This window comes from Streptomyces lusitanus (assembly GCF_042647945.1).
Lineage (GTDB): Bacteria > Actinomycetota > Actinomycetes > Streptomycetales > Streptomycetaceae > Streptomyces > Streptomyces pseudogriseolus.
In genome coordinates this window covers 1-111,566 of record NZ_JBHRWL010000015.1, presented here as the reverse complement: position 1 = coordinate 111,566, position 111,566 = coordinate 1, and the positions used below count along the sequence as shown (strand labels likewise).

The 111,566-nt window shown below is 73.8% G+C and carries 102 protein-coding genes and 1 pseudogene (1 of these 103 running past the window's edge); 42 read left to right on the top strand and 61 right to left on the bottom strand.

The features are described from left to right. The 4 genes from putP to ACFOSY_RS21240 form a co-directional block, all read left to right on the top strand. Window positions 1-3,006: the 3' portion of a sodium/proline symporter PutP gene (gene putP / locus ACFOSY_RS21255; protein ID WP_394309249.1), read on the top strand. Its footprint begins 552 nt before the window's first position; the window shows 3,006 of its 3,558 coding nt (coding positions 553-3,558); its start codon lies beyond the left edge, outside the window; its stop codon occupies window positions 3,004-3,006. Window positions 3,007-3,271: 265 nt separating this feature from the next. Further along, entirely contained in the window at window positions 3,272-5,683 is a 2,412-nt protein-coding gene (locus ACFOSY_RS21250; protein ID WP_394309247.1) for a phosphoketolase family protein, read from the top strand. A gap of 236 nt (window positions 5,684-5,919) precedes the next feature. Next, window positions 5,920-7,254 (top strand): hemolysin family protein, encoded by a 1,335-nt coding sequence (locus tag ACFOSY_RS21245; protein ID WP_394309241.1) that lies wholly within the window; start codon window positions 5,920-5,922, stop codon window positions 7,252-7,254. Further along, entirely contained in the window at window positions 7,251-8,276 is a 1,026-nt protein-coding gene (locus ACFOSY_RS21240; protein WP_394309239.1) for a hemolysin family protein, read from the top strand. Before ACFOSY_RS21245 ends, ACFOSY_RS21240 begins: the two co-directional genes overlap by 4 nt. 108 nt (window positions 8,277-8,384) lie before the next feature. On the opposite strand, the gene ACFOSY_RS21235 is transcribed toward ACFOSY_RS21240, so the two are convergent. From ACFOSY_RS21235 to ACFOSY_RS21215, 5 genes are all read right to left on the bottom strand, one after another. Continuing rightward, window positions 8,385-8,678, bottom strand: coding sequence for a hypothetical protein (locus tag ACFOSY_RS21235; protein WP_394309238.1), 294 nt, complete (start codon window positions 8,676-8,678; stop codon window positions 8,385-8,387). A gap of 156 nt (window positions 8,679-8,834) precedes the next feature. Beyond that, window positions 8,835-10,115 (bottom strand): hypothetical protein, encoded by a 1,281-nt coding sequence (locus tag ACFOSY_RS21230; protein ID WP_394309232.1) that lies wholly within the window; start codon window positions 10,113-10,115, stop codon window positions 8,835-8,837. Further along, on the bottom strand, window positions 10,112-11,359 hold the full coding sequence (locus tag ACFOSY_RS21225) for a glycosyltransferase (RefSeq protein ID WP_394309229.1): 1,248 nt from the start codon (window positions 11,357-11,359) through the stop codon (window positions 10,112-10,114). Before ACFOSY_RS21225 ends, ACFOSY_RS21230 begins: the two co-directional genes overlap by 4 nt. A 121-nt stretch (window positions 11,360-11,480) precedes the next feature. Beyond that, complete coding sequence (locus ACFOSY_RS21220; RefSeq protein WP_394309227.1) at window positions 11,481-11,972, bottom strand: cellulase; 492 nt, start codon at window positions 11,970-11,972, stop codon at window positions 11,481-11,483. A gap of 11 nt (window positions 11,973-11,983) precedes the next feature. Next, complete coding sequence (locus tag ACFOSY_RS21215) at window positions 11,984-12,490, bottom strand: SigE family RNA polymerase sigma factor (RefSeq protein ID WP_048456550.1); 507 nt, start codon at window positions 12,488-12,490, stop codon at window positions 11,984-11,986. A 144-nt stretch (window positions 12,491-12,634) separates the two neighbouring features. Between ACFOSY_RS21215 and ACFOSY_RS21210 the strand changes: the two genes are divergently transcribed. Beyond that, a complete protein-coding gene (locus ACFOSY_RS21210; RefSeq protein WP_394309223.1) occupies window positions 12,635-13,144 on the top strand; it encodes an NUDIX hydrolase in 510 nt (169 codons plus the stop codon). 41 nt (window positions 13,145-13,185) lie between these two features. Here the strand turns inward: ACFOSY_RS21210 and ACFOSY_RS21205 are convergent, their stop codons facing one another. Next, window positions 13,186-13,560: a DUF6479 family protein gene (locus tag ACFOSY_RS21205; protein ID WP_394309221.1), complete on the bottom strand. Its 375-nt coding sequence runs from the start codon at window positions 13,558-13,560 to the stop codon at window positions 13,186-13,188. Between the two features lie 134 nt (window positions 13,561-13,694). Here ACFOSY_RS21205 and ACFOSY_RS21200 point away from each other — a divergent pair, with 134 nt between their 5' ends. The 3 genes from ACFOSY_RS21200 (at window position 13,695) to ACFOSY_RS21190 (ending at window position 18,004) form a co-directional block, all read left to right on the top strand. Further along, on the top strand, window positions 13,695-14,066 hold the full coding sequence (locus ACFOSY_RS21200; RefSeq protein ID WP_369154652.1) for a ferredoxin: 372 nt from the start codon (window positions 13,695-13,697) through the stop codon (window positions 14,064-14,066). A gap of 118 nt (window positions 14,067-14,184) precedes the next feature. After that, the gene (locus ACFOSY_RS21195) at window positions 14,185-16,356 is read left to right on the top strand and encodes a serine/threonine-protein kinase (protein ID WP_394309219.1); all 2,172 of its coding nucleotides are present in this window, start codon (window positions 14,185-14,187) and stop codon (window positions 16,354-16,356) included. A 79-nt stretch (window positions 16,357-16,435) separates the two neighbouring features. Further along, complete coding sequence (locus ACFOSY_RS21190) at window positions 16,436-18,004, top strand: phytoene desaturase family protein (RefSeq protein WP_394309217.1); 1,569 nt, start codon at window positions 16,436-16,438, stop codon at window positions 18,002-18,004. 20 nt (window positions 18,005-18,024) lie between these two features. Here ACFOSY_RS21190 and ACFOSY_RS21185 read toward each other — a convergent pair whose 3' ends face one another. Further along, a complete protein-coding gene (locus ACFOSY_RS21185; protein ID WP_394309214.1) occupies window positions 18,025-19,800 on the bottom strand; it encodes a serine hydrolase in 1,776 nt (591 codons plus the stop codon). 154 nt (window positions 19,801-19,954) lie between these two features. After that, a complete protein-coding gene (gene paaK, locus ACFOSY_RS21180; protein ID WP_394309212.1) occupies window positions 19,955-21,256 on the bottom strand; it encodes a phenylacetate--CoA ligase PaaK in 1,302 nt (433 codons plus the stop codon). Between the two features lie 287 nt (window positions 21,257-21,543). On the opposite strand from paaK, the gene ACFOSY_RS21175 reads away from it, so the two are divergent. The 3 genes from ACFOSY_RS21175 (at window position 21,544) to ACFOSY_RS21165 (ending at window position 23,386) form a co-directional block, all read left to right on the top strand. Next, the gene (locus ACFOSY_RS21175; protein WP_006133802.1) at window positions 21,544-21,786 is read left to right on the top strand and encodes a DUF397 domain-containing protein; all 243 of its coding nucleotides are present in this window, start codon (window positions 21,544-21,546) and stop codon (window positions 21,784-21,786) included. Between the two features lie 111 nt (window positions 21,787-21,897). Further along, window positions 21,898-22,797: a universal stress protein gene (locus tag ACFOSY_RS21170; RefSeq protein WP_394309210.1), complete on the top strand. Its 900-nt coding sequence runs from the start codon at window positions 21,898-21,900 to the stop codon at window positions 22,795-22,797. Between the two features lie 91 nt (window positions 22,798-22,888). After that, window positions 22,889-23,386 carry a glycosyltransferase family protein gene (locus ACFOSY_RS21165; protein WP_031016733.1) on the top strand — a complete coding sequence of 166 codons (498 nt, stop codon included), beginning with the start codon at window positions 22,889-22,891 and terminating at the stop codon, window positions 23,384-23,386. A 78-nt stretch (window positions 23,387-23,464) separates the two neighbouring features. On the opposite strand, the gene ACFOSY_RS21160 is transcribed toward ACFOSY_RS21165, so the two are convergent. Together ACFOSY_RS21160 and ACFOSY_RS21155 are read right to left on the bottom strand one after the other, a co-directional pair. After that, the gene (locus ACFOSY_RS21160; protein WP_394309207.1) at window positions 23,465-25,429 is read right to left on the bottom strand and encodes an N-acetylmuramoyl-L-alanine amidase; all 1,965 of its coding nucleotides are present in this window, start codon (window positions 25,427-25,429) and stop codon (window positions 23,465-23,467) included. A gap of 342 nt (window positions 25,430-25,771) precedes the next feature. Next, complete coding sequence (locus tag ACFOSY_RS21155; protein ID WP_394309205.1) at window positions 25,772-26,902, bottom strand: aminoglycoside phosphotransferase family protein; 1,131 nt, start codon at window positions 26,900-26,902, stop codon at window positions 25,772-25,774. A gap of 235 nt (window positions 26,903-27,137) precedes the next feature. Here ACFOSY_RS21155 and ACFOSY_RS21150 point away from each other — a divergent pair, with 235 nt between their 5' ends. After that, on the top strand, window positions 27,138-28,625 hold the full coding sequence (locus tag ACFOSY_RS21150; RefSeq protein ID WP_394309204.1) for a DNA-binding protein NsdB: 1,488 nt from the start codon (window positions 27,138-27,140) through the stop codon (window positions 28,623-28,625). 34 nt (window positions 28,626-28,659) lie between these two features. Here the strand turns inward: ACFOSY_RS21150 and ACFOSY_RS21145 are convergent, their stop codons facing one another. Then, window positions 28,660-30,084, bottom strand: a complete 1,425-nt coding sequence (locus ACFOSY_RS21145) for a PP2C family protein-serine/threonine phosphatase (RefSeq protein WP_394309202.1) — start codon at window positions 30,082-30,084, stop codon at window positions 28,660-28,662. A 311-nt stretch (window positions 30,085-30,395) separates the two neighbouring features. After that, window positions 30,396-31,490 (bottom strand): baeRF3 domain-containing protein, encoded by a 1,095-nt coding sequence (locus ACFOSY_RS21140; protein WP_394309201.1) that lies wholly within the window; start codon window positions 31,488-31,490, stop codon window positions 30,396-30,398. 111 nt (window positions 31,491-31,601) lie between these two features. Between ACFOSY_RS21140 and ACFOSY_RS21135 the strand changes: the two genes are divergently transcribed. Further along, window positions 31,602-32,003, top strand: a complete 402-nt coding sequence (locus ACFOSY_RS21135) for a hypothetical protein (RefSeq protein WP_394309199.1) — start codon at window positions 31,602-31,604, stop codon at window positions 32,001-32,003. A 33-nt stretch (window positions 32,004-32,036) separates the two neighbouring features. Here the strand turns inward: ACFOSY_RS21135 and ACFOSY_RS21130 are convergent, their stop codons facing one another. Beyond that, window positions 32,037-33,689: an alpha/beta hydrolase gene (locus ACFOSY_RS21130; protein ID WP_394309197.1), complete on the bottom strand. Its 1,653-nt coding sequence runs from the start codon at window positions 33,687-33,689 to the stop codon at window positions 32,037-32,039. 309 nt (window positions 33,690-33,998) lie between these two features. Between ACFOSY_RS21130 and ACFOSY_RS21125 the strand changes: the two genes are divergently transcribed. Beyond that, window positions 33,999-34,661, top strand: coding sequence for a chaplin (locus ACFOSY_RS21125; protein WP_394309195.1), 663 nt, complete (start codon window positions 33,999-34,001; stop codon window positions 34,659-34,661). Between the two features lie 102 nt (window positions 34,662-34,763). On the opposite strand, the gene ACFOSY_RS21120 is transcribed toward ACFOSY_RS21125, so the two are convergent. Then, complete coding sequence (locus tag ACFOSY_RS21120; RefSeq protein WP_394309193.1) at window positions 34,764-35,249, bottom strand: nucleoside deaminase; 486 nt, start codon at window positions 35,247-35,249, stop codon at window positions 34,764-34,766. Between the two features lie 97 nt (window positions 35,250-35,346). On the opposite strand from ACFOSY_RS21120, the gene ACFOSY_RS21115 reads away from it, so the two are divergent. Further along, on the top strand, window positions 35,347-36,153 hold the full coding sequence (locus tag ACFOSY_RS21115; protein ID WP_394309191.1) for a GNAT family N-acetyltransferase: 807 nt from the start codon (window positions 35,347-35,349) through the stop codon (window positions 36,151-36,153). A gap of 99 nt (window positions 36,154-36,252) precedes the next feature. Here the strand turns inward: ACFOSY_RS21115 and ACFOSY_RS21110 are convergent, their stop codons facing one another. Together ACFOSY_RS21110 and ACFOSY_RS21105 are read right to left on the bottom strand one after the other, a co-directional pair. Then, window positions 36,253-36,696: an SPW repeat protein gene (locus tag ACFOSY_RS21110; RefSeq protein ID WP_394309189.1), complete on the bottom strand. Its 444-nt coding sequence runs from the start codon at window positions 36,694-36,696 to the stop codon at window positions 36,253-36,255. Window positions 36,697-36,819: 123 nt separating this feature from the next. After that, the gene (locus tag ACFOSY_RS21105) at window positions 36,820-37,416 is read right to left on the bottom strand and encodes a dihydrofolate reductase family protein (protein WP_394309187.1); all 597 of its coding nucleotides are present in this window, start codon (window positions 37,414-37,416) and stop codon (window positions 36,820-36,822) included. Between the two features lie 311 nt (window positions 37,417-37,727). Here ACFOSY_RS21105 and ACFOSY_RS21100 point away from each other — a divergent pair, with 311 nt between their 5' ends. From ACFOSY_RS21100 to ACFOSY_RS21085, 4 genes are all read left to right on the top strand, one after another. Continuing rightward, complete coding sequence (locus tag ACFOSY_RS21100) at window positions 37,728-38,633, top strand: glycoside hydrolase family 19 protein (RefSeq protein WP_394309186.1); 906 nt, start codon at window positions 37,728-37,730, stop codon at window positions 38,631-38,633. Between the two features lie 96 nt (window positions 38,634-38,729). Continuing rightward, the gene (locus tag ACFOSY_RS21095) at window positions 38,730-40,118 is read left to right on the top strand and encodes a phospholipase (protein WP_394309183.1); all 1,389 of its coding nucleotides are present in this window, start codon (window positions 38,730-38,732) and stop codon (window positions 40,116-40,118) included. Window positions 40,119-40,238: 120 nt separating this feature from the next. Beyond that, window positions 40,239-40,631, top strand: coding sequence for a VOC family protein (locus tag ACFOSY_RS21090; RefSeq protein ID WP_394309181.1), 393 nt, complete (start codon window positions 40,239-40,241; stop codon window positions 40,629-40,631). Between the two features lie 68 nt (window positions 40,632-40,699). Then, entirely contained in the window at window positions 40,700-41,779 is a 1,080-nt protein-coding gene (locus tag ACFOSY_RS21085; RefSeq protein WP_394309179.1) for an adenosine deaminase, read from the top strand. On the opposite strand, the gene ACFOSY_RS21080 is transcribed toward ACFOSY_RS21085, so the two are convergent. Together ACFOSY_RS21080 and ACFOSY_RS21075 are read right to left on the bottom strand one after the other, a co-directional pair. Then, entirely contained in the window at window positions 41,761-42,276 is a 516-nt protein-coding gene (locus ACFOSY_RS21080; RefSeq protein ID WP_394309177.1) for a mycothiol transferase, read from the bottom strand. The two genes, ACFOSY_RS21085 and ACFOSY_RS21080, sit on opposite strands and share 19 nt — an antisense overlap. A gap of 14 nt (window positions 42,277-42,290) precedes the next feature. Further along, window positions 42,291-43,187 carry a LysR substrate-binding domain-containing protein gene (locus ACFOSY_RS21075; RefSeq protein WP_394309175.1) on the bottom strand — a complete coding sequence of 299 codons (897 nt, stop codon included), beginning with the start codon at window positions 43,185-43,187 and terminating at the stop codon, window positions 42,291-42,293. A 139-nt stretch (window positions 43,188-43,326) separates the two neighbouring features. Between ACFOSY_RS21075 and mgrA the strand changes: the two genes are divergently transcribed. Both mgrA and ACFOSY_RS21065 read left to right on the top strand, forming a co-directional pair. Further along, window positions 43,327-44,319: an L-glyceraldehyde 3-phosphate reductase gene (mgrA, locus tag ACFOSY_RS21070; RefSeq protein ID WP_394309173.1), complete on the top strand. Its 993-nt coding sequence runs from the start codon at window positions 43,327-43,329 to the stop codon at window positions 44,317-44,319. A gap of 372 nt (window positions 44,320-44,691) precedes the next feature. Beyond that, entirely contained in the window at window positions 44,692-45,102 is a 411-nt protein-coding gene (locus tag ACFOSY_RS21065) for a hypothetical protein (RefSeq protein ID WP_006133772.1), read from the top strand. Window positions 45,103-45,115: 13 nt separating this feature from the next. Here the strand turns inward: ACFOSY_RS21065 and ACFOSY_RS21060 are convergent, their stop codons facing one another. From ACFOSY_RS21060 to ACFOSY_RS21050, 3 genes are all read right to left on the bottom strand, one after another. Then, entirely contained in the window at window positions 45,116-46,375 is a 1,260-nt protein-coding gene (locus tag ACFOSY_RS21060; protein WP_394309170.1) for a streptophobe family protein, read from the bottom strand. 137 nt (window positions 46,376-46,512) lie between these two features. Beyond that, window positions 46,513-46,920 (bottom strand): PRC-barrel domain containing protein, encoded by a 408-nt coding sequence (locus ACFOSY_RS21055; RefSeq protein ID WP_394309168.1) that lies wholly within the window; start codon window positions 46,918-46,920, stop codon window positions 46,513-46,515. Then, complete coding sequence (locus tag ACFOSY_RS21050) at window positions 46,917-47,474, bottom strand: PRC-barrel domain containing protein (RefSeq protein WP_394309166.1); 558 nt, start codon at window positions 47,472-47,474, stop codon at window positions 46,917-46,919. The genes ACFOSY_RS21055 and ACFOSY_RS21050 overlap by 4 nt, the downstream gene beginning before the upstream one ends. A gap of 142 nt (window positions 47,475-47,616) precedes the next feature. On the opposite strand from ACFOSY_RS21050, the gene ACFOSY_RS21045 reads away from it, so the two are divergent. Further along, window positions 47,617-48,072 (top strand): ATP-binding protein, encoded by a 456-nt coding sequence (locus tag ACFOSY_RS21045; RefSeq protein ID WP_394309164.1) that lies wholly within the window; start codon window positions 47,617-47,619, stop codon window positions 48,070-48,072. A gap of 99 nt (window positions 48,073-48,171) precedes the next feature. On the opposite strand, the gene ACFOSY_RS21040 is transcribed toward ACFOSY_RS21045, so the two are convergent. Further along, a complete protein-coding gene (locus tag ACFOSY_RS21040) occupies window positions 48,172-49,059 on the bottom strand; it encodes a SigB/SigF/SigG family RNA polymerase sigma factor (RefSeq protein ID WP_394309162.1) in 888 nt (295 codons plus the stop codon). Between the two features lie 244 nt (window positions 49,060-49,303). On the opposite strand from ACFOSY_RS21040, the gene ACFOSY_RS21035 reads away from it, so the two are divergent. Next, window positions 49,304-49,750, top strand: coding sequence for a helix-turn-helix domain-containing protein (locus tag ACFOSY_RS21035; protein WP_394309160.1), 447 nt, complete (start codon window positions 49,304-49,306; stop codon window positions 49,748-49,750). 35 nt (window positions 49,751-49,785) lie between these two features. On the opposite strand, the gene ACFOSY_RS21030 is transcribed toward ACFOSY_RS21035, so the two are convergent. Continuing rightward, on the bottom strand, window positions 49,786-50,388 hold the full coding sequence (locus ACFOSY_RS21030) for a ClpP family protease (protein ID WP_394309158.1): 603 nt from the start codon (window positions 50,386-50,388) through the stop codon (window positions 49,786-49,788). Then, on the bottom strand, window positions 50,388-51,041 hold the full coding sequence (locus ACFOSY_RS21025) for an ATP-dependent Clp protease proteolytic subunit (RefSeq protein ID WP_394309156.1): 654 nt from the start codon (window positions 51,039-51,041) through the stop codon (window positions 50,388-50,390). Before ACFOSY_RS21025 ends, ACFOSY_RS21030 begins: the two co-directional genes overlap by 1 nt. A 236-nt stretch (window positions 51,042-51,277) precedes the next feature. Here ACFOSY_RS21025 and ACFOSY_RS21020 point away from each other — a divergent pair, with 236 nt between their 5' ends. The 4 genes from ACFOSY_RS21020 (at window position 51,278) to ACFOSY_RS21005 (ending at window position 54,820) form a co-directional block, all read left to right on the top strand. Further along, window positions 51,278-51,763, top strand: coding sequence for a VOC family protein (locus tag ACFOSY_RS21020; RefSeq protein ID WP_394309153.1), 486 nt, complete (start codon window positions 51,278-51,280; stop codon window positions 51,761-51,763). A gap of 461 nt (window positions 51,764-52,224) precedes the next feature. Further along, window positions 52,225-53,019 (top strand): VOC family protein, encoded by a 795-nt coding sequence (locus ACFOSY_RS21015; RefSeq protein ID WP_394309151.1) that lies wholly within the window; start codon window positions 52,225-52,227, stop codon window positions 53,017-53,019. A 30-nt stretch (window positions 53,020-53,049) separates the two neighbouring features. Next, on the top strand, window positions 53,050-53,757 hold the full coding sequence (locus tag ACFOSY_RS21010; RefSeq protein ID WP_394309149.1) for a ribonuclease H family protein: 708 nt from the start codon (window positions 53,050-53,052) through the stop codon (window positions 53,755-53,757). Window positions 53,758-53,836: 79 nt separating this feature from the next. Then, window positions 53,837-54,820: an aldo/keto reductase gene (locus ACFOSY_RS21005; protein ID WP_394309147.1), complete on the top strand. Its 984-nt coding sequence runs from the start codon at window positions 53,837-53,839 to the stop codon at window positions 54,818-54,820. Between the two features lie 30 nt (window positions 54,821-54,850). Here ACFOSY_RS21005 and ACFOSY_RS21000 read toward each other — a convergent pair whose 3' ends face one another. Next, on the bottom strand, window positions 54,851-55,192 hold the full coding sequence (locus ACFOSY_RS21000) for a hypothetical protein (protein WP_394309145.1): 342 nt from the start codon (window positions 55,190-55,192) through the stop codon (window positions 54,851-54,853). A 139-nt stretch (window positions 55,193-55,331) separates the two neighbouring features. Here ACFOSY_RS21000 and ACFOSY_RS20995 point away from each other — a divergent pair, with 139 nt between their 5' ends. Continuing rightward, a complete protein-coding gene (locus ACFOSY_RS20995; protein ID WP_394309854.1) occupies window positions 55,332-55,820 on the top strand; it encodes a DUF6328 family protein in 489 nt (162 codons plus the stop codon). Window positions 55,821-55,839: 19 nt separating this feature from the next. On the opposite strand, the gene ACFOSY_RS20990 is transcribed toward ACFOSY_RS20995, so the two are convergent. Then, entirely contained in the window at window positions 55,840-56,265 is a 426-nt protein-coding gene (locus tag ACFOSY_RS20990) for an SsgA family sporulation/cell division regulator (protein ID WP_394309143.1), read from the bottom strand. 103 nt (window positions 56,266-56,368) lie between these two features. Then, complete coding sequence (locus ACFOSY_RS20985) at window positions 56,369-57,340, bottom strand: LLM class F420-dependent oxidoreductase (protein ID WP_394309140.1); 972 nt, start codon at window positions 57,338-57,340, stop codon at window positions 56,369-56,371. A gap of 72 nt (window positions 57,341-57,412) precedes the next feature. Here ACFOSY_RS20985 and ACFOSY_RS20980 point away from each other — a divergent pair, with 72 nt between their 5' ends. Further along, entirely contained in the window at window positions 57,413-58,852 is a 1,440-nt protein-coding gene (locus tag ACFOSY_RS20980) for a serine hydrolase domain-containing protein (RefSeq protein WP_394309138.1), read from the top strand. A gap of 152 nt (window positions 58,853-59,004) precedes the next feature. Here ACFOSY_RS20980 and ACFOSY_RS20975 read toward each other — a convergent pair whose 3' ends face one another. The 7 genes from ACFOSY_RS20975 to ACFOSY_RS20945 form a co-directional block, all read right to left on the bottom strand. Beyond that, window positions 59,005-60,618, bottom strand: coding sequence for a serine/threonine protein kinase (locus tag ACFOSY_RS20975; protein WP_394309135.1), 1,614 nt, complete (start codon window positions 60,616-60,618; stop codon window positions 59,005-59,007). A 126-nt stretch (window positions 60,619-60,744) separates the two neighbouring features. Next, a complete protein-coding gene (locus tag ACFOSY_RS20970; protein WP_031016790.1) occupies window positions 60,745-61,704 on the bottom strand; it encodes a threonine/serine dehydratase in 960 nt (319 codons plus the stop codon). A 122-nt stretch (window positions 61,705-61,826) separates the two neighbouring features. Continuing rightward, complete coding sequence (locus tag ACFOSY_RS20965; protein ID WP_006133745.1) at window positions 61,827-62,504, bottom strand: AIM24 family protein; 678 nt, start codon at window positions 62,502-62,504, stop codon at window positions 61,827-61,829. Between the two features lie 78 nt (window positions 62,505-62,582). Beyond that, window positions 62,583-63,962: a CAP domain-containing protein gene (locus ACFOSY_RS20960; protein ID WP_394309132.1), complete on the bottom strand. Its 1,380-nt coding sequence runs from the start codon at window positions 63,960-63,962 to the stop codon at window positions 62,583-62,585. 96 nt (window positions 63,963-64,058) lie between these two features. Next, window positions 64,059-64,412: a UBP-type zinc finger domain-containing protein gene (locus tag ACFOSY_RS20955; protein WP_394309129.1), complete on the bottom strand. Its 354-nt coding sequence runs from the start codon at window positions 64,410-64,412 to the stop codon at window positions 64,059-64,061. Continuing rightward, window positions 64,409-65,869, bottom strand: coding sequence for an ATP-binding protein (locus tag ACFOSY_RS20950; protein ID WP_394309127.1), 1,461 nt, complete (start codon window positions 65,867-65,869; stop codon window positions 64,409-64,411). Before ACFOSY_RS20950 ends, ACFOSY_RS20955 begins: the two co-directional genes overlap by 4 nt. After that, complete coding sequence (locus ACFOSY_RS20945; protein ID WP_394309124.1) at window positions 65,866-67,542, bottom strand: FAD-dependent oxidoreductase; 1,677 nt, start codon at window positions 67,540-67,542, stop codon at window positions 65,866-65,868. The genes ACFOSY_RS20950 and ACFOSY_RS20945 overlap by 4 nt, the downstream gene beginning before the upstream one ends. Window positions 67,543-67,776: 234 nt before the next feature. Between ACFOSY_RS20945 and ACFOSY_RS20940 the strand changes: the two genes are divergently transcribed. Continuing rightward, the gene (locus ACFOSY_RS20940; RefSeq protein WP_394309121.1) at window positions 67,777-68,649 is read left to right on the top strand and encodes a universal stress protein; all 873 of its coding nucleotides are present in this window, start codon (window positions 67,777-67,779) and stop codon (window positions 68,647-68,649) included. Window positions 68,650-68,684: 35 nt separating this feature from the next. Here ACFOSY_RS20940 and ACFOSY_RS20935 read toward each other — a convergent pair whose 3' ends face one another. From ACFOSY_RS20935 to ACFOSY_RS20925, 3 genes are all read right to left on the bottom strand, one after another. Continuing rightward, on the bottom strand, window positions 68,685-69,920 hold the full coding sequence (locus tag ACFOSY_RS20935) for a DUF4032 domain-containing protein (RefSeq protein WP_394309119.1): 1,236 nt from the start codon (window positions 69,918-69,920) through the stop codon (window positions 68,685-68,687). Window positions 69,921-69,961: 41 nt separating this feature from the next. Continuing rightward, the gene (locus tag ACFOSY_RS20930) at window positions 69,962-70,717 is read right to left on the bottom strand and encodes an MBL fold metallo-hydrolase (protein ID WP_394309117.1); all 756 of its coding nucleotides are present in this window, start codon (window positions 70,715-70,717) and stop codon (window positions 69,962-69,964) included. Between the two features lie 93 nt (window positions 70,718-70,810). Then, window positions 70,811-71,449, bottom strand: coding sequence for an alpha-ketoglutarate-dependent dioxygenase AlkB (locus ACFOSY_RS20925; RefSeq protein WP_394309115.1), 639 nt, complete (start codon window positions 71,447-71,449; stop codon window positions 70,811-70,813). A gap of 134 nt (window positions 71,450-71,583) precedes the next feature. On the opposite strand from ACFOSY_RS20925, the gene ACFOSY_RS20920 reads away from it, so the two are divergent. Continuing rightward, window positions 71,584-72,201 (top strand): TetR/AcrR family transcriptional regulator, encoded by a 618-nt coding sequence (locus ACFOSY_RS20920; RefSeq protein ID WP_394309113.1) that lies wholly within the window; start codon window positions 71,584-71,586, stop codon window positions 72,199-72,201. Between the two features lie 34 nt (window positions 72,202-72,235). Further along, complete coding sequence (locus ACFOSY_RS20915) at window positions 72,236-73,909, top strand: FAD-binding dehydrogenase (protein ID WP_394309111.1); 1,674 nt, start codon at window positions 72,236-72,238, stop codon at window positions 73,907-73,909. Window positions 73,910-73,943: 34 nt separating this feature from the next. Here ACFOSY_RS20915 and ACFOSY_RS20910 read toward each other — a convergent pair whose 3' ends face one another. Beyond that, window positions 73,944-74,303, bottom strand: a complete 360-nt coding sequence (locus ACFOSY_RS20910; RefSeq protein WP_394309109.1) for a DUF488 domain-containing protein — start codon at window positions 74,301-74,303, stop codon at window positions 73,944-73,946. A gap of 134 nt (window positions 74,304-74,437) precedes the next feature. Here ACFOSY_RS20910 and ACFOSY_RS20905 point away from each other — a divergent pair, with 134 nt between their 5' ends. Further along, window positions 74,438-74,887: a DUF6098 family protein gene (locus ACFOSY_RS20905; RefSeq protein WP_394309107.1), complete on the top strand. Its 450-nt coding sequence runs from the start codon at window positions 74,438-74,440 to the stop codon at window positions 74,885-74,887. A 75-nt stretch (window positions 74,888-74,962) separates the two neighbouring features. Here ACFOSY_RS20905 and ACFOSY_RS20900 read toward each other — a convergent pair whose 3' ends face one another. Together ACFOSY_RS20900 and ACFOSY_RS20895 are read right to left on the bottom strand one after the other, a co-directional pair. Continuing rightward, entirely contained in the window at window positions 74,963-75,220 is a 258-nt protein-coding gene (locus ACFOSY_RS20900) for a WhiB family transcriptional regulator (protein WP_394309105.1), read from the bottom strand. A 107-nt stretch (window positions 75,221-75,327) separates the two neighbouring features. Beyond that, entirely contained in the window at window positions 75,328-76,548 is a 1,221-nt protein-coding gene (locus ACFOSY_RS20895) for a saccharopine dehydrogenase family protein (protein WP_394309103.1), read from the bottom strand. Window positions 76,549-76,698: 150 nt separating this feature from the next. Between ACFOSY_RS20895 and ACFOSY_RS20890 the strand changes: the two genes are divergently transcribed. Continuing rightward, entirely contained in the window at window positions 76,699-77,436 is a 738-nt protein-coding gene (locus tag ACFOSY_RS20890) for a TetR/AcrR family transcriptional regulator (protein WP_394309101.1), read from the top strand. Here the strand turns inward: ACFOSY_RS20890 and ACFOSY_RS20885 are convergent. After that, window positions 77,402-78,301, bottom strand: a complete 900-nt coding sequence (locus tag ACFOSY_RS20885) for a LysR family transcriptional regulator ArgP (RefSeq protein WP_394309098.1) — start codon at window positions 78,299-78,301, stop codon at window positions 77,402-77,404. The two genes, ACFOSY_RS20890 and ACFOSY_RS20885, sit on opposite strands and share 35 nt — an antisense overlap. 66 nt (window positions 78,302-78,367) lie before the next feature. Here ACFOSY_RS20885 and ACFOSY_RS20880 point away from each other — a divergent pair, with 66 nt between their 5' ends. Both ACFOSY_RS20880 and ACFOSY_RS20875 read left to right on the top strand, forming a co-directional pair. Beyond that, complete coding sequence (locus tag ACFOSY_RS20880; RefSeq protein WP_394309096.1) at window positions 78,368-78,985, top strand: LysE/ArgO family amino acid transporter; 618 nt, start codon at window positions 78,368-78,370, stop codon at window positions 78,983-78,985. A gap of 71 nt (window positions 78,986-79,056) precedes the next feature. After that, entirely contained in the window at window positions 79,057-80,355 is a 1,299-nt protein-coding gene (locus ACFOSY_RS20875) for an MFS transporter (protein WP_394309094.1), read from the top strand. A 31-nt stretch (window positions 80,356-80,386) separates the two neighbouring features. Here the strand turns inward: ACFOSY_RS20875 and ACFOSY_RS20870 are convergent, their stop codons facing one another. The 3 genes from ACFOSY_RS20870 to ACFOSY_RS20860 all read right to left on the bottom strand — a co-directional run bounded on the left by ACFOSY_RS20870 (window position 80,387) and on the right by ACFOSY_RS20860 (window position 82,932). After that, on the bottom strand, window positions 80,387-80,842 hold the full coding sequence (locus ACFOSY_RS20870; RefSeq protein WP_394309092.1) for a cyclic nucleotide-binding domain-containing protein: 456 nt from the start codon (window positions 80,840-80,842) through the stop codon (window positions 80,387-80,389). A gap of 273 nt (window positions 80,843-81,115) precedes the next feature. Beyond that, a complete protein-coding gene (locus ACFOSY_RS20865) occupies window positions 81,116-82,591 on the bottom strand; it encodes an aminotransferase class I/II-fold pyridoxal phosphate-dependent enzyme (RefSeq protein WP_394309090.1) in 1,476 nt (491 codons plus the stop codon). 110 nt (window positions 82,592-82,701) lie between these two features. Next, the gene (locus ACFOSY_RS20860) at window positions 82,702-82,932 is read right to left on the bottom strand and encodes a hypothetical protein (RefSeq protein ID WP_394309088.1); all 231 of its coding nucleotides are present in this window, start codon (window positions 82,930-82,932) and stop codon (window positions 82,702-82,704) included. 157 nt (window positions 82,933-83,089) lie between these two features. Between ACFOSY_RS20860 and ACFOSY_RS20855 the strand changes: the two genes are divergently transcribed. The 4 genes from ACFOSY_RS20855 to ACFOSY_RS20840 all read left to right on the top strand — a co-directional run bounded on the left by ACFOSY_RS20855 (window position 83,090) and on the right by ACFOSY_RS20840 (window position 85,338). Continuing rightward, window positions 83,090-83,533 carry an ATP-binding protein gene (locus tag ACFOSY_RS20855; RefSeq protein ID WP_394309086.1) on the top strand — a complete coding sequence of 148 codons (444 nt, stop codon included), beginning with the start codon at window positions 83,090-83,092 and terminating at the stop codon, window positions 83,531-83,533. A 209-nt stretch (window positions 83,534-83,742) separates the two neighbouring features. After that, window positions 83,743-84,597 carry a SigB/SigF/SigG family RNA polymerase sigma factor gene (locus ACFOSY_RS20850; protein ID WP_394309084.1) on the top strand — a complete coding sequence of 285 codons (855 nt, stop codon included), beginning with the start codon at window positions 83,743-83,745 and terminating at the stop codon, window positions 84,595-84,597. A gap of 41 nt (window positions 84,598-84,638) precedes the next feature. After that, the gene (locus ACFOSY_RS20845; RefSeq protein WP_394309082.1) at window positions 84,639-84,881 is read left to right on the top strand and encodes a DUF5133 domain-containing protein; all 243 of its coding nucleotides are present in this window, start codon (window positions 84,639-84,641) and stop codon (window positions 84,879-84,881) included. A gap of 28 nt (window positions 84,882-84,909) precedes the next feature. After that, on the top strand, window positions 84,910-85,338 hold the full coding sequence (locus ACFOSY_RS20840) for a hypothetical protein (protein WP_394309080.1): 429 nt from the start codon (window positions 84,910-84,912) through the stop codon (window positions 85,336-85,338). Window positions 85,339-85,497: 159 nt separating this feature from the next. Here the strand turns inward: ACFOSY_RS20840 and ACFOSY_RS20835 are convergent, their stop codons facing one another. The 10 genes from ACFOSY_RS20835 to ACFOSY_RS20790 form a co-directional block, all read right to left on the bottom strand. Next, window positions 85,498-87,729, bottom strand: a complete 2,232-nt coding sequence (locus ACFOSY_RS20835) for an FUSC family protein (RefSeq protein WP_394309078.1) — start codon at window positions 87,727-87,729, stop codon at window positions 85,498-85,500. Between the two features lie 61 nt (window positions 87,730-87,790). Beyond that, the gene (locus tag ACFOSY_RS20830; RefSeq protein ID WP_394309076.1) at window positions 87,791-89,164 is read right to left on the bottom strand and encodes an NAD(P)/FAD-dependent oxidoreductase; all 1,374 of its coding nucleotides are present in this window, start codon (window positions 89,162-89,164) and stop codon (window positions 87,791-87,793) included. A gap of 143 nt (window positions 89,165-89,307) precedes the next feature. Then, window positions 89,308-91,047, bottom strand: a complete 1,740-nt coding sequence (locus tag ACFOSY_RS20825) for a PP2C family protein-serine/threonine phosphatase (protein WP_394309074.1) — start codon at window positions 91,045-91,047, stop codon at window positions 89,308-89,310. Beyond that, on the bottom strand, window positions 91,044-92,111 hold the full coding sequence (locus tag ACFOSY_RS20820; protein WP_394309071.1) for a SpoIIE family protein phosphatase: 1,068 nt from the start codon (window positions 92,109-92,111) through the stop codon (window positions 91,044-91,046). The genes ACFOSY_RS20825 and ACFOSY_RS20820 overlap by 4 nt, the downstream gene beginning before the upstream one ends. Beyond that, window positions 92,111-92,554, bottom strand: a complete 444-nt coding sequence (locus ACFOSY_RS20815; protein WP_394309069.1) for an anti-sigma regulatory factor — start codon at window positions 92,552-92,554, stop codon at window positions 92,111-92,113. The genes ACFOSY_RS20820 and ACFOSY_RS20815 overlap by 1 nt, the downstream gene beginning before the upstream one ends. After that, the gene (locus ACFOSY_RS20810) at window positions 92,554-92,967 is read right to left on the bottom strand and encodes an STAS domain-containing protein (protein WP_394309067.1); all 414 of its coding nucleotides are present in this window, start codon (window positions 92,965-92,967) and stop codon (window positions 92,554-92,556) included. Before ACFOSY_RS20810 ends, ACFOSY_RS20815 begins: the two co-directional genes overlap by 1 nt. Next, window positions 92,964-93,863, bottom strand: coding sequence for an STAS domain-containing protein (locus ACFOSY_RS20805; protein WP_394309065.1), 900 nt, complete (start codon window positions 93,861-93,863; stop codon window positions 92,964-92,966). Before ACFOSY_RS20805 ends, ACFOSY_RS20810 begins: the two co-directional genes overlap by 4 nt. A 68-nt stretch (window positions 93,864-93,931) precedes the next feature. Further along, complete coding sequence (locus ACFOSY_RS20800; protein ID WP_394309063.1) at window positions 93,932-94,324, bottom strand: STAS domain-containing protein; 393 nt, start codon at window positions 94,322-94,324, stop codon at window positions 93,932-93,934. Window positions 94,325-94,426: 102 nt separating this feature from the next. Further along, window positions 94,427-96,841, bottom strand: a complete 2,415-nt coding sequence (locus ACFOSY_RS20795; protein ID WP_394309061.1) for a SpoIIE family protein phosphatase — start codon at window positions 96,839-96,841, stop codon at window positions 94,427-94,429. Further along, entirely contained in the window at window positions 96,838-100,842 is a 4,005-nt protein-coding gene (locus tag ACFOSY_RS20790) for a HAMP domain-containing protein (RefSeq protein ID WP_394309059.1), read from the bottom strand. The genes ACFOSY_RS20795 and ACFOSY_RS20790 overlap by 4 nt, the downstream gene beginning before the upstream one ends. A gap of 353 nt (window positions 100,843-101,195) precedes the next feature. Here ACFOSY_RS20790 and ACFOSY_RS20785 point away from each other — a divergent pair, with 353 nt between their 5' ends. Beyond that, the gene (locus tag ACFOSY_RS20785; protein WP_394309057.1) at window positions 101,196-101,567 is read left to right on the top strand and encodes a PRC-barrel domain containing protein; all 372 of its coding nucleotides are present in this window, start codon (window positions 101,196-101,198) and stop codon (window positions 101,565-101,567) included. 33 nt (window positions 101,568-101,600) lie between these two features. Here the strand turns inward: ACFOSY_RS20785 and ACFOSY_RS20780 are convergent, their stop codons facing one another. Both ACFOSY_RS20780 and ACFOSY_RS20775 read right to left on the bottom strand, forming a co-directional pair. Then, window positions 101,601-102,035: an ATP-binding protein gene (locus ACFOSY_RS20780; protein WP_394309055.1), complete on the bottom strand. Its 435-nt coding sequence runs from the start codon at window positions 102,033-102,035 to the stop codon at window positions 101,601-101,603. Between the two features lie 146 nt (window positions 102,036-102,181). Continuing rightward, the gene (locus ACFOSY_RS20775) at window positions 102,182-104,083 is read right to left on the bottom strand and encodes an AMP-dependent synthetase/ligase (RefSeq protein ID WP_394309053.1); all 1,902 of its coding nucleotides are present in this window, start codon (window positions 104,081-104,083) and stop codon (window positions 102,182-102,184) included. Between the two features lie 128 nt (window positions 104,084-104,211). On the opposite strand from ACFOSY_RS20775, the gene ACFOSY_RS20770 reads away from it, so the two are divergent. Beyond that, complete coding sequence (locus ACFOSY_RS20770; RefSeq protein WP_394309051.1) at window positions 104,212-104,448, top strand: DUF6480 family protein; 237 nt, start codon at window positions 104,212-104,214, stop codon at window positions 104,446-104,448. A gap of 166 nt (window positions 104,449-104,614) precedes the next feature. On the opposite strand, the gene ACFOSY_RS20765 is transcribed toward ACFOSY_RS20770, so the two are convergent. The 5 genes and pseudogenes from ACFOSY_RS20765 to ACFOSY_RS20745 form a co-directional block, all read right to left on the bottom strand. After that, entirely contained in the window at window positions 104,615-105,703 is a 1,089-nt protein-coding gene (locus ACFOSY_RS20765) for a glutamate--cysteine ligase 2 (protein ID WP_394309048.1), read from the bottom strand. 129 nt (window positions 105,704-105,832) lie between these two features. Beyond that, complete coding sequence (gene glgB / locus ACFOSY_RS20760) at window positions 105,833-108,058, bottom strand: 1,4-alpha-glucan branching enzyme (RefSeq protein ID WP_394309046.1); 2,226 nt, start codon at window positions 108,056-108,058, stop codon at window positions 105,833-105,835. A gap of 3 nt (window positions 108,059-108,061) precedes the next feature. Continuing rightward, window positions 108,062-109,420 (bottom strand): maltokinase N-terminal cap-like domain-containing protein, encoded by a 1,359-nt coding sequence (locus tag ACFOSY_RS20755; RefSeq protein ID WP_394309044.1) that lies wholly within the window; start codon window positions 109,418-109,420, stop codon window positions 108,062-108,064. Between the two features lie 28 nt (window positions 109,421-109,448). Then, window positions 109,449-111,167 (bottom strand): maltose alpha-D-glucosyltransferase, encoded by a 1,719-nt coding sequence (gene treS, locus ACFOSY_RS20750; protein WP_394309042.1) that lies wholly within the window; start codon window positions 111,165-111,167, stop codon window positions 109,449-109,451. Continuing rightward, a pseudogene (locus ACFOSY_RS20745) lies at window positions 111,164-111,566 on the bottom strand (alpha-1,4-glucan--maltose-1-phosphate maltosyltransferase); the annotation flags it as partial. The pseudogene ACFOSY_RS20745 and the gene treS, both read right to left, overlap by 4 nt.

Genomic DNA, 111,566 nt, shown 5'->3' with positions numbered 1-111,566 from the left:
AGCCTCACGCACGTGCTCCAGGCCTCGCTGATGCTGCTCGGCCTGGTCGTGCTGCCCGCCGTCGCGATCGCGCGCCTCGGAGGCTTCGGCGCCCTGGGGGGCGCCCTGGACGGCAGACAGCCCGCGCTGCGCGAGTTCAGCTCCCGCGTCGCGTACTCGGGAGGGTCGTGGTCGCCCGAGGGGCCGCTCGGGGTCGTGGCGATCGTCTCGCTGCTCGCCTGGGGGCTCGGCTACTTCGGCCAGCCGCACATCCTGGCCCGCTTCATGAGCATCCGCAGCACCCGGGACGTCCCCGCGGCCCGTCGCATCGGCACCGGCTGGGTGATCCTGGTCCTCACCGGCGCCACCCTCGTGGGCCTGGCCGGCATCGGCGAGCTGACCCCGGCGCTGTCCGACCCCGACACCGTGTACATCGCGCTCAGCCGTCTGCTGCTCGACCCGTGGATCGCCGGGATCATGCTGGTCGCGGTGCTCGCGGCCATCGTGTCCACCGCGGACAGCCAGCTGCTGGTGTCCTCCGTGGCGCTCACCGAGGACTTCTACCGGGCCTTCCTCCACCGCAGGGCCTCCGACCGGACGCTGGTGTGGGTGGGGCGCGCCACCGTCGTGCTGGTCATCGTGGTGGCGTACGTGATCGCCCTGAGAGGCGGCGGGCTGCTGAACATCGTCGCCCAGGCCTGGGCCGGGTTCGGCGCCGCCTTCGGTCCGGTGGTGCTGCTCTCGCTGTACTGGCCCCGGATGACCTCGGCCGGCGCCATGGCCGGCATCGTCGCCGGCGCCGGCACGGTCCTCGCCTGGGACTCGGTCGACCCGCTGCTCGGCCCGCTCGAGACGAACGTCTACGAGATGGTCCCGGGCGTCGCCGCCGCCACGGTCGCCGCCCTCGTCTTCGGCCGGTACGTCGGACGGCCGCCGAAACGCGCCTTCTGGCGGATGCCCGGCGGCGGCACGAGCTCCGTGGTGCTCACGCCCTTCCTCAGCCGCGCGCCCGTCGGCCTGGCCATGCTCGACACCGACCTGCGGTACGTGTGGGTGAACGAACCGCTCGCCCGGCTGATCCCCCTGGAACGACGCGTCGGGCGGCGGCTCAGCGAGCTGCGGCCGACCCTCGAGTACCAGCGCTTCGAGGAGCAGATGCGGCGCGTGCTGGAGACCGGCGAGCCCGTCATGGACTTCGAGTTCCGCGGCCAGGACGACGAGACCGGAGACCCCCGCGCGGTCTCCGTGTCGTTCTTCGGGATGACCGACCGCCGCGACACCCTCGTCGGCGTCCTGTACATGGTCGTCGACGTCACCGAGCGGTGGCGGGCCCAGAGCCGGCTCGCGCTGCTGAACGACGTCGGCGCGCGCATCGGCAGCACCCTCGACGTCGGCCGCACCGCGCAGGAACTCGCCGACGAGGCCGTGCCGGCCCTGGCCGACTTCGTCGCCGTGGACCTGCTGGACACCGTGATGCACGGCGAGGAACCCGCGCCCGGACCGGTCGGCCTGTCGCCGGTCATCCGCCGCGCCGGACAGGCGTCGGCGCGCGAGGACGGCTGCGGCGGCAGCCTCGCGCTCGGGGAGGCCGTCCGGCGCGCCCCCACCTCGCCCGTCACCCGCTGCCTCCTGGAGAGCCGCACCCTCGTCGAACGCACCCTCGACCGCGAGAGCAGCCCCTGGGTCACCGGGGACCCCTCGATCGGCACGTCCATCCTGAAATACGGCTACAGCTCCCTGATGGTCGTGCCGGTCCGGGCCCGGGGCGTCACCCTCGGCGTGGCGACCTTCGCCCGCACCGAGGGGTCCGGCTCGTTCCGCGACGACGACGTGCGGCTCGCCGAGGAGATCGTCTCCCGCGCCGCCGTGGCCGTGGACAACGCCCGCCGCTACACCCGCGAGCGCACGGCCGCCCAGGCCATGCAGCAGGCGCTGCTGCCCCAGGGCCTCACCGGCGGGTCCGCGGTGGACGTGGCGTCCTGGTACCAGCCGGCCGACGCCCCGAACGGCGTCGGCGGCGACTGGTTCGACGTCATCCCGCTGTCCGGCGCCCGGGTCGCGCTGGTCGTCGGCGACGTCGTCGGGCACGGCATGGACGCCGCCGCGACGATGGGACGCCTGCGGACCGCGGTGCGCACCCTCGCCAACCTCGACATGCCCCCGGACGAGCTGCTCGCCCACCTCGACGACCTGGTCATCGGGCTGATGGGCGCCCACGACGACCACGAGCCCGCCGCCGCGGGCGCCGCCTTCCTCGGCGCGACCTGCCTGTACGCCGTGTACGACCCGGTCAGCGGGCGGTGCTCGATGGCCCGCGCGGGCCATCTCCCGCCCGTCCTCGTCACCCCGGACGGCACGGCCGAGGTGCTCGACCTGCCCGCGGGGCCCCCGCTGGGGCTCGGGTACCTGACGTTCGAGTCGCGCGAGCGGGACCTGGCCGAGGGCAGCCTGCTGGCGTTCTACACCGACGGCCTCGTCGAGACCCCGGACCAGGACATCGACGAGGGGATCTCCCGGCTGGGCGCCGCCCTCGCCGTACCCCGCGCCACGCTGCGGGACATCGGGCGGGGCGTGGTCGACACCATGCTCACCGGGCCGCCCCCGGACGACGCGGCGCTGCTGCTCGCCCGCACCCGGTCGCTCCCGGCGGACCGGGTCGCCTCCTGGGACCTGCCCAGCGACCCGGCGGCGGTCGGCACCGCCCGCACGGCCGCCGTACGGCAGCTGACGGAGTGGGGCCTGGACGACCTGACGTTCACCACGGAACTCATCGTCAGCGAGCTCGTCACCAACGCGATCCGGCACGCCTCAGGGCCGGTGTCCCTGCGGCTGATCCGTGACCGCGGCCTCATCTGCGAGGTCGCCGACGGCAGCGGGACCTCACCGCGCCCACGCCACGCCCGCACCACGGACGAGGGCGGCCGCGGCCTGATGATCGTCGCCCAGCTCGCCCACCGCTGGGGCACCCGCCACACCTCCACCGGCAAGATCATCTGGACCGAGCAGCCGTTCGTCGCGGAGCCGTGAGCCGTGAGCCGTGAGCCGTGAGCCGTGAGCCGTGAGCCGTGAGCCGTGAGAGCGGGGGAGCGGGGGAGCGGTGTGGCGGTCGCCCGGTCCCGTAGATGGCCCACGTGGCCCTGTCGGGAGCCTCGCCTCACGGGGAAGGTGGAGGAGGGTACGCATCCTCGGGCACCCGACTTCGGGCACCGACTTCAGGCACATGACTTCGAGCACCCGCCTCCAGGCATCCACCACGGCACGAACCGACCCCCCGACGCGGAAGGACACCCCGATGTCCGTCGACACGCACCAGGCCTCCGCCCCTCCCCCAGCCTCCGGCCCGGGGGCTGCGCTCGGCGCCGACGAGCTGAGGACGCTGGACGCGCACTGGCGCGCCGCGAACTACCTGGCCGTCGGCCAGATCTACCTCATGGCGAACCCCCTGCTCACCGAGCCGCTGCGCCCGGAGCACGTGAAGCCGCGGCTGCTCGGCCACTGGGGCACCTCGCCCGGCCTGAACCTCGTCTACACCCACCTCAACCGGGTGATCCGGGCCCGTGACCTGGACGCCCTGTGTGTGTGGGGGCCCGGGCACGGCGGGCCGGCGGTGGTCGCCGGGTCCTGGCTGGAGGGGTCGTACACGGAGACGTATCCCGACATCACGCGGGACGCGGCGGGCATGGCGCGGCTGTTCAAGCAGTTCTCGTTCCCCGGCGGCGTCCCCAGCCACGTCGCCCCCGAGACACCCGGCTCCATCCACGAGGGCGGGGAGCTCGGCTACTCCCTGTCCCACGCCTACGGCGCCGCCCTGGACCACCCGGACCTGGTGGCGGTCTGCGTGGTCGGCGACGGGGAGGCGGAGACCGGTCCGCTGGCGACGTCCTGGCACTCCAACAAGTTCCTCGACCCCGTCCACGACGGCGCCGTCCTGCCGATCCTCCACCTCAACGGCTACAAGATCGCCAACCCGACCGTGCTGGCCCGGATCCCCGACGACGAGCTGGACGCGCTGCTGCGCGGCTACGGCCATGACCCGCTGCACGTGATCGGCGACGACCCCGCCGCCGTCCACCAGGCGATGGCGCGCGCCATGGACACCGCCCTCGACCGCATCGCCGCCATCCAGCGCGCCGCACGCGAGGACGGCGCGACCGAACGTCCCCGCTGGCCGATGATCGTTCTGCGCACCCCCAAGGGCTGGACCGGACCCGCCGAGGTCGACGGCCTGCCCGTCGAGAACACCTGGCGCGCCCACCAGGTGCCGCTGCCCGGCGTCCGCGACAACCCCGACCACCTGCGCCAGCTGGAGGCGTGGCTGCGGTCGTACCGGCCGGAGGAACTGTTCGACGAGGACGGCCGCCCCCGCGCCGACGTCCTGGCCTGCGTCCCCGACGGCGCCCGCCGCCTCGGCGCCACCCCGTACGCCAACGGCGGGCTGATGCTGCGCGAACTGCCGCTGCCGCCGCTGGAGCGGCACGCCGTCGAGGTCGACAAGCCGGGGGCCACGATGCACGAGCCGACCCGCGTGCTCGGCGACCTCCTCGAGGACGTCATGCTGGCCACCGCCGACCGCCGCGACTTCCGGCTGGTCGGCCCCGACGAGACCGCCTCCAACCGCCTCCAGGCCGTGTACGAGGCCAGCGGCAAGGCGTGGCAGGCCGGCACGTACGACGTGGACGAGGACCTCGACCGGCACGGCCGGGTGATGGAGATCCTCTCCGAGCACACCTGCCAGGGCTGGCTGGAGGGCTACCTCCTCACCGGCCGGCACGGCCTGTTCTCCTGCTACGAGGCGTTCGTCCACATCGTCGACTCGATGGTCAACCAGCACGTCAAGTGGCTGCGCGTCACCCGCCGGCTGCCCTGGCGCGCCCCCATCGCCTCGCTCAACTACCTGCTGACCTCGCACGTGTGGCGCCAGGACCACAACGGCTTCTCCCACCAGGACCCCGGCTTCGTCGACCACATCCTCAACAAGAGCCCCGAGGCGGTACGGGTCTACCTGCCGCCGGACGCCAACACCCTGCTGTCGGTCGCCGACCACGTGCTGCGCAGCCGCGACTACGTCAACGTCGTCGTGGCCGGCAAGCAGCCCTGCTTCGACTGGCTGTCCCTGGAGCAGGCGAAGGCGCACTGCGCGCGCGGCGCGGGCATCTGGGACTGGGCGGGCACCGAGACCGGCGACCGCGAACCCGACGTGGTGCTGGCCTGCGCGGGCGACGTCCCCACCCAGGAGGTCATGGCCGCCGCCCAGCTGCTGCGCCAGCACCTGCCCGAGCTGGCCGTGCGGGTCGTCAACGTCGTCGACATCGCCCGCCTGCTGCCCCGCGGGGAGCACCCGCACGGCATGTCCGACTTCGAGTACGACGGCCTGTTCACCGCCGACAAGCCGGTGATCTTCGCGTACCACGGCTATCCGTGGCTGATCCACCGGCTCGCCTACAGCCGCACCGGGCACCACCACCTGCACGTGCGCGGCTACAAGGAGAGGGGCACCACGACCACGCCGTTCGACATGGTGGTCCGCAACGACCTGGACCGCTACCGGCTGGTCATGGACGTCATCGACCGCGTCCCCGGCCTGGCGGTGCGGGCCGCCGCCGTACGGCAGCGGATGGAGGACGTCCGGCTGCGCCAGCACGACTGGATCCGCGAGCACGGCACCGATCTGCCCGAGGTCGCCGACTGGATCTGGGACGGCTGACCCGGCCGCGCACGCCCCGGACCGGCGGGCCCGCGCGAGCGGAATGTTTTGCTGGTCCTTTACAGTTGCTGGAGAAGCGGTCCATCCTGCTTCAGAGGCAGGCCATCCTGCTTCCCCGCATCTTCGTCCTGTTCGAAAAGGAGCGACGGTCCCCCAATGGGTGATCCTCCCAGTAGTAGCCGTGCCACCACCCGCAGTCCGCGTCATGCGGCCCGACAGGGAGCGGGGGTGGCACGGTGACCGAGATCCTGCTGCTCCTGCTCGCCCTGCTGCTGACGCTGGCCTGCGCGGTGTTCGTCGCGGCCGAGTTCTCCCTCACCACCGTCGAGCGCGCCGAACTCCAGCGCGCCGCCGACGCCGGTGAGCGCGGCGCGGCCGGTGCGCTGGCCGCCGTACGCCGCCTGACGGTCCAGCTGTCCGGCGCCCAGCTCGGCATCACCGTCACCTCCCTGGTGATCGGCATGCTCGCCGAGCCGTCCCTCGCCGCCCTGCTGCGCGGCCCGCTGCGGGCGGCCGGCCTCGGCTCCGCCGCCCCGACCGTGGCGACCCTGCTCGGCGTCGCCCTGTCGACGGTGGTGCTGATGGTGATCGGCGAGCTGGTCCCGAAGAACTGGGCCATCTCGCGTCCCGCGGCGGTCGCCAAGGTCGTCGCCGGGCCGCAGCGCGCCTTCACGGCCGCCTTCGGCCCGTTCATCAACCACCTCAACGGCACCGCGAACCGCTTCGTGCGCCGCTTCGGCCTGGAGCCCGCGGAGGAGCTGGCGTCCGCCCGCACCGCCGAGGAACTGAGCGCGCTGGCCCGGCACTCCGCCGCCGAGGGCGCCCTGGAGGCGGACTCCGCGGAGCTGTTCGTCCGCACCCTGCACCTGGGCGAGCTGACCGCCGAGAACGTGATGACCCCGCGCGTCGACGTCCGCGCCCTGGAGGTGCACGCCACCGCCGCCGACGCCGCCGCGCTCAGCCACGCCACCGGCCTGTCCCGCTTCCCGGTGTACCGCGACAGCCTCGACGAGGTCGTCGGCACCGTCCACATCCGTGACGTGCTGGCCCTGGAGCCCGAGCGGCGCGCCGCCACGCCCGTCACCGAGCTGACCACGCCGCCGCTGCTCGTCCCCGACAGCCTGCCCGCCGACCGGCTGCTGGAGCGCATGCGCGCCCACCGCGCCATGGCCGTCGTCATCGACGAGTACGGCGGCACGGCGGGCGTCGCCACCGTCGAGGACATCGTCGAGGAGGTCGTCGGCGAGGTCCGCGACGAGCACGACCCGGTCGAGGTGCCCGAGCTGGCGCCGGCACCGCCCACGGCCGACGGCCGCGAGGTGTGGGAGGCCGACGGCGGCCTCCGCGTCGACCGGCTCACCGCCCTGGGCCTCACCGCCCCGGACGGCCCCTACGAGACGGTCGCCGGACTGATCGCCACCCGCCTGGCCCGGATCCCCGTCGCGGGTGACTCCGTGGACGTCGACGGCTGGCAGCTCGACGTGCTGGAGGTCGAGCACCACCGTGCCGACCGGATACGCGTCACCGCCCCCGCGCCCGTGGGCGCCGACGTCATGGAGGAGGCCCGATGACCGTCCTTCAGCTCGCCATCGGCGCCTTCACCCTGCTGACAAACGCGTTCTTCGTGGGCGCCGAGTTCGCCCTGATCTCGGTGCGCCGCAGCCAGATCGAGCCGCGCGCCCTCGCGGGCGAGAAGCGCGCCCGGATGACCCTGTGGGCGCTGGAACACCTGTCCGCGATGATGGCCACCGCCCAGCTCGGCATCACGGTGTCCTCGCTGGTGCTCGGCGCGGTCGCCGAACCGGCCATCGCGCATCTGCTGGAGCCGCCGTTCGAGGCGGTGCACGTCCCGGACGCGCTGGTGCATCCGATCGCGTTCGTGATCGCCCTGACCCTCGCCACGTATCTGCACATGCTGATCGGCGAGATGGTGCCGAAGAACGTCGCGCTCGCCGCGCCCGTGCCCAGCGCGCTGCTGCTGGGCCCGCCGCTGGTGTGGCTGACCCGCGCGCTGCGGCCCTTCGTGTTCGGCATCAACGCGTTCGCCAACGTCCTGCTGCGGCTGCTGCGGGTCGAGCCCAAGGACGAGGTGGGGTCGGTGTTCACCGACGACCAGCTCGCCCGGATGGTCGTCGACTCCAGCGAGGCCGGGCTGCTCACCCCGGCGGACGGGGAGCGGCTGCGGGACGCGCTGGAGCTGGGCACCCGCCCGGTGGGCGAGATCCTCGTCCCGGCCCGGCGGATGCACACCGTCGACCACACGGTCACCCCGGCGCGGCTGGAGCGCGTGGCCGCCGACGCGGGCCTGTCCCGCTTTCCGGTGACCGGCCCCGACGGCGCGCTCCTGGGCTACCTGCACATCAAGGACACCCTCGGCGTGACCGAACGGGACCGCCCGTTCCCGCGCACCGCGCTGCACAAGGTCACCCGGGTCCGCATCGACACCCCGCTCGACGACACGCTCACCGCGCTGCGCGCGGAGGGCAGCCACCTCGCCGCGGCCGTCGGCGAGAACGGCAAGGTCATCGGGTTCGTGACGATGGAGGACGTCCTGACGGAACTGGTCGGTCCGGCGGCCCCGGCCACGGCCTGACCTCCGCCCCGGCGATCGCCCCGCGGCCCCGGCCGGACACCTGTCCGGCCGGGGCCGCGGTCATGTGCGCAGGCGGTCGTGCGCACAGGTTGTCGTGAGCGCCGGCGCTCACCCGTCCAGACGTCGCCGCCGCTCGTTGTGCCAGGCGATGGCCCTGCGGATGTCCGGCTCGTCGAGACCCGTACGACAGGCCAGTTCCGTCATGGAGAGCACCGGCCGGCCGGACGTCAGGACGCGGCCGATCTTGCCCGCCCAGAGTTCCTCCCGCACGAACGGCCGCTGCCGGTAGGCGGCCCGGATCAGCTCGAGATGGGCCTCGCAGCACGCGGTGACCCGGCGCAGACCGTCGTGCAGCGGATCGTCGGGGTGCACGGCCGAGGAGTCCGCCACATGTCCGCACACCGCCTCCTGAGGAGGGAACGTGCGTGCGCAGAGATCGCACAACTCCGGCACGACCGGGGTCGGTCGACGCGTGCGCTTCCTGCGGATCCCCATGGCCGGCTCCCGGTGGGCGACTGCGTTCAGCCTACTGCGCCGGGCCGTCGCCCACCCGGCCGCCTACGGCACGCCCAGCTCGAACAGGACGTACCCCGCGTACGACCCGGACGCCACCGCCGCCGTGCCCAGCACGGCCGCCAGCACGGGCCCGCTCAGCCGGCGCATGGCCAGGGCGAGCGGCACGAACAGCGGGAACAGCGGCAGCAGATAGCGCGAGACGTTGCCGAAGTACTGCTGCGTGCCCATCACCGTCAGATACGACAGGACCGTGTACACGACCAGCACGGCGGGCGGACGCAGCCGCACCAGCAGCACGGTCAGCACCGGCACCAGCAGCACCACCCCGACGCCGATCACGTCCTCCATCGGCATGGCGAACAGGTAGTCGAAGTGCCCCACCGGCACGGAGGTCAGCACGTCCAGGCTGTGCCGGCCGTAGTCGAAGGTGTGCCCCCAGGCGCCCTCCTGGAGCTTGGTCCAGCCGCCCCAGTCGCCCATCCGGTACCCCACCCAGGCCAGATAGCCCGCCACCCCCAGCGGGGCGATCGCCACGGCGGCCAGCGGGTGCCGCCAGTCCTCCCGCCGCCGGACCACCGCGATCAGCCCCGCGACCGCGAGCGCCGCGACCAGGGCGAACGCCGTGGGCCGGGTCAGCCCGGCGGCGAAGGTCAGCACCCCGGCGGCCGCCCAGCGCCGGGTGATCACGGCCCAGCACGCCCAGGCGGCCAGCGCCGTGTACAGCGACTCGGAGTACACCGCCCACTCCGTGCCGGACCCCGGCCACACCGCCCACAGGCCGACGGCCACCATCCCGGCCCGGCGCCCGCCCAGCCGCGCCGTCACGGCGTGGATGCCGAGGGCCGCGACGAGCGAGCACACGACGGACACCGTCATCCCGGCGCCGTACGGGCCGAGCCCGGTGGCCTCCGCGACCAGCCGCATCAGCGCCGGGTACAGCGGGAAGAACGCCGCCGAGTTGCCCTCCAGCGTGATCAGCCCGGTCGCGCCGGGGACCGGTGTCAGGGCGGGGTCGTAGCCGTGCAGGGCGATCTGCTGGTACCACCAGCCGTCCCAGCTGCCCAGCACGTCCCACGGGTGCGCGCCGCCGCCGAACCGGGGGTGCTTCTCCCGGAAGTCGCCGGCCGAGTCCAGCAGCGCCAGGAACACGGTGAAGCCCGCCAGCTTCAGTACCCCGTACACGGCGAGCACGGGCCCGAGGCGGAGGGCGAGGCGGCGCAGCCGCTCGCGCGGGCCGGGCGCGGGGCCGCCGGGCGTGGTCTCGCCGGGCGCGGCGGGAGGGGCCGCCGCCGGTCCGGGGAGGCGGGTGGTCGTGCTGCTCATGAGGCGGAGGTCCCTGTCGTACGGCGGGAGCGGCGGCCGGGGAGGATCCAGGCGCGCAGCAGGTGGAAGCGGAGCACGGCGGCGGCGAGGTTCGCGGCGACCAGCACCGGCAGCTCGGTCCCGGGCCCTGCGCCGGGGTCCGCGTGGTGCAGGACGGCCAAGGCGCCGCCGGTGACGGCGAGACCGGCGAGGAGCGCCATCAGCCCGCCGAGGTGATGGGCCGGCAGCCCCGCGCGTCCGCGCACGCCGAAGGTGAACCGCCGGTTCGCGGCGGTGTTGAGGACGGTGCACAGGAGGAGGGCGAGCGCGTTGCCCGCCTGGGCCCCGGCGGCCGGCCGCAGCAGGACGTACAGGGCGAGGTGCAGCAGCGTGGCGGCGGCGCCGACGGCGGCGAAGCGGAGCAGCTGGGTGAGCCGGCCGGGCGGCGGGACAACCGGGGAGCCGGCCGTTGTCCCCGCGCCGCCCAGCGCGGCCAGCGGGAGCCTGCCGCGGGCCAGCGCCCGCCCCAGCCGGGCCATGCCCCGCAGATCCGCGAGCGCCGTGCGCAGGAGGTCCACGCGGCTGTCGGGGTCGTCCACCCAGTCCACCGGCACCTCGTGGATGCGCAGCCCGGCCCGCTCGGCGATCACCAGCAGCTCCGTGTCGAAGAACCACTCACGGTCCTCCACCAGCGGCAGCAGCCGCTCGGCCACCTCCCGGCGGACCGCCTTGAAACCGCACTGCGCGTCGGTGAACCCTACGGAAAGCGTGGTGCGCAGCAGCCCGTTGTAGCAGCGGGAGACGATCTCCCGCTTCGGCCCGCGCACCACCCGGGCGCCGGGGGCGAGACGGGTGCCGATCGCGAGGTCCGAGTGGCCCGAGATCAGCGGCGCGACCAGCGGCAGCAGGGCGGCGAGGTCGGTGGACAGGTCCACGTCGAGATAGGCCAGCACCGGGGCGGGGGAGCGGGACCAGGCGGTGTGCAGGGCGCGTCCGCGTCCCTTCTCCTCCAGCCGCACCCACTGCGTGCCGGGCAGCTCCCCGGCCAGGCGGGCGGCGATCCACGGGGTCCGGTCGGTGCTGGCGTTGTCGGCGACCGTGATCCGGAACGGGTACGGGAAGGTCTCCACGAGGTGCGCGTGCAGCCGCCGGACACAGGGTTCGAGGTCGTGCTCCTCGTTGTGCACGGGCACGACCACCTCCAGGACCGGCTCGGGGTGGGCCTGTGCGGGGAGGGGCGGTGCGGGCCGCCGGGCGGTTCTCATGGCGGGACCTTTCGTTGGTATGGGCATGCCAACTACGCCCGTGGGGTGGTCCGCGGGGCGGGAGGCGGAGGGTCGCTGGTGCTGTGCGGCGGGCGAAGGTGGTTCTACGGCCCGTGCGGCGTCACCCGCTCGGCGGCGGGTAGGTCGGGGTGCCGTCGTACCCGGGCGTGGACGTCCCCGTCTCCGTGGTCTGCGGGGACGCGGAGCCGGAGTCCGCCGAGCCGGGGGCCGTCGTGGCCGGTTCGGTCGTCCCCGAGGGGGAGCCGCCCGGGGTGTTGGACGGCGTACTCCCGGTCGGTGGCAGCGACGTGCTCGGCTCCGCGGTGCCGGACACGGTCGCGGTGGGTTCGCCGGAGCGCGGGGGAGCCGTCGACCCGGTCGCGGGCAGCGGCAGATCGGCCGGCGCGGACCCGGAACCGAGCTGGGGCAGCAGCGCCAGACCGACGCTCAGCCCGGCCACCGCCAGGGCCGAACCGCCCGCCCGCACCAGCACCCGTGTCCGGCGACGGGCCCGGATGCCCTCGTACAGGCGCGCGCGGTGCCCGGGGTCGAAGGGGGTGTGCGCCCGGTCCTCGCGCATCATGCGCGTCAGCTCGTGCTCGAAGTCGTCCATCGCTGCTCCCCTCACTTCACGGGCCGGGCGGAGTCGGACAGGATCTCCCGCAGCCGCGCCACACCGCGCGACGCGTGGGAGCGGGCCGTGCCCACGGGACAGCCGAGGGCCTGCGCCACCTGCCCCTCGGGCAGGTCCTCGTAGTAGCGCAGCACCACGGCGGCCCGTTGACGGGGCGTCAGCAGGGCCAGTGCCGCCTCGAGGCGCGAGCGTTCGGCGACGGCCGCGGACACGTCGCCCGGTCCGGGCCGGTCGGGCAGTTCGCCCACCGGGCGTTCACCCCACCAGCGCCGGCGGGCCGAGCGGGCGGCCAGCCGCACCAGCACCTGACGGACGTACGCCTCCGGCGCCTGCTCGGCGACCTTCGGCCAGGCGAACCACAGCTTCACCAGGGACTCCTGCACCAGGTCCTCGGCGCGCTGGCGGTCGCCGCCGGTGAGCAGACGCGCGACATGCAGCAGCGCCGACCAGCGGGCGGCCACGAACTCGTCGAAGCCGTCGGCCCGAAACCGCTGCATCCCTTACCGCCCCGTGTCCGTACAAGCCCTTGCACCTGGAAGAAGACATTGGGCGGGGGGAAACGATGCAGCACAGCGCTGTGACCTGCCTCACGCCCCAAAAACGCGAATGACAGCGCCCGGAGGCACTGTCAGGCTGACCCGATGCGCACACCCAGACGAGCAGCACGCGTCGCCGTGCTGGACCCGGCGGGATCCGTCTTCCTGTTCCGCTACGACAACCCCGAGGTCGGCGTGCACTGGGCGATGCCCGGCGGAGGCATGGAACCGGGCGAGTCACCCCGGCAGGCCGCCGAGCGGGAGGTGCGGGAGGAGACCGGGTGGACCGACCTCGTGATCGAGGACGGCGTGCTGTGTCTCTGGGAGCACGACTTCACCCGTGCCGGGACGCCCGTCCGCCAGCACGAGCACATCTTCCTCGCGTACACGCCCCGCCGGGATCCGGCCGGGGACCTCACGGCCGCGCACGCCGAGGACAGAATCCAGCGGTGGCGCTGGTGGTCGCCGGCCGAACTGGCGGGTGACCACGAGCCGCTGTGGCCGCCGCAGCTCCCCGGGCTGCTGGACGGGGTACGGAGGAACGGCGCTCCGGCCGCCCCCGTCGACCTCGGCTTCGTGCCGAACGGGCCGGCCGTGCGCGAAAGCACCCGCTGACACGGCGACGGCCCCGGCGTGTGCCGGGGCCGTCGTGTACGTCAGTGGGCGCCGGGCCCGCCGCTGCCGAAGCCGCCGCTGCCGCCCTCGTCCCAGCGCGGGCGTTCCTGGGCGGCGCTCGTGCGGGTGCCGGCGTTGCCGTGGCCCTTCAGCTCGTGCGGGGTCAGCCGCTCTTCCGTCCGGGGCATCTCCTCCGGCTCCCGGTGCTCCTGCACCTCGCGGACCGGGCCGCCCTCGGGCATCCGGGGCTGCTCCTCGGGCCGCGGCCGGCGCGAGTCGTCGTTGCGCACCCTGCGGCTGCCGAACAGGAACATGCCGATCAGCAGTGCCAGGACCACGATCCCCGCCACCACCAGACCGGCGCCCAGCGCTCCGCGTCCCGCCGCCAGGTCGGCCGTCTGCATCGTGTTCATCATGCCCCTGCGGGTACCCCCGGTCCCCGCCCCGAACCAGATCGCCCCCGCCGGGCCCGCCCGGGGGACGCCGCGCGGCCCGTGCGACGGCCGGGCGGGCCGGGTTTGACGCACCGCACGGCGGCAACCCGCGCGGTGTGACGACGACATCGCAGGAGGAGCTGTTCCGGTTCCTGGAGGACCGGTTCGCCTGTGCCCAGGCCTGCACCGAGTGCGCCAGGGCCTGCGCGACCCGGGCCGGCCTCGTGGACCCCGACGGCGCCGAGAACCAGGAACTCGTACGACGCAAGGGCATCATGTGCGCGGAGGTCTGCGACGCGACCTGCCGGGTGCTGTCCGAGCAGAACCAGGCCGACGAGGCCACCATCAGGATGCAGGTCGAGTGGTGCCGCCAGGTGTGCCTGGAGAGCGCCCAGGTCTTCGACGGGCACCCCGGCGCGGAACGCACCGCCGAGGCCTGCCGCGCCTGCGCCCGGGCCTGCACGGAATTCCTCGCCACCCTCAACTGACCCACCCCTCCGCCCCACCCCGGCCGCCTCCCGGCCCCGTACAAACTCGGGCGAGGTGTCGCCATACTGGACGAGACAGGGGGAGGCCGGACGGACTACGACGGGGGCGGCGTAGGACATGGGGGACGAGACACGGCTGATCCAGGGCCGGTACCGGCTGCTGGACCGCATCGGACGCGGCGGCATGGGGGAGGTCTGGCGGGCGCGCGACGAGTCGCTCGGCCGGCAGGTCGCGGTGAAGTGCCTCGACCCGCTCGGCGCGCAGCGCGACCCGTCGTCCGGGCGGGTGCTGCGCGAGCGGTTCCGCCGCGAGGCGCGGGTGGCGGCCTCGCTCCAGCACCGCGGGATCACCGTGGTGCACGACTTCGGCGAGTCGGAGGGCGTGCTCTACCTGGTGATGGAGCTGCTCCAGGGCCGTGACCTCAGCCGGCTCCTTGAGGACAACAAGCACCATCCGCTGCCCGTCGACGAGGTGGTCCAGGTGGCCGCGCAGGTCGCCGCCGCCCTCGCCTACACCCACGACCAGGGCATCGTGCACCGCGACCTGAAGCCCGCCAACATCGTGCGGCTCGACGACGGCACGGTGAAGATCTGCGACTTCGGCATCGCCCGCCTGGGCCACGACATCGGCTTCACCTCCCGGCTCACCGGCACCGGCGTCGCCATGGGCACCCCGCACTACATGTCGCCGGAGCAGATCGCCGGGGAGGAGGTCGACCGGCGCAGCGACCTGTACTCCTTCGGATGTGTGCTCTACGAGATCGCCACCGGGGCGCCGCCGTTCGACCTGGACGACGCCTGGGCGATCCTCGTCGGGCACCGCGACACCCCGCCCGTGCCCCCGCGCCGCCACCGCGCGGAACTGCCCGGGCGGCTGGAGCGCGTCATCCTCGACCTGCTGGCCAAGGACCCGGACGACCGGCCGGACAGCGCCGACGACCTGGCCCGGCGCATCGAGGAGTTACGGTCCTCGCCGGTCCTCGCCGGGCGCCTCGCCCTGCCCGGACCCGCGGGCGGGCCGTCCACAACCCTGCCGGCCGGCCCGGCGGGACGCCCCGCGCGGGTGCCGTCCTGGACCCGCGGCGACAACGCCGCCCGCGCCGCCGGAGCCGCATCACGCGACACCCCCGGGCCCACCCCCTCGCCGACGGTGCTGACCGCCCTCGCCGAGCGCCACCACACCGCCCTGCGCCGGGGCCGCCTCGGCCACTGGGAGGAGGCGGGCGAGCTGCACGCCGAGGTCGCCGCCGAACGCGAGCGCCTGCTCGGCCCGGAGCACCCGGACACCCTCGCCAGCCGCTACGAGGTGGCGTTCACCCTCAGCCGCACCGGCCGGCCCGCCGACGCCCTGCGCGCCTACAAGCAGGTCGCCGAGGCCCGTATCCGCGTCCTCGGAGCCGACCACCCCGACACGCTCGCCGCGCGCCAGGAGATGGGGTACGTCCTCGCCCAGCTGGGCCGCCCGGCCGATGCCCACCGCGTGTACCTGTCGGTGCTTCAGGCGCGCGAGCGGACCATGGGCCCCGACCACCCCGACACCCTGCGCTGCCGGCACAACCTCGCCTTCAACCTCAGCAGACTCGGCCGCCTGGAGGACGCCCACGCCACGGCGTGCGAGGTGGCCGAGGCGCGCGCCCGGGTGCTCGGACCGGAGCACCCCGACACCCTCGTCACCCGGTGCGAGGTCGCCTACGTCCTCGGCCGCCTGGGCCGCTGGAAGGAGGCCCTGGAGACCTACCGGGACGTGGCCGTGATCCGCACCCGCGTACTCGGCCCGGACCACGCCGACACCCTCGCCGCCCGGCACGAGGTGGGCGTCGGCCTCGGCCGCCTCGGCCGCGCCGGGCAGGCCCTCGACGTGTACCGCCGCCTGGTCGCGGACCGCACCCGGGTGCACGGTCCGCTGCACCCCGAGACCCTGCGCGCCCGGCACGGCGCCGGCGTCAGCCTCGGCCGGCTCGGCCGGTGGGCGGACGCTCTCGCCGAGTCCCGCGAGGTGGCCGCCCTGCGCGAGCGGGTACTCGGCGCCGACCACCCGGACACCCTGGTCAGCCGCCGCGAGGTCGCCGTCGCCCTGGGCTGGCTGGGCGACTGGGCGCACGCGCTCACCGAGTACCGGCGGGTGGCCGACGCGCGGGAGGGGATCCTCGGCGCGGACCACCCCGACACCCTCGCCGCCCGCGAGGACGAGGCCCACTGTCTGGAGCGCCTGGGCCACCTCAGGGAGGCGGCGGACCTGTACGGGCGGGTGGCGGCGGCGCGCGGACACGGCCTGGCCGGAGGCGCGTAGTCCGTTTCCCTGCGGGTCCTGCCCGTTCCGTGCCCGGTCCCCTCTGGCCGCGGACGATCATCACGTGTTACGAAGAACCATGACCGCAGCTCAGGAGTCCCGGACGTACGACGTCGTCATCGTCGGCGGAGGCCACAACGGCCTCGTCGCCGCCGCCTACCTCGCCCGCGCCGGGCGCTCCGTACTGGTGCTGGAGCGGCTGGACCACACCGGCGGCGCGGCGATCTCCACCCGCCCCTTCGCCGGCGTCGACGCCCGCCTGTCCCGGTACTCCTACCTGGTCAGCCTGCTGCCCCGGAAGATTCTCACCGACCTCGGACTCGACGTCCGGCTCGGCACCCGCACCATCTCCTCGTACACGCCCGCCGAGCGCGACGGCCGGCCCACCGGCCTGCTCGTCGGCGGCGGCGAGGAGCGCACCCGCGAGGCGTTCGTCCGGCTCACCGGCTCCGACCGCGAGTACCGGGCCTGGCAGGACTTCTACGACCTGACCGGCCGGGTCGCCCGCCGGGTCTTCCCGACCCTCACCGGGCCGCTGCCCACCCGTGCGGAGCTGCGCCGCACGGTGGACGACGAGGAGGCCTGGCGGATCCTCTTCGAACAGCCCCTGGGCGTCGCCGTCGAGGAGCGCTTCTCCGACGACCTGGTGCGCGGCGTCGTCCTCACCGACGCCCTCATCGGCACGTTCGCCGACGCCCACGACCCCTCCCTCCAGCAGAACCGCTGCTTCCTCTACCACGTCATCGGCGGCGGCACCGGCGCCTGGGACGTCCCGGTCGGCGGCATGGGCGCGGTCACCGACGCCCTCGCCGACGCCGCCCGCGCCGCCGGGGCCGTCATCGCCACCGGCCACGAGGCCGTGCGCATCGAGACCGACGGCCGCACCGCCGAGGTCACCCACCGCACGGCCGACGGCGAGAGCGTCGTCACCGCGGGCCACGTCCTCGTCAACGCCTCGCCGGAGGAGCTGGCGCGGCTCACCGGCGACACGCCCCCGCCGCACGCCGAGGGCGCCCAGCTCAAGGTGAACATGCTGCTCACGCGGCTGCCCCGGCTGCGCGACAGCTCCGTGGACCCGCGCGAGGCGTTCGCCGGCACCTTCCACATCGCCGAGGGCTACCAGCAGCTGGCCACCGCGCACGACCAGGCCGCCGCGGGCCGGCTGCCCGACGCGCCGCCCTCGGAGATCTACTGCCACTCGCTCACCGACCCGTCCATCCTCGGCCCCGAGCTCGCGGAGCGGGGCTACCAGACCCTCACCCTGTTCGGACTGCACACCCCCGCGCGGCTGTTCGAGCGGGACAACGACGCGGTGCGCGAGGAGCTGCTGACGAGGACGCTGGCCCAGCTCGACGCCCATCTGGCCGAACCGATCGCCGACTGCCTCGCCACGGACGCCGACGGCCGCCCGTGCATCGAGGCCAAGTCGCCGCTCGACCTGGAACGCGACCTCGGGCTGCCCGGCGGCAACATCTTCCACCGCGACCTGTCCTGGCCCCACGCCCAGGACGGCACCGGCCGCTGGGGCGTGGAGACCGCCCACGCCAACGTGCTGCTCTGCGGCGCCGGAGCCGTGCGCGGCGGCGGGGTCAGCGGCGTGCCGGGACACAACGCGGCGATGGCCGTCCTGGAGGCCGGCCAGGCCTGACGGCCCGGCCGCGGTCCGCCTCAGCCGTCCTCCCTGCTCCAGCCCTCCGCCGTCAGCCGGGCCGCGTCGGCGGGGCGGGCCTCGTCGAAGAGCCGCCGCCGGCCCCGCTCGACCCGCAGCCCGTCGACGTAGGCGCCGCGTCCGACGTACAGGCGGTCCGTGGTGTACCGCCAGCGCACGACCAGGCCGGGGGCGGCCGGCAGGTCCGCGGTCAGGTCGTGCCAGACGCGGCCCGACCAGCCGGTGGCCGTGCCCGCCGGGTGCTGCTCGGGCCCGGCGCCGCGCCGCCGCGTCGTGAACGGCACCGGCTGCCAGGTCGTCCCGCCGTCCGCCGAGGACTCGAGGGCCAGGACGTCGGCCTTCGGCTCGGTGTCCCACCACAGCGCGCAGCTCAGCCGGGCCGCGCCGGACGAGGTGTCCAGCGCGGGCAGCGCGAGGGTCGCGGTGGCCGCGCTCGCCATCCCTGAGAACCACGCCGTGCGCCCCCGGGCCGGGCGGACCGGCACCGCGCGGGCCAGCTGGTTGGCGGCGGCCACCCGGGGCGCCGAACCGGACCGCCAACTGCGCACCGGGTGCACGGAGTTGCCGAGGACGACGAGAAACGAGTCGGTGGTCGGGTCGAGCACCAGCGCGGTCCCGGTGAACCCGGTGTGACCGGCCGTGCGGGGCGTGGCCATCGCGCCCATGTACCAGTGCTGGTAGAGCTCGAAGCCCAGGCCGTGCTCGTCGCCCGGGAAGGCCGTGTTGAAGTCGGTGAACATCAGCTCCACCGACTCCGGCCGCAGGATCCGCTCCCGGCCGCGGGCGCCGCCGTCGAGCAGCGTCCGCGCGAGGACGGCCAGGTCCCACGCGTCGGAGAACACACCGGCGTGGCCCGCGACCCCGCCGAGGCTGTACGCGTTCTCGTCGTGCACCTCGCCCCACACCAGCCCCCGGTCCAGTCCGGACCACGGCTTGCGCGCGTCCTCGGTGGCCGCGATCCTCGGCTTCCAGGATGCCGGGGGGTTGTAGCGGGTCCGGCGCATGCCGAGCGGCCCGGTGATCTCCTCGCGGAGCAGCACGTCCAGCTTCCGCCCGGTGACCTGCTCCAGCACGAGCTGGAGCGAGATCAGGTTCAGGTCGGAGTACAGGTACGCGGTGCCCGGCGGGTTGGCGAGCGTCTCGTCGTAGAGGCGCCGCACCTTGTCCTCGTACGTCGGCGCCTCGTACAGCGGGATCCACGCGCGGAACCCGGACGTGTGCGTGAGCAGCTGGCGTATCGTCACGTCCTGCTTGCCGGCCCGTCCGAAGTCCGGCAGGTACGAGGCGACCGGCGCCTCCAGCGCCAGCCGGCCCCGCTCGATCTGCTGCACGGCGAGGATCGAGGTGAACAGCTTGGACACCGACGCCAGGTCGAAGACGGTGTCCTCGGCCATCGCGATCTGCTGGTCCGCCGGGAACTCGACACCGGTGTCCGTCGTCTCGTCGTACGCCTGGTAGCGCACGGCCATGCCGATCGGCCGGTGCAGCGCCACCGTGCGCCCGCGGCCCGCGAGCAGAACGGCGCCCGCGTACCAGGGGTGTCGCGGGGACGGCTGGAGGAACGCCTCGGCGTCGGCGACGAGTTGCTTCAGCGGCCCCGGCAGCAGCCCGGCCTCCCGCGCCGACCCGTGCCGCAGCGCGGGACGGCCCCCTCCACGGGACGAGGCCGCCGCGGCGGCCGGATCGGCGGGCAGCGACGCGAACGCCAGCCCGCCGCCCAAGGCCAGTGCGCCCCGACCCACTTGACGCCGACTCATCCCTCTCGCAGCCGCCATCCGTCCGCCCCTCCCGAGTCCTGTCACCGAGCCGCCTGAAAGTAACTTCCGGAGATCACCGCACCGGATGAAACTTTCCTGTCAGGGGTGCCGGATGTCAATGGCTGTGGACGGAGGGAGCGGTGAACGGCGGGCACGGCCGCCGCGGAGGGGATCAGCCGCGCCGCTCCCGCAGGTCCACGATGCGCCGGATCTTGCCCACCGACCGCTCCAGCGACTCCGGATCGACGATCTCCGCCTCCACCGAGACGCCGATGCCGTCCTTCACTGCCTGCACGATGGACCGCGCCGCCGCCTCACGGGCCGCCGCGTCCGCGCCCGGACGGGCCTCCGCGCGTACGGTGAGCGCGTCCATACGGCCGCGGGTGGTCAGCCGCAGCTGGAAGTGCGGCGCCACGCCCGGGGTGCGCAGCACGATCTCCTCGATCTGCGTGGGGAAGAGGTTCACCCCGCGCAGGATCACCATGTCGTCGCTGCGCCCGGTCACCTTCTCCATGCGCCGGAACACCCGCGCCGTGCCCGGCAGCAGCCGGGTCAGGTCCCGTGTCCGGTACCGGACGACCGGCATGGCCTCCTTGGTGAGCGACGTGAACACCAGCTCGCCCTGCTCGCCCTCCGGCAGCACCTCGCCCGTGAGGGGGTCGACGACCTCCGGGAAGAAGTGGTCCTCCCAGATGTGCAGCCCGTCCTTGGTCTCCACGCACTCCTGCGCGACGCCCGGCCCGATCACCTCCGACAGCCCGTATATGTCCACCGCGTCGATCGCGAACCGCTCCTCGATCTCCCGCCGCATGTCCTCCGTCCACGGCTCGGCGCCGAAGACGCCCACCCGCAGCGACGTGGAGCGCGGGTCGACGCCCTGCCGCTCGAACTCGTCGAGCAGGGTCAGCATGTAGGACGGGGTCACCATGATGACCGACGGCCTGAGGTCCTGGATCAGCGTGACCTGCCGGGACGTCATCCCGCCGGACGCGGGGATCACCGTGCAGCCGAGCCGCTCGGCCCCGTAGTGCGCGCCGAGCCCGCCCGTGAACAGGCCGTACCCGTACGCGATGTGCGCGATGTCGCCGGGCCTGGCGCCCGCCGCGCGCAGCGACCGCGCGACCATGTCGGCCCACATGGACAGGTCGTTCTCCGTGTAGCCGACCACCGTGGGGCGCCCGGTGGTGCCGCTGGAGGCGTGCAGCCGGCGGACCCGCTCGCGCGGGACGGCGAACATGCCGTACGGGTAGTTTTCCCGCAGGTCCGCCTTGGTGGTGAACGGGAAGCGGGACAGGTCGGACAGCGAACGGCAGTCGTCGGGGTGGACGCCCGCCTTGTCGAAGGACTCCCGGTAGAACGGCACGTTCTCGTACGCGTGCCGCAGGGAGTTCCGCAGCCGCTCCAGCTGGAGGGCCCGCAACCCGTCGGGGTCGAGCCGCTCCGCCGGGTCCAGCAGGTCCGCCGCCTCGGTCATCAGGACCTTCCTTTCACCGTCCCATTCCGGACGACCGATCATTCGGTCGCTCACGCCGGGCCCCAGTAACGCAGCCGACCACCCTCCGGTGCAAGAGCCGGGCCTGCACTTTTCCCGGAGGGACGGTGGCGAGGCGACACCCCAGGGGCGCGGGGAACTGCGCGACAAGCCCCCACCGGCCCGCACGCGTCATCCGCACCCCTTCCCGCATCCCCCTCACGCGACCTGTCCGGAGGACACCCCGCTCGCTAGGCTGGCCGCGGACGACAACCGGGAGGAGCACGGACGTGGCCGAGAGCACCACCCAGCAGCGCCCGCTCACGGGCTGGGACAAGCCCGAGCTGGACCTCAGCAACGCACAGTGGCAGTCCGGCAGCAGGGGTCTGGGCGACGTCCAGATCGCCTTCGTGGAGGGCTTCATCGCCATGCGCAACAGTGGCCGGCCGGAGAGCCCGTCCCTCATCTTCACCCCCGCCGAGTGGGGCGCCTTCGTCTCGGGCGCGCGCGAGGGCGACTTCGACCTGACCTGACCCGCCCCCGCGACGTGTGCCGCGCGCTTTCCCGGACACGCGATCGGCGGAGAGCCACGCCGGACCATGAGGGGACGGCGCGGACCGACGCCGTATCCGGAGGCGAGGCACATGAACGACCAGCCGGTGGTCGCGGCGGTGGACGGGTCCCCGGACGGACTGCGCGCCCTGGAGTGGGCCCTGGACGCCGCCCGGCGGCACGGGGCCACCCTGCGCGTCCTGCACGTCCGCACGGCCCCGCCCCGCGCCCGCCAGGACGCGCGGGACGCGGGGCCGCCCGCCGCGGACGACGACCCGGTGCTCACCCAGGCCCGCGCCCGGGTGGACGCGCTCGGCGGCACGCCGTCCGTCGAGTACGTCGTCACCGAGGGCGCGCCGGGCGCGCTGCTGCCCGAGACGGGTACGGAGGCCCGGCTGCTGGTGCTCGGCTCGCGGGGCCGCGGCGGCTTCGCCGGCCTGCTGCTCGGGTCGAACTCCCTGGCCGCCGCCCGGGACGCCGGATGCCCGGTCGTCGTGGTGCCCCGGCCGGGACGCGGCGGCGAGGAGGAGACGACGCACGGGGACGGCCCCGTGGTCGTCGGGGTGAGCACCGACGGACCCGACACGGCGACGCTCGGCTTCGCCTTCGCGGAGGCCGCCGCACGCCGTGCCGCGCTGAGGGCCGTCACCGCGTACCCGTGGCCCCTCCAGACGGTGCTGTTGCTTGGCGAGGTGCCGCCCGCGCAGGCCGACCAGGAGGCCATGGAGCACGAGACGCGTGTCCTCGCCGATGGCCTGCTCGCCCCGTACCGCGAGCGGCACCCGGAGGTCGCGGTCGAGGTCGTGGCGCTGCCGGGGGACGCGGCAGGTCACCTGGTCGGCGCCTCCTGGGACGCCTCGCTGGTCGTGGTGGGCCGCCACCGCCGCCGGCTGTTCGCGCCCGCCCGCATGATGGGCTCGGTCACCCAGGCGGTCCTGCTCCACGCGCACAGCCCGGTCGCGGTCGTCCCGCCCGCACCCGCCGAGGAGTGAGCCGTGGGGCCGCCGGGCCGGGCGCCCGAAGACGGTCACGAGGCCTCCGCCCGACCGTCCGAACCGGGTTCCGGCCACGTACCATGGCGGCATGTCGTTCCTCCGCCGCCGCAGTGCCACACCCGCCGGGCCCGATTTCGACGTACTGGCCATGGACCCGGGCGACTGGCCCGGCAATCTGGGCGCGGGCCTGCTGCCCGCCCCCGACGGAACCTGCCAGGGCGTCTTCCTGCGCTACGACCTGTTCGGCGGCCGCGGCCCCGCGATGATCATCGGCAACCTCCCCGAGGGCTCCGCGGCCCGCGACGTCCCCGAGGGCGAGGTGCCCTTCGAGGTCGGGCAGCTGCTGCTGGCGCTGGAGAACGACGAGGAGGTCACCGTCGTCGGCACGGAGGACGTGCCGGTGATGCAGGGCGACAACCTGCTGATCGTGCGCCGCGTCAAGCTGTCGGAGAGCCGGATCTCCTGCGTGCAGTTCGACCGCAGCGACAACGTCCTGGTGACCATCGCCGCCTGGGACCGCCCGATCACCGACGACCTGTACGCCCTCCTCAAGCCGCTGCCCGCGGAGCTGTTCCAGCAGGGCTGACCCCGCACCCGTACGACGACGGGCGCCCCCGGACCGCACCGGTCCGGGGGCGCCCGTCGTGTCGCGCGCGCTCCCGCGCTACGACGACACCACCTTCACGTCCGCCGCCCGCACGAACCCGACCCGGTGGCCGAACTGGATCTCGTAGTACTGCTCCTCGCCGCGCACCACCTGGTGCGAGGCCGGGTCGAAGGTCACCGCGTAGTAGTACTCGCTCGGCACCTTGCCGCCGGTCACGTACGTCTGCCCGGCGAGCACCCGGTACGGCAGCGGCGACACCGTCTGCGCCGGCACCCCCGCCGGGTAGGCGGCTGCCTCCGGGTACGCGCGCCCGTACACGGGGACGGAGTCCAGGCCCTCGCGCGGGGTGATCACCTTCGCCCTGGCCGGCACGGCGACCGGGTCCTTCGCCGGGTTGCGGAACCAGGCCTTCTGGCCGAGGTACCAGATCGCCGTCCAGTCGCCCCAGCGGCCGGCCACCGCGTACTGCTGGCCCGTGGACACCCGCGAGGACAGGTCGTTCACCCCGGTGGTGGGTGTGGTGCCGAGGCCGATGTCCTTGATCAGCGGGGAGTTCTCGTCGTGGTCTGAGTACAGCCGCACCGCGCTCGACCCGTGCGGGGCGCAGGGCTCCCCGGCGGTCTCGCAGCCGGTGAACACCGGCCGGTGGGAGTCGTAGTCGGGCCGGATCGTCACGACCCCGGACTTCTTCGGCCCCGTGGCCTTCAGCGGGCTGCCGAGCAGCTCGAAGTAGTGCCGCCAGTCCCAGTACGGGCCGGGGTCGGTGTGCATGCCGGGGATGGTGGCCGTGGTGGTGCCCGGCACCGTGTCGTGGCCCAGGATGTGCTGCCGGTCCAGCGGGATGCCGTGCTTGGCGGCGAGGTACTTCACCAGCCGGGCCGAGGACCGGTACATGGCCTCCGTGTACCAGGCGTCCGGGTCGGTGAGGAAACCTTCGTGCTCCAGGCCGATCGACGCCGCGTTGACGTACCAGTTGCCCGCGTGCCAGGCGACGTCCTTGGCCTTCACGTGCTGCGCGATGTGCCCGTCGGTGGAGCGCAGGCTGTACTGCCAGGACACGTACGTCGGATCCTGGACCAGGTCGAGGACGCCCTCCCAGGCGCCCTCCGTGTCGTGCACGACGATGTACCGGATCCGCTGCGAGGCGGGCCGGTTCCCCAGGTCGTGGTTGCCGTAGTCGCCCTCGCCGAACTCCTCGTACGGCGCCGGGATCCACTCGCAGGACACCGTCCGCGGGCACTCCGTGCCGGCCGCCGACCCCTTGCGCAGCCCGGCGCGCTCCAGCGCCGAGGGGTCGGGCGCCAGGTCCGGGCGGGCGTCCAGGGCGACCCGCTGCCCGGCGTCCGTCACCCGCTCCTCGCCGTCCCGGATCACCGCGAACACCTCGTTCGCGTACGCCGTCGCCGAGGCCCGGTCGTCGGCGCCGGAGAACAGCGCCACCGCCCCGTACCAGTCGGCCGGGTCGTCACTGGCCGGCGCGCCCAGCCTCCGCTGCGCCTCGGCCAGCAGGGCGGCGCCGCCCGCCACGTTCGCCGCCGGGTCCTCGCGCAGCGCCTCGGCGTCCAGGCCGGTCAGCCGGGCCGCCCGCGGCAGCGTGGTCAGCCGGTCCGGCAGCTCGGCCGGGTCCGGGCCGAGCTCCGAGGGGCGCAGCGCGGGACGGGCGTCGTCCCCGCGCGGGTCCTCGGAGCCGGTGGCGTGGTGCCCGGCGGAGGCGAGCGCGGTACGCGCGTCCGTCAGGTGCATCGGCCCGTAGCCGCCGGTGACGCTGGGGGCGCCGCCGTGCGCGTCCCAGCGGGACTGGAGATAGGAGACGCCCAGCAGCACGCTCTGCGGGACGTCGTACGCGGCCGACGCGGACGCGAACGCCTGTTGCAGCCGGGCGGTGGCCGGCGGGGCCGGGTCGGGCGCCGCGCCCAGCAGGGGCAGCGTCAGCGCGGCCGCGGCCAGGGCGACGAAAGCGGCCCGTCCGGCGCGTCGGGACGGCCCGGCCGCACGGCCGGGCTCGGTGGCGGGAATTCGCAATGCAGCCTCCTGGGGACGGTCGTGCGACCCGTCAGTGGTACCGGCAGGCCGATGATCCGTCAATCATGCCCAGGAGGGTGCGAATTCCCTTGTCAATCGGGGTACGGCGAGATTTCGTGGCGGGCCCCGGCGGACCTGCGGCGCGTCAGCGGTCTGGACCGGTGGCGACCCGTCCGACCCCGCGCGATGGCCCCATGTCGTCCCTGCCCGCAACGGCCCGTCCCTGCCCGCAACGGCCCGACCCCTGCCCGGAACAGCCCGACTGCCCGCGGCGGTCGTCGCCTGCGGGCAGTCGTAGGGGAGCGGTCGTACGGGACTCGGCGGGGCGGTCGCGCCGCGCGGTCAGCGGGTGCCGACCGCGGCGCGCACGGCCCGCCGGGCCAACTGGCAGTCGTCGTGCAGCCGGCGCAGCAGCAGTCGCTGCTCCTCACCGGACGGCACGCCGCCCGGCTGGCCCACCGAGGGCGCCGGCTCGTGCATCGAACGCTGCACGGCCGTCTCGTAGGTGCGGATCTCCCGGGTCAGCACCAGCATCAGGTTCACCAGGAACGCGTCGCGCGAGGCGGGGCCCGCCGACTGGGCGATCTGGCTGATCTGACGCCGGGCCGCCGGGGCGTCCCCGAGCACGGACCACAGGGTCGCCAGGTCGTAGCCCGGCAGGTACCAGCCCGCGTGCTCCCAGTCCACCAGCACCGGACCGGCCGGTGAGAGGAGGATGTTGGAGAGCAGCGCGTCACCGTGGCAGAACTGTCCCATGCCCTGCCGCCCCGTCGCCACGGCGATGCCGTGCAGGAGCTTCTGGAGGTCCCCGAGGTCCCGGTCGGTGAGCAGACCCAGCTCGTGGTAGCGGTTGATCCGGGCCGCGTAGTCCAGCGGCGCGTCGAACGTCCCGGCGGGCGGCCGCCAGGAGTTGAGCCGGCAGATCGCGCCGAGTGCCGCCCTGATGTCCGCCCGGGGCGGCGCCTCCACCGGGTGCCGCTGGAGCGCCGCCACCCGTCCGGGCAGCCGCTCGATGACCAGCGTGCAGTTGTCCGGGTCCGCCGCGATCAGCCGGGGCGCCCGCACGGGCGGACGCTGCCGGACGAACGAGCGGTATGCCGCTATTTCGTGCCGGATGCGCTCGCTCCACGCGGGGGAGTGGTCCAGTAAGCACTTGGCGACCGCCGTGCTGCGGCCCGTGGTGCCGACCAGGAGGACCGACCGGCCGGTGCGGCGCAGCACCTGGACCGGCGCGAACTCCGGACAGATGCGGTGCACCGACGCGAGCGCCGTGCGCAGCTGCGCGCCCTGTGCGCCGGACAGGTCGAGCCGTCCGCTGAGCGGCTGGGTGCCCGGTCCCGCGAGGCGCCGTGCGTTGCCCGCGCCGAGCACGGGGTTCGCCGGGCGCGCGGGGGCGAGGTAGGGGCCGCTGTCCGACGGACGCGGACGCAGCGGCCGGGGCGGGGCGGACACGGAGGACGATGCTGCGTACATGGGTGATACAGATCCCTTCGTGTGCCTGCGACGTCAGCGCACCACCCAACCCGGCCGCCCGGCCGCACCCTGGGGGAATGCCCCTGCGGCGACGGGGTCGTGGTGGCGCGTTCCTACTCGACACCCGTGGCCCCCTGGCACACCATCTGGCGGACCCTGGCGAACCCTGGCGAATAGTCGCCCGGCATGGCCCACCGGGCTACTGTCAACTCAGCCGAGAACCTGGGGGCTTGACGTGAGCGGACAACCCAACACCCGGCTCGCGGACCTGTTCGGCCTGGCCGGCTGGTCCAAGGGCGAACTCGCGAGGCTGGTCAACCGGCAGGCGGCGGCCATGGGCCATCCGCAGCTGGCGACCGACACCTCCCGGGTGCGGCGGTGGATCGACATGGGAGAGATCCCGCGCGATCCGGTGCCGCGGGTGCTGGCGGCTCTGTTCACCGAGCGTCTCGGCCGTGTCGTGACCATCGAGGATCTCGGTCTGGTCCGGCACGGGCGTACGGGGAAACGGCCACGCGCCGGGAGTGCGGAACATCCCGACGGAATGCCGTGGGCGCCCGAGCGGACGGCCGAGGTCCTCACCGAATTCACGGGAATGGACCTCATGCTCAACCGACGCGGCCTGGTGGGTGCGGGCGCCGCCCTCACCGCGGGCTCCGCACTCAGCAGCGCCATGCACGACTGGCTGCACACCGATCCGGCCCTGACCGCAGACGCCCCCCGTCTGCACGATCCCCTGAACGCCGAACCCGCCGGGTTCGACCGCTACGAGGCCGCCCCCATCGGGTCGCAGGAGATCGAGGAACTGGAGCGCTCCGTGGAGGTGTTCCGCGCCTGGGACGCCGCCCGCGGCGGCGGACTCCAGCGCAAGGCGGTCGTGGGGCAGCTCAACGAGGTGGGCGGCATGCTCGCCTACCATCACCCGCCCCATCTCCAGCGGCGCCTGTGGGGCGTCGCCGCCAACCTCGCCGTCCTCGCCGGCTGGATGTCGCACGACGTCGGCATGGAGCCGACGGCGCAGAAGTACTTCGTCATCGCCGCCCACGCGGCACGGGAGGGCGGCGACCGCCCGCGCGCCGGCGAGGCGCTGTCCCGCGCCGCCCGCCAGATGGTGCACCTGGGCCGGCCCGACGAGGCGCTGGACCTGATGAAGCTCGCCCAGTCCGGCTCGGGCGACCAGGTGCTGCCGCGCACCCGCGCCATGTTCCACACCATCGAGGCCTGGGCGCAGGCGTCCATGGGCAAGGGCCAGGCGATGCGCCGCACCCTGGGGCGGGCCGAGGACCTGTTCGTCTCCGACAGGGGGGACGTGCCGCCGCCGAACTGGATGCAGCTGTTCAACGAGGCGGACCTGTACGGCATGCAGGCCCTGGCGTACCGCACGCTCGCGGAGTTCGAGCCGGGCGCGGCCGTCCACGCCCAGCACTACGCGGACAAGGCGCTGGCCCTGCGGGTGGACGCCCAGCAGCGGTCGAAGATCTTCGACTTCCTGTCGATGGCGTCCGCGTGCTTCATCGCCGACGACCCCGAGCAGGCCGACCGCTTCGCGCGGCTCGCCCTGGTGTCGATGGGCCAGAACTCCTCGCGCCGCACCTGGGACCGGCTGCGCCAGATGTACCGGCTGACCGCCGAGTACGCCTCGTACCCGAGGATCCAGGAGCTGCGGGAGGAGATCGAACTGGCGCTGCCCAAGCCACGCAAGGGCGGCACCGCGAAGGCCTGAGAGTCACGCCCGGTTCGTCACGCGTACGCCCCCGTCAGGAGGCGATCCGCGCCACCAGCACGCAGGCGTGCTCCGCACGCTCCCCGGCACCGAACTCCCGCACGACCTCCTGGACGCAGTCCTGGGCGGAACGGCCCCCGGCGAACCGGGGCGCCAGGGCGAGGAGCCGGTGGACGGCGGCCGTCCCGGTGTGCCCGGGCACCAGGCCGTCGGTGTGCAGCAGGAGCAGGTCGCCGACCTCGAGGGTCTCCTCGGCCTGCCCGTGTCCGGATCCCGGGGCGGCGCCCAGCAGTGCCCCGTGCGGCGCCTCGAGCGCCCGCCCCGTCCGGCCGCGGTAGAGCAGCGGGGCGGGGTGCCCGGCCCGCGCCCACACCGCGGTGCGGGTGTCGTGCCGGTAGCGCAGGCAGACGGCGCCGGCCAGGGCCGGCTGCGCGGTGGTGCCGAGCAGCCGGTCGAGGCAGTCGAGCAGGGGGCCGGGCGCGGCGCCGGACAGGGCCATGCCCCGTACGGCGCCGAGCAGCATGGCCACGCCGGAGGCGGCGGCCACGCCGCGTCCGGTCAGCTCGCCGACGCCGAGCAAGGTGGCGTCGTCGGACAGTTCGAGGGCGTCGTACCAGTCGCCACCGACCGACGCCTGCGCGGAGGGCGGCAGTTGGGCGGCGGCCACGTCCAGGGCGCGCGGGCCGCGCCGCGGGAACCGCAGGGAGCCGTGCCACGCCGGAAGCACGGCCTCCTGCAGCTCGACCGCGAGCCGGTGCTCGCTCCGCGCGGCGGCGTGCCGGTGCCGGTGCAGCGAGTCACGGGTCTCGCTCACCGCCCTTCGGCAGCGGCGCAGTTCGCTGATGTCGCGCAGGACCGCCCACATGGAGACGGTGCTGCCGTCGGCGCCGAGCACCGGTTCGCCCATCATGTGCACGGTGCGTATGTCGTCGTCCGCGTGCATCACGCGGAACTCCCCGTCGATGGGACGGCCGTCGACCAGGCAGCCGGTGACCATCTCGGTCAGTCGCGGCCGGTCCTCGTCGAGCACGAGGGAGGGCAGTTCGTCGAGGGTGAGCGGGGGAGCGGCCGGGTCGCGGCCGAGGATCCGGTACAGCTCGCCGGACCAGCTCACCTCGTCCGTGAGGAGGTCCCACTCCGCGCTGCCGACCCTGCTGAGCAGGGAGGCGCGGGGCGGGGCCGGCGGCGCGGGTAACTCCTCGGCGGACGCGCCGGGCGCGGGCGGCGGGTCGTCCCGCAGCTGCGCCAGGTGCTCGTCCAGGTCGTCGAGCTGGTGCATCGCCAGGTCGTACAGCGCGCGACGCCAGCGCTCCCGGGGGTCCCCCGCGTCGGCCGGGGTGTCACGGCGCACCGCGTCCACCTCGCCCTTGAGCCGCCGGGTCTGCGAGATGAGCGCGTCGACCGGGACGCCTCCCGGCGGCCGGGCGGCGGGGCGGTCCGCGGAGAGAGGGGACGGCATGACGCACTCCGATGCGGGACGGTACGGCCTTCGGGCGGGCGGAGGGACCGTTACGACTGTTGCACAGCCCGCCACGCCCTGTAAGGGATTTGGCAACACACGATAAGGTGGTGCCGCTGGCATATGCCACCGTCTTCACGGAGTTACCGCGAGGTAATCACCCGGTACCCGCCGGACGCCCCAACTTCCATGGTACGCAAGTGAACTGACGGCGCGTCAGACGACTCCGTTCAGCTCACTCACGTGTTCGAAACGCGGGTGTCCGTTCGAGGGCGGTACGCGGTGGTCGATCCGCGTTCCGCCCCCGCCCGTCAGTAGCGCAGCACCGCCGCCATGCCCTGCGCGTCCCCGAGCGCGCCGTCCGGCACGAACCGCACGTCGGCGCCCGTCTCCAGGCACTGCTCGACGATCTCGTCCACGATGTCCTCGCGGGCGTCGAGGTCGCCGTCCTCGGCGACCACCAGATGCTCGCCGTCGTCGCGCACCGTGATCCGGTAGTTCTCCTCGACGGCGAGCAGCCGGATCCGCCCCTCGCGGGCGCTCTGCCACAGCTCGTCGACACCGGCCGCGAAGTCCTTGCGGCTGCGCGCGGATTCCAGCTCCCGCGCCACCTCCTCGGCACGCTTGCCGTCCTGCTCCTCGAGCACCGGCCGCACCGCCTGCCAGACCATCTCCGGTGTGCCCTGGGCCAGTCCGCCGTGCGGCACCTGCACGGCGTCCTTGCAGGCGCCGCCGAACTCGCACAGCAGCGACAGCGCCGCCGGCTCACCGGTGACGTACAGCGGCCGGGGGTGGGCGCGCACCAGGGACGTCAGCGCCGTGGCCGCCTCCTTCAGGAACCGGCGGGTGTCCTCGTCCCGGTAGCTGCTGGGCTGGTCGCCGACCCGCATCTCCCGCTCGGGGTCGAAGTTGGGCTCCTCGCGGACCAGCGGGAAGCCGCCGGCCCGCTCCTCCGTCACCCGGTGCTGGCCGCCGCTCCACAGCGTGGCCCGGTCGGCGGCGACGGACAGCACCCAGAACGGACGCTCCGCCGTCTGCGCGGAGACCAGATTGCGGGTCAGGAAGGTGTCCGAGAGCACCACGCGCTCCGGGACGCTGCGCGCCAGCGACCACACCTGGTGCTCGCCCGGGGCGGCGAAGATGACCAGACCGTCCTCGGCGTGCGCGAGATCGACCTCGGCCAGGGCCCGGTCCAGCTGGGCGGCCACGTCGGCGCGGCGCTCCCGGGGGACCGCGGGATCGGACTCCAGCTTCTTCTTCGCCTCGGCCACCATGGTGCGCAGCCGCACCGCGTCCTCGGTGCTCAGCGGGTCACGGCGGTGGGTCGGCGTCAGCACCGACACCGCCGGATAGGGGCGCGGCCGGCGGAGTTCGGCGAGGGCGGAGGGACTCAGATCGTGCTCCATGACAGCACCATAGGGCGGAATCCGCGGTAGGGCATTCGGGGCAAAGCGCCCGCCGGGCGCGCGACGGTCCGGCGGGCCGCGGGTGCACGCTGGTGGGGGAGGTGACCGCCGATGGCGCGCTTGGTCGTGGAGCGGGACGCGGACGGGTGGACCGTCGTCGTCCGGCTGGCGTGGTGGGAGGCGCTGCTCGCCCGCCGCCGCGCGGTACGGGTGCCGCGGGCGTGGGTGGCCGCGACCGGGGTGGAGCCCGACTGGTGGCGCGCGATGCGCGGCACGCCGGTGGTCGGGCGCTGCCGGCCGGGCCGGTTCTGCGTGGGGGAGCGGGAGCATGTGCTGGGCCGCGACTTCGTCGCCGTACGGGCGGGCGTCCCGGTGCTGGTCCTGGACCTTCGGCCCTGGGCGCCGTTCGCGCGGCTCGCGGTGTCCGTGCCGGACGCGGGGGAGGCCGCCGGGCAGCTGCGGCCCGGCGGAGACGTGGACGAGGAGGGCGGTCCGGAGGAGGCCTCCGGATAGCGGGGGCCTCCGGCTGGTGGGTGGGGGGCCGCGTCAGATCCGGTCCTCGTCCTCCGCGCCGCAGGAACTGCCGCTCGGCGGCAGGGAACCGTACAGCAGGAAGTCGTCGATCTTGCGGTGGACGCAGTCGGACGAACCGTAGCCCGTGTGGCCCTCGCCGCGGTTGTCCAGCACCACGGCCGAAGGGCCCAGCCGCTTCGCCGTCTGCTCCGTCCAGTGGTACGGGGTGGCCGGGTCGCCGCGGGTGCCGACCAGCAGCATCTTCGGGGTGTCGAGGTCCTTGACCTCCTCCCGGATGTAGTCGGTCCCCTTCGGGCGGCCGTGGCACAGCACCACCTGCGCCAGCCGGTACGGCCCGAACACCGGCGAGGCCTCCTCGTACGCGGCGCGCAGGCGGGACAGATCCCTGGTGAGCCGCTCCTCGTCCGGACGGTCGGGATCGTCCGCGCAGTTCACCGCCATCAGCGCCGCCGGGAGATTGTCCAGCGGCACGTCCTCTTCGTCGGCGAGCGGCTCGTCGTCGCGCGGCTTCCCGGCGGGCGGCTGGAGGGGCTGCCGGACGGGCGGCCGGGCGGGTGCGGGGGCCATCCCGCCGGACGCGAGGGCCTCCACGCCGCTGGTGTCGCCCTCCTCCGTCAGCTGGGCGAGCGCCCGTTGCAGCACCGGCCACATCTCCTTGGTGTAGAGGCCCTGCGCGATGGCGCCCGCCAGGTCCTGGCCGGTGAACTCGTAGCCGAAGTCGGTCGGCACCGGGGTGTCGTCGAGGGAGCGGACCAGGTCCACGACCTGCTCGCGGGCGGCGCGCGCGTCCTGCCCGAACGGGCAGGCGAGTTCCTCGGTGCACCAGGTGAGGAAGTTGTCCAGCGCCGTCTGCTGCCCCCGCGCACTGGCCAGCCCCTGCTCGGCCAGCGGCTCGGTCAGCGTGTCCACGCCGTCCAGCGCCATCCGGCCCACCTTCTCGGGGAACCGGGCCGCGTACACCGCGCCGAGCCGGGTCCCGTAGGAGAACCCGAGGTAGTTGAGCTTCTTGTCGCCCAGCGCCTGGCGCAGCACGTCCAGGTCGCGGGCCACGTCCACGGTGCCCATGTGGGCGAGGACCGGCCCGGAGCGCTTCTCGCACTCGGCCGCCACCTCGCGCAACTGCCGCAGCGTGTCCCGCGGATCGCCCGTCTCCTCGCCGTCGGTCGCCTCCAGCGCGCGGCTGGTGGCATCCGTCCCGCAGCTCACGGGGGAGGAACGGCCGACGCCGCGTGGGTCGAACGACACCACGTCGTAGTCGTCGGTCAGACCGAGGAAGTCCTTGCGGCCGAAGGCCAGGCCCTGCACCCCGGAGCCGCCCGGACCGCCGAAGTTCAGCACCACCGAGCCGCGCGGGTTGTCGGAGGACGCGCGGTAGCGGGCGAGCGCCAGCTCCAGAGTGCCTTTGCCGGGGTCGGCGTAGTCGAGCGGCACGGTGACCGTCCCGCACTGGAGGTCCTTCGGCAGCTCGGTGCCCTCGCAGGCGGCCCACTCGATCCTCTGGTCGTAGAACCGGCCCAGGTCGGGCTCGTCCCGCCCGGTGGCCGCCAGGCCCGTCGCCAGCAGGACCAGTCCGACGGCCCCGGCCGCCGCGCCGCGCCGGAAGGAGGGCGGCAGCCCGTCGGCCTGGTGACCGCCCCGGAGTCGCTCGGACAGCTCGCCCAGCATCGAAGCCTCCCAAGGCGCCCCGACCGGCGCCCTCGCCCACCATAAGCGGGCCCCGCCGCGCCCGCCCGTCGGCCGTACGGCGCCGGCAACGCATCCGCGTCCGCGCGTCCGTGCACCGTGAGTTCGACGGACTTTGCCCGGCGTTCGAGCCTCGGGACCCCCTATGGGGTGAACCGGCTGCGGCATACGGGGGAGCCATAACCCGGATGCCGCGTCCGCGTTCTATCCGGTGGCGGGCGAACGCTCGCGACCAAGTCTGACCAAGTCTGGAAGGGCAGGGAACCTATGCGAAGGGTTACCCGAAACGGTGTGATCGCCGTCGCCGCCGCGTCCGGCGCGATGGCCGTGGCGATGCCGGCGTACGCCGATTCCGGGGCGGAGGGCGTCGCGGCCGGATCGCCCGGAGCGGTGTCCGGGAACAGCGTTCAGCTCCCGGTGCACGTCCCGGTGAACGTGTGCGGGAACACGGTGAACGTGGTGGGCCTCCTCAACCCCGCCGTGGGCAACACCTGCGTCAACGAGGACGTACGGCACGAGGACGCCTCGCACGGCCCCGCCGGCTCCTCGAAGGGCGCGTCCGGTACCTCCGGGACGTCCGGCGCGTCCGGTGCCTCGGCCGACGGCGACGCGCACGGCTCGCCGGGCCTGCTGTCCGGCAACGGCGTGCAGCTGCCGGTGCACGTCCCGGTCAACGTGACGGGGAACAGCGTGAACGTGGTCGGCATCGGCAACCCCGCGACGGACAACAGCTCCGCCAACACCCCCGGTGAGCGCCCCGAGCCCGCGCCCGAGCGGACCGTGCCGGCCCGCACGCTGCCCGCCCCGGCGCCGCACGACGAGGCCCCCGCCGAGCGGGTCGCGCTCGCCGAGACCGGCGTCGGCCACACGGCCCCGGTGCTCGCCACCGGCGCCGCGCTGTTCCTGGGCGGGGTGGCCCTGTACCGCCGCGCCCGGATCCGCACGGGCGTCTGACCGTCCCCGCGCCTGGCGGAAACGCTCCGCCACCCTCTACGGGTCCCCCTGACCCCCCGCCCCCGGGTCCGCCGCGTCGGCCGGACCCGGGGGCGGGCCGCGTCAGTCGCGCCCCCGGTGGAACCGCCGGTGCAACGCCGCGATCGCGTCGGTCAGTTCGGGCACCGGCCCGTCCACGGCGACTCCCGGGGCGATCGCGGACACCGGCAGGGTCCGCACGGGCGGCGCGGGCACACCCAGCTCCGCCAGCCAGGACGCCAGCTGCTCCGACGAGGCGACGTACACGATGCGTCCCAGGCCCACCCAGGCGTGGGCGGCGGCGCACATCGGGCAGTGCTCGCCCGAGGTGTAGACGGTGGCCGTGGCCCGCTCCCCGGGCGTCAGATGCGCCGCCGCCCAGCGCGCCAGCTCGAACTCGGGGTGCCGGGTCCGGTCGCCCGAGGCCACCCGGTTGTGGTCCTCGGCGAGCACGGTGCCGTCCCCGGACACCAGCACGGAGCCGAACGGCTCGTCGCCCGCCTCCAGCGCCTCGGCGGCGAGCTCCACGCAGCGCCGCAGGTACGGCAGTTCGTCGTCCCGCACAGCCATGACCCTCGTCCCGTCTCTCCGGCCGTCTCTCCGGCGGCATGGTCGGCGGCCACCTTAATCCGTTGCCTCCGCGACCGCCGGGTGATGCACTCCCGGTATGCCACCCACCACCGCGCCGGCCGCCGCCCTGCTCGCCCTCTACGACCGCGAGATGCGCCGGGGCGCCCGCCCCGAGGGACCCGACGACGTCGTCGAACGCGTGGGCCGGGTGGTGCGCCGGACCGCCCCCGCGCACGGCTGGAACGGCGTCGTCTGGTCCGGCTTCACCTCGGCCGACGAGGCGGACACGGCGATCGCCCGGCAGATCGCGCACTACACCTCCCGGGGCCTGACCTTCGAGTGGAAGCTGTACGCCCATGACGCCCCGGCGGACCTGGGCAGGCGTCTGGTGGCGGCCGGCTTCACGCCCGAGCCGGACGAGACGCTGATGGCGACGGAGATCGACGAGGCGGCCCTGACCACTACCGTCCCCGACGGCGTACGCCTCGTCCCGGTCACCGACGAGGCCGGCGTCGACCAGGTCGCCGAGGTGCACGAACGCGCCTTCGGCGACGACGCGTCCGGCCTTCGCCGCCTCCTTCTCGACGCCCTGACCGCCACCCCGGACACGGTGGTCGCCGTCGTCGCGCTCGCCGGCGACGTCCCGGTGAGCGCGGCCCGCATGGAACTCACCCCCGGCACGAGTTTCGCCGGTCTCTGGGGCGGCGGCACGGTACCGCATTGGCGGGGCCGCGGCGTCTACCGGTCGCTGATCGCCCACCGGGCCCGCATCGCCGCCGCCCGCGGCTACCGCCACCTCCACGTGGACGCGTCCTCCCGGAGCCGCCCGATCCTGCGACGCCTGGGCTTCACGGAACTGACGGTGACGACTCCGTACGTGTACGAGCCGGCCCGGGCGCGGTAGGCGGGCGGGAGCGGGCCCGCGGGACGGCGTGCGTCCACGAAAGGACCGGCCCGCGAGGGACGCGGACCGGCCGGAGGACGGAGGGAGTCCTCGGTGCCCCTATGACGATTTGGATGCCGCCCTGGCCGCCGTGGCGGCGCAGGCGGTGCCGAGAATCACGGCGAGGGCGCCGATGACGATGTTGTTCCAGATCACGCCGGCGTCAGGGTCGGTGCCGACGACCCATGGAGAGATGATCATCCAGATGCCCAGCGCGCACATGGCTCCGCTGAGGCCGTACATGCGCGAGGGGGCCGCCGTGAATCCGAGGGCGAGCAGACCGATCGCGATGCCGATGATCAGGTTGTGCGTCACGAGCGGCGGCTGGCTCGTCGTGTAGTGAAGGATCCAGGGTGACACCGCGCAGTAGAGACCGAGCAGGAACACCGGCCCGTCCACGAAAGCCACGTCACGGCTGCCGAGGACGCGCTCGTAGCGTGCCCGCATCTCCGGTGCATCGGGATGGCCGGCGAGATCCCCACGCTGGTGTGAGACGTTGGCCATGGTCGTCTCCTTTGACTAGCAGGCCTGACCCGTCTGGGTGCGGCGTGTGATAAGCGCCGCGTACGTACCATTGTGCGCTTATTTCCCTTTTATGTGTAGTCGGGCGCCGGCCTCCCGGACCGCCTACGCGGCGGTGCGCGTGTAGGTGAGGAACAGTGCGCCGCTCTTCAGGGCGGTGTGGTCCGTGAGCGTCCAGGTGCGCGGGTCGAAGGCGGCCTTGCGGGAGAACAGCGGGATCCCGTCGCCGATGGTCAGCGGGCCGACCTTGAGGATCAGCGTGTCGATCTCGGCGTACAGGGAGCCCGCGAGCTCGGCGCCGCCGAGGAGCCAGATGTCCTTGCCCTCCTGCCGCTTGAGCTCCCGCACGGTCGCCACCGGGTCGTCGGCGACCAGTTCGACGGCAGGGGCCGGGCTCTCGGTCAGGGTCCGGGAGAACACCAGATGCCGCAGATGAGGGAAGGCGTCGGAGATCCCCGCCGCGAGGCCGATCTGGTAGCTGCGCCGCCCCTCCAGCACGGTGTCGAAGTGCGTGCCCTCCGCCGTGATCGACAGCGCCTGCCGGGCCTGGACGGGCAGCGTCTCCGGGTACTCGGCCGCGAGGTGCTGGACGTAGTCCTCGGGTATGGGCCAGAAGCCGTGCGGGCCGGTGGGGTCCGCGCCGTCGGGGCCCGCGATGAAGCCGTCGAGCGTGGTGGCGACGTAGTGGACGAGCTTGCGCATGCCGGGTCCTCTTCCGTGGTCGGGGTGCCGCGGTGCGGCACGGGCCGCCGGTGATCATGGCATTTCCGCCGGCGCCGTGAGGGTGGGGCGCTGAATCCCGCGGGGTTCCCCCCGCCGGGTGGGCGCGTATGCGCCACCGTGACTGGTCTAAACCCTTGACTGGTACAGACCAAAGCGCTTGAGTGTGCTCCACACCCCCCACCACGGCCGCGCCCACGCCGTGACCGGCCCCGCCGGCGCGTGCGGGCGAGGCCTCGCCCCGGCATGTCCTCGTCGCGGGAGCGGCCGTGTTCCGTGAAGGAGTTGATCCCTTGTCGAGACGCCGTATCGCCGCCGTGACCGCCGCCCTCGTGCTCACCGGCAGCGCCCCGCTGCTGCTTCCCGCCGCGGCCACGACCGCCTCGGCCGCCACCGCGGCCGCGTGTTCCAGCTACCCCGCCTGGGTGGCCGGACAGTGGTACGAGGCGGGTGTCGTCGTCCGCTACACCGACGGCAAGACCTACATCGCCGAGCACGCCAACCCGGGCTACGACCCGATCATCAGCACCTGGTACTGGGAGCCCTACGCCTGTGACAACGGGCCCGGGACGCCCGTCGGGAACTTCGTCGTGACCGAGGCGCAGTTCAACCAGATGTTCCCGAACCGGAACCCCTTCTACACCTACAGCGGCCTCACCGCCGCGCTCAGCGCCTACCCCGGCTTCGCCAACACCGGCAGCGACACGGTGAAGAAGCAGGAGGCCGCCGCCTTCCTCGCCAACGTCAGTCACGAGACCGGCGGTCTGGTGCACGTGGTGGAGCAGAACCAGGCCAACTACCCGCACTACTGCGACTGGAGCCAGCCGTACGGCTGCCCGGCCGGCCAGGCCGCCTACTACGGGCGCGGCCCCATCCAGCTGAGCTGGAACTTCAACTACAAGGCCGCCGGCGACGCGTTGGGCATCGACCTGCTCAACAACCCCTGGCTGGTGCAGAACGACGCGGCCGTGGCCTGGAAGACCGCCCTGTGGTACTGGAACACCCAGTCCGGCCCGGGCAGCATGACCCCGCACGCCGCCATGGTGAACGGGGCCGGCTTCGGCCAGACGATCCGCAGCATCAACGGCTCCCTGGAGTGCGACGGCAGGAACCCGGCGCAGGTCCAGAGCCGGGTGACGAAGTACCAGCAGTTCACCCAGATTCTGGGGACGACCCCCGGCGGCAACCTGTACTGCTGACGCGAACGGCTCGGCCTGGTGTCATGCACCTGACCTAACTCCGGGCGGGCCGCGGCTCTCATGGGCACGGCCCGCCCGACGGACGAAGGGAACCGCATGCGCACCCCCCACGCCCTGCTCGCCACCGCCGTCACGGCCGCCGCGCTCGCCGCGGCGACCGTGACATCGGCGCCCGCCGCTCCCGCCGCGGGCGCCGGCGCCGTGCCGCCGTCCGGCACGTACTACGTCCAGTCCGCCGTCACCGGCCTCAACGCGGCCGACGCCTCCGGGACGGTCGAACAGCACCGTCCGCGCGGCAACGAGGACCGCCAGCAGTGGACCCTGCGCCCCGACGGCGACGGACATCTGCTGGAGAACACCGACAGCCCCGGCGCCTGCCTCGGGCGGGCGGGCGACCTGGCCCGCACCGTCTCCTGCGCGGCCGCCGAGGCCCGCTGGCAGATCACCCCGCTCGGCGCCGACCGGTACGCGCTCGCCGCTCCCGGCACCGACCGGCGCCTCGCCGTGGCGCCCAAGCCCGCCGGCGCCGTCCACCCCGCCCCGCTGTCCGTCGCGAGCGGCGCCGGCGACCTCGCCGCCTGGTACCTCACCCCGGCCGACGCGCCGGGCAGCCCGATGCCCCCGCGGGAGCAGCGCACGCTGGACCAGGTCACGTTCCTCACCGCCCACAACGCCTACGCGAACGGCGTCGACGGCGGCTTCGCCCCGCCCTTCGTCGACCTGTTCCCCAACCAGAGCCGGGGCATCCAGCAGCAACTCGCCGACGGCGTACGGGGCTTCATGCTGGACATCCACCAGACGCCGGACGGCGCCATCCTCTGCCACAACAGCTGCACGCTGGTGAGCAGACCCGTCGCCCTGTGGGTCGACCTCCAGCGCATCGTCGACTTCCTGCGCGCCCACCCCGACGAGTTCGTCACCGTCTTCCTGGAGGACTACGTCGACCCGGGCGTGCTGCGCGCCGAACTGGACCGCGTGCAGGGGCTGTCGGACGTGCTGTACCGCCCGGACCGCACCGGGGTGCGGGAGAACGGCTGGCCCACGATGGGCGAACTGGCCGCCGAAGGACACCGGTTGCTGATCTTCACCGACCACAGCCGGGACGCGGACCGCTCGGCCGGACTGACGCGGGACACCTTCGGTGTGATGTACCAGCGGGAGTGGACCGTCGAGAACTACTGGTCCATGGGACCGGGCGTCGGCTCCTCCGACTGGTCCTGCTACAGCCGCTGGTACGACGCGAACACCACGATCCCGCTGACCCGCACCGAGCCCGGCTTCCGGCCCCTCTTCGTCATGAACCACTTCCGGGACGCCGCCGTCGCCTCCACCACCGCCACCGACAACGCCAAGCTCGCCGACCGCGCCCGCCGGTTCTGCCAGCCGGCCGCCCGCAAGAAGCCCACGTACCTCGCCGTCGACCGCTACGAACTGGGCAGCCCCACGGCCGCCGTCGATGCGCTGAACACCTACACGTACCCGTAGCACCACCTGCGCCTGTCCGTCAGCAGGTCACGCCCGCCCCGGAACAGCCGCCGGGGCGGGACTGGCGTTCCCGGCAGTTTTACGTATAACCTCTCCGGTCAACCCCTGCGAGAGGTGACGATGAGACGCATTGCCCTGGTCACCCTCGTCGTCCACGACTACGACGAGGCGATCCGCTTCTACACCGAGGCCCTCAGCTTCCGGCTCACCGAGGACGCGCCCCGGCCGGACGGCGGCCGCTGGGTCGTCGTCGAGCCGGGCTCCGGGCAGACCGGCGCCGCACTGCTGCTGGCCCGCGCCGTGAGCGAGGAGCAGCGGGCCCGGGTGGGCGACCAGACCGGCGGACGTGTGGGCTTCTTCCTGCACACCGACGACTTCGCCCGCGACCACGCCCGCATGACCGCCGCCGGGGTGACCTTCCTGGAGGAGCCGCGCCACGAGCCGTACGGCTCGGTCGCCGTCTTCCGGGATCTCTACGGCAACCGCTGGGACCTGCTCCAGCCCGCCGTCTGATCCGCCGCGACCCACCGAGATCCACAGCGACCCACCACACCGAACCACACGCCGAGGAACCGCCCGCCATGTCATCTACGCGCATAGACGCCGACACGATCCGCCGCCTCCCCAAGGCGGTCCTGCACGACCACCTCGACGGCGGCCTGCGGCCGGCCACGGTCGTGGAGCTGGCCGAGTCCGTCGGGCACACCCTGCCCACCACCGACCCGGACGAGCTCGCCGCCTGGTACGTGGAGGCCGCGAACTCCGGCGACCTGGTCCGCTACATCGCCACCTTCGAGCACACCCTCGCCGTGATGCAGACCCGCGAGGGCCTGCTGCGCACCGCCGAGGAGTACGTCCTCGACCTCGCCGCCGACGGCGTCGTCTACGGCGAGGTCCGCTACGCCCCCGAGCTGAACACCCGCGGCGGGCTCACCCTGGCCGAGGTCGTGGAGACCGTCCAGGAGGGGCTGGCCGCCGGCATGGCCAAGGCGGCCGCCGCCGGGACGCCCGTCCGGGTCGGCACGCTGCTGTGCGGCATGCGGATGTTCGACCGGGTCCGTGAGGCCGCCGACCTGGCCGTCGCCTTCCGGGACGCCGGCGTCGTCGGCTTCGACATCGCCGGCGCCGAGGACGGCTTCCCGGCCGCCGACCACCTCGCCGCCTTCGAGCACCTGCGCCGCGAGAGCGTGCCGTTCACCATCCACGCCGGCGAGGCCCACGGCCTGCCCAGCATCCACCAGGCCGTGCAGGTGTGCGGCGCCCAGCGCGTCGGGCACGGCGTGCGCCTCACCGAGGACATCCCGGACCTCGCGGGCGGCAAGCTGGGCCGGCTCGCCTCCTGGATCCGCGACCGCCGCATCGCCCTGGAGATGTGCCCCACCTCCAACCTCCAGACCGGCGCCGCGACCTCGATCGCCGAGCACCCGATCACCCCGCTGAAGGACCTCGGCTTCCGCGTCACCGTCAACACCGACAACCGCCTGGTCTCCGGCACCACCATGACCCGCGAGATGACCCTGCTGGTGGAGCGGGCCGGCTGGAGTGCCGAGGACCTGCGCACGGTCACCCTGAACGCCGTGAAGAGCGCGTTCCTGCCGTACGACGAGCGCGTCGCGCTGATCCGGGACGTGATCCTGCCGGGTTACGACGCCGCGCTCTGAAGCAGCCCGCGGGCGTAGGCGGCCTGTCCGACGTGCTGGAGGTCGTCGGACAGGACGCTGACCAGCCGCACGCCCAGGGTGACCGGCGGGTCCCAGTTCTCGTCGACGACGCGTTCCAGGTCCTTCGCGGTGAGCGTCCTGAGCGCGCCCAGGGTCTGTGCGTGGACCGCGTCGTGATAGCCGGTCAGCAGGTCGGGGGAGTCGACGCGCACCTTGGCGACCTGCGCCGGGGTGTGCCCGAACCCGGTCGAGCCGCGCGGCAGGCCGAGACCGAACCGCTTGTCCCAGCCCTCCGCCCGCCACACCTGTTCCAGGCCGAAGGCGTCCGCGACATGGTCGTCCTGGATCCGGGTGAGGTGCCACACCAGCCACGCGATGCTGTTGGCCTCCGGCGTGGGCCGCGCGGCGAGCTCGTCGGGGCCGAGGCCCCCGACGGCGGCGTGCACCTCTTCCCGGACGCGGCCGTAGCCGTCGATGAGGATGTCCTTGGCATGCATGCCTCCAGACTCGCTCACCTTCCGGCGTCACGCGCCCCCGTGTCCAGCAGTTCCATCAGCGCCCGCGCCGCCGGACTCGTGGCCCGCGGCGACGGCACCAGCGCCACCGTCTCGTAGGCCGCCTCGCCGGTGTCCTTCAGCGGCAGGTCGGTGAGCGAGGGGCGTTTGTGGCGGAAGTGGCGCGGCACCACCGCGACGCCCAGGTTCTCGTCGACCAGGTCGAGCAGGCTGTGCACGTCGTTCACCTCCAGCGCCACCGTGCGCCGTACGCCCGCGAGCGCGAACGCCGCGTCGGTGGCGCGGCGCGGCCCCCAGTCGGGGTGGAAGTCGACGAACACCTCGTCGGCCAGGTCACGCGGGGTGAGCGGCGCGCCGGCGCGGGCGAGCCGGTGGCCGGGGTGGCACAGCACCGTCATCGGCTCGCCGGTCAGCGGCACGGTGCGCAGCTGGTCCGGGTCGGCGTTGGTGCGGTAGGCGAAGGCGAGGTCGAGCCGTCCGGCCGCGACCTCCTCGGCGAGCGCGGCCGAGCCCCACTGCCGCAGCCGTATCTCCACGTCCGGGTGGCGGCGCCGGAACGCGGCGAGCAGCTCCGCCACGTTCACCCCGGCGATGCACTGCTCCGTCCCGACCGCGAGGGTGCCGCGCAGCACCCCCTGCACGGCGGCCACCGCCTCGTGCGCGGCCCGCACCTGTGCCAGGATGCGCTCGGCCTCCGCGAGCAGCGCCCGCCCGGCCTCGGTGAGCGTCACCCGGCGGGTGGTCCGCACGAACAGCGGCGTCTGCAGCTCGCGCTCCAGCGCCCGGATGGACGCCGACAGGCCCGACTGGGAGACCATCAGCCGCTCCGCCGCACGGGTGAAGTGCTGGTCCTCGGCGACGGCCACGAAATGCTGGAGATGACGCAGTTCCATGATTGAGAAGCGTAGCCGCTGAATTCCATCGGATTCTTCTGTTGGACCACTCCCCGCAGGTCACGACAGAGTGGACCCGGCGGTCCGACGAACCGCCACGACCAACGTCAAGACGTGTGCCAACCCCTCTGGAGTCGCGTTGTACACCGCACACCCCGACCGTTACGCGGACATGCCCTACCGGCGCACCGGACGCAGCGGCCTGAAGCTCCCCGCGCTCTCGCTCGGCCTGTGGCACAACTTCGGTCCCGACCGCCCGGCCGGGACCCAGCGGGCCATCCTGCGCCGCGCCTTCGACCTGGGCGTCACCCACTTCGACCTCGCCAACAACTACGGTCCGCCGCCCGGCGCCGCCGAGACCGCCCTCGGCGAGGCGCTCAAGGCCGACTTCGCGCCGTACCGGGACGAGCTGGTGATCTCCACCAAGGCCGGCTACCTGATGTGGCCGGGCCCGTACGGCGAATGGGGTTCCCGCAAGTACCTGCTGTCCTCGCTGGACCAGAGCCTGAGCCGCATGGGCCTGGAGTACGTCGACATCTTCTACTCGCACCGCTTCGACCCGGACACCCCGCTCGAGGAGACGATGGGCGCCCTGCACACGGCGGTGCAGCAGGGCAAGGCGCTCTACGTCGGCGTCTCCAACTACAACGCCGAGCAGACCCGCGAGGCCGCCCGCATCCTCGGCGAGCTGGGCACCCCGCTGCTGATCAACCAGCCGCGCTACTCGATGCTCGACCGCCGCCCGGAGGACGAGGGCCTGATGGACGCCCTCGACGAGCTCCAGGTCGGCTCCATCGCCTACTCCCCGCTGGAGCAGGGCCTGCTGACCTCCCGCTACCTCGACGGCATCCCCGAGGACTCCCGCGCCGCGAGCGACAGCCCCTTCCTGAACACCGACGCCCTCACCGAGGAGCTGGTGGGCCGGCTGCGCGCGCTGGCCGACATCGCGTCCGCCCGCGGCCAGAGCCTCGCGCAGATGGCCCTGTCGTGGGTGCTGCGCGGCGGCCGTCTCACCTCCGCGCTGGTCGGCGCGAGCAGCCCGCAGCAGCTGGAGGACAGCGTCGCCGCCACCCGCAACCTCGACTTCTCCGACGAGGAGCTGGCGCGGATCGACGCGATCGTCAAGCAGTAGCCGCATCCGCCACCGGCCGCCGTCCCCACCCGGGGCGGCGGCCGGCCGCGTTCGCGCCGGCGGGCGCGCTTCCCTCTGCGGGTACGGCTTTCGCGTACGTCCTTCGGACACGGCTTCGGGTACGGCCTTCGCGTACGGCCGCACGCCGGTCACCTCGTACGACGCGCACACCCGCGTCGTTTCGGCCAGGACGGGCCCTGCATATGCCAGGAGACTGGCCGGAAACACATGGTGACAGTGTTTCAGCGGTGAACATACTCGACAACGAGAGCGCTTCACACCGAGCGACGGCGCCCTCACGCACAGCACGCGAGCCACGGAGCGGGCAGCCGGCCCGGAACCGGCGGGCGAGCACGCAGCGGGGGAGGGAACGTGCACGACGAATTCCTGTGCCACGTCACGGCGTACGGGGTCTGCGACGGCCGGCGCATCGGGGTGCCCCTGGGCACCTACCGCGCCCCGACCCTCGCGCTCGCCCTCTGGTGGCTGCGCGACCGCGCCCTGTGGATCGCCGAGCGCCTCGACCCGCAGCCCGACGCCGAGCACTTACCCCCGGGCGCGCTCGTCCCCGTCCCCGAGGGCGTCCCCGACGTGCCTACCGTGCTGCGCACCTGGTGCGGTGACCTCGAGCGGCAGGAGGAAGTCGCCGAGGCGCTCGCCGCCGGACGGATGGTGCGGGTCGCCACCGGCGACGACACCACGGAGTACGAACTGCTCGCCGAATCCGTCGACGCCCTGCGGATGCAGCGGGCCGCGCGGGTGCTCGGCGTCCCGGTCGCCTGAGCCGCACCGCGTCTCACTGCCTTCGTCGTCGCAGGAACCGTACCGCCCACGCGCCCGCGAAGCCCGTCACCAGGCCCCACAGCAGGGCCAGCCCCAGCGCACTCCACAGCCGCGGCTCCAGCAGCACCTGCCCGGTCAGCCCCTCGCCCAGGTCGCCGATGCCCAGCACCGACAGGCCGATCCGCGCGGAGACGCGGGCCGTCGGCCCGACCGTCAGCACCGCCAGGGCCAGCGCCACCGCCAGCCGCAGGGCATGCTGCCAGGGCGGCACGCGCGCGGGGGACGTGGCCGCCATGGAGCAGGCCGTGGCCAGGACCAGGACGGCGGCGATCACCAGCAGCCACCACCAGCGGGCGCCGTCGTGGTCGGCGAGCGCACCCAGGTTCAACTCGGAGACCTCCGGGGCGCGCAGCACCTCGTCCAGCACCCGCGGCATGGGCAGCCCGAACGGGCCCTCCACCCTGCCTTCCCAGGTCGCCCCCAGCCCGACCGTCAGCCCGAGCCATGCCACGTTGGGCAGCCCCAGCAGAATCACCGCGAACGTCTCGGCCGGGTGTCCCCGGGTGGCGGCCACCGCCAGCGCGACGCCGAGCGCCACCGCCACGGTGACGAGCAACAGCCCCAGCGTCGCACGCGCCGCGGGCCGCGCACCCGCCTGGAACCGCATCAGCTCCGGCGGCAGCGGCGCGCCGTGCGACACAAGGAGCGCCACCAGCAGTACGCCCGCCAGCCACACCAGGCCGATCAGCACGGTCGGCAGCACGTCCGCGGCGAAGCCGACCGTCGGAGTCACCCCGAACAGTTCGCCCAGGTCGCCGAGCAGATCGTCCCCGAGGGACACCTCGAAGGTGCGCCGCGCGGCCAGGGCCAGACCGAGCACGGCGAGGATCCACACCACGGCGATGCGCGCCGCCCAGGCCGCCAGCCCGGGTGCGCCCATCACCGTGCGGCGGTGCAGGGGGCGCAGGAAGCACCAGCCGAGCAGCAGGGCGCCGGTGAGGGTGACGGACAGGGGGATCACCGTCAGGCCGCCCTCCGTGCCGGCCAGTCCGCCGGCGTCCCCGGAGAGGCGTACGGTGCCGCCGACGGCGAGGACGAGGACGGCGGCGAGGACTGGGGCGAAGGCGCCTTCCGGGAGGTCCGCGGCGCCGGCCGCCCAGAGCCCCAGCGTCGCTATGACGGCCATCGCGGCCAGTGAGGCGATCACCGCGGCCAGGGCCGCGAGCCAGTTGTGGAGGGGGGAACGCGGGGGAGAGGGGGAGTGGGCGCTCACGTGTGCACGCTAAGCAGCGGGCGCGTTGGGCGCCCGCTGAGAGGGCCGTCTGCGGGGTGGGGTGGTCGGGCTGCAGTGTCCGCGCGGGTGGGTGGGGGCTGGTCGCGCAGTTCCCCGCGCCCCTTTGGGGCGCGTTGTCAGACGTCCTCGACGATCAGGGCGTGGTTGCCCAGGCCCAGGAGGTGGGGTGCTGGGACCTTGCCGTGGGTTGTCAGTACCGTGGTCAGGCGGCCCGTGAGCGGGTCGAACTCCGCGTCCAGGACCGTGCCGTGCTCCTCGCCGCACTCCGTGAGCGCCTCGGCGCCGATCAGGTCGGGGGTGGCGGGCGCGTCGGTGGTGGGGCGTACCGCGCGCAGGCCGTGAGCGGTCGCGCGCAGGTCGGGCCAGGCCACCACCGCGTCCCGGCGCAGGCGTCCGCGGCGGATGCGTGCGTGCGTGACCCGTCCCGACGCCACGTCGACCACGAGGGACCGCACCTCGCCGAGCCGCCCGCCGCCCCCGGCCGCCTCCACCGGCAACCCGGTCACCTGGGAGAACAGCGTCACGACGGCGCACCGCCCCGTGCCACGAAGGCGGGCAGGTCGTCGCTGACGTACGCCGTCACGTGAGTGGGCACCACCAGGGTGCGGCCGGTGATGCGCAGGGCCTCGCCCCCGGGCAGATACACCTGGTGCCGGTGGTGCCGGGTGCCGTGCACCAGCTGCCGGTGCGCGGCCAGCCGGAAGGCGACGATCCGGCCGCTGATGCCGCCCTCCACCAGCACGTCCAGGACCGCGCCCACCGGGTCGCCGTCGTCGGTCACCACCTGCGCCCCGAGCAGCCGCCCCAGTGAGGCGTCCCGCCGGGCCCCGGGCGACAGCGCGCACAGCGCTCCCTCGTCGCGGACCATGACCGCCCGGGGGCCCAGGCAGTGCACCGCGGGCCAGGGCAGGTCCCGGGCGAGCGGCCCGGACAGCATGGACGGCCCTGAGAGGGTGAAGCTCGCGATCCGCCGGGCGGAGGTGTCGAACACCGTGTCGCGCACGTGCGCCACCGCGTCCCCGCCCAGCGTCACCACGGGCAGTGTCGTCAGGCTCCGTACGGTCGTCAGCGCGGTCATGGCGGCCCCTTCGCGCCGGTCAGGAATACCGGGTTCCCTCACGGGGAAGCCGAACACCGATCAGTGGGACTGCCCCGGCCGACCCGGGGTACCAGGACCGGTGCGGATCGTCCGGCCCACCCGGCGTCGCAGAGGGAAACGCATGACCTATCGCTTGGACGGGGTAGTGATACCGACTGGTTTCGACGTGCCCGTGGAACCGCTGCGGCGGGCGGCACACTTCACCGGCGAGCCGGGGTGCATCGCCGAGGCGCGGCACTTCGCCGCGCAGTTCCTCGAGCAGCTGAGGACCGAGTGGTGCGCCACGGTCGACGCCAAGGCGGAAGGAGCCGTGCTCCTGGTCGTGAGCGAACTGGTCACCAACGCGGACCGGCACAGCGACGGGCCGTACATCCTGGAGCTGGAGGGCACGGACGCCACGCTCACGGTCGCCGTCTACGACAGCAACGGCACCCTGCCCCGCGTGTTCCCCCGTGACCCGCGGCGGATCGGACGCCACGGCCTGGAGATCGTGCGCGCGCTCGCGCGGGACGTCGGCGTGGAGCGCGTACCCGTCGGCAAACGCGTCCGCGCGGTGATCGACCTCGGCAGCGGCTGAACCGCACGCGACCGCTTCTCCCAGCAGCGCCCCTCAACGGCCCGGACCCGTCAGGGGCGCCTTCGGCTGCCGTCCCGGCGGCGGCCCTCGGACGCGGTCTCAGACGCAGCCCAGCTCGCCGAGCATGCCGGTCCGCAGCCGGGTGATGATCCGCTTGATCAGCCGGGACACGTGCATCTGCGAGCAGCCCAGCCGCTCGCCGATCTCCGCCTGCGTGGCCTCCTCGACGAACCGCATGTGCAGGATCTCGCGGTCCCGGTCGCTCAGCTCCGCCATCAGCGGGGCCAGCGCGTGGAAGTCCTCCACCAGCGCCAGCCGCTCCTCCTCGACGCCGATGAAGTCGGCGAGGACGCTCTCGCCCTGCTCCGGACCGTCCCCGGTGAGCGCGGCGTCCAGCGAGGAGGAGTTGTAGCCGTTCGCGGCGATCTGCCCCTCGATCACCTGCTGCTCGCTGATGTTCATCAGGGTCGCCAGCTCGGCGACGGTGGGCTCGCGGTCCAGCCGGCTCGACAGCTCCTCGCGGGCCTTGGCCAGCTCCACGCGCAGCTCCTGGAGCCGCCGCGGGACGTGCACGGCCCACGTGGTGTCACGGAAGAAGCGCTTGATCTCGCCGACGATGTACGGCAGCGCGAAGGAGGCGAACTCGACCTCGCGGGACAGCTCGAACCGGTCGATGGCCTTGATCAGACCGATCATGCCGGTCTGCACGACGTCGTCCATGTCGTCGCCCCGGCCGCGGAACCGCCCGGCCGCGAAGCGCACGAGGGACATGTTCATCTCGATCAGCGTGTTGCGCGCGTACTGGTACTCGCGGGTGCCTTCCTCCAGCTCCGCGAGGCGCCGGAAGAACTGCCGGGAGAGCTCGCGGGCGTCGCGGGGCGCGACGGCGCGCGGGTCGCCGGGAGTGCGAAGGTCCTCGCCTCCGCCGTCGGCGCCGGTGTGCCCGTCGACGGTCCGCTCCTGCGACCGGAACACGGCGGTGCTCATTGCCCTCTCCCCACGAACGTCATGGCTGCCACGAGACCAGGACACCGGATGCCCCGGTTCCGCGGACCTATGCCTGTCGTTCTGTCGACTGGTCGTCACGCCTGTCGTCCGATGGTACGGCCGCCGGTGCGGCACGGCACCATCGAGGCGCAGAAAAGCGGAGGGATTACGTTCACTTTCCGGCTTCACTCAGGGCGGAATCCCGCTCCCTTGTCCGCGGGAGCGGGATTCCTAGGCTGAGGACGTGACCGATCACGCACCGAACGAAGCCCGCGTCATTCCCCTGCGACCCGGCCGTCGGCCCGGCCCCGCCGCCTCCGGCCCGCCGGCCCCGCCCGTCGCCGCGCCCAGAGAGCCGCTGTGGCGGCACCTCGTCGGCGACGTGCTGCGCAAGGAGCGGCAGGCCCAGGAGCGGACCCTCAAGGACGTCGCCGACGAGGCCCGGATCTCGATGCCGTATCTGTCGGAGGTGGAGCGCGGCCGCAAGGAGGCCTCATCGGAGGTCCTCGCGGCCGCCGCCGGCGCGCTCGGCCTGGGCCTCGGCGACCTGCTGGCCCGCACGCACGCGGAGCTGGTCCGGGTCACGTCACGCCGCTCCGCCGTCCCCGCCGGCTCCGTGCGCGGCGGCCCGGTACGGAACGGCTCCGTGCGCGGCGGCTCCGCGCACGACGGGCTCTGCCTGGCCGCCTGAGCGGAGCGGGACGAGGCGCACGGCCCGGCGGCCGCTCAGAGCAGAGCCGGACGCCGGGTCAGCACCTCGTCGGCCAGGCCGTACGCCACGGCCTCCTGCGCGGTGAACACCTTGTCGCGGTCCATGTCCGCCCGCAGGGTCGCCACGTCGTGGTGCGTGTGCCGGGCCAGCACCTCCTCCACCTGCGCGCGGATCCGTGTCATCTCCTTCGCGCGCAGCGACAGGTCGGACGCCGTGCCCTGCATCCCGCCGGCGGCCGGCTGGCCGAGCAGCACGCGCGCGTGCTCCAGCACGAACCGCCGCCCCGGGTCCCCGCCGGCCAGCAGCACGGCCGCCGTGGACGCCGCCTGCCCCACGCAGAACGTGGAGATCGGGGCCCGCACGAACGTCATCGTGTCGTAGATCGCCATGAGCGAGGTGTACGAGCCGCCGGGGGAGTTGAGGTAGACCGCGATCTCGCTCTCCGGCGCCTCCGACTCCAGGTGCAGCAGCTGCGCGACGACCACGTTGGCGACGCCGTCGTCGATCTCCGTGCCCAGGAAGACGATCCGCTCGGCCAGCAGCCGGCTGAACACGTCGTAGGACCGCTCGCCGCGCGCGGTGCGCTCGACGACGTTCGGAATCGTGTACGTCCCCATCAGCGCAGCCCCATCCTCGGTCGCGTGGCCGCCGGGCGGACGTCGTCCAGCGAGTCCAGCACCCGGTCGACCATCCCGTACGCACGCGCCTGTTCGGCCGTGAACCAGCGGTCCCGGTCGCCGTCCCGCGAGATGGTCTCCGGGGTCTGACCGGTGTGCTCGGCGGTGATCCGCTCGATGGTCCGCTTGGTGTACTCCAGGTTCTCCGCCTGGATCTCGATGTCGGCGGTGGTCCCGCCGATGCCGCCCGAGGGCTGGTGCATCATGATCCGCGCGTTCGGCAGGGCGTAGCGCTTGCCGGGCGCGCCGACGCAGAGCAGGAACTGTCCCATGCTGGCCGCGAACCCCATGGCCAGGGTGGAGACGTCGTTGGGGATCAGCCGCATCGTGTCGTAGATGGCCAGCCCGGCGTGCACCGAGCCGCCGGGGCTGTTGACGTACAGGCTGATGTCGGTGCGCGGGTCCTCGGCGGACAGGAGCAGCAGCTGCGCGCACACCCGGTTCGCGGACACCTCGTCGACCTGGGTGCCGAGCAGCACGATCCGCTGGGCGAGCAGCTGGGCCGCGAGGTGGTCGTCGAAGCGGGTCGGCGGGGTGTCGCCGTCCTCCGCGCGGGGCGGGGCCGGCCGCGGGCCGGCGGTGAAGGGTGACATGGACGCTCCCGTGGATCACTGGTCGGAGCACGGCCGGACGGCCGTGTGCGTCCACTGTCGGCGCGGCGCGGGCCCCGCCGGGGGAATCTCTGCCCGCGGCAGATTCGCCCAGGGCAGAGCGGCCCCGGGCGGGCCGTGACGGCCGAAGTGCCCCACCGCCGATGAGTTCCGCCGCCGCGGGCGGTCTGCACCGGTGACCGCGTTCCCACCAGGGGCGCCCCACCCGGGAGGTACTCATGGACACCGACGGATTCACCACCTGCCTGTGGTTCGACGGCCAGGCCGAGGAGGCGGCGCAGTTCTACGTCTCCGTGTTCGGCAACTCCAAGCTCGGCGAGGTCGTCCGCAACACCGGCGCCGTCCCCGGCGAGCAGGGCACCGTGCTCACCGTGGAGTTCACGGCCAACGGGCAGAAGTTCGTCGCCCTGAACGGCGGGCCGGAGTTCACGTTCAACGAGGCGATCTCCTTCCAGCTCGAGTGCGACGACCAGGCGGAGATCGACCACTACTGGGAGAAGCTGGTCGAGGGCGGCGGCGAGCACGGTCCCTGCGGCTGGCTCAAGGACCGCTACGGCGTCTCCTGGCAGGTCAACGCCAAACGGCTCACCCAGATGATCGGCGACCCGGACCGCGAGAAGGCCGACCGCGCCCTGAAGTCCATGATGACGATGGGCAAGCTGGACATCGCGGAACTGGAGAGGGCGTACGCGGGCCAGGCGTGACCCCGCCGGGACCGGACGCGGGCCACCGTCCGGCCCGCGCCGGCCGCGGGCATGCGTGCCGCCTGGGGCGGCACGGGTGGGCGCGGCGGCACCTCGTGAGCGCCGAGGGGCGTCCCGGCCGGCCCGCGGCGGCATCCGGCTCGCCTGTGCGCGCGCCCCGCGTCACCGCGCGGCCTGGCTCACCCGCGCGGCTCAGGTCACCGTCCGCCCCGCTGGGGTGTTCGGTCCGCGCTAGCCGCGGGCATGCGTGCCGCCTGGGGCGGCACGGGTGGGCGCGGCGGCACCTCGTGGGCGCGGAGCGGCGTCCGGTCCGCCCGCGGCGGCGCCCGGCTCGCTTGGGGCGCACGCCCCGCCCGAGGCGCGTCCGCCCCGCGCGGCGGAGGCGTCCGCCGCGCGGGGCGCCTCCGCCGTGGCTAGCGTGAGGAGAGGACCGAGCACCCGTGACCGGGAGGGCCGTAGTCATGGCCGTACCACCCGAAGGGACCCCCTGTTGGGCCGACGCCGTGTTCGACGACCTCGACGCGGCCAAGGACTTCTACGGGCACGTCCTCGGCTGGACCTTCGGTGAGACGCCGCCCGGTCAGGGCGGCTACACGCAGGCGTACGCCGACGGCAAGGCCGTGGCCGCCGTCGTGCCGCCCATGCCCGGCCAGGAGGGCACCTCGCAGTGGTGCCTCTACCTCGCCGCCCAGGACGCCTCCGCCACCGCCGCCCGCATCCGCGACCACGGCGGCGACCTGCTGATGGACCCCATCCAGGTCGCCGACTACGGCACGATGTGTCTCGCCCGCGACCCCGGCGGGGCCGTCTTCGGCGTGTGGCAGGCCGGCACCCACGAGGGGTTCCAGGCGACGGAGACGCCGGGCGCGTACTGCTGGGCGGAGATCTTCACCCGCGAGCCGGAGAAGTCCGACGCGTTCTTCCCGGCCGTCTTCCCCTACCGCTCCAAGCAGCTCGAGGGCGAGATGGACTTCCGCCTCTACCACCTGGGGGAGCGCACCGTCCTGGGCCGGATGCGGATGACCGACGACTTCCCGCCCGAGGTGCCGCCGTACATCAACGTCTACTTCGCCGTGGACGACTGCGACGCCGCGGTGGCGCGGGGGACCGAGCGCGGCGGGGTGCTGCGGTTCGGGCCGGTGGACTCGCCGTTCGGCCGGTTCGCGGCGGTCGGCGACCCGCAGGGCGCCAACTTCTCGGTCATCGACCTCAGCACCACCTCGGGGGAGATGCCCGGGACCACCGCCGTCGGCTGAGCGGGACCGGGACACCCGCCCGGCCGTGGCATGATCGGGCGCATGGGTGAACGTGTGGTGGCCGCGTGCGACGGGGCCTCGAAGGGAAATCCCGGGCCCGCCGGCTGGGCCTGGGTGATCGCGGACGGTTCCGGGACGCCGGACCGCTGGGAGGCCGGCGCGCTCGGCACCGCCACCAACAACGTCGCCGAACTCACCGCCCTGGAGCGGCTGCTGGCGGCCACCGACCCCGCCGTGCCGCTCGAGGTGCGGATGGACTCGCAGTACGCCATGAAGGCCGTCACCACCTGGCTGCCCGGCTGGAAGCGCAACGGCTGGCGCACCGCCGCCGGGAAGCCCGTCGCCAACCAGGAGCTCGTCGTCCGCATCGACGGGCTGCTCCAGGACCGCTCGGTCGACTTCCGCTACGTGCCCGCCCACCAGGTCGACGGCGACCGGCTCAACGACTTCGCCGACCGCGCCGCCAGCCAGGCGGCCTCCGCCCAGCAGGACGCGGGCAGCGCACAGGGCTCGCCCGAGCCGCCGCCGTCCGTCCCGCGCCCGTCCGGCGGCGGTTCCTCCCGCCGCTCCACGGGCGGCACAAGGCCCGCACGCAAGTCCGGGGGCTCCTCCCGCACCATCAAGGCCAAGTTCTCCGGCCGCTGCCCGTGCGGACGGACGTACGCGGCCGGTGAGCCCATCGCCAAGAACGACAAGGGCTGGGGCCACCCCGAGTGCCGCACGGCCGTCGGCGCCTGAGCCGTCGGTGAGCGGGCGGGCCCGGCCCGCCCGGGGAGGCACCGGCCGTCCCGCCGGGACGGATGACACACTGACCGTCATGGAAGAGCGCACTTTCGACAGGTCGGGTCAGCACGCCTCCGTGATCGGCCTCGGCACATGGCAGCTCGGCGCCGACTGGGGCGACGTCGACGACAAGGAAGCCCTCGCGGTGCTGGAGGCCGCCGCGGAGTCGGGCGTCACCTTCTTCGACACCGCCGACGTCTACGGCGACGGGCGCAGCGAGCAGACCATCGCCTCGTTCCTGAGCGGACGTCCCGACCTGCACGTGCTGGTCGCCACCAAGATGGGCCGCCGGGTCGACCAGATCCCGGAGAACTACGTCCTGGACAACTTCCGCGCCTGGAACGACCGCTCCCGGCGCAACCTGGGCGTCGACCGCGTCGACCTGGTGCAGCTGCACTGCCCGCCCACCCCCGTCTACTCCACCGACGAGGTCTTCGACGCCCTCGACACCCTCGTCGAGGAGGAGCGGATCGCCGCCTACGGCGTCAGCGTCGAGACCTGCGCCGAGGCGCTCACCGCGATCGCCCGGCCGAACGTGGCGAGCGTGCAGATCATCCTCAACCCGTTCCGGATGAAGCCGCTGCGTGAGGTGCTGCCCGCCGCGCGCGAGGCCGGCGTCGGCATCATCGCCCGCGTCCCGCTCGCCTCCGGCCTGCTGTCCGGCAAGTACACCAAGGACACCGTCTTCGCGGAGAACGACCACCGCACCTTCAACCGGCACGGCGAGGCCTTCGACCAGGGCGAGACCTTCTCCGGCGTGGACTGGGCGACCGGTGTCGAGGCCGCCGCCGAGTTCGCCGCGCTGGCCCCCGAGGGATACACCCCGGCCCAGCTCGCGCTGCGCTGGATCGTCCAGCAGCCCGGCGTCACCACCGTCATCCCCGGCGCCCGCTCGCCCGAGCAGGCCCGCGCCAACGCGGCCGCCGCCCGGCTGCCGGAGCTGCCCGACGCCACCCTGGCCGCGATCACGGACCTGTACGACAGGCGGATCCGCGAGCAGGTGGAGAACCGCTGGTAGACGGGCGCGTCAGAATCCCGGCGGGGCGCGTCAGGATTCCAGCAGGAGCTGCCGTTCCTGTTCCTGGTCGCCGGCGGCGGCGCCCTCGTCGCGGGCCGTGAAGGACCGCGACAGCGCGTCGCTCGCCCGGCGCACCGCCTCCGGGGTGCCCTGCACGGTGACGGTCACCGGCTCCGACAGGGGCCGTGTGTCCGGGCGTCCGGCGCCCGACCCCCGCCCCTCACCGCCGAACGTCGCGATACGCACGGTCGCGTCCGTGTCCGAGGGCCGCTCCCGCGGCGGTCCGAACGCGCCCTCCAGCGCCCCGACGACCGCCCGGGCGTCGTCGGCGTCCCCGCCGCTGAGTGTCACGGTGAGCTCGGTGTCCGACATCTGTCCCACTTTCCTCCGGCCTGGTCGTGTCGCCGACCGTGTAACCGTGCCCCGCCCCGCCAAACCGGCGGGGGGAGGAGGGCCTCTTTTCGGGGAATCCGGAGGGGAGGACCCGATCGAAGGAGGCACCGTGCCGGACATGGAGCAGGACGGGAGCAGGCGCCGGGGACGGAACGAGACCGAGGAGGAGAGAGCGGACCGGATGTGGACCGAGCTCATCCAGGAGGTCCGCGTGGCCCAGATGGGCGTGCAGATCCTGTTCGGTTTCCTGCTGACGGTCGTGTTCACCCCGACCTACGAGGACCTGTCCGGCACCGACGAGACCATCTACATCGTCACGGTGGTGCTCGGCGCCTGCGCGACCGGGGCGCTGATCGGACCGGTGTCGCTGCACCGGCTCGTCAGCGGACGGCGCATCAAACCGCAGGCGGTGCGGTGGGCTTCACGGCTCACCCTGCTGGGACTGGCGCTGCTGCTGGTCACCACCAGCTCCTCGCTGCTGCTCATCCTGCGGGTGGCCACCCACGACGACTACGTGCCGTACCTGGTGGCCGGAGTGGTGTGCTGGTACCTGCTGTGCTGGTTCGGGCTGCCGATGTGGGCGCGTTACCGTCACACCACGCGCTGACCCGGCACCCCGGGCGCGCTCAGCTCCCCTGGAGGACGTCCGCGAGGAAGTCGTCCACGCGGACCTCCTCGCACCCGGCCGGCACCATGCGGTGGGTCTCGGCCAGGAACTCCCCGACGGCCTCCGCCCAGGCGAACACCACCGCGTGATGCCGGCCGCCGTCCGCGCGCGTCTCGCCCAGGAACTCCATCCGCAGCTCCCGCCCCACCCCGCGGGCCTGCGGGCGCAGCCGCACGTCGCCGATGCCGACCGGACGGGTCAGGCCGTCGGTGACCATCTCCCGGTCCAGCTGCCAGCGCGCCAGCACCCGGCCGTCCAGGCTGAAGACGACCGTGACGGCGAACGGGTCCGACGGGTCGTAGCTCAGGTGGGCGAGCACGGGAAAGCGTTCCGTGTCGCCCGCCTGGAGCGCCACCACCAGGGTCTTGTGCACGAACGAGTTCACGACATGCCTCCGGGACGTACCGACGTGGAGCCCTCTAGTACCCCGGATCCCCGCGGGATGCTCAGCTCTCCGGGTGAATCCGTCACAGGTCACGCACGCTCCGTCAGCCGAACGCCTTCCGGAGCGCCGGCAGCAGCGTCCGCTCCGACCAGTCCAGGAACGCCGGCTGCGACTCCCCGCCGATCTGCACCAGGGCGACCTCCGTGAACCCGGCCTCCGCGTACGGGCGCACCGCCTCGACGAAGTCGTCCGGGTCGCTGCCGCAGGGGATGGACGCGGCGACGTCGTCGGGCCGCACGAACTGCGTCGCCGACGCGAAGGAATCCGGATGCGGCAGCTCGGAGTTGACCTTCCATCCGCTGCCGAACCAGCGGAACTGGGCGTGCGCCCGCTCCACCGCCGCGTCCCGGTCCGGGTCGTGGCACACCGGCAGCTGGCCCACCCGCGGCTTGCCCTCGCCGCCCCCGCGGTCGAACGCCTCCAGCAGCTCCGGCTTCGGCTCGGTGGCGATCACCAGGTCCGCCAGCCGCCCCGCGAGGTCGCAGGACCGCTTGCCCGACACCGCGATCCCGATCGGCGGCGGCTGGTCCGGCAGGTCCCACAGCCGGGCCGACTCCACGTCGAAGTGCTCGCCCCGGTGGTTCACATGACCGCCCTCGAACAGCGCCCGGATGATCTCCACCGCCTCCTCGAGCATCCGGTGGCGCACGTCCACCGGCGGCCAGCCGCCGCCCACCACGTGCTCGTTGAGGTTCTCGCCGGACCCCAGCCCCAGCCGGAACCGGCCGTCCGACAGCAGCTGCATCGTCGCCGCCTTCTGCGCCACCACCGCCGGGTGGTAGCGCATCGTCGGACACGTCACGTACGTCATCAGCGGAATCCGCGAGGTCGCCTGCGCGGCCGCGCCCAGCACGCTCCACGCGTACGGCGCGTGACCCTGCTCGGCCAGCCACGGGAAGTAGTGGTCCGAGGTCACCGAGAAGTCGAAACCCGCCTCCTCGGCGCGCACCACGTGCTCCACCAGCTCACGCGGCCCGGCCTGCTCGGTCATCATCGTGTACCCGATTCGCACCATGCCGTCCGGGTCCCCCCAGGTGGCAGGCGAAAACGGTGGATCACCCGGCGGCGCCCCGGGCAGGATGCCCCCATGACCCAGCGAGCCCTCCCCACCGCAGACCCCGCCGCCCAGGGCGTCGACGCGTCCGGCGTCCACGCCTTCCTCGACGCCGTCGAGGCCGACCCGGACATCGAGCCGCACGGACTGACGATCGTGCGCCACGGCCACGTCGTGGCCTCCGGCACCTGGGCGCCCTACACCGCCGAGCGCCCCCACCTGCTGTACTCGCTCAGCAAGAGCTTCACCTCGACCGCCGCCGGGCTCGCCGAGGCGGAGGGCCTGATCGACTTCGACGCCACCGTGCTGTCGTACTTCCCGGAGATCGACGCGGACATCACCGACCCGCGCAGCCGGTCCATGCTGGTGCGCCACGTGGCGTCCATGGCCAGCGGACACGACCACGAGACCGTCGACGAGGCGTTCGGCGCCGACCCGGCCGAACCCGTGCGCGGCTTCCTGCTCCAGCCGCCGCAGCGCGACCCGGGCACCCTGTTCACCTACAACCAGCCGTGCACGTACACGCTCGGCGCGATCGTGCAGCGGGTCACCGGGCAGACCCTCGTGGAGTACCTGCGCCCCCGGCTGTTCGACCCGCTGGGCATCGGCGAGGCGCTGTGGTCCCGCGACCGCGCCGGACGCGACATCGGCTTCGCCGGGCTGCACACCACGCACGACGCGATAGCGCGGTTCGGCCTGCTGTACCTGAACGACGGCGTCTGGCAGGGCCGGCGGCTGCTGCCCGAGGGATGGGTCGAGCGCGCCACCCGTGCGCAGATCGACACCGCCGAGGTCATGGGAGGCGACCGGACCGACTGGGGGCGGGGCTACGGCTACCAGTTCTGGATCGGCCGGCACGGCTACCGCGGCGACGGCGCCTACGGCCAGTTCTGCGTGGTGCTGCCCGAGCACGACGCGGTGATCGCCGCGACGTCGGCCACCGCCGAGATGCAGCGCTACCTCGAACTGGTGTGGCGGCATCTGCTGCCCGCCTTCGGCCCCGCCCCGCTGACCGGGCGGGACGCCGAGGACGCGGCCCTGCGCGAGCGCCTGGAGCGCCTCGCCCTGCCGGCGACGGACGCCGCCCCCGCACCGGCCGGGCGCACCGGCGACTGGTCCGGGGCCGCCTTCACCCCGGAGGGCGGGCTCTGCGCCGCGCAGCCGAAGCTGACCGCCGCCGGGCTCACGGCGGACGACGGCGGCGGCTGGACGCTGACCCTGGACGAGGGCGGCCACCGGCTGGCGGCCCGCTGGACCGGCGCGGACTGGACCGTCACCGAGGGCGCGGTACCGGTCGCGGTGACCGGCGGCTGGGACGGCCCGGACGCCCTCACCGTCGACATCGCCTTCCTGGAGACCCCGCACCGCCTGCGCGTCACCTGCTCCCTCACCGACCGCACCTTCCGGGCGCGCTGGATCACCACCCCCCTGGTCCCCTGGCCGCTGCGCGCGCTGCGGGCTCCGCGAGGCTGAGGCCTGTCGTCCGGACCGGAGCGGGGTGGAGGCACCGTGCCTTTCGGCCGACCCGAGCGGATCCGGTGTGCGTGGGCGACCGACGGTAACGCCGCCGGGGGTGTCCCCACGCCTTCAGGCAGTGGGGGAGTGCGGTGCCGGGCCCCGCCGGGCTAGGGCGCCGCACCCGGCCGGAACGTCCGCAGCACCGTGCGCAGGGCCTCCTGGTTGCCGGTGCCCGCCCAGTCGGCGGCCGGCGTGGTCCAGCGCAGGGAGAAGCCCCGGCCGTCGCCCAGCAGGAAGCCGCGCCCGAAGGTGCGCAGCCGGGCGCCGTCGTCCGTGAGGATCCACTCCATGTCGGCGGCCTCGCGGCCCAGGTACGTCGTCGCCCTGATGGAACCGATCCGCTGATAGGCGTCGGCGCGCGCGAGGCCCGGCTCCACCGTGTCCCGCCACACGGCGACCGGGTCCGGTCCCACGCGCTCGCTGTAGGTGACCGCGAGGGTGCGCGGGTCGTCGTCGGCGCCGAAGGTGACGCGGTACGACAGCTCGGTGGCGCGGGAGGTCCGCTGCCGCTCCCAGCCCTCGGGCAGTGCGACGGAGAAACCCTCCGGCGCCCGGTGGACGCGGAAACCGGCGGGCAGGGCGCCGGGGTCCGACGGGGACGGCGACGCGGCACCGGACGGGGAGGACGACGCGGACGGCGACGGCGCGGCGGACGGGGGAGGGACGGCGCCGGACGTCGGCGGGACGCGCGGGGCGGGGTCCGCCGCCCCGGTCCCTCCGGCCGGCGCGGACGCCGACGCCCCCGGACCGCCGTCGGCCCGGTCGTCGCCGCCGGGCAGCCCCGTCGCCGCCGCGACCACCGCCGCCGTCACCGTGGCCACCGCGAGGGGCGTGCCGACGAGCACGCCCTTCCGCTTCCACCCCCGTCCGGCCGGCGCGTACGCCTCTCCCGGCCCGGTACCGGCGCCCGGGTCCTCGCGCAGCACCCGGGTGAGCTCGTCGCGCACCGTCTGCCGTCCCGGGCGCTCCCGGGGGTCCTTGCGCAGCAGCCCTGTGACGACCTCGGTGAGCGGTCCGCAGCGTACGGGCGGGCGCAGCGGCAGCCGGTCCACCCCGCGCAGCGTGGCCGCGATCCTGCCCCGGTCCCGGAACGGCGGGCGGCCCTCCAGCATCGTGTGGAGGATCGCCCCGAGCGCCCACAGGTCCGCCGCCGGCCCGACCTGCTCGTTCCGCGCCTGTTCGGGCGCCGCGTACGACGGCGCGGTGAGCCGGGGCGCCGACGTCGTGCCGGCCACCCCGTAGCCCGTGACGATCACCGGCCCGGTCTCGCGCAGATGGAGCTGTCCGGGGCTCAGCTCGCCGTGGGTGACGGCCTCCGCGTGCGCCGCGTCCAGCACGTCGAGCAGGTCCAGGGCGACGCGCGCCGCCCGCGCGGGTACGAACGTGCCCTGCTGGAGCAGGACTTCGTCCAGCGGGGTGCCGTCGATCCAGGCCGTGACCGTCCACAGGCAGCCGCCCTCGCCGAACGCGTCGACGACGCCCGCGATCCGGTCCGGGCACAGCCGGGCCACGTTCTCGGTGGCCCGCAGGATCCGGGAGGGCGCGCGGCGGACGCCCTCCACGGCGTCCGCCGGCAGCTCGATCCGGGTGGCCAGGCACGGCCGGCCCGTTCGCAGGTCGTCGGCGTACCAGCTGACCCGGTTCGTCTCGCGGTGCGTGATCTCGACCAGCCGGTAGCGGCCGGCGACCGGCCGATCGGTGGAGGCGTGCGCCCAGCCCATGGTCATCCCTCGTCGAGCCGCTGACTTCCGTCCCCACTGATACGCGGGAGAGGGGCCGGTGCGTTCAACGCCGGGCGCGACGCCCGTCGCGCGACGCCGGGTTCACGGCCGGGTGCACCGCCGGGTTCAGCGCAGGGCGAAGTGGTCCGTCCACGCCGCCATGTCGGCGGTGGTGGCGTTGCCGCCGCACACCACAAGACCCAGGCGGGCGTCGTCGCCGACCCGCTCGAGCACCCGGCGGGCGGCCGGCAGCAGACAGCCCGCGGCCGGCTCCGCCCACACCTTGGCGTGGTCCGCCAGGTCCAGCGAGCCCTGCACCGCCTCCCGGTCCGGCACCACCAGCACCTCGGTGACCAGCTCCGCGACATGGTCGTACGTCAGCTGCGACACGGCGGGCGCGCTGAGCGTGGACACGATCGAGGTCAGCGCGACCGGCACCGGGCCGCCCGCCGCGAGCGCCTCGGACATCGCCTGCGCCCCCTCGGTCTCCACGCCCCACACCCGCACCCCGGGCCGCCGGGCGCGCAGCGCCGCCGCGACCCCGGAGATCAGGCCCCCGCCGCCGATGCTGACCAGCACGTCGGTCAGCTCACCGGCGTCCTCGGCGAACTCCAGCCCCACCGTGCCCTGACCGGCGATCACCACCGGGTCGTCGAAGGGGTGCACCAGGGTCAGCCCCTCCTGCCGCAGCTCGGCGGTGAGGGCGAACGCCCCGGCCATGTCGTCCGTGACCCGCACCGTGGCGCCCGACGCCTGAGCGATCTCCACCGCCCGCACGGGCGCCGAACGCGGCATCACCACGGTCGCCTTCACATCGAGCGCGGCGGCCGTCACCGCCAGCGCGATGCCGTGGTTGCCGCCGCTCACCGCGACCACCCCGGCGGCCCGCTCCGCCTCGCTCAGCGCCAGCAGCTTCGCCGCCGCGCCGCGCACCTTGAACGACCCGGTGTGCTGGAGCAGCTCCAGCTTGGCCGTCACCGGCACCCCCAGCAGGGCCGACAGACCGGGGCTCGGCACGGTCGGTGTGCGCACCACGTGCCCGGCGATCCGCTCGGCCGCGGTTTCGATGTCGGCGATCTCGATCACGACTGTCACCCTTTCCGGCGCGGGGGCGTGATCCGCGCCGTGCCCCAGCCTCACCCGGCGGGCGGCCGGGGTCAACGCGGGGTGAACGCCGGTCGACGCGGGCCGACGTGGGTCGACGGGGCTCAGCGCTGCTGCGGCTTGTGCGGCGGCGCCTCGCTCGGCCGGACCACCACGTGCCCCTGCCCTTCGAGCACCAGCTGCACCGCCTCGCCCGAGCCGCCGCGCAGCATCGAGCCCAGCGACTGCGAGCGGTGCAGCGAGGTGGACAGGCCCGCCGTCCAGCCGACGATCGCGTCGGTGTCCACGTACACGGGGCTCTGCGGCGTCACCGGGATCACCAGCGGGCTGCCCTCGCAGACCAGGCCCAGCTTGCCGTGCCCGGTGAAGACGCTGTTGAACAGTCCGCCGCCGGTCATGCCGGCGCCCTTCACGGTGGAGATGCGATAGGACAGCGTGGCGTCGAAGCACAGCACGTTGCGGCCGTTGACGGTGAACTCGTCGCCGGGGCCGATCTCGACGACGAAGCAGTTCTGCGCCTCCTGCGCGAACCAGGCCTCGCCCTGGCCGCGCACGGCCATCAGCGGCAGCCCCTCGCCGGTCACCGCGCGCTTGAGCATCCCGCCCACGCCCTGGCCCTTGCGCTCGAACCGGAGGTCGCCGCGGTAGGCGACCATCGCTCCCTGACGGGCGAGCATCTCGCCGTCGACGGTGTAGCGCAGGCATTTGGCGTTCTCCACCGTCATGCCCGGGGCCGTGGCCGGCCGCACCATGTGCTCACTGGAAAACAGGTCACCCTTCATGGCCCCATCCTCGCCCGGCCCTCCGCGCCCCGGCCAGAACCGGGAGCGCACGACACGGCACCGGATCCGGCCACGCGTTCAGCCTCCGAACAGCTGCGTCCAGTACGTGCCCGCCCGGCCGCCGCCCGCGAAGCCGACGCCGATCCGCGTGAACTCCGGCTTGAGGATGTTCGCCCGGTGCCCCGGGCTGTTCATCCAGCCGCGCACCACCTCGGCGGCCGACCGCTGGCCGCACGCGATGTTCTCGCCGACCGTGCGGCACCGGGAGCCCGCGGCGGCGGCCCGGTCCCAGGGCCTGCTGCCGTCGGGCGCCGTGTGCGCGTAGAAGTCCCGCGCCACCATGTCGGCGCTGTGCGCCTGCGCCGCCGTGCCCAGCAGCGGGTCGCGGGACAGCGGCGGCAGCCCGGCCCCCGCGCGCTCCCGGTTGGTCAGCTCGACGACCTCCGCCGCCGTGCGGTCCAGGCCCTCCGCGGTCAGCGGACGCGCCCACAGCGCCGTCCAGTACGTGTCCCCGGCGCCCTCGCAGGAGGCCACGGCGGCGTGCGTGAACGCCGGGTCGCACACCGTGCGGCGGGCCGCCTCGTGGCGCAGGCAGTGGCCCACGAACCGGTCCACGGACAGCGGCCCGGACACCAGGTGCTCGCCGACGGTGAGGTACGGGTAGCCGGCGGACACCACGCGCCGGTACACCGGCACGCCGTCCGGGCCCTCGACGCCGAGCCGCCCTCCGCGCGCCATCGCCCGCGCGTGCTCCCGGGCCGCCTCGGCCAGCCGCCCGTCGTGCGTCACCGGCGGCGCGCCGGCGGACCCGCGCGCGGAGTTGACGAGGGCCAGGAAGTCGTCCCCGGCGGACGGCGGGGACGCCGGACGCGGCGGGACGACCGGGTGCGTCCGCGGGGCGGCCGGGGCCGTCGTGCCGGGGCTCACCGGCGCCCTGCCGGTGACGACCGGGGCGGTACGGGTGGACACCGCGCCCTCGTCGTCCTCCACGTCGACGCCGAAGTCCCGGGCGAGACCGGCCAGTCCGTCCGCGTACCCCTGCCCGAGGGCGCGGAGCTTGAAGTCGTCGCCGCGCCGGTAGATCTCCGCGAGCAGCAGCACCGTCTCCCGGCCGGGGCGCGGCGGGCGGAAGCGGGCCAGGGCGCGCCCGCCGGGTCCTGTGACCTCGAGGACGGGGGCGGGCAGGGCGCTGAGCGGGGTGCCGGGCTCCTCGGGGCTCACGGCGACCGTGACCCGGGTGGCGCCCGCGCGCAGCGCCGCCGGGTCGACGACGAGCGTGTCGCCGCCGAGCCGCGCGCCGGGCGCGGCGGGCTGGTTGTAGAAGACGAAGTCGGCGTCCCCGGACACCTTCCGGCCGTCGTCCGTGATCAGCGCGGACACGTCGAACGGCCCCGGCACCCGGACGGTCACCGGGCCGTCCGGGAGCCGGATGTTGCCGCCGGGGACCAACTCGCTCATGGGACCGCCCTGTTCGTCGTCGTCCGACCGGTGTGGGGGTGTCCGGACAACGACGGACGCGCCTCGCGGGTTCCCGGGGCGGCGGTGCGCTGCGGCTCAGCGGTGCAGGGCCCGCGTCCAGTCGGCGGGCACCCGGTCCGCGGGGCCGGGCGCGGGCTGGCCGGCCGGGTGGCTCACCGGCGGCGCGAGGGAGGGGCCCGACTCGTACAGCTCGTTGGTGGCGTAGTTCCAGAACCAGTCCTCGCCCGGCTCGTAACTGCTCACCACCGGGTGCCCGGTGGCCTCGAAGTGGGCGGTGGCGTGCTGGCCCGGTGAGCTGTCGCAGCAGCCGACGTGGCCGCACTGCGCGCACCGCCGCAGATGGAACCACCAGCCGCCCACGGCGTCGCAGTCGGCGCAGCCGTTCCCGGAGGGCGGCACGCTGGGGTCGATGGCGTGTTCGGTGGTCATGCGGGCTCCTCCTGTGGGTGGTCGGAGGCGGGAGCGGTGAGCGGGAGGAGCACCTGGAAGCGGGTGTCGCCCGGCTCGGACTCGAACCGGAGGGCGCCGTGGTGCTTGTTGACCACGATCCGCCAGGAGATGTCCAGGCCCAGCCCGGTGCCCTCGCCCACGGGCTTGGTGGTGAAGAACGGGTCGAACACCCGGTCGCGGATCTCCGCCGGGATGCCCGGGCCGGTGTCGCCGAACTCCACCAGCAGCCGGTCGTCGTGCCGGGCCGTGCGCACGGTCAGCGTGCCCTCCCCGTCCGCCTCGCGCATCGCCGCGACCGCGTTGTCCACGAGGTTGGTCCACACCTGGTTCAGCTCCGCCGGGTACGCCGGGACGCGGGGCAGGGTGCGGTCGTACTCCTTGACCACCCGGATGCCCTTGCCCAGCTTCCCGGACAGCATCAGCAGGGTGCTGTCGAGGAGTTCGTGCACGTCGGCGACCTGGAAGGGGGCGCGGTCGAGCTGCGAGTACTGCTTGGCGGCGTCGACCAGGTGGGAGATGCGGGCCGCGCTGTCCTGGATCTCGTCCATGAGCAGCTCGGTCTCCACGGTGTAGTTCAGCCAGCCGACCGCGCCGGGCAGCGTCTCCTCGTCGACGGCCGCGGCCACCTGCTCCAGCCAGTCCGTGTCCAGTCCGGCCTGCACGAACGTCGGGGCGATCCGCCAGCCCTCGGTCACGCCGTGGTCGTCCAGCCAGTCGGCGAGGAGATCCTCGCGGTCGGACGCCTCCAGCGGGCTGAGCACCGGCGCCTTGGCGACCTTCTCCGCCGTGCGCTCCTGAATCTCGATCAGCCCCGCCAGCGTCTCCCGGTCGTAGGCGCCCTCGGAGATGACCCGCAGCTTGCGGCGCATCTTCCCCACCCGCTCGCGCAGCGAGGCCGTGGCCCGCACGGCCGCCGCGGCCGGGTTGTTGAGCTCGTGCGTGAGCCCCGCGGACAGCGAGCCGAGGGCCAGCAGCCGCTCCCGCTGGCCGATCGCCTGCTGCGTGCTCTTCGCCCCGAAGAACAGCCCCTCCAGCAGGTGCACCGCCATCGGGAACCAGTCCTGCATGATGTCCGCGAAGGTGTCCGCCGGCAGCACGAAGAACCGCGTCGGCTCCGTCACCCGCAGCGAGTTGTTGTAGACCTGCGGCACCCGGTCCCCGAGGTACGCCTGCATCGCCCCCGCGTACACCCCGCGCTGCGAGGTGCGGTTGACCTCCACCTCGTCCCCGCCGACCCGCCGGGACAGCACGACCGTGCCCTCCACCATCACGTAGAAGCAGGTGGCCGGGTCGCCCTCGGTGTAGACGGCGCCGGGCTCGTAACGCTCCACCCGGCCGGCCTCGCACAGCCGCCCGAGCTGCTCGGGGGTGAGCTTCTCGAACAGGAACAGGGAGCCGATCTCGTCCGGCACGCACTCCACTTGTCGCGCGCTCACGACTGCTCCAGGTAACGGTGGACGAGCATCACGGCCATGGCTCCCTCTCCGACGGCGGAGGCGACCCGCTTGGCCGACTCCGCGCGCGCGTCGCCCGCGACGAACACGCCGGGGACGTTGGTCTCCAGGTGGTACGGCGGCCGGTCCAGCTCCCAGCCGGCCGGCGGGCGCCCGTCGGCGGTCAGGTCGGGCCCGGCCAGGATGAAGCCGCGCTCGTCGCGCAGCACGGTGCCGTCCAGCCAGTCGGTCAGCGGGGCGGCCCCGATGAACACGAACAGCCACTGCGCGTCCACCTCGTCCGTGTGCCCGCTGTCCGTCTCGCGCAGCGTCAGCCGCTCCAGATGGCCGTCGCCGTGCGCCTCCTCGACGACCGTGCCGCAGCGCACCGAGATGTTCGGCACCCGGCCGATCTGCTCGATCAGGTAGTACGACATCGACGCGGCCAGGTCCGGGCCGCGCACCAGCAGCGTCACCGACTTGGCGAACCGGGACAGGTACATCGCCGCCTGTCCGGCCGAGTTGGCGCCGCCCACGATGTACACGTCCTGGTCCTGGCAGGCGGGCGCCTCGGTCAGCGACGAGCCGTAGTAGACGCCGCAGCCGCCCAGTTCGTCGCAGCCCGGCGCCGCGAGCCGCCGGTAGGACACCCCGGTCGCCAGGATCACGCTGTGCGCGGCGACCTGCGACCCGTCGGAGAAGCGCACCACCCGGCCCGCGCCGCCCACCTCCAGGCCGGTCACCTCCCGCGCGGTGAGGATCTCCGCGCCGAACCGGGTGGCCTGCCGCCGCGCCCGGTCGGTGAGCTGCGCCCCCGACACCCCGTCGGGGAAGCCCAGATAGTTCTCGATCCGCGAGCTCTGCCCCGCCTGCCCGCCGGTCGCGGACCGCTCCACCAGCACCGTGCGCAGCCCCTCCGACGCCCCGTACACGGCCGCGCCGAGCCCCGCCGGGCCGCCGCCGATCACCACCAGGTCGTAGAAGTCGGCCGCCGGCCGCGTGGCGAGACCCACGTGGGCGGCCAGGTCGGCGGGGTCCGGCTCCACCAGCGGCGTGCCGTCCGGGGTGACCACGAGCGGCAGCCGCATCCCGTCCTCGCCGGCCGCCGCCAGCAGCCGCCGCCCCTCGGGCTCGTCGGACGAGTACCAGCGGTAGGGCACCTGGTTGCGGGCGAGGAACTCGCGCACGTCGGAGGAGCGCGCCGACCAGCGGTGCCCGACCACCTTGGTGCTCGGCACCGGCCGGTGGTCGCTGCGCCTCCACGCGTCCAGCAGGTCGTCCACCACCGGGTACAGCTTCTCCTCCGGCGGGTCCCACGGCTTGAGGAGGTAGTGGTCGAGGTCCACGACGTTGATCGCGTCGATCGCCGCGCCGGTGTCCGCGTACGCGGTGAGCAGCACCCGGCGGGCCTCCGGATGCACGTCCATGGCGCGTTCCAGGAACTCGATGCCGTTCATCTTCGGCATCCGGTAGTCGGCGAGGATCACCGCCACCAGGTCGCCGCGCAGCTTCAGTTCGCGCAGCGCCTCCAGCGCGGACTCGCCGGACTCGGCGCGCACGATCCGGTACGACGCCCCGTAGCGCCGCCTGAGGTCCCGGGCCACGGCGCGGGAGACACCCGGGTCGTCGTCCACGGTCATGATGACGGTCCGGGCGGCCTCGGCGGGCTGTGCCATGCGTCCCCCACAGCGTGGTCGGATCCTCGGCGCGGCGGGCCGGGATCCTGTCGCGGCCACCGCACCGGCCGCTGCCCATCGTATGCGCGCTCGCCGCCGGGCGCGCGGGCGTGCGAGCGGTCCGCGCGGGAAGGCGGGCGTGCGGGGGCGTCGTACCGGGTGGCCGCGGTGCGGGGGCGGCGGCCCGGTGGGGAAGACTGGACCGCGCGAGAACACGACACCGGGAGGAACCGCATGACGCGCCCGATCACGGCAGGCATCGACGGCAGCGAGGAGAGCCTCGCCGCGCTGGCCTGGGCGGCCAGGGAGGCGGTCCGCCGGGACCTGCCGCTGAGGGTGGTGCACGCCTGGCGGTTCCAGACGCACGACGCGCTGGACACCGGGGACAGGGCCGCCCAGGAGCGGTGGGTGCGGGAGGCCGCCGAGGAGGCGGTCCGCGCCGTCCGGGAACGCCACGGCGGCCTGGACGTCACCACGGACGTGCCGGAGGGCGACGCCGTGGAGACCCTGACCGCCGCCGCGGCCGGCGCCGAGATGCTGGTGCTGGGCTCGCGCGGGCACGGACGGCTGATGGGCTTCCTGGTGGGCTCGGTCGGCCAGCAGGTGATCGTGGACGCCGAACGCCCGGTGGTGTTCGTACGGGCCGGCGACAAGGCGTCCGACGAGGTGGCCGGGCACGAGATCGTGGTGGGGCAGGAGGGCGACCCGGAGGACAGCGCGGCGGCGCTCGGCTTCGCCTTCGAAACCGCGGCCCGGCGCGGCGCCACCGTGCGGGCCGTGCGCGCCTGGACCCTGCCGCCGGTGTTCGCCTACAGCCCCTCCTCGCTCCAGCTGCTCGACGAGGCCGGCGGTCTCGAGCCGTTCGAACGGAAGAACCTGGCGGAGGCGCTCGCGCCGTGGCGGGAGCGCTTCCCGGACGTGCACGTCGTGGAGCACGTGGAGATGGGCAGCGCCGGGCAGGTGCTGCTGTCGGTGTCGGGCACGGCCCAGCTGATGGTCGTCGGCCGCCGCGCCCGCCGCTCCGCCGTGGGCGCCCGGATCGGCTCGGTGGCGCACGGCGTGCTGCACCACGCGGACTGCCCGGTGGCGGTCGTCCCGCCCGCCTGACCCGGGACGGGGTCCGGCTGCTCCTCCTCCGCGGGCTACTCCTCCTCCGCGGGCCGCAGCGGCTCCCGCCGCTTCGGCAGGACCTTGCGGATGTAGTCCTCGACGGCGGTCTCCAGACCGATGTCGTGCTGGGCCCGCTCGGACAGGTACCAGCGGTGCTCCAGCAGCTCGTGGTAGATCTGCGCGGGGTCCATCTGGCCACGCAGCTCGGGCGGCACGGAGCGCACGGTGGGCCGGAACACCTCGCGCACCCAGCGGTGGGCGAGCACCTCCGGGCGGGCGCCGAGGGGGTCGCCCGGGGCGTAGTCGTCCTGGGTGGCCATCCAGCTCTCCAGGTCGTTGAGCAGCCGCCTGGCCTGGTTCTCCTCGGTGTCCAGACCGGTCAGCCGCAGCAGCTGGCGCTGGTGGTGCCCGGCGTCCACGACCTTCGGCACGAAGGTCACCGTGTCGCCGTGGGAGGCGTGCTCGATCTGCATCTCGGCCACGTCGAAGCCGAGTTCGTTCAGGCGGCGGATGCGGCGCTCGATGTAGTGGTGCTTGCCGGCCGGGTAGACCGAGGTGCGGGTCAGCTCCTGCCACAGGTCCTGGTAGCGGGCGCAGATCTCGGTGCCGAAGTCGATCGGGTCGACGGAGGGGTGCAGGGCGCCGGAGGCCTCCAGGTCCAGCAGCTCGCCGCTGATGTTGACCCGCGCCAGGTCCAGGTCGTACTCCCGCTGGCCGCGCGTCAGTTCGGGGTGCAGGTCGCCGGTCTCGGCGTCCACCAGATAGGCGGCGAACGCGCCCGCGTCGCGCCGGAACAGCGTGTTGGACAGCGAGCAGTCGCCCCACGCGAAGCCGGCCAGGTGCAGCCGCACCAGCAGCACGGCGAGCGCGTCCATCAGCCGGTGCATGGTGGCCGGACGCATCGTCGTCTCGAACATCGACCGGTACGGCATCGAGCCGCCGAGGTGCCGGGTGATCAGGACGCTCTCCAGCGGCTCCCCGCCCGGGTCGGTGCGGCCGGTCACCACGGCGAGCGGGTCGACCGCGGGGATGCCGATCCGGTCCAGGTCGCGCAGCAGTTCGTACTCGCGCAGTGCCGGCCGCTGAGCGAGCTCCTTCACCGCGATCACCTCGTCGCCGGCCCGGGCGTAGCGCACCACGTGCCGGGAGATGCCGCGCGGCAGCGGCACCAGGTACCTCTCGGGCCACTCCTCCAGCGGCAGGTGCCACGGCAGTTCCAACAGGAGCGCGGGGTGCTCCGGGTTGGTGGCGTTGATCTGCAGTGCCATGGCGGCGGCGTCCTCGTCTCGCAGGTGATCGTCGCCTCAGCCTATTGCGCGCGCTCCCGGGCGAGCAGGGCGGCGTCCCGCACCGGACCCTCGTGCACCGGGCCGTGCCCGGGCAGCAGCAGGTCGCCGTCCAGCCCGGCCAGCACGTCCAGCGACCGCACGGCGGTGGCGCGCTCGCGGTGGAACATGTCGGTCAGCATCTGCGGCCCCCGCACACGGGAGACCGGGTGCCCGCTGACCAGGGCGTCGCCGGACACCACCGCCCCGACGTGCGGGAGGTGGTAGGCGCAGTGCCCCGCGGTGTGGCCGGGGGTGTGCACGGGCACGGGCCGGCCCGGCAGGTCGAGCGGCTGCCCGTCGCCGGACGTGGGGAACGGCTCGGGCGAGGTGACCGCCACGTTCGCCGTGCCGCCGGCGCGCAGGGCGTGCGCGGCCCACGGCAGCACGCCGGGACGCCAGCCGTTGCGCAGCACCCGCCCCACGGTCACCTGGTGCAGGAAGTCCCGCCGGGCGTGCGGCACTTCCTCCTTGTGCGTGTACACGGGGGTGCCGTACGTCGCGCTGAGGAACTCGGCGGAGCCCAGGTGGTCGTTGTGCGCGTGGGTGACCAGCACGGCGGCCACCGCCTCCGGCGCGGCGCCCACCTCCGCCAGCGAGCCGAGCAGCCCCTCGCGGTCGCCGGGGTAGCCGGTGTCGATCAGGGTGACCGCGTCCCCCTCGGTGAGGATCACCCAGTTCACGCTCGTGCCGTGCACCAGATAGGTGCCGTCCGCCACCTGCCGCACCGTTGCCTTCATGACCGCCTCGCGTGTCGTGGTTCGTACCGGTTGGACGAGCACAGGAAAGCAGATCGGAGGGCGGGTGCGGGCGGGGTCCGGCCCCCGCCGTCCTCAGTTCACCCCGCGCGGGCGGAACTGGACGGAGACGCGCGGCCCGGCGGCCCTGGTGCTCTTGGGCACGCAGTGCTCCCAGGTGCGCTGGCAGGAGCCGCCCATCACGACCAGATCGCCGTGGCCCAGCGGCCGGCGCACGGTCTCCCCGCCGCCCATGGGCCGCAGCAGCAGGTCGCGGGGCGTGCCCACGGAGAGGATGGCGACCATGGTGTCCTCGCGGGCGCCCCGGCCGATCCGGTCGCCGTGCCAGGCGACGCTGTCCCGGCCGTCGCGGTAGTAGCAGAGCCCGGCCGTGGCGAACGGCTCGCCCAGCTCCCGCGCGTAGTGGGCGCTCAGCGCGTCGCGGGCCTCGATGAGGACCGGGTGGGGGAGCGGGGCGCCGACGCCGTAGTACGCCAGCAGCCGGGGCACGGAGACGACCTGGTCGTACATCTGGCGCCGCTCGGCCCGCCAGGGGACCTCGGCGGCCAGGTGGTCGAAGAGCGCGTCGGACCCGTGCAGCCAGCCGGGGAGCAGGTCGATCCAGGCGCCCCGGCCCAGTTCGGTGCGGCGCACGCCGTCGAGCGGGCCGAGCCGCAGCTCGTCGTCCTGGTCGAAGAGCGAGCTCTGGAGCGCCGGGAGGTGGTGCGTGCTCATGGGACCAGCGTACCTCCAATCGAAAATACGTTCTAGAAAGGGCGGTGCTCGGCGATTGCCCTGCTCCGGGGGCTGTTCGATACACCGGTGTATCGGATACGTTCCCGTATCGGCCGACGGCGGAAGGGGCGGGCATGGCGGACACCGGCACCGGGCGCGTCACCCCGCGCCGGCTGCGCACCCGCGCCCACCTGCTGGACGCCGCCTTCACCGTCCTGGCCGCCAAGGGTTTCGGGCATGTCTCCATCGAGGAGATCTGCGAGGCCGCCGGCTACACCCGCGGCGCCTTCTACTCCAACTTCGCCGGTCTGGACGAGCTGTTCTTCGCGCTCTACGCCCAGCGCGCCGGCCTGATCGCGGAGCAGGTCTCCGGCGCTCTCGCCACCGGCGGGCCCGACCTCGACGTGGCCGCCGCCGTGGACCGGGTCGCCGAGGTGCTGCTCCTCGACCGCGACTGGCTGCTGGTGAAGACCGACTTCCTGGTGCACGCCGCCCGCGACCCCCGCGTGGCGCACACGCTGCTCGACCACCGGGCCCGGCTGCGGCGGGCGATCGCCGACCGGCTGGAGCGGGCCCGCGGCCACACCGCGCTGCCCGCCGTGCTCGGCGACGCCGAGGGTGCCGCGCACGCCGTGGTCGCCGCCTACGACGGCGTCACCACCCAACTGCTGCTGGACCGGGACGTCGAGCGCGCCCGGGCCTGGCTGAAACAACTGCTCACCGCGCTGCTCACCGGAGGAAGCCCCGGATGACAGCCTCCGCACGCAGAAGGAAGGGACGGTCGCCATGGATGCCGACGTCATCGTCGTCGGAGCGGGCCTCGCGGGCCTCGTCGCGGCCCACGAACTGACCGCGAAGGGCCGCAGGGTCGCCCTGGTCGACCAGGAGAACGCCGCCAACCTCGGCGGCCAGGCCTACTGGTCGTTCGGCGGGCTGTTCCTGGTGGGCTCGCCCGAGCAGCGCCGCCTCGGCGTCAAGGACTCCTTCGAGCTGGCCTGGAACGACTGGCAGGGCAGCGCCGCCTTCGACCGGCTCGACGACGAGGACAGCTGGGCGAAGCGCTGGGCGCGCGCCTACGTCGAGTGGGCGGCGGGGGAGAAGCGGTCCTGGCTGGACGGCCACGGCATCACCTTCCTGCCCACCGTCGGCTGGGCCGAGCGCGGCGACCTGCGCGCCGGCGGCCACGGCAACTCCGTGCCCCGCTTCCACATCGCCTGGGGCACCGGCACCGGGGTCGTCGCCCCGTTCACCCGGTACGCCCGCGAGGCCTCGCGCGACGGACTGCTCACCTTCCACCACCGCCACCGCGTCGACGAGCTGGTCGTGGAGGACGGCGCCGTGCGCGGGGTGCGCGGCACCGTGCTGGCCGAGGACAACTCACCGCGCGGCGTCGCCTCCAGCCGCGAGGCGAGCGGCGAGTTCGAGCTGACCGCCCAGGCCGTGATCGTCACCAGCGGCGGCATCGGCGCCGACCACGACATCGTCCGCCGGTACTGGCCCGAGCGGCTGGGCACCCCGCCGCGCGAGATGGTCACCGGCGTCCCCGCCTACGTCGACGGGCGGATGCTCGAGATCAGCGCCCGCGCGGGGGTGCGGCTGGTCAACCGCGACCGCATGTGGCACTACACCGAGGGCATCCGGAACTGGGACCCGGTCTGGCCCGGCCACGGCATCCGCATCCTGCCCGGCCCGTCCTCCCTGTGGTTCGACGCGCTGGGCCGCCGGCTCCCCGAGCCCTGCCTGCCCGGCTACGACACCCTCGGCACGCTGAAGCACCTGCGCACCACCGAGGACATCGCCCCCTACGACCACTCCTGGTTCATCCTCACCCAGAAGATCGTCGAGAAGGAGTTCGCGCTCTCCGGCTCCGAGCAGAACCCGGACATCACCGCCAAGGACCGCGCCGGGTTCCTGCGCGAACGCATCCTCGGCAAGGGCGCCCCCGGCCCGGTGGACGCCTTCCTGCGCAACGGCGCGGACTTCGTCACCGCCGCCACCCTCGAGGAACTCGTCGACAAGATGAACGCCCTCACCGACGAGCCGCTCCTCGACGCGGCCCTCGTCCGCCGCCAGATCGAGGCGCGCGACCTCCAGCTCGCCAACGCCTACAGCAAGGACGCCCAGGTGCAGGGCATCCGCAACGCCCGCCGCTACATCGGCGACCGCCTCGGCCGGGTCGCCACCCCGCACCGCGTCCTCGACCCGGCGGCGGGCCCGCTGATCGGCGTGAAGCTGCACATCCTCACCCGCAAGACGCTCGGCGGCATCCAGACCGACCTGGACTCCCGCGCGCTCGGCGCCGACGGCAGCCCGGTCGACGGGCTGTACGCGGCCGGGGAGGTCGCGGGCTTCGGCGGCGGAGGCGTCCACGGCTACAACGCGCTGGAGGGCACCTTCCTCGGCGGCTGCCTCTTCTCGGGCCGCGCGGCGGGCCGGGCGGCGGCCGCGCAGACGGCCTGAGGCTTCAGCGGGCCGATCGGGCCGATCGGGCCGGTCAGTCGTCGAGCAGCCGGGCCAGCACCTCCGCGTGACTGGTTCCCGGCCGCTTGGAGGCGGTCAGCAGGGTCACCGTGCCCTTCCCGGCCAGCTCCCGCACCCGCTCCAGCAGGTCCGCCGCCTCCGGGGCGGCCAACTCCGCCTCGTAGCGCTCGCGGAACTCCTCGAAGGAGGCGAGGGTCTCCTCGCAGCCGTGGTACCAGCGGCGCAGCTCGGTGGAGGGAGTCAGCCCCTTCGGCCACTCGTCGACCCGGGCCGCGTCCTTCGCCAGGCCGCGCGGCCACAGCCGGTCGACGAGGACCCGCACCCCGTCGTCCGGCTCGGGCGGCTCGTACACGCGGCGCACCCGCACGCTCATGCCGGCTCCCTTCCGCCTCGACCGCTGCGAGCCTACTGCGGCGCACGGAACCGGGCACGACGAGCGGGACGGCCGCATTCCCCCGGCGGGAGCCGGGTACTGGGTCCGCCGGGGACCGCGACGGGAGGTGACGGATGGAGGCCACGGACGACCTGCCGGTCGTCGGCACGCTCGCCGAGCTCACCGCACTGGTGGAGCGCGACCGGGGCCTGTACGTCCGCTGGTCCAGGGGACCGGCGGTCGACCTGCACGCGGTGTCCGGCATCGACGACCTCACCGGCGTGGCCATGCCCGGTCTGTCCGCGAACCCGCTCGACGTGGAGGAGTGGTGGCAGGACCGGTCGCCGGCCCTGTGGGTGGCGCGCCGGCTGTACGACTACGAGCACCTGCCGCGCGAGAAGGGCGCCGACATCCGGCCCTGGGTGCTCAAGGGGCGTGAGGCGGGCCGGGGCCCGGACAACGAGCCGCTGGTCACCGATGTGCGTCCGCTCTGCCGGCTCGCCGACGAGGTGATCGAGGAGGCGCACACGGAAGTGGCCCGCCAGGAGAACCCCTGGGGGCCACTGCGCCGTGTCGCCCGCTGACCGCCGGGCCGCCCGCTCGGGGCGAGGGCGCGGATCACGCCCTCGCCCTCACTCCCGCACCGCCCGCCGTGTCCGTCAGGCCCTGCCCGACGAACGGCGGGCCGCGATGCGCCGCTTGAGCGCGCGGCGTTCCGTCTCGCTCGTGCCGCCCCACACACCGATGGACTGGCCGGTCTCCAGGGCCCACTCCAGGCACTGCTCCCGCACGGGGCAGCGCCGGCAGACCGCCTTGGCCTGCTCGGTCTGCAACAGAGACGGCCCGGAGGTGCCGATCGGGAAGAACAGCTCGGGGTCCTCGGTCCGGCAGGCCGCGCTGTGCCGCCAGTTGTCCATCGAAAGTCACCTGCGTCCGAAGTCGGTGCGCACCCTTTCGGGTGCCTTGCCTTCCTTCGGGTGACCTGTCAAGTGGAGGTGAAACGGCGCGATCCGCGTGGAAACGGTCACTGCTCGCGCAGCCCCCACGGGGATCCGTAGGCGGTGAGCAGGTCGAGGAACGGCCGGGCCGGGAACGCCTCCGGGCCGAGCACCCCCGCGCCCGACCAGGCGCCGGTCGCCAGCAGTTCGAGCGCGACGACCGGGTTGACGGCCGTCTGCCACACCACCGCCTGACAGCCGTACTCGCTCATCGACCACTGGTTGTCGACCACGTGGTACAGGTACACCTCGCGCGGCGCCCCGTCCTTGACGCCCCGCACCCAGGTGCCCGCGCAGGTCTTGCCGTGCATCCGGTCGCCGAGGGTCGCCGGGTCGGGCAGGCAGGCCGCGACGACGTCCCGCGGGGAGACCTTCACGGGACCGTCGGGGCCGGGCACGGTCACCGGCTCGGTGCGGTCCAGGCCCAGCAGGTGCAACGTGCGGAGGGTGTCCGTGAAGTCGCGGCCCAGGCCGTACTTGAAGGTGACCCGGCGGGCGTCCACCCAGCGGGGCACCAGCAGCACCTCCTCGTGCTCCACGTTCACGCACTCCACCGGGCCGATGCCCTCGGGGAAGTCGAACACCTCCGGCTCGCTGAAGGGTTCGGTGGTGAACCAGCCGCGGTCCCGCTCGTAGACCACGGGCGGGTTGAGGCACTCCTCGATGGTGGTCCAGATGCTGAACGACGGCGCGAAGTCGTAACCGTCGACCGTGAGGTTCGCACCGTCGCGGACGCCGATCTCCTCGATCTCGTCGAAGAGTTCGTCCGCCGCGTACCGGGCGAACACGTCCGACAGACCCGGCTCCACGCCCATGCCCACCAGCGCCAGCCGCCCGGCCTCCTCCCACTCGGCGGCCCGCGCGAACTGCTCGTCGCCCAGCTTCACCCCGCACTCCTCGTACGGCCGCTCGCCGTGCGGGCGGGACAGCGACATCGCCATGTCGACATAGGCGGCGCCGCCCGCCCGCGCCGCGCGGAACAGCGGCATCACGAACCGGGGGTCGGTGGCGTTCAGCAGCACGTCGCAGCCGTGCCGCTCCAGCAGCGCCGTCACCTGCGCCTCGTCACCGGCGTCGACCCGCTCGGCGTGGAACCGGTCACCGTCCGCGCCGAGCGCCGCCACCGCCGCCTCGGCCCGGGCCGGGTCGTAGTCGGCCACCACCATCAGCTCGAAGAACGGCCGTCGGGCCGCGATCCGGGTGACGGCGGTCCCCACGCCGCCCGCTCCCACCAGCAGTACGCGCATGACGGAGCACTCCCTTTCCTCGTCATGGATCCGAAAGATCCGGAATGTTCTGCGGGGCCCCTGCCGTGATGGAACGCCGTGCCGGGGCGTAAGGTCAATGGCGTTGGCATAAGGCGTCCCTGGTCGGCGGGGCGTGGGAGGAGCGGGGACATGGCCAAGCGGGTGGTGCCCGAGGAGCGGCGGCGGCGCCGCAGGCCGACCAGGAGCGGGGTCGTGCTGTCGGAGCGGCTGATCGTCGAGGCCGCGCTGCGGCTGCTCCGGGAGCACGGCAGCGCGGGCCTCACCGCCCGCCGTCTCGGACTCGCCCTCGACTGCGACCCGAGCACCCTCTACCGGTACTTCCGCGGCATGGACGACCTGACACTCGCCATCGGCGACGCGCTGATCGGCCAGGCCCTGGACGGCTGGCGCGGGAGCGGGCGCTGGCGGCACGACCTGCGCGCCCTGGGCCTGCGCATCCACGCCGCCTACGTCTCCCACCCGCAGGCGGCGGTGCTCACCGCCAGCCGCGTCTCCGGCAGGGCGAACGAACTGGCCGCCGACGAGGCAGTGCTGGACGTGCTGCGCACCGCGGGCTTCCCGCCCGCCGACACCGTCCGCGTCTACCAGGCCTTCATCGACACCACCCTGGCGTTCGCCGCCCTCGACGCCGCCTCCCTCGCCCTGCCGGACGCGGCACGGCGCGCCGACGAGGACATGTGGCGCTCGACCTACGCCCGGCTGCCCGCCGCCACCCATCCGCGCATCGCCGAGACCGCCCCGCTGCTCGCCGCCCGCATGGTCGAGAGCGCCTACCCCACGGCGCTGGACATGCTGCTGGCCAGCGCGGAGCGGGACCTGGCGGCCCTCCGGGTCAGTGGTGCAGAGCCCGGGCCGCCGTCTCCATGACCGCGTCGGCGACCGCCGCGAGGGCGGGGGAGTCCAGCTTCCACTGCTGCCAGTACAGGGGCGCGTCGACCGCGCGGTCCGGGGCGAACACCGTGACCCGGCCCGCCCGCAGCAGCGGCACCGCCTGCGCCTCGGGCACCATGCCCCAGCCGAGGCCCGCCGCCACCGCCTCGGCGAACCCCTCCGACGTCGGCACGTGGTGACGCCATGTACCCGCCCCTCTGCGGCCCCCGGTGAGCCGGCGCACGAACCGGTCCTGGAAGTCGTCCCGCCGGTCGAAGACCACCACCGGCGCCGCCGCCACCGACTCCTCCAGCGGCTCCGTCAGCAGTTCCGCCGCGAACTCCGGGTGAGCCACCGGCAGGTAGCGCATCGCCCCCAGACGCCGCACCGAGCAGCCCGGCACCGGATCGGGGGAGGAGGTCACCGCGGCCATCACCGTGCCCTCGCGCAGCAGCGCCGCCGTGTGCGACTCGTCCTCCCGGCGCAGTTCGAAACAGAGCCGGGACCGGGCCGGCAGCCGGACCAGGGCGTCCAGGAACCAGGTGGCGAGCGAGTCCGCGTTGACCGCGACCGACACCCGCGTCGGCTCCCCGGCGCCGCTCAGCCCCAGCTCCGCGTACGCGTCCCGCTCCAGCCGGGCCACCTGCCGGGCCAGCCGCACCAGCACCTCGCCGGACTCGGTGGGCCGCACCGGACGGGTGCGCAGCAGCAGCACCCTCCCGGTGCGCTGCTCCAGCGCCTTGACCCGCTGGCTGACCGCCGAGGGCGTCACGTGCAGCGCGGCCGCCGCCGCGTCGAACGTCCCCTCGTCGACCACCGCGAGCAGCGTCCGCACCTGGTCCAGCGGAAGGTCTTCCGTCACACCGGCTTAGGGTACGTAAGATTCCTTAGCTGTACTGCATCGGCCGCGCCGCCTAGCGTCACCCTCATGACCAGCGCATTCGCCCCCGCCCTCGCCGGTTTCGGCACCGGACTGTCCCTGATCGTCGCCATCGGCGCGCAGAACGCCTTCGTGCTGCGCCAGGGGGTCCGCAGGGACGCCGTGCTCGCCGTGGTCGGCATCTGCGCCCTGTCCGACGCCCTCCTCATCGCCCTCGGGGTCGGCGGCGTCGGCGCGGTCGTGGTGGCGTGGCCCGCCGCCCTGACGGTCGTGGGCTGGATCGGCGGCGCCTTCCTCCTCGGCTACGGCGCCCTGGCCGCCCGCCGGGTGGTCCGCCCGGCCGGCACGGGACTGGAGGCGGCGGGCGACGCGACCGGCTCACGCCGCCGGGCCGTCCTCACCTGCCTCGCCCTGACCTGGCTCAACCCGCACGTCTACCTGGACACGGTGTTCCTCCTCGGCTCGGTCGCCGCCGACCACGGCCCCTCACGCTGGACCTTCGGCGTCGGCGCCGCGCTGGCCAGCCTGTGCTGGTTCGCCGCGCTCGGCTTCGGCGCGCGGCTGCTCGGCCGCTTCCTCGCCCGCCCCGCCGCCTGGCGGGTCCTGGACGCCCTGGTGGCCGTCACCATGATCGTGCTCGGTGTGACGCTCGTCGCGGGAGCCTGAGGACGCGCCGGACCGGGCGCCTGCCACACTGAGTCCCGGCCAAGTAGATGTACGCAGCAACCAGGACGGTCGTGGACACCAGCGAGAGCAGCACCGAACCCCGCACCCCCGACGCCGAGCAGGAGGCGGACAGACCGCGCGGGTGGCGCCGCTGGGCCATGGACACCCGCCCGCTGCGCCGCCCCGCCTACCGCAGGCTGTGGGCCTCCACCGTCGTCACCGCGGTCGGCAGCCAGCTCACCGCCGTCGCGGTGCCCAAGCAGATCTACGACATCACCGGCTCCTCCGCCTGGGTCGGCGCCGCGAGCCTCGCCGGACTGCTGCCGCTGATCGTGTTCGCGCTGTGGGGCGGGGCGATCGCCGACAGCATGGACCGCCGCAAGCTGCTGCTGCTCACCAACACCGGCATCGCGGTCACCTCGCTGCTGTTCTGGGTCCAGGCCTTCGCCGGACTGAAGTCCGTCGGTGCGCTGATGCTGCTGCTCGCCCTCCAGCAGGCCTTCTGGGGGCTGAACGCGCCCGCCCGCAGCGCCTCCATCGCCCGCCTGGTCCCGGCGGACGAACTGCCCGCCGCCAACGCCCTCGGCTCCACCGTGATGCAGACCGGCCAGATCGCCGGACCGCTGCTCGCCGGCGCCCTCATCCCCGTGATCGGGCTGGCCGAGCTGTACCTGATCGACGCCCTCGCGCTGTGCGTCACCGTCTGGGCGGTGTACCGGCTGCCCGCCCTGCCGCCGCTCACCGCCGCCAAGGCCGGAAGCGCCGGGCTGCGCGGCGTCCTGGAGGGCTTCCGCTACATCTCCGGGCACGCGGTGCTGCTGCTGTCGTTCCTCGCCGACATCGTCGCCATGGTCCTCGGCATGCCCCGCGCCCTGTTCCCGCAGCTCGCCGCCGAGACCTACGCCCCCTACGGGGAGGGCTTCGCGCTGGGCCTGCTGTTCGCCGCGATCCCGCTGGGCGCGGTGCTGGGCGGCCTGTTCTCCGGCACGTTCTCCCGGGCGCGCCGGCACGGCTGGATGGTGATCGGGTCCGTGGTGGTGTGGGGGCTGGCCGTCGCCGGGTTCGGGCTCAGCGGCAGCCTGTGGCTCGCGGTCGCCTTCCTCGCCCTCGCCGGGGTCGCCGACATGGTGTCCATGGTGTTCCGCGGGGCGATCCTGCTGTCCGCGGCGACCGACGAGATGCGCGGCCGCATGCAAGGCGTCTTCACCGTCGTCGTGGCCGGAGGACCCCGCCTCGCGGACGTCCTGCACGGCACCGCCGGGTCGGCCTTCGGCCCTCGCGCGGCCGTCGCCGGCGGCGGGATCCTGGTCGTCGTGGTGATGCTGGCGCTGGCCGCCGCCATGCCCGCCCTGCGCCGCTACCGCGTCTGAGCGGTCGCCAGGGCCATTCGAACGAGGAGCCCTACACCACCCCGCCGCGCCGCATCGCGTACTGCTCCATCAGCTGGCCGCGGGTCATCTCCAGCCGGTGCGCTAGCACCTCGGCGACGCAGCGGACCAGCGACAGCCCGAGGGCGGTGTCCGCCTCGCACAGCCGCAGCACGGCCGCCGCGTCGAACTCGTAGGCGCGGACCGGGCTGAACGCCTCCGCGCCGAAGTCCCACTCGTACGGAGGGAAGAGCCAGGACCAGCCCAGCAGGTCGCCCGCGCCGAGCCCGGCGACGGTGATGCGCTGCACCTCGTTCAGCCGCTGGTCCAGCGAGACGGCGCCGGAGCGTATGACCCAGAAGCGGTCGGCGTGGCCTCCGGACTCGAAGATGCGGGTGTCCTCCTGGAAGTACACCTCACGGGCCAGCGTCATCAGGCGCTCGCGCTGCTGGTGGGGGAGCGCGGTCAGGAGCTTGATCGCTTTGGTCATGGGACGGGGCCTCTCGCCGGGATGCGGTCCGGGTGCTTTCCCTCCCTACTCATTTCAGCCGCTGCGGCCGTTCGGGGCACCTCGGCGGACGCGGCGGCTTCGTGAGGGTGTGTGCGCCTCGCGCGCGGCCCGCGTCCGGGCATGAAAAAGCCCTGGCTGGACGGGGGAAACCAGCCAGGGCCGTAAGCGGTGGTGACGGAGGAGTCGCGTCGACCCCGGCACCACGTATGAATGAACGATAAACCATTCACCTGAGGTTCGCGTAATCGGGTCCTACGTGTCCTGCGCCACGACCCGGACGGTCTCCAGGGACGGGTCCGCGGGGTCCGGCAGATACATCCCCGCCTCCAGTCCGGTCCGCAGATAGCGCAGCACCGGCTCGGTCAGCCGCTCGCCCGGCAGCACCGCAGGGATCCCCGGCGGATACGGCGTGATCATCTCCGCCGCGACCCGCCCGGCGGCCTTCTCCGCCGGCACCTCCTCGGCCGGACCGAAGAACGCATCCCGCGGCAGCACCGCCTGCTCCATCCGCAGCTCACCCGGCTCCGGCACCGCCACCTGAGGGCCCCCGCGCAGCCCGGGCGCCGCCCGCCGCAGCTCACGCAGCGCCGACAGCAGCTCGCCGGCGGTCTCCCGGTCGTCGCCGTGCGTGATCTGCGCGCCGATACGGCGATGGTCGACCAGGTGGGCGTCGATCGCGCGGTGCTCACGCAGCCAGTCCGCCGCCCGGTAGCCCGTGATGCCCAGTTCCTGGAGGTCGATCACGCAGGGCAGCGGGTCGAAGTCGTCCGCGAGACCCGGCCCGCAGTAGTCGTCCCTGCCGTCCACGTGCATCCCGTCGATCTCCTCGACGGCCGCCCGCACCTCGCCCGCCAGCTCCAGCGCCGACCCCATCAGCTCCTCGCCGCGCAGCGCCATCTGCCGCCGCCAGCCGTCCAGGCCCGCGAAGATCAGCACCGAGGGGCTCGTCGTGCCGAGCAGATCGGCGCGCTGGCCCAGCACCGCCGGCGGCACCAGATCCCCTCGCAGATGGAACACCGAGCCCTGCTCGAGCCCGCTGCCCATCTTGTGGATGCTGGTCACGCAGATGTCCGCGCCCGCGTCCATCGCCCACGACGGCAGCTCCGGGTGGAAGGGCAGATGCGCGCCCCACGCCTCGTCCACGATCAGCGGGCGCCCACGCCGGTGGCACACCTCGGCGATGTCCCGCAGCGCCGCCGCCGCGCCGTACGGCGTCGGACTGGTCACCAGGGCGCCCCGCGCGTCGGGATGGGCCTCGAAGGCCGCCTCGAACTCCGCGGCCGACGGGGGATGCGCCACGTGCCGTTCGGCGTCCCACCGCGGCTCCACCCACACCGGCCGTACGCCGGACAGGATCAGCCCCGACACCACCGACTTGTGGGCGTCCCGCCCGATCAGCAGCTTCTCGTGCGGCCCCGCGACCGACAGCATCGCCGCCTTCACCGACAGGGAGCTGCCGCAGGTGCTGAAGAAGGTGTGATCGGCGTGCACGGCGTCGGCCATCAGCTCCTGCGCCGACTGGAGCACCCGGCCCCGGGTGAGCCGGTCGTCCAGGCCGCCCGTCGCGAGCACGTCGCCCAGGAAGACGGCGTCCCCGAGCAGCTCGCGCACCGCCGGATCGGCTCCGCGCGCCTGCTTGTGGCCCGGGGGCGTGAATCCCAGGTGCCCCCTGCGGTGGTACTCCTCCAGCGCTTCCAGAACCGGTGCCCGGTGATGGTCGACAGTCATGCGTCATCAGGTTCCCGGCGCCCCAGCCGTCAATCCGGGCCCGCCGTCTATCCGGGCCCGCCGTCGATCCGGGCCCCTGCCCGCCGTGCCCCGCGCCCCGGACGCCCGCCTCAGACGGGTGTGTCGTGCTTGCCCGGCGTCAGGATCTCGTCCAGCACCCGCAGCACCACTCCGAAGGCCACCGTGCGGATCTCGGCGTCCCGCGCCTCGCCGGGATCCCCTGAATTCTCCCGGCCCAGCCGCTCGCCCCGGGCCCGCCAGGACCGCTCCTCCTGTGCCGCGCAGGCCCGTGCCCGCCGGATACGCCGCAGCAGTTCGTCCGAGTCCACCACATCGGTCATGCGCCCCGGGTACCCGCGGTGGGCCGGGCGACCACGGGCGGACGGGAAACGTCCGGGAGGTTTGCGTGAACCGTGACAGGTGAGCCGAAAAGGGAGGTCCGAGGCATTTCCCCTTCCGTACGTCACCGATCCTGTCACCGATCCAGGGAGCCGTTCCATGAGCGAGGACCACCTCACCGAACCCCTTGTCACGCCGCCGGGCGACCGGCCCGCCGGGCAGCCGTGCCCGTCCCGGCCCGCCGAGGTGCGCGAGGCCGTGCTGCGGGCGGTGGCCGAACGCTGCCTGGCCACCCGCACCCCCTGTGACACCGAGGCGCTCGCCGACGCCCTGCTCGTCGCCTCGGAGCTCACCACCAACGCGATCCTGCACGGCGGGGGAGTCACCGGCTTCGAGGTCGACGTCGACGGCCCCGGCGTCCTGCTGTCCGTCAGCGACCGCAGCGACGCCCTGCCCGTCGCCGTGCCGCCCGTCGACGGGGAGGGCCGGCGCCGCCCCGGCGGCCACGGCTGGCCCATCGTGTGCCGGCTCGCCCGCGATGTCCGGGTGTCCGACCTGCCCGCCGGCGGCAAGCGGATCACCGCCCTGGTCTCCCTGGTCTGAGGCCTGCCCCGGGCGCCCGCACGCATCCCCGGCAATTTCCGCGAAGAAGTGGAGTTTGTTCTACCGGGCCGGGGGCAATCGGAGGTTCGTGCTTCGGACCGGAGGCGCGCCGGCGGGAGTGGTACGACCACGCCGGGACCCTCCGTGCAGTCCCGCGACGACCACCCCGCGGTAGATCCCTGAAACCACCGTTCGGGAGCTGAATCCGCATGCTCATTGACTCGTCCGCCCCCCGTCCCGGTACCTCCGGAACGACCGCCGCCGCGACCCGCCGGCGGCACGACGACGCCCCCGACACCACGACCCTCTTCGCACGCCTCGCGACCCTCGAGGACGGACCCGAGCGGGACACCGTCCGCGACCGGCTCGTCACCGCCTGGCTGCCCATGGCCCACCGGATCGCCGGCCGCTTCCGCGACCGCGGCGAGTCCATCGAGGACTTGCGCCAGGTCGCGGCCCTCGGCCTGGTCAAGGCCATCGACCGGTTCGACCCCAGCCGCGGGGCCTTCGAGAGCTACGCCGTCCCCACCATCACCGGCGAGGTCAAGCGCCACTTCCGGGACCGCATGTGGGCGCTGCGCGTGCCCCGCCGGATCCAGGAGCTGCGCAACAAGGTGCGCGTCGCCCGCCGCGAGCTCACCCAGAACCCCGGCAGCCCCGAGCCGTCCGTGGCGGACATCGCCGCCCACACCGGGCTGACCGAGGAGGAGGTGTCCGCCGGCATGGAGGCGCTGGAGAGCTTCAGCACCCTGTCCCTGGACGCCGAACTCTCCACCGACGACGACGGCTACAGCCTCGCCGACACCCTCGGCGCCTCCGACTCCTCCTACGACGTGGTGGTCGACCGCGAGTCCGCCAAGGAGGGGCTGCGGCGGCTGCCGGAGCGTGAGCGCGCCATCCTCTACATGCGCTTCTTCGAGGACATGACCCAGAGCCGGATCGCCGACCGGCTGGGCATCTCCCAGATGCACGTCTCCCGCCTGATCAGCCGCAGCTGCGCCCGCGTGCGCGCCGACGTGCTGGGCCAGCGCCCCGGCCGCGGCGGCGCCCGCCCCACCGCCTGACGCTCTCTGTTCCGTACCGTCCGTCCAGGAAAGCGAGTCCCATGCTGAAGCCCCACCCCACCGAGCTGCGCCGCCTCGTCGAGGAGTACGAGACCCTCACGGCGGCCCCGGCGACCGCCGCCGAGTCGCGGATCGCCGATCTGGCCTACACCCTGTGCGTGTCGACCGGTACCCGGGACGTGGGCACGGCGCTCGCCACGGCACGCGCCTGGCTGGTGCCGGACGGACGTGACACCGACGGACGCGACACCGCCGCCGCGGGGGCCGCACCGGCCGCCGTGTGACCCGACGCAGGAAGGGAACCCGAGGCTCATGAGCGAATCCGAGTTCAGCCCGGAGGACCGCCCCGTGGACGTCTATCTCGACCTGCTGCGGGTGCGGATGGACACCGAGGACTACCGGCTTCTGCTCCGTCTGGTGGAGCCGGTCCTCGAGGCCATCGACGAGCACCGCCTGTCGGGCCTCGACCTGGCACTGGACGGCGGGGACGAGGAACTGCCCCAGGAGGTCCGCGACGAGGCCGCCCTGGTCATCGCCACGGCGGTCACCGGCCGCCTGGACAACGAGGTGGTCGAGCTCGACGTCGACGACACCGGCCCGGTGCGGGTGGTCACCGACGCGGAGACCGCCGCGGATCCCTCCCGGCTGGGAGAGATCGCCGGCATCATCCGCGACCGCCAGCGCCAGAACGAGGAGCTGCGGGGCATCGCGGAGGCCAGCGGCCTCCCCACCGACTTCTGAGCCACGCCCCTCCCCCTCACCGCCGGGGCCCCGGATCCACGGACCGGGGCCCCGGCGCGCGTACGCCGGCCGCCCAGGGGCGCGGGGAACTGCGCGAACAACCCCCACGCCGCCGCACCCGCCCCCCTACGGCACGTCCCGCGCTCATAGGCGCGATTTTCAGGGCTCGGGTGTCTTCACCGGGACGTCCAGCGGCCGCGCCAACCCCACCACCGCCTCGTCCAGGCGTTCCAGATGGCGCAGGACGCGGCCGGTGATGCGGCCGTAGCGTGACGCGTCGTCGTCGGCCAGGAGGGACGCGATGCTCGGGCCCGTGTCCACGGGGTCCGTGACCTCGTCGTCGGCGACGCGGGCGGCGATCGTGCGGATGTTGCGTACCGTGCGGCCCGCCGCGCCCCGCAGCCGGGGGTCCGCCGCGATCGACGGGTGGGTCGGCAGCAGCTCCGCCGTCGCCGCCAGCGAGCGCGCGTGGTACGCGCAGGTCTCCAGCAGCGCCACCACGTACCGCGCGGTGGTGCGCCGGGCGCGCAGCGGGGTGACCGGGTGCGTCAGCGGCTTCGTGGCCGAGCGCAGGTCGCCCAGCGCCTGGTCCAGCTCCCGCGCCTTGTCCAGCAGCTCGTCCGCGGGGCCGCCGCTGAGCTGCGCCACGGCCGCGTCCGTGACGTCCGACAGCCGCTCCAGGACGGTCACCAGCAGGTCGTTGGTGCGCCGGTCCGTCCGCACCGGCAGCACCAGCGCCGCCGCCGCCACCCCGCACACCGCGCCCAGCGCCGTCTCCTCCACCCGCAGCACCAGCACCTCCCAGCTGTAGGTGTGCAGCAGGGTGTACAGCAGCCCCAGCATCGCCGTGACGAAGAACGACATCAGCGTGTACGACAGCGGCGCCGTGTAGAACATGGCGAAGATCAGCACCAGGACCAGCGCGAACGCCAGCAGCGTGTGCCCGCCGACCAGCCCGGCCAGCAGGATCCCGGCGACCACGCCGAACACCGTGCCCAGCAGCCGCCGGTAGCCCTTGACCAGGATCTCCCCGGTGGACGCGGTGTTGATGAAGACGATCCAGCAGGTCAGCACCGCCCAGTACCAGCGGTCCGTGGACAGCAGCTCGCCGCCGACGATGGCCAGCGTCGAGCCGACCGACACCTGCACGGCGGCCCGCGTGGTGGGCCGCTGCAAGCCCTTCGCTTCCTCGGCCTCCTCCGCCTCCTCGGCGTCGATCGCGGCGTCCTCGGCGTCCAGCTCCTCCCGGGACCTGGCCGTCGCGGGACTGTCGTCCGACTCGTCCTGCGGGCCGTCCAGGGCGATCCGCAGCCCCATCACCGCGCGGGCCGCCTCGCCGATGCCCCGGAACACGTCCCGAACCGGCGCGGAGGCGGCCGGCAGGTTCTCCTCGTCGCGGTAGCCCAGCAGACGGTTGCGCATCTGGGCCACGCCCGCGCCCGCCGTCCCGGTCCGCAGCACCAGCGCGCGCAGCGCCCGCAGGTCGCGGCGCAGCAGCACGGCCGCCTCCTCGGGACCGGGCAGCCGGCCCACCTCCGGGGCGGGCGCGCCCGGCAGATGCAGGGTCAGGGTGTCCGCCCGCTGCGCGCTGCGGGCGGACAGCAGCAGCAGTCCGAGCCGCTCGGCGGCGATCTCCGCGTCGGCGACGCGCCGCTGCACCAGCCGCGCGGTCGGCTCGTCGGGCGTCCCCTCCTCCAGCCGGCTCTGGATCATCAGCGCCGTCTCGTGCAGCCGGGCCGTGCGCTCGCGTACGTCCTCCAGCGCCTTGTCGGCCTCGTCGGGCCCCGCGTCCAGCAGCGCGATGTGCGCGGACACCAGCCGCGCCAGCCGCACCCGGAACGCCTGCCGCAGCCGCGCCATCAGCCCGGCCGGCGTCACCGGCACGACGGCGAACCGCACCAGGGCGCTGCACGCGAACCCGACCGACAGGACCACCCACAGCGCGGGGAGCTGTCCGGGCGTCGCGCCCACGAACAGGGACACGAAGTACAGCTGGAAGCCGATCAGGCCCAGCGTCGTCCCGCGGTCGCCGAACCGGCGGCCGTACACCGCGCAGAAGACCAGGGCGATCGAGAAGACGTCGCCCAGCACCACCCGTTCGCTCAGCAGCGCGCCCAGCGACACCGACGCCAGCGCCACCGGCAGGCCCAGCGCCAGCGTGACCGCCTGCGCGCCGCGCCGCCGCTCCCGGATGGCGAAGGTGGCGGCCATCGACGTCATCGCGCCCGCCACCAGATGGTTGACGTCCGCCCCGGCCGGGGCGAGCACGGCCAGGGTCAGCGCGATGGCCCCCACCGTGCGCAGCCCCGCCGTCAGCCGCAGCAGCCCGGGGTCGGACGCCGCCAGATGGTCGCGCAGCCGTGTGCCCGACCGGCGTCCCGCCGCCCTCACGCCCGCGCACGCTCCCCCGTCGTCACCGCTCCGTCCGCCGTCCCGGCCCCCGTGCGCCGGGTCACCGAGCCGCCCGGCCCGCTTCCGCGACGTGCGCCCGCACCTGGTCCGGTGTCAGATAGGCGTCCAGGTACTCGAAGTCGCGCAGGTTGCCCGGCCGGTGCGCCTGGAATCCGGTGCGGACGAAGTCGTCGCCGGCCACCGCGTTCAGCAGCCAGTTGGTCATCACGCGGGTCTTGGCCACACCGGTGCGCAGCGCGGACCAGTGGTAGCCGCGGGCCACCGCCTGGGCGGGCAGGCCGTGCAGTTCGTAGCCCAGCGGCTTGGACACCGCGTCCGTGCCGCCGAGGTCCACCACGAGCCCCAGGTCGTGGTGCACGTACGGGCGGGTCGGCCGGCCCCGCAGCGCGGCGATGACGTTCTCCGCCACGTGCCGGCCCTGCCGCAGCGCGTGCTGCGCGGTCGGCGGGCACACCGCGTCGTCGCCCTTGGCCAGGTCCGGCACCGCGGCCGAGTCGCCGAGCGCGAACACCCCGTCGTGGCCCGGCAGCCGCATGTCCGCGTTCACGGCGAGCCGGCCGCGTACGGTCTCCGCGTCGAGCGTGCCGATGAGCGGGCTGGCCACCACCCCGGCGGTCCAGATCAGCGTGCGCGTGGGCACCACCCGGCCGTCCGTGAAGGTGACCTCCTCCGCGCCGGCCTTGGCGATGGACACGCCCAGCGAGATCTCGATGCCGCGCCGGGTGAGGATCTCGTGCGCGCTGCGGCCCAGCTTCTCGCCCAGCTCGGGCATGAGCTTGGGCGCGATGTCGATCAGATGCCACTTGATCAGGCCCGGGTCCAGCCGCGGGTAGCGCCTGACGGCGGCGTGCGTCAGCCGCTGGAGGCAGGCCGCGGTCTCGGTGCCCGCGTAGCCGCCGCCGACCACCACGAACTGCAGCCGCGAGGCGCGCTCCGCCGGGTCGGTGCAGGCGTCGGCCAGGTCCAGCTGGGAGATCACGTGGTCGCGCAGATAGGCCGCCTCGGCCAGCGACTTCAGCCCGAAGGCGTGGTCGGTCAGGCCCGGGATGTCGAAGGTGCGGGTGACGCTTCCGGGCGCCAGCACGATGTAGTCGTACGGCTCGTCGACGATCTCCCCGGCGACGGTCCGCACGACGCACACCTTGGCCCGCAGGTCCACGCCGATCGCGCCGCCCGGGATGATCCGGGTCCGGTACTTCTCGCTGCGGCGCAGGGAGATCGCGATCGACTGGGGGGTCAGCACCCCGGAGGCGACCTGGGGGAGCAGCGGCAGATACAGCTGGTAGGACATCGGCGTCACCAGCGTCAGCTCCGCCTCGCCCGGAGTGAGCCTGCGCTCCAGCCGCCGCACGCACTCCACACCGGCGAAACCGGCGCCCACCACGAGGATCCTGGGTCGTGTCACGGTGTCCATCCCTTCGTGCGGCTTCAGGCGGTCCGCCTCGAACGTCGATGCCTAAGACGCGTGCCCGTGTTCAGCTCCACGATGCCCGCCCCGGCCCCGGACCGCACCGGGAATCGTCGGCGCGGGGGACCGCACCGGCCCTTGCCGGGGACTCAGCCCCGCAGGTGACAGAGCAGCAGACACACGTCGTCGTCGCGCTCGGAGTCGCTCAGCAGGGGCTGGAGGACCCGGTCCGCCGCGTCCTCCAGGTCCGCGTCCAGCTCCGCCCGCTCGAACGAGGCCAGCCCCGTGCCGAGGCGCTCGATGCCCGGGTCGATGCCCCGGGAGCGCCGCTCCACCAGGCCGTCGGTGTAGAGGGCCAGCGTCGAGCCGGGCGTCAGCCGCTCGGTGTGGTCGGCGATGTCCTGGCTCAGCGGGATGCCCAGCATCGCGCCCGGCTTGGCGTCCAGCGTGCGGATCCCGCCGTCCGGCAGCCGCAGCACCGGCGGCGGATGCCCCGCAGCGGCCCAGGTGAGGGTGCGGTCGTCCGGGTGGAAGCGGGCGATGACGGCCGTCGCGAACAGGTCCGGCTGAAGATGGCGCAGATAGCCGTGCAGCCGGGTCAGCAGCCGCCCGGGGCTGTCACCGTCCACGGCGTAGGCGCGCAGCGCGGTGCGCAGCTGGCTCATCATCACCGCGGCGTGCAGCCCGTGCCCGGTCACGTCGCCGATGACGGTGACCAGGCTGCCGTCCCGCTGAAGGAACGCGTCGTACCAGTCGCCGCCGATGTTCAGCCCGTGCGTGGCCGGCAGGTAGCGCGCGGCCAGCCCCACGCCCGGGGCCGACGGCAGCTCCGTCAGCAGGGCGCGCTGCAGCGTCTCCGCGATGTCCCGGTTGTGCTCGAAGCGGCGGGCGTTGTCCAGGGCGATCCCGGCCCGCCGGGCGAGCTCGATCAGCATCACCGCGTCGTCCGGGTCCCACCGCTCGCCCTGCGGCGACAGCGTCAGCACGCCCAGCGGCGCACGGCGCGGCGTCAGCAGCGGCACGCACAGCAGCGGCCGGTCGGGGGCCAGCGCCGACGGCGGCCGGTCCTCCACGCCGGGCAGATCGCCGGGATGGTCGGCGGCGTACTGCGGGCGCCCGGTGCGGGCCGCCTGCACCGCCGCGCCCGGGTGGGTGACGGGCGGCGGCCGGCCGTCCTCGTGGTCGAACAGCCAGACGTCGACACCGTCGGCGTACCGCGGCACCAGCAGCTCCGGCAGCCGGCGCAGGATCTCGTCGTGGTTCAGCGACGCGGTCAGCGCCGCGCTGGCGTCCGCGAGGAACGTCAGCCGCCGCCGCGCGTTCTCCGCCTCGGTACGCGCCCGGCGCTCCGCCGCGAACGCCTCCCGCTGCGCCCTGCCCGCCGCGTCCAGCTCCGCGTGCAGCGCCAGGACGCCCTGGTTGGTCTGGTGCAGCTCCTCCCGGTGGAACGCGACCAGACCCTCCTGCTCGGCCAGCTCCTCCAGCACCACCGAGGTGTCCTCGTCTGCGCCGAGCAGCCCCTCGGACAGCGCGGCCGCGTCCTCCGGCACCGGGCACGGGCCGGACAGCCGGCCCGGCTCGGGGCAGGGCACGGCCGTCGTCCACGGGGTGCGCTCCCCGGCGGCGCCGTCCGGGGCCGGAACGACCACCACGTGCAGCTCGCCGGGACAGTCGTCCGCGCCCTCGACGCCCCCGCCGTCCTCGCCGCCTTCCACGGTGAGCAGCCACGTGCCGCCCTTGGTGAGGCACTGCCGCAGCTGCCCGCTCAGGGCGGTGGCCAGCCGGGTCCGGGCCACGGTGGGCACACCGCACGCGGCGGCGAGCCGCGCCACGGCGATCCGGGCGCGGGCCGCGTCGGTGACGGTCGTGATGCGCCAGGCGCGCGTCATGGGGAAGCCTCCGGGGCGTTGGCGAGCACGGCCACGGCGGTGTCGTCCCGCACCGGGCGCGCCGCGCTGCCCGCGTCACGGACCGCCACGGCGGCCGTCACGGCCGGGTCGGCCGGGGGCACGCCGGTGTCCGCGGGCGGCGTCCAGCGGGACGACAGCCCGTCCGTGTGCAGGATCAGCAGGCTCTCCCCGGTCCAGTCGGTCTCGTCCTCGCGGACCGTGCGGGGCCGGTGCGCGCCGACGATCCCGGGCCGGGACAGCAGCGTCCGCCAGCGCCCGCCGTCCCGCAGCCGCGCGGTCACGTTGCCGATGCCCGCGAAGCGCAGCCGTCCGGTCCAGGTGTCGAGCTGGGCCGCGGCGACCGCCGCGCCGCGGGTCCCGGACAGCGCGGTGTGCAGCCGCTGGAGCAGCTCGGCGGGCGGCAGCCGGGCGCAGTGGCGCAGCTCCTCGACGGCGGCGTCGGAGGCGCGGGCGGCCTCGGCGCCGTGACCGAGACCGTCCGCCAGCATCAGCGTCACCCGGTCGCCGGACCGCACCCACGCCCACGCGTCCCCCGACCACTCGGCGCCCGCGAACGGCACGTTGACGCCGCCCGCGTGCACGCCGGGCGACCGCACCGGGCCCTCCTCGGGGACCGGTGCGGCCGTGGCGGGCCCGATCCGGGCCACCGCGACGGTGCCGCGGCCGGGCACGCTGTGCAGGCCGAACGCGTCGGCGATCCGCCGGCACGTCCCCAGCCCCGCCCCGAGCGAACCGCCGGTGCTGAAGCCGTCCTGGAACGCGCCGGCCACGTCGGCGATGCCCGGCCCGTGGTCCAGGGCGGTGATCTGCACGGCCCGCGCCGGCCGCCCCTCGGGCAGCACGGCGGGATCGACGACGTCGACGACCACCTCGCCCGCCTTCGCGTGTCTGAGCAGATTGGTCGCCAGCTCGGTGGCCACCAGCGCGCACGCTGCCCGGCGCTGCTCGTCAAGACCGGCCCGGGCCGCGGCGTCCTCCGCCGCCACCCGCACGTCGCGCACCCGGGTCGCGTCGTGCACCGGCACGTGCCACACGCGCGGCATCACAGACCCCCGCGCGGCCCGACCGGCCGGGTCACCCAGGAGGTGACCCGTACGACGGTGCCCGACCCCGGGGTGCTGTCCACCTCGAAGTCGTGCACCAGACGCCGCGACCCGCCCAGCCCCATGCCCAGTCCGTCGCCGGAGGTGTAGCCGTCGCTGAGGGCCCGCTCCAGATCCGGGATCCCGGGGCCCTCGTCGGAGAAGGTCAGCCGCAGCCCGGCCGTGCCGTCGGCCGCCGTGACGCGTGCCGTCTCCAGCACGCCGCCCCCGCCGTGCACCAGCGTGTTGCGGGCCAGCTCGCTCGCGGCCGTCACCAGCTTCGTCTGGTCCACCAGACCGAAACCGACCCGGGTGGCGGCCTGCCGCACGTGCTGACGCACCCAGGCGAGGTCCAGGTCCGACCGGATGGGCAGCCGCGCGTCGACGTCCGCGGCCATGTCCATCACGGTCTCCCCTCGCCGCCGGGTCTGCGCGCCACGATCGGCTGCGCCAGCAGTTCCAGCGCCGCCTCGGTGGTGAGCGCCGTACGCAGCTCAGGGAACGTCAAACCCAGCTCCACCAGCGTGATGGCGACCGCCGGCCGCATGCCCGCCACCACGGTCCGCGCGGCCAGCAGCTCGGTCTGCGCCGCGGTCTCGGCCAGCACCCGGCCGAGGAAGGAGTCGACGATCTCCACCCCGGAGATGTCGATCACCACCCCGGTGACCCGGCTCGCGGCGATCGTCTCGGCCAGGTCCTGCTGGAGCTGGGACGCCATGCCGTCGTGCAGGTCCCCCTGAAGGGTGACCAGCAGCACGTCCCCGAGCCGCAGCACCGGCACATGGCCCGCGACCGGGCGGGCGGAGTGCTCGCTCACCGCCGGACCGCACCCTCTGCCGGGGCGTTCACGATGTTCGCGCCCAGCTCGTGCAGGCAGTACCCGAGCGCGTCGGCGAGGCTCGCGCGGGTCTTGACCGTGCCCAGGTCGAGGCCGAGGTGGACGATGGTCTGCGCGATCGCCGGGCGGATGCCGGAGACGACGCACTCGGCGCCCATCAGCCGGGCGGCGGCGACCGTCTTCATCAGATGCTGCGCGACCAGCGAGTCGACCGTCGGCACCCCGGTGATGTCGAGGATCGCGAACCGGGCGTGCTGGTCGACGACCGCGTTCAGCAGCGTCTCCATCACCACCTGGCTGCGGGCGCTGTCCAGCGTCCCGATCAGCGGGACCGCCACGATCCCGTCCCAGAGCTTGATCACCGGTGTCGCCACCTCGAGCAGCTGGAGCCGCTGCCGGTCGATCAGGGCCTGGTTCTCGCTCAGCGCGGTCTGCATGGTGACCAGCCGCAGCGTGCCCATCAGCACGCTCAGCGCGGTCGCGCACTCCCGCCGCCGCTCGGCATCCTCCTGTTCCAGATCGGCCACCAGGAGGTTCTCCACCGGCGGCAGCAGCGCGGCCAGCTCGCTGGAGACCTGGGTGGTGGACAGCCCCGCGCGGGAGCGGGCCGCGCCCATCCGGGCGAGCTGCTCCCTGACCCCGGTGAACCCCGCGGCGTCCGGGTCCTCGATCCGCTGCGCGTCGGCCACCTGGGCCAGCGCGTCCACGATCACCCGGCCCGCGTCCACCGCCTCGTCGCGCGAGACGGTGAACACCGTACGGAACAGGGGCTCGTCGGCCCAGCGCTGGGCGACCTGCTCGCGTCGCCGCCGCAGGAAGTCCCCGACCTCCCGGGCGGGGCTCACGTGGGTGGTGTCCGCTTCGTGCTCCGGCACCTGTCTGCTCTCCTCCTCGTCGTCACAAGCGCCCGGACCCAGGACGGGACCGGGCGGGGCGGTGCCGCTCAGGCCTCGGGCTCGGTCGGGGCCGCCTGAGGCCGGTCGACACGCTCCAGCGCCTCGTCGACGCTCTCGGACACGGGCACGGTGATGCTGACGCCGGTCAGATCGAGGATCCGGCGCACCGCGGGGGTGGGGGAGATGATGTGCACGCTCCCCGGCAGCTCCCGCGCCTCCTGGTAGACGCGCAGGATGATGTTCATGCCGGAGGAGTCCATGAACGGGACCGCCGACAGGTCCAGCAGGAAGTGCCGGCGTCCGTGGTGCAGCTGGTTCGCCAGATGGTGCTGGAACTCGGTCGCCGTGTCGACGTCCAAGTAGCCCTCGACGGTGACGAGGGCCACGTCCTCACGAGGAAGTGTCACCTCGACGGACAACGGGTCCTGGGCAATGGGCACGAGTACCTCCAACAAGGTGATCAAGTCCTACGTCGCGCAGCCGCGCGTACCCCCCGATCGCCTCCTCATGCCTGCGTGCTCCAGATCGGCCGTCCGGGTGACCTATCCCACCCTGACCCCCACGATGCAGGTGTCGTCGTCGGTGTCCGACCTGCTGTACGTGAGCAGCCGGTCGAGCCGCTGGTCGAGCGTGCCCGGCACCGTCGCCGCGGTGGTCAGGAGATGCGCCAGCGACTCCTCCACCGAGCGGTCCCGGCGCTCGATCAGCCCGTCCGTGTACATCAGCAGGTTGTCCTCCGCGGCGAGCTGCACCTCCCCCTCCTCGTAGCGCGCCTCGGGGACGGCGCCCAGCAGCAGACCGCGCACCGGGGGCAGCGGGGCCGCCTCGGAGCCGCGCACCAGCACCGGCGGCAGATGACCCGCCCGCGCCCACCGCAGGGTGCGGGTGTCCGGGTCGTACAGAGCGCACACGGCGGTGGCCGTGACTCCGCCGGTCAGATGGTGCACCACCATGTTCAGCCACGACAGCAGCTGCCCCGGCCCCGCGCCGGTGACGGCGAGCCCGCGCAGCGCGTTGCGCAGCACCACCATGCTGGTCGCCGCCTCGATGCCGTGTCCGGCGACGTCGCCCACGCACAGCAGCACCAGACGCGACGGCAGCACCACCGCGTCGTACCAGTCGCCGCCGACGAGCTGCTCCGCCTCGGCGGGCCGGTAGCGCACGGCCACGTCCAGGCCGGGCATCTGCAGCGGACCCTGCGTGGGCGGCATGATCGCGCGCTGGAGCTGGAGCGCCAGCCGGTCCCGCTCGCTGGCGTGCTGCTCGGTGTGGGCCAGCTGGTCGCGGGTCGCCGCCAGCGCCACCTCGGTCCAGTGCTGCGCCGAGACGTCCTGGTAGGCGCCCCGCACGGTGAGCAGCCGGCCGTCGGTGTCCAGCACCGGCTCGGCGACCACCCGGATGTGCCGGGTCACCCCGTCGGGCCGCTGGAGCCGGAAGGCGGCGGAGGCCGGGCGCCGGTGGTGCAGCAGCGTCCGCAGGAAACGCCCGATGGCGACCGCGTCGTCCGGGTGGGCGTGCGCCGGCAGCTCCTCCAGCGGCACGGGCGTGCTGGTCTCCGCGCGCCCGTACAGGTCGAACAGCTGGCCGTTCCAGGTGATCTCCCCGGTGAGCAGGTTCTCCTCGAACCCGCCGATCCTGCCGAGCCGCTGCGCGTGCTGGAGCAGGCTCGCCAGCCGGGCCGTCTCGTCCTCGATCCGCCAGATGAACAGGATGCCCGCGCCGTGCCGGCTGACGCTGATGTCCGCGACCGCCGACAGCGGCACCTGGTCGACCAGCGCGGTCAGATGCATGCGCCGGGCCCGGAAGGGCTCACCCGTGGCGTGGACCCGCTCGATCCGCTGGAACAGCTCGCTCTGCCCGGCGGCCATCGGGTACGCCTCCAGCAACAGCGCCCCGCTCACCATGCCGCGCGGCCGGCCCGCCGGGTCCAGGAAGCGGCTGTTGACGTGCTGGATGCGGAAGTCGAGCAGGTTCCCCGACGCGTCCAGGTGCGGCACGAGCACCAGGGCCGGGTCGTACAGCCCGTCGGCCAGGTCCATCAGCTCGGCGGCGTCCGGCAGCGCCCGCTCCGGCCGGGCGGGGCCGTCGGGCGCCTCGTAGGTCTCCAGGGTGTGCGCGCACAGCTCCGCCAGCGCCTCCACCTGCCGCACGATCTGCGGCGGCTGCGGGGGCAGCGGCGCCGGCCAGACGATCTCCAGCACGCCGTACACCCGCCCGCCGGTGCCGGCGGGCACCGCCGCCCGGCCGCCGTCGGGGTGGTGGTGCCGGCCCACGCTGGGCAGCCCCCGCTCCGACAGCGACCCGATCCACAGCCCCTCGCGCTCGGCCAGACCGCACCGCGCGACCGTCGCCACGTCCGGCGGCACGTAGTACCAGCGCGCCGCCTCCGCGGGAGAGAAGCCCGCGCTGCCGGCCAGCGTCAGCGACCCGTCGGCGCCGGCCGCCCAGATCGCCACGGCCACCGCGCCCAGCGGACGCAGCGCCTGCTCGAGCAGCGACCCGGCCACCGCCTGCGTGTCGTCGGCGGCGAGCGCACCGCTCTCCGCCGCCCGCAGCCGTACGGCCGCCGGGTCGCCCTCCGCCTCGCCGGCCGCCCGGGTGGCGGCCAGGAAGGCGTGCGTCACCTCGGACATCCGGTCCCGGGCGGCCTGGTTGATCACCTCGACGGCGAACTCCAGCTGCGTCGTCCCGGCCTGCTCGGTCAGCTCGGCGAGCTGCCGCGCCGCCTGCGCCGGACCGCAGCCGAGGCGCTCCACCAGGATGCCCTTGGCGAGCTCGATCAGCGCCCGCCCCTCGGCCTCCGCCTGCGCGGCGCGCACCTCACGGCTCAGCCGGTCCACCGTCGCCGCCAGCCGGCCCACGGGGGAGTCGGCGGCCACCCCGGCCGGACCCGCCGCGGCAGGCCGCGGCTGCGTCTCCTCGGGCGCCGGATCGCCCGTGTGCTCCTGCACGCTCATGCCGGCAGCCAGCGGCGCACGCAGGCGATCAGCTCACGGCTGTCCACCGGCTTGGTGACGTAGTCGCTGGCGCCCGACGCGAGGCTCTTCTCCCGGTCCCCGGGCATCGCCTTCGCGGTGACCGCGATGATCGGCAGGTCCGCGTACCGCGGCATCGACCGGATCTCGGTCGTGGCGGCGTACCCGTCCAGCTCGGGCATCATCACGTCCATCAGGACCAGCGCCACCTCCGGGTGGTCCACCAGTCTCTCGATGCCCTTGCGGCCGTCCTCGGCGTGCAGCACCCGGAATCCGTGCAGCTCCAGGATGCCGCTGAGCGCGAAGAGGTTGCGCGCGTCGTCGTCGACGACCAGCACGGTCCGGCCCGCGAACGAGCCGTCCACCAGGGTCTCCGGCGCGCTCCGCTGCCCCTCATCCGGGCGCACCAGCGACAGCACGTCGCCGGGCTCCTCCGCCGACAGGTGCAGCGCGATCCGCTCCCGCAGCTCGTCCAGGCTGGACAGGAACTCCAGCGCCGTGCCCGAGGCGCGGTCGCGCAGGCTCGCCTCCGTCGCGGCGTCGGCGCGGTGCCCGCTGTGCACCAGCACGGGCACGCTCGCCAGGGCGGAGTCCCCGCGCAGCGCCTCCAGGAAGCGGGCCACCTCCGCCTCCGCCATGCCCAGCTCCAGCACCACGCAGTGGCAGGGGTCGGCGGCCAGCGCGCCGGCCGCCTCCTGCGCGCCGACGGCGGTGATGATGTCGACCGAGGGACGGGAGCCGCCGCCCGTGTGCGCGACGTCCTGCACCACGCTCTCCGCGACCAGGGTGAGCAGCCCCCGGGGCCGCTCCTCCACCACCAGCAGCCGGCGGGGGCGCTGCCCCTGCGGGGCGGGCGCCGCCTCGATCGCGGGCGTCCGGTGGGACGCGGCCTCCGGCAGCTCCTGCCCGGCCGGCTCGCCCTCCACGGCGGGCGCGGGCCGCAGCTGCTGCTCGAAGTCGGGCCGGGCCACCGGCAGGAACAGCGTGAACGTCGAACCCTGGCCGGCGACGCTGTCCACGGTGACCGCGCCGCCCAGCAGGTGCGCGATCTCCCGGGTGATGGACAGCCCCAGGCCCGTGCCGCCGTACTTGCGGCTGGTGGTGCCGTCGGCCTGCTGGAACGCGCCGAAGATCGACTCCAGGTGCTGCTCCGGAATGCCCACGCCGGTGTCCCGTACCCGGAAGGCCACCACGGGACCGCCCCGCAGCACCCCCTCGGGCACCTCGTCGTCCGGGGCCGGCTCGATCCGCAGCTCCACCTGGCCGCGCTCGGTGAACTTCACCGCGTTGGACAGCAGGTTGCGCAGCACCTGGCGCAGCCTTGAGTCGTCGGTGAGCAGGTCCGCGGGCGCGCCCGGCAGGGTGGTGACCGTGAAGTCCAGGCTCTTCTGCATGGTCATCGGCCGGAAGGTGGCCTCGACGTACTCGACGAGGCGGCGCAGCTCCACCCGTTCGGGGCTGACGTCCATCTTCCCCGCCTCGACCTTCGACAGGTCGAGGATGTCGTTGATCAGCTGGAGCAGGTCCGAGCCCGCCGAGTGGATGATCTGCGCGTACTCCACCTGCTTGGGGGAGAGGTTGCGCGAGGGGTTCTGGGCGAGCAACTGGGCCAGGATCAGCAGGCTGTTGAGCGGGGTGCGCAGCTCGTGGCTCATGTTCGCCAGGAACTCCGACTTGTACTTCGAGGCGAGCGACAACTGCTGCGCCCGCGCCTCGAGTTCCTGCCGGGCCTGCTCGATCTGGAGGTTCTTCGCCTCGATGTCCCGGTTCTGCGCGGCCAGCAGCGCCGCCTTGTCCTCCAGCTCGGCGTTGGACCGCTGGAGTTCCTCCTGCTGGGTCTGCAACTCCGCGGACCGCTCCTGGAGTTCGGCGGTGAGCCGCTGCGACTCCACCAGCAGCTCGTCGGTGCGGGCGTTCGCCACGATGGTGTTGACGTTGACGCCGATGGTCTCCATCAGCTGCGTGAGGAAGTCCTGGTGGATCTGGGTGAACGGCGTCACCGACGCCAGCTCGATCACGCCGAGCACCTGGCCCTCGACCACGATCGGCAGCAGCACCAGGGCGGTCGGCACCACCTGGCCGAGCCCGGAGGAGATGGTCACGTAGTCGGCCGGCAGCTGGTCCACGACGATGGTGCGCCGGCTGCGCGCGGCCTGCCCGACGAGCGTCCTGCCGAAGAGGATGCGCGCCGGCCGCCCGCTGTCGTCGGGGTAGCCGTAGGAGCCGACGAGACGCAGCTCGGGGCCGTCCTCGCCGTCGTCGGCGAGGTAGAAGGCGCCGTACTGGGCGGACACCAGCGGCACCAGCTCGTCCATGATCAGCTCGGCGACCACGGGCAGGTCGCGGTGACCCTGCATCAGCCCGGACACCCGGGCCAGGTTGGTCTTGAGCCAGTCCTGCTCCTGGTTGGCCCGGGTGGTCTCGCGCAGGGACTCCACCATCGCGTTGATGTTGTCCTTGAGCTCGGCGACCTCGCCGGACGCCTCCACGTTCACCGAGCGGGTCAGGTCGCCCTCGGCGACCGCGCTGGTCACCTCGGCGATCGCGCGGACCTGCCGGGTGAGGTTCCCGGCCAGCTCGTTGACGTTCTCGGTGAGCCGCTTCCAGGTGCCGGAGACGCCCTCGACCTCCGCCTGCCCGCCGAGGCGGCCCTCGGTGCCGACCTCGCGGGCGACGCGGGTGACCTCCTGGGCGAAGGCGGAGAGCTGGTCGACCATCGTGTTGATGGTCGTCTTCAGCTCCAGGATCTCGCCGCGCGCGTCGACGTCGATCTTCTTCGACAGGTCGCCCAGGGCCACGGCGGTCGTCACCAGCGCGATGTTGCGCACCTGGCCAGTGAGGTTGTTGGCCATGGAATTGACGTTGTCGGTGAGGTCCTTCCAGGTGCCGGCGACACCGGGTACGTGCGCCTGCCCGCCGAGGCGTCCCTCGGTGCCGACCTCGCGGGCCACGCGGGTGACCTCGTCGGCGAACGCGGACAGGGTGTCCACCATCGTGTTGATCACGTCCGCGAGCGCCGCGACCTCGCCGGCCGCCTCCACCCGGATCCGCTGCGACAGGTCGCCCCGGCCCACCGCGGAGGCGACCTGGGCGATGGAGCGCACCTGCCCGGTCAGGTTGGACGCCATCACGTTGACGTTGTCGGTGAGGTCCTTCCAGGTGCCCGACACCCCCCGCACCTGGGCCTGCCCGCCGAGGCGTCCCTCGGTGCCGACCTCGCGGGCGACGCGGGTGACCTCGTCGGCGAAGGCGGAGAGCTGGTCGACCATCGTGTTGATGGTGTTCTTGAGTTCGAGGATCTCGCCGCGGGCGTCGACGGTGATCTTCTGCGACAGGTCGCCCTTGGCCACCGCCGTCGCCACCAGGGCGATGTTGCGCACCTGGCCGGTGAGGTTGCCGGCCATGAAGTTCACCGAGTCGGTCAGATCGCGCCAGGTGCCCTTGACCCCCTGCACGTCCGCCTGTCCGCCGAGGCGTCCTTCGGTGCCGACCTCGCGGGCGACGCGGGTGACCTCGTCGGCGAAGGCGGAGAGCTGGTCGACCATCGTGTTGATGGTGTTCTTGAGTTCGAGGATCTCGCCGCGGGCGTCGACGGTGATCTTCTGCGACAGGTCGCCCTTGGCCACCGCCGTCGTCACCTGGGCGACGTTGCGGACCTGCGCCGTGAGGTTGCCCGCCATGGCGTTCACCGAGTCGGTGAGGTCCGCCCAGGTGCCCGAGACCCCCGGCACCTGCGCCTGACCGCCGAGCGTCCCCTCCGTGCCCACCTCGCGGGCGACGCGGGTCACTTCGGAGGTGAACAGCGACAGCTGGTCCACCATCCCGTTGAAGACCTTGGCGATGTCCCCCATGAGTCCGTCGGCGTCGCCGGGCAGCCGGGTCCCGAAGTCCCCGTCCCGTACGGCCGTCAGCCCCGCGAGGAGCTGCCTCAGCTCCCTGTCCCCCGGCACCGTGTCGGTCCCCTCGGTGCTTCTGCTGGTCATGCGCACCCTCGTTCCGGCCCCATTCAGAGCGCATTTCCGCAGATCAGGCGGAGTCGCGCGGCGAGAAATACGCCGCAATTTAACCCACCTCGCGGGCGCGCGACAAAGCAGACCGCGGCTTTCCGGGCCGGTGGAGAATCACTGGTTCCGGCAGGCATGTTCCGCCGTATGCGGGGTACCTGATGCGATTTCACCGCACCCCCGCCAGGTTGGCCGCTTTCGACGGCCGCCGTTCGAATGTGTGCCCGCCCGAGGGGTATCTGCTCGGGTGGAGGGGGGCGAGTCCGGACCCCCCGGCAGGGCAGGGGGAGCAGTTGATGGGGAGCAGTCGTTCTACGGGGAGGCCGGAAGCAGTGCCCACCGACAGCATCTGGTCGTACACGCCGGCCCTGGAGCACGTCCGCGGGGCGGACCTCACGGGGTTCACCGTCGTCGCGAGCGACGGCACCGCCGGCCACGTCGACCGCCAGGCCGTGCACCACGGCATGCCGCATCTCGTCGTGGACACCGGCGTGTGGGTCTTCGGCCGCAGCCTCCTGGTGCCCGTCGGGGTGATCACCTCCGTCGACACCGCCGAGCGGAAGCTGACGGTGTCCTGCACCAGGGCCGAGCTGAAGGCCGCGCCGCGCTTCCGCACCGACAGCGAGACCATGGACCGCGTCTATCTCACCGCCGTCGGCCACTACTACAGCGAGCTGCCCCGCGAGGAGCGGCCCGCCGGATGAGCGCGGGGCACGCCCGCCCCGCCGACGGCGCGCTCACCACGGCAGGAAGACGTGGATGTCCTTGCCGTCCTCGTGGGTCACGACGCTCACCTGGTCGCAGAGCGTGTGGATCAGATGCCATCCGATGCCGCCCCCGCCGCTGTGCGGATGGAACGGGCGCGGGGCCGGCTCGGTGGCGCTGGTGTCGTGCATCACGACATGCACCCCGTCGAACGTGCGGCGCAGCCGCAGCTCGAACGGCCCGGGGGCGTACTGCACCGCGTTGGCGGCCAGTTCCGTGACCACCAGGAGTATGTCGTCCCAGTGCTCCGGCGCCGACGGCGCCGACGCGCGGGCCAGGTCGAAGAGGAATTCCTCCGCGACCAGACGTGCGTCCGTCACATCGTGCAGCTCCCCCGGGAAGCTGGCGATGCGGCTCGTGATCTCCTCGCCGGCCAGTGTCCTGTCCCTACGCGACTCGGGTGCCATGTCGCCTTCCAGGCCCCGGTCTCGACCGGGGCGGTCGTCGATGCTGTTGCGTTCCCCGATCTGTGGGTTCCCGTGCGGGCGGAGCCTACGCGCCCGCCTGCCCGACGGTACGGGGTGACAAACCCCGCACCCCGTCGCGCGCATGATCAGCGGAACACGTTGTCCTCGTCCCACACCGACGCGTCGTCCGGCGCCGGGGGACGCGCCGGGCGGGTGCGGGACTGGTACATGGCGTCGATCTCCAGCGCGTAGCGGCGCACGATCTCGTCCCGCCGCAGCTTCATCGACGGCGTCAGCAGCCCGTTGGACACGTCGAACGGCTCCGGCAGCACCCGGAACACCCGGATCGACTCCGAACGGGACACGCTGCTGTTCGCCGCGGCGACCGCCCGCCCGATCTCCTCCCGCAGCGCGTTCTCCTCCCGCGCCTCGCGGGCCGGGGCGTCGCCCTGGAGCGACAGCGCCGCCCGCCAGTCCGCCAGGAAGTCCGGGTCCAGCGTGATCAGGGCGCCCACGCACGGCCGGTTGTCGCCCACCACCACCGCCTGGTGGACCAGCGGATGCATCCGAAGGCGCTGCTCCAGCGCGGCGGGCGCCACGCTCTTGCCGCTGCTGGTGATGATGATGTCCTTCTTGCGGCCGGTGATCGTGAGGTAGCCCTCGCCGTCCAGCCGGCCCAGGTCGCCGGTGGCCAGCCAGCCGTCCCGCAGGGCGGCCCGGGTCGCGGCCGGGTCGCCGAGGTACCCCTGGAACACCGAAGGGCCGCGCACCAGGATCTCCCCGTCCTCGGCCACCTTGACCGCGGTGCCCGGCAGCGGCTGCCCGACGGTCCCCGACTTCTCCCGGCCGTACGGCTGCATGGTCACGCCGCCGCTGGTCTCGGTGAGGCCGTACCCGTCGTGCACGTAGATGCCGATGCCCTCGTAGAAGAGGGACAGGTCGCGGGAGAGCGGCGAGCCGCCCGAGGTGGCCCGCAGCACCCGGCCGCCGAGCGTCGCCCGCAGCTTGCGGTAGACGGTCCGCTCGTACAGGGCGTGCTGCATCCGCAGGTCGAAGCCGGGGCCGGAGCCGCGTCCGAGCCGCTGCCGCTCCGTCGCCGCCGCGAAGTGCCGCGCGGTCTCGGCGGCCCGCTCGAACAGCGCCCCGCGCCCCGACAGCTGCGAGGCGCGCAGGAAGTTCTTGTAGATCTTCTCCAGCAGGGACGGCACCGCGTACAGATAGGTGGGGCGGAAGGAGCGCAGCGACGTGGACAGCGCGTCCGCGCCGAGATCCGGCTCGTGCCCCATCAGCAGGCCGCCCCGGATGCACAGGCTCTGGATCATCAGCCCGTACACGTGCGAGAACGGCAGGAACGCCAGCACCGACCCCTGCTCGCCGGGCGGCGCCGCGACATGGCCCCAGCCCGCCAGCAGCGTGTCGCAGATGAACGCCAGCCCGCGGTGGCTGAGGGCGCAGCCCATCGCGTGCCCCGAGGTGCCGGAGGTGTACGCCACCACGGCCGTGGAGTCCGGCAGCACGATCCGCCGCATCGAGTCGACCGTGGCCGCCGGGATGGCCTCGCCGCGCGCGACCAGCTGGTCCAGCGCGCCCGCGTCCAGCTGCCACACGTGCCGCAGCCGGGGCAGCTGCGCACACACCGAGCCCACGGTCATCACGCTCTGCTCGTCCTCGACCAGCACGGCCACACAGCCGGAGTCGCGCAGGATCCACTCGACCTGCTCCCGCGAGGAGGTGGGGTAGATCGGCACGACCTCGGCGCCCACCGTCCACAGCGCGTGGCACAGGACGGTCCACTCGTAACGCGTGCGCGCCATGATCGCGACGCGGCTGCCCGGCGATATGCCGGACGCGATCAGCCCCTTGGCCAGATCGACCACCTCGTCGCGGAACTCGACGGCGCTGACCTCCTCCCAGGTGGCGGACCCGGGACCGGTACGGCGGGCCAGCACCGGCATGGTCGGGCTCTCGGCCGCCCTCGCGAACAGGCTGTCGGCGAGGCCGCAGGTCAGGGGCGAGGCGGACGGCGGAGCGAGAGCGAGGTCGCGCATGCACTGCTCCTCACGGTGACGGGGGGTGGCGGTGCATGAATGTAGTCCAGCCGGGGGACCCCTGGGCCGGGATCACGTCAAGTGTGTCCGCACTGATGAACTGGCCGCTTTCGGGGGACCCGGCTGCCATGAGCTACGTCAATCCCGATCCCGATCCGGACCGCACCACCGGCCTCGAGGCGGGCGGCGGCGTCCCCCCGGGCGAGACCCCGCCCGCGGAGAGCAGCATGCCCGAGGCGGGCCCTTACGAGCTGTCCCACAACCCGGCCAAGGGCTGGGCCAAGGGCCCGCTGACCGCGATCCTGCTCCTGGTCGCCTTCATCGCGGCGTTCTTCCTGGTCTACGCGATCATCCTGCTCATCTGACCTGCGGTCGCGAGGGCTTGCCCGGCGGCAGGCCGTGCGGATGCGTGGGGGTTGATCGCGCAGTTCCCCGCGCCCCTTCGGGGCGCTGGGCGGAATGCGCCTATCGGGGGCGCGGGGAACTGCGCGAACGGGGGTCCGGGGGCGGAGCCCCCGAGTGCCGGGCCGCTCACGCCTGCGTATGCCGGACGCACTCCGTGACCACGTCACGCAGACTGTCCGTCCGCTCCAGCAGCGCGCGCTGGATCATCGCCCCGTTCCCGTCGCGCAGCAGCCGCCCGCACCCCTCACGGGCGCGGTCCAGGTCGCCGTGGTCGGCGAGGGCGTCCGCCGTGTGGTCCAGCAGCGCACGGACGACCGCCTCGGCGGGCATCCTCCGCATCGTCTCCGGGTGCAGCAGCTCGCCGGTGAGGCCGGAGCGGGCCGCCTGCCAGGCGGCCAGCCGCAGCAGGGACACGCCCGGGTCGAGCGGCTCCCGGCCCTCCCGCCACTCCCGCGCCGCCGTCTCCACCAGCGCCCGCGTCAGCGTGGCCACCAGCCCCGCCGTCTCCGCGTGCAGCGCGACGTCCGAAACCCGTACCTCCACCGTGGGGTACCGCTGGGACAGCCGGGCGTCGAAGTAGATCATCCCCTCGTCGAGGATCACGCCGGTCGCCACCATGTCCGCCACCCGCCGGTGGTACCGCTCCGGCGACCCGAACAGCTCGGTCGGCCCCGCCGACGGCCACCGCTGCCACACCCGGCTGCGGTAGCTGGCGTACCCGGAGTCCTTGCCCTGCCAGAACGGCGAGTTCGCGCTCAGCGCGGTCAGCACCGACAGCCACGGCCGCAGCCGGTCCAGGACGGCGACGCCCTCCTCGTCGGACTCCACCGACACATGCACATGGCAGCCCAGGACGAGCTGCTCACGCGTGGCGATGCCGTACTGCTCCTCCATCCACCGGTACCGCTCGTTGACGCCGACCGCCGGGCTGACCGGCAGCGGCGACGTGGCGAGCGCGGCGACCGTGCAGCCGATCTCCTCGGCGTGGCCCGCGGCCTCCTTGCGGCAGCGGGCTATCTCCGCGAGCAGGCGCTCCATGGAGGACTGCGGGTGGGTGGCGAACTCCACCATCTGCTCGTGCAGTTCCTTCTCGAAGACGTCCTGCCCGGCGTCCTCCCGCTCGGCACGGGCGAGCACCGCCGCGGACATCGCCCGCGATTCGCCCGTCTCCGGATCGACCAGGAGGAGTTCCTCCTCCACTCCCACGGTGCGCACCTGATGCTCGCCCTTCTGCCTGCCGCGTCGACGCCGAGCAGCCCTCGGCCGTACGACCCGCATGCCCCGCGCGGGGCGCGGGACACCTGTCGTCGTCGGCCGGGGGCTGCCGGGCGCCGGGGCGCGGCCTCACAGCGGCATGGGCGCCAGCCAGAGCGTCGCGAGCGGGGGAAGGGTGAGCCGGACGTGCCCGTCCTCGGGCTTGACCGGGTCCGGGTTCACGACGTCGCCGCCGCCGTAGCGGGCGGCGTCGGTGTTGAGGATCTCCTCCCAGGCGACCACGTCGTCGCCGACGGCGAGCCGGTAGTCGTGCCGGACCACGGGAGAGAAGTTCGACACCGCCAGCAGCGGCCGGCCCTCCGCGTCGTGGCGCAGGAACGCGAAGACGTTGTCGTCGGCGGCGTCCACCGCCACCCAGCGGAAGCCGGACGGGTCGGTGTCGCGCTGCCACAGCGACGGAAGCCGCCGGTAGTGCGCGTTGAGGTCGCGCACCAGGTCCTGCACCCCGCGGTGGTCGCCCGCCGAGTGGTAGCCCTCGTCCAGCAGCCACCACTCGGGACCCGCCTTCTCGGACCACTCCGCGCCCTGCGCGAACTCCTGCCCCATGAACAGCAGTTGCTTGCCGGGGTGGGCCCACATGAAGCCGAGGTAGGCGCGGACGTTGGCCCGCCGCTGCCACCAGTCGCCGGGCATCTTCGACACCAGCGCCTGCTTGCCGTGCACCACCTCGTCGTGCGAGATCGGCAGCACGTAGTTCTCGCTGTACGCGTACACCATCGCGAAGGTCATCTCGTGGTGGTGATACTTGCGGTGCACCGGCTCGTGCGCGACGTACTCCAGCGAGTCGTGCATCCAGCCCATGTTCCACTTCAGCCCGAACCCGAGCCCGCCGGTGTCGGTGGGCCGGGTCACCCCGCCCCACGCCGTGGACTCCTCGGCGATGGTCACCACGCCGGGGCAGCGCCGGTACACGGTGGCGTTCATCTCCTGGAGGAACGCCATGGCCGCCAGGTCCTCCCGGCCGCCGTACGCGTTGGGCTCCCAGCCGCCGTCCTCACGCGAGTAGTCGAGGTAGAGCATGGAGGCGACCGCGTCCACCCGCAGCCCGTCGATGTGGAACTCCTGGCACCAGTACACGGCGTTCGCGACCAGGAAGTTGCGCACCTCCGTGCGGGCGTAGTCGAAGGTGTACGTCCCCCAGTCGGGGTGGTCGGCGCGCCGCGAGTCACCGGGCTCGTACAGCGGCTCCCCGTCGAAGCGGGCCAGCGCCCAGTCGTCGCGCGGGAAGTGCGCGGGCACCCAGTCCATGATCACGCCGATGCCGGCCCGGTGCAGGGCGTCCACCAGGTACTTGAAGTCGTCCGGGGTGCCCAGCCGGGCCGTGGGCGCGTAGAAGCCGGTGACCTGGTAGCCCCAGGACGGCCCGTACGGGTGCTCGGCGACCGGCATCAGCTCGACGTGGGTGAAGCCCATGTCCGTCACGTACGCGGGCAGCACCTCGGCGAGCTCGCGGTAGGTGAGCCCCGGCCGCCAGGACGGCAGATGCACCTCGTACACCGAGAACGGCGCCTCGTGCACCGGCGTGTCCCCGCGCCGCGCCATCCACTCCGCGTCGCCCCACTCGTGGTGCGAGGCGGTGACCACCGACGCCGTGTTCGGCGGCGCCTCGGTGCGGCGGGCCATCGGGTCCGCCTTGAGGAACCGGTGGCCGTGCCGCGAGTGGATCTCGAACTTGTAGCGGGTGCCCTCGCCGACGCCCGGCAGGAACAGCTCCCACACCCCGGACGAACCCAGCGAGCGCATCGGGAACGCGGTGCCGTCCCAGTACGTGAAGTCCGCGGCCACCCGCACCCCGAGCGCGTTGGGCGCCCACACGGTGAAGCGCGTGCCGGCCACGCCCTGGTGGGTCATGGGATGCGCGCCGAGCGCCGTCCACAGCTCCTCGTGCCGGCCCTCGCCGATCAGGTGCAGGTCGAAGTCGCCGAGCGCGGGCAGGAACCGGTACGGGTCGTGCGTCTCGGCCGGCTCCTCGTCCCCGTACACCACCGTGAGCGTGTACGAGGGAATCGCGTCCAGCGGCAGCACGGCGGAGAACAGCCCGTCGCCCTCCGACACGAGCGGGGTGCGCCGGCCGTCGACGACCACGCTCACCTCGCGGGCGAAGGGGCGCAGCGCCCGGAACGCGATGCCGCCGGGCACCGGGTGGGCGCCCAGCAAGGCGTGCGGATCGTGGTGGGCGCCCGCCAGCAGGCGCCCCCGGTCGTGCGGGTCGAGGGCGGGGGCGGGCGTCCCGGTCGCGGGGGCGGACGGGGCGGGCCCGCCCGGTCCGGGCAGCGGGGTCTCGTGCAGGGCCACGGCTCAGTCTCCTCTCACGGCGAGGCGCTCGATCGCCGCCATCGGTACGGGCAGCCAGTCGGGTCGGTGCCGTGCCTCGTACAGCACCTCGTACACGGCCCGGTCCGTCTCGTAGGCGCGGAGCAGGCCGTGCTTCTTGCGCGGATCCCAGCCGGCGCGGGCCGCGTAGCCCGCGCAGTAGGCCTCGCGGCAGCGCCGCGCCCACTCCGGACGCCAGGGGCGGCGCTGCCGGGCGGCATAGTCGAAGGAGCGCAGCATCCCGGCGATGTCCCGCACGGGGGAGTGGGCGCTGCGCCGTTCGGAGAGCGGCCGGGACGGCTCGCCCTCGAAGTCGATCACGAACCACTCGCGTCCCGCCCGCAGCACCTGGCCGAGGTGCAGGTCGCCGTGGATGCGCTGGGCGGGCGGCCCGGCGTCGCAGGTGGCGAGCGCGGCGAAGGCGCCGCGCAGCCCCGGCACGTACGGCTGGAGCGCGGGCACGGCGTGCGCGGCGGCGGTCAGCCGCTCGGTCATCGCCGCCGCCGTCTGCCCGTTCTCGCCGGGCGCGCCGACGGGGAACGCGGAGGACAGCGCCAGGTGCACGTCCGCCGTGGCGCGGCCGAGGGCGTGCGCCTGCGCGGTGAAGTCGTCCCCCGAGGCGAGCGCGTCGAGGGCCAGCGTCCAGCCGTCGGCGGCGTTGCGCAGATACGGCTGGAGCACCCCCAGCGTCGCCTTGAACGGGTGCGTGGTGCGCAGCCAGGCCACCGGCGCGGGCACCCGGTGGCAGCCCTGCCGGGCCAGCGCCCCGGGCACCTCCAGGTCGGGGTTGACGCCGGGCTGGATGCGCCGGAAGACCTTCAGGATGTACTCGTCGCCGTACACCAGCGAGGAGTTGGACTGCTCGGCGTTCAGCAGCCGCGGCACGAGACCCGCGGGGACCTCGTGGGCCGGGTCGCCCTCGAAGTGCAGCGGGCCCGCGGTGCCCGGCCGGCGCAGCCGCTCCAGCAGCAGCTGGGCGGCGCGCGGGTCCTGGAGGGCGTCGTAGACCGTCAGCCCGGCCAGCAGGCCGTCCCGCACAGTGCCGATGAGCGCCTTGCCCAGCCGGGGCGAGGGCCGCTCGCGCACCCCGAGCAGCAGCTGGTAGCAGTCGCCGGCGGGGGTGGTGCCCCCGGGGGCCGGCACGCCGCCGTGCGCGGCGTGCACCAGCACGTGCAGACAGCCCGGGAACAGCTCGGTCGTGGACAGCACGCCGAGATCGGTGACGGGACGGTCCTTGCCCGCGAACCAGCGCTGGAGCGGCAGCCACTCGCGCAGCAGCCCGGCGAGCGACTCCAGCGACTCGGCGGGCGCGCTCCGCGGGCGCAGGAATGCGGTCTTCGTCATCGTGACGCCTCCTCTCGCCGGCACACGCTCACAGTCGTCGGCCGATGCGGGATGCGACTCGGGTGAGCCGGAACCAGTAGAAGCCGTGGCCCCCGAGGGTCAGCAGGTACGGCAGTTCGCCGATGGCCGGGAAGCGCACCCCGCCGAACAGCTCCACCGGATGCCGGCCGTCGAACTCGCGCAGGTCGAGCTCGGTGGGCTGGGAGAAGCGGGAGAAGTTGTTGACGCAGAGGACGAGGTCGTCCTCGTATTCGCGGAGGAAGGCGAGGACGGCGGGGTTGGAGGAGGGCAGTTCGGTGTAGGAGCCGAGGCCGAACGCCGGGTTCTGCTTGCGGATCTCGATCATGCGCCGGGTCCAGTGGAGCAGCGACGACGGCGAGGCCATGGAGGCTTCGACATTGGTGACCTGGTAGCCGTAGACCGGGTCCATGATCGTGGGGAGGTAGAGGCGGCCGGGGTCGGAGGAGGAGAAGCCGGCGTTGCGGTCCGGCGTCCACTGCATGGGGGTGCGGACGGCGTCGCGGTCGCCGAGCCAGATGTTGTCGCCCATGCCGATCTCGTCGCCGTAGTAGATGATCGGCGACCCGGGCAGGGACAGCAGCAGGGCCGTGAAGAGTTCGATCTGGTTGCGGTCGTTGTCGAGGAGGGGGGCGAGGCGGCGGCGGATGCCGATGTTGGCGCGCATGCGGGGGTCCTTGGCGTACTCGGCCCACATGTAGTCGCGTTCCTCGTCGGTGACCATCTCCAGGGTCAGCTCGTCGTGGTTGCGCAGGAAGATGCCCCACTGGCAGCCGGAGGGGATGGCCGGGGTCTTGGCCAGGATCTCCGAGACGGGGTAGCGGGACTCCCTTCGCACGGCCATGAAGATGCGGGGCATGACCGGGAAGTGGAAGGCCATGTGGCATTCGTCGCCGCCGGCGCTGTAGTCGCCGAAGTAGTCGACGACGTCCTCGGGCCACTGGTTGGCCTCGGCGAGGAGCACGGTGTCGGGGTACTGGGTGTCGATCTCCTTGCGGACCCGCTTGAGGAACGCGTGCGTCGCCGGCAGGTTCTCGCAGTTCGTCCCCTCGGCCGCGTACAGATAGGGGACGGCGTCCAGCCGGAACCCGTCGATGCCCAGGTCGAGCCAGAAGCGCAGGGCGGCGAGGATCTCCTCCTGCACGCGCGGGTTCTCGTAGTTGAGGTCCGGCTGGTGGGAGAAGAACCGGTGGAAGTAGTACTGCTTGCGCACCGGGTCGTAGGTCCAGTTGGACGCCTCGGTGTCGACGAAGATGATGCGCGCGTCCGGGTAGCCGGTGTCGTCGTCGGCCCAGACGTAGAAGTCGCCGTAGGGGCCGTCCGGGTTTTTGCGGGACTCCTCGAACCACGGGTGCTGGTCGCTGGTGTGGTTCATGACGAAGTCGATGATCACGCGCATGCCGCGGTGGTGCGCGGCGTCGACGAACTCCACGAAGTCGGCGAGGTCACCGAACTCGGGCAGCACGCCCGTGTAGTCGGCGACGTCGTAACCGCCGTCGCGCAGCGGCGACTTGAAGAACGGCGGCAGCCACAGACAGTCCACGCCCAGCCATTGCAGATAGTCCAGCTTGGAGGTCAGGCCCTTCAGGTCGCCGATGCCGTCCCCGTTGCTGTCCTGGAAGGAGCGGACGAGGACCTCGTAGAAGACGGCGCGCTTGAACCACTCCGGGTCCCGCTCCCTGACCGGCGTGTCCTCGAACGTGTCCGGCACTGGCTCGTTCACGGTCATGGCGTTCCTGGCCCTCCGTTTCGCTGTGCGGCGGGCGGTCGCTGGACGTGCAGGACATGCGCGGGAGCCCGCCCCGGCTCCAGCCGCACGTAGTTGGTGCTGCCCCAGTGGTAGGTCTCGCCGGTGAGCTCGTCGTGCACCGGCACCGTCTCGTCCTGGTTCAGGCCGAGGTGCGGCATGTCCAGCGAGACCGTCGCCTCCTGGACGTGATGGGGGTCGAGGTTGACGACCACGAGCACGACGTCGGAGCCCCTGCGCTTGCTGTACGCCAGGACGGAGTCGTTGTCGGTGCGGTGGAAGCGGAGGTTGCGCAGCAGACGCAGCGCGGGGTGGTCCCGCCGGATGGTGTTGAGGCGGGTGATGAGGGGGGCGATGGTGCGTCCCTCGCGTGCGGCGGCG

Bases quoted from the DNA above. Each gene is read 5' to 3' on its own strand.
- ACFOSY_RS21250 (WP_394309247.1), top strand. From the start codon at position 3,272: ATGTCCGTCGACACGCACCAGGCCTCCGCCCCTCCCCCAGCCTCCGGC.
- ACFOSY_RS21240 (WP_394309239.1), top strand. From the start codon at position 7,251: ATGACCGTCCTTCAGCTCGCCATCGGCGCCTTCACCCTGCTGACAAAC.
- ACFOSY_RS21230 (WP_394309232.1), bottom strand. From the start codon at position 10,115: ATGAGCAGCACGACCACCCGCCTCCCCGGACCGGCGGCGGCCCCTCCC.
- ACFOSY_RS21225 (WP_394309229.1), bottom strand. From the start codon at position 11,359: ATGAGAACCGCCCGGCGGCCCGCACCGCCCCTCCCCGCACAGGCCCAC.
- ACFOSY_RS21220 (WP_394309227.1), bottom strand. From the start codon at position 11,972: ATGGACGACTTCGAGCACGAGCTGACGCGCATGATGCGCGAGGACCGG.
- ACFOSY_RS21215 (WP_048456550.1), bottom strand. From the start codon at position 12,490: ATGCAGCGGTTTCGGGCCGACGGCTTCGACGAGTTCGTGGCCGCCCGC.
- ACFOSY_RS21210 (WP_394309223.1), top strand. From the start codon at position 12,635: ATGCGCACACCCAGACGAGCAGCACGCGTCGCCGTGCTGGACCCGGCG.
- ACFOSY_RS21205 (WP_394309221.1), bottom strand. From the start codon at position 13,560: ATGATGAACACGATGCAGACGGCCGACCTGGCGGCGGGACGCGGAGCG.
- ACFOSY_RS21195 (WP_394309219.1), top strand. From the start codon at position 14,185: ATGGGGGACGAGACACGGCTGATCCAGGGCCGGTACCGGCTGCTGGAC.
- ACFOSY_RS21190 (WP_394309217.1), top strand. From the start codon at position 16,436: ATGACCGCAGCTCAGGAGTCCCGGACGTACGACGTCGTCATCGTCGGC.
- ACFOSY_RS21185 (WP_394309214.1), bottom strand. From the start codon at position 19,800: ATGGCGGCTGCGAGAGGGATGAGTCGGCGTCAAGTGGGTCGGGGCGCA.
- paaK (WP_394309212.1), bottom strand. From the start codon at position 21,256: ATGACCGAGGCGGCGGACCTGCTGGACCCGGCGGAGCGGCTCGACCCC.
- ACFOSY_RS21170 (WP_394309210.1), top strand. From the start codon at position 21,898: ATGAACGACCAGCCGGTGGTCGCGGCGGTGGACGGGTCCCCGGACGGA.
- ACFOSY_RS21165 (WP_031016733.1), top strand. From the start codon at position 22,889: ATGTCGTTCCTCCGCCGCCGCAGTGCCACACCCGCCGGGCCCGATTTC.
- ACFOSY_RS21155 (WP_394309205.1), bottom strand. From the start codon at position 26,902: ATGTACGCAGCATCGTCCTCCGTGTCCGCCCCGCCCCGGCCGCTGCGT.
- ACFOSY_RS21145 (WP_394309202.1), bottom strand. From the start codon at position 30,084: ATGCCGTCCCCTCTCTCCGCGGACCGCCCCGCCGCCCGGCCGCCGGGA.
- ACFOSY_RS21140 (WP_394309201.1), bottom strand. From the start codon at position 31,490: ATGGAGCACGATCTGAGTCCCTCCGCCCTCGCCGAACTCCGCCGGCCG.
- ACFOSY_RS21135 (WP_394309199.1), top strand. From the start codon at position 31,602: ATGGCGCGCTTGGTCGTGGAGCGGGACGCGGACGGGTGGACCGTCGTC.
- ACFOSY_RS21130 (WP_394309197.1), bottom strand. From the start codon at position 33,689: ATGCTGGGCGAGCTGTCCGAGCGACTCCGGGGCGGTCACCAGGCCGAC.
- ACFOSY_RS21120 (WP_394309193.1), bottom strand. From the start codon at position 35,249: ATGGCTGTGCGGGACGACGAACTGCCGTACCTGCGGCGCTGCGTGGAG.
- ACFOSY_RS21115 (WP_394309191.1), top strand. From the start codon at position 35,347: ATGCCACCCACCACCGCGCCGGCCGCCGCCCTGCTCGCCCTCTACGAC.
- ACFOSY_RS21110 (WP_394309189.1), bottom strand. From the start codon at position 36,696: ATGGCCAACGTCTCACACCAGCGTGGGGATCTCGCCGGCCATCCCGAT.
- ACFOSY_RS21105 (WP_394309187.1), bottom strand. From the start codon at position 37,416: ATGCGCAAGCTCGTCCACTACGTCGCCACCACGCTCGACGGCTTCATC.
- ACFOSY_RS21095 (WP_394309183.1), top strand. From the start codon at position 38,730: ATGCGCACCCCCCACGCCCTGCTCGCCACCGCCGTCACGGCCGCCGCG.
- ACFOSY_RS21090 (WP_394309181.1), top strand. From the start codon at position 40,239: ATGAGACGCATTGCCCTGGTCACCCTCGTCGTCCACGACTACGACGAG.
- ACFOSY_RS21085 (WP_394309179.1), top strand. From the start codon at position 40,700: ATGTCATCTACGCGCATAGACGCCGACACGATCCGCCGCCTCCCCAAG.
- ACFOSY_RS21080 (WP_394309177.1), bottom strand. From the start codon at position 42,276: ATGCATGCCAAGGACATCCTCATCGACGGCTACGGCCGCGTCCGGGAA.
- ACFOSY_RS21075 (WP_394309175.1), bottom strand. From the start codon at position 43,187: ATGGAACTGCGTCATCTCCAGCATTTCGTGGCCGTCGCCGAGGACCAG.
- ACFOSY_RS21050 (WP_394309166.1), bottom strand. From the start codon at position 47,474: ATGACCGCGCTGACGACCGTACGGAGCCTGACGACACTGCCCGTGGTG.
- ACFOSY_RS21045 (WP_394309164.1), top strand. From the start codon at position 47,617: ATGACCTATCGCTTGGACGGGGTAGTGATACCGACTGGTTTCGACGTG.
- ACFOSY_RS21040 (WP_394309162.1), bottom strand. From the start codon at position 49,059: ATGAGCACCGCCGTGTTCCGGTCGCAGGAGCGGACCGTCGACGGGCAC.
- ACFOSY_RS21030 (WP_394309158.1), bottom strand. From the start codon at position 50,388: ATGGGGACGTACACGATTCCGAACGTCGTCGAGCGCACCGCGCGCGGC.
- ACFOSY_RS21025 (WP_394309156.1), bottom strand. From the start codon at position 51,041: ATGTCACCCTTCACCGCCGGCCCGCGGCCGGCCCCGCCCCGCGCGGAG.
- ACFOSY_RS21020 (WP_394309153.1), top strand. From the start codon at position 51,278: ATGGACACCGACGGATTCACCACCTGCCTGTGGTTCGACGGCCAGGCC.
- ACFOSY_RS21015 (WP_394309151.1), top strand. From the start codon at position 52,225: ATGGCCGTACCACCCGAAGGGACCCCCTGTTGGGCCGACGCCGTGTTC.
- ACFOSY_RS21010 (WP_394309149.1), top strand. From the start codon at position 53,050: ATGATCGGGCGCATGGGTGAACGTGTGGTGGCCGCGTGCGACGGGGCC.
- ACFOSY_RS21005 (WP_394309147.1), top strand. From the start codon at position 53,837: ATGGAAGAGCGCACTTTCGACAGGTCGGGTCAGCACGCCTCCGTGATC.
- ACFOSY_RS21000 (WP_394309145.1), bottom strand. From the start codon at position 55,192: ATGTCGGACACCGAGCTCACCGTGACACTCAGCGGCGGGGACGCCGAC.
- ACFOSY_RS20995 (WP_394309854.1), top strand. From the start codon at position 55,332: ATGGAGCAGGACGGGAGCAGGCGCCGGGGACGGAACGAGACCGAGGAG.
- ACFOSY_RS20985 (WP_394309140.1), bottom strand. From the start codon at position 57,340: ATGGTGCGAATCGGGTACACGATGATGACCGAGCAGGCCGGGCCGCGT.
- ACFOSY_RS20980 (WP_394309138.1), top strand. From the start codon at position 57,413: ATGACCCAGCGAGCCCTCCCCACCGCAGACCCCGCCGCCCAGGGCGTC.
- ACFOSY_RS20975 (WP_394309135.1), bottom strand. From the start codon at position 60,618: ATGGGCTGGGCGCACGCCTCCACCGATCGGCCGGTCGCCGGCCGCTAC.
- ACFOSY_RS20965 (WP_006133745.1), bottom strand. From the start codon at position 62,504: ATGAAGGGTGACCTGTTTTCCAGTGAGCACATGGTGCGGCCGGCCACG.
- ACFOSY_RS20960 (WP_394309132.1), bottom strand. From the start codon at position 63,962: ATGAGCGAGTTGGTCCCCGGCGGCAACATCCGGCTCCCGGACGGCCCG.
- ACFOSY_RS20955 (WP_394309129.1), bottom strand. From the start codon at position 64,412: ATGACCACCGAACACGCCATCGACCCCAGCGTGCCGCCCTCCGGGAAC.
- ACFOSY_RS20945 (WP_394309124.1), bottom strand. From the start codon at position 67,542: ATGGCACAGCCCGCCGAGGCCGCCCGGACCGTCATCATGACCGTGGAC.
- ACFOSY_RS20940 (WP_394309121.1), top strand. From the start codon at position 67,777: ATGACGCGCCCGATCACGGCAGGCATCGACGGCAGCGAGGAGAGCCTC.
- ACFOSY_RS20935 (WP_394309119.1), bottom strand. From the start codon at position 69,920: ATGGCACTGCAGATCAACGCCACCAACCCGGAGCACCCCGCGCTCCTG.
- ACFOSY_RS20930 (WP_394309117.1), bottom strand. From the start codon at position 70,717: ATGAAGGCAACGGTGCGGCAGGTGGCGGACGGCACCTATCTGGTGCAC.
- ACFOSY_RS20925 (WP_394309115.1), bottom strand. From the start codon at position 71,449: ATGAGCACGCACCACCTCCCGGCGCTCCAGAGCTCGCTCTTCGACCAG.
- ACFOSY_RS20920 (WP_394309113.1), top strand. From the start codon at position 71,584: ATGGCGGACACCGGCACCGGGCGCGTCACCCCGCGCCGGCTGCGCACC.
- ACFOSY_RS20915 (WP_394309111.1), top strand. From the start codon at position 72,236: ATGGATGCCGACGTCATCGTCGTCGGAGCGGGCCTCGCGGGCCTCGTC.
- ACFOSY_RS20910 (WP_394309109.1), bottom strand. From the start codon at position 74,303: ATGAGCGTGCGGGTGCGCCGCGTGTACGAGCCGCCCGAGCCGGACGAC.
- ACFOSY_RS20905 (WP_394309107.1), top strand. From the start codon at position 74,438: ATGGAGGCCACGGACGACCTGCCGGTCGTCGGCACGCTCGCCGAGCTC.
- ACFOSY_RS20900 (WP_394309105.1), bottom strand. From the start codon at position 75,220: ATGGACAACTGGCGGCACAGCGCGGCCTGCCGGACCGAGGACCCCGAG.
- ACFOSY_RS20895 (WP_394309103.1), bottom strand. From the start codon at position 76,548: ATGCGCGTACTGCTGGTGGGAGCGGGCGGCGTGGGGACCGCCGTCACC.
- ACFOSY_RS20890 (WP_394309101.1), top strand. From the start codon at position 76,699: ATGGCCAAGCGGGTGGTGCCCGAGGAGCGGCGGCGGCGCCGCAGGCCG.
- ACFOSY_RS20880 (WP_394309096.1), top strand. From the start codon at position 78,368: ATGACCAGCGCATTCGCCCCCGCCCTCGCCGGTTTCGGCACCGGACTG.
- ACFOSY_RS20870 (WP_394309092.1), bottom strand. From the start codon at position 80,842: ATGACCAAAGCGATCAAGCTCCTGACCGCGCTCCCCCACCAGCAGCGC.
- ACFOSY_RS20865 (WP_394309090.1), bottom strand. From the start codon at position 82,591: ATGACTGTCGACCATCACCGGGCACCGGTTCTGGAAGCGCTGGAGGAG.
- ACFOSY_RS20860 (WP_394309088.1), bottom strand. From the start codon at position 82,932: ATGACCGATGTGGTGGACTCGGACGAACTGCTGCGGCGTATCCGGCGG.
- ACFOSY_RS20855 (WP_394309086.1), top strand. From the start codon at position 83,090: ATGAGCGAGGACCACCTCACCGAACCCCTTGTCACGCCGCCGGGCGAC.
- ACFOSY_RS20850 (WP_394309084.1), top strand. From the start codon at position 83,743: ATGCTCATTGACTCGTCCGCCCCCCGTCCCGGTACCTCCGGAACGACC.
- ACFOSY_RS20845 (WP_394309082.1), top strand. From the start codon at position 84,639: ATGCTGAAGCCCCACCCCACCGAGCTGCGCCGCCTCGTCGAGGAGTAC.
- ACFOSY_RS20840 (WP_394309080.1), top strand. From the start codon at position 84,910: ATGAGCGAATCCGAGTTCAGCCCGGAGGACCGCCCCGTGGACGTCTAT.
- ACFOSY_RS20830 (WP_394309076.1), bottom strand. From the start codon at position 89,164: ATGGACACCGTGACACGACCCAGGATCCTCGTGGTGGGCGCCGGTTTC.
- ACFOSY_RS20825 (WP_394309074.1), bottom strand. From the start codon at position 91,047: ATGACGCGCGCCTGGCGCATCACGACCGTCACCGACGCGGCCCGCGCC.
- ACFOSY_RS20820 (WP_394309071.1), bottom strand. From the start codon at position 92,111: ATGCCGCGCGTGTGGCACGTGCCGGTGCACGACGCGACCCGGGTGCGC.
- ACFOSY_RS20815 (WP_394309069.1), bottom strand. From the start codon at position 92,554: ATGGACATGGCCGCGGACGTCGACGCGCGGCTGCCCATCCGGTCGGAC.
- ACFOSY_RS20795 (WP_394309061.1), bottom strand. From the start codon at position 96,841: ATGAGCGTGCAGGAGCACACGGGCGATCCGGCGCCCGAGGAGACGCAG.
- ACFOSY_RS20790 (WP_394309059.1), bottom strand. From the start codon at position 100,842: ATGACCAGCAGAAGCACCGAGGGGACCGACACGGTGCCGGGGGACAGG.
- ACFOSY_RS20780 (WP_394309055.1), bottom strand. From the start codon at position 102,035: ATGGCACCCGAGTCGCGTAGGGACAGGACACTGGCCGGCGAGGAGATC.
- ACFOSY_RS20775 (WP_394309053.1), bottom strand. From the start codon at position 104,083: ATGCGCGACCTCGCTCTCGCTCCGCCGTCCGCCTCGCCCCTGACCTGC.
- ACFOSY_RS20770 (WP_394309051.1), top strand. From the start codon at position 104,212: ATGAGCTACGTCAATCCCGATCCCGATCCGGACCGCACCACCGGCCTC.
- ACFOSY_RS20755 (WP_394309044.1), bottom strand. From the start codon at position 109,420: ATGACGAAGACCGCATTCCTGCGCCCGCGGAGCGCGCCCGCCGAGTCG.
- treS (WP_394309042.1), bottom strand. From the start codon at position 111,167: ATGACCGTGAACGAGCCAGTGCCGGACACGTTCGAGGACACGCCGGTC.